Source organism: Pseudomonas sp. 3MAES_34.3B, assembly GCF_058145875.1.
Map to the genome: position 1 here is coordinate 3757689 of NZ_CM176960.1, position 115343 is coordinate 3873031.

Here is a 115343-nt window from a genome sequence, read left to right on the forward strand (position 1 = left end):
CGATACCTTCTTGCCGCTGATCGGGCAGATTGCCAAGGCTGCCGGGCTGAATGTGGACATGGCCATCGCCGATGCCCGGCCCACGCATTACATCATTCGCGCTGCACGCAAAAGCGCCGCAGCAGTTGCCAGTAAACCCCGCCCCGTGCTCACCACCGAACAGTTCATCGCTCAGGACCGTGCCACGGCGCAGGACGGCAAGGTATGGGCATTCCCGGTATGCGCCTTTGACCATTTGTTGACCGGCAATGATCGCGCAGTGTTCGAAGCTGTGCGCTACCGCCCGGACATTCGCAAAGTAGTGCTCACCCGTAGCAAGGCCGTGGACCTTCCCGGAGAGAACGTAGACGTCATTGCGCTGGCAAGCCGCGAAGGGCAGGAAGCGCTGATCGCCGCGGGTTACATCTTCGTCAAGCACTCCGCCGCAGTGAATGCGCCCTATCCGCTGGATGCCAGCCGGCACCGCTTCATTAACCTGTGGCATGGGATTCCGCTCAAGCGTATCGGGATCACTTCACTGGACAACGCGCCTCACCGGGAGAACCTGCTGCGCGAGCATGCGCGGCATCATGCCGTAATCGCTTCGTCGCGCATGGACCAGCTGGCGATGACGGCGGCGTTCCATCCGCTGCCCATGGACAAGATCTGGATCACAGGCCTGCCACGCAACGACGTTGTTATGTGTGACGAGCAGCGCTTGCCCGAAGATTTCACCGAACAACTGATCCGGCTACGCGCCGAGCTGCAGGGGCGCCGGCTGGTGATGTTCGCGCCTACCTTCCGCAACGGCCAGGCCGCAGCCTATTACCGCTTCACGCCTGAACAACGCGATCAACTCGTGGCCTGCCTGGAGCGCCACAATGCGGTGATGGGTATTCGCGAACACATGGCGGACCGAGCGCACAGCTATTCGGCAGCGCTCATGGCCGAGGAAGGCCCGTTTACCAGCCTGGGCCGCGAGGCGTACGCCGAAATTGAAGTGCTGTACCGGGAAGCCGATGTACTGATTACCGATTATTCCAGCTGCTTCATCGACTTCATGCTCACTGGTCGGCCGGAAATTTGCTTCGCGTTCGATCGCGCTCAGTACGCTGGCCAGGAACGGGGCATGTTCTACAACCTCGAGGACGTGTTCCCGGGCCCGATCTGTGAGGACTTCCCTACGCTGCTGGCTGCGTTGGAGAGCACCCTGAGCGACGAGCAGACGGAACATCCGCTGGTATACGCCCACAAGCGCAAAATGTTCTTCGAGCACCTGGATGACAAAAATACCCACCGCCTGGTAGAGCGTTTGTTGGCCGAGGCGCAGCCATGAAAACCGTACTCACGTATGGCACGTTCGATGTGCTGCACGCCGGGCACATCCGGTTGCTTGCCCGCGCCAAAGCCTTGGGAGACCAACTGATCGTCGGCCTCTCGACCGACGCGTTCAACGCGCTCAAGCACAAAAGCTCGCTATTGGATTTCGACAATCGACGCATCGTGCTCGAGGCCGTTCGCTATGTGGACATGGTGTTCCCCGAAGGCGACTGGGACCAGAAATTGGCAGACGTTCAACGTTACAACGTGGACGTATTTGTGATGGGCGATGACTGGGAGGGCAAATTCGACTTCCTCAAGCCCGCCTGTGAGGTGGTGTACCTGCCTCGCACCGAGCACATTTCCTCCACGCTGATCCGCGATGAGCTGAAGCGCCTGTAGGAGGCCTCTAACCCTGTGGGAAGTGGCGAAGCCCCCGAACATTCCCGGGCCCTGCCGGAAGGCCGCCCCCCCGGTTTACCCTATCAACGGCCCCCAGGCGGCCAACCAGCGCTCGGCCTGCGGCCCTTCCAGCAGCCCTTCGGCCATGGCCCGCGCGTGCAGGGCCTGGCCGGCCGCTTCGCGCCCCGAAAGATCGCCCAGCCAAGCCTCAAGCGCCGCGCTGTAACCCTCGACGCTGTGTTGTACCTTGGCAATCGGCCAAGCCGACGCGTGGCTGCCGATAACGGCACTGCCGCAGGCGGCATGTTCCAGGGTCCGTTGTTCCGCCGCGGCCAGCGCGCCGAAGCTGCGTGCCAGTGCCACGAGCGCCACATGCAGGCCAAGGGTAGCCAACTGCCCAGCGTAGCGTGGCGTCACGATTGGATGATGCTCGGTTACCCACGGGCGCAGTTCATGTGGCGCTTCGCCGACAACCACCCATTGCACCCGCCCCGCAAACCGTTCGAACAGGGTGCAAAGCACCTCAAGGTCAAGGCTTTGATCCTGAGCGCATACCAACCCTACCCGGGGCATGCCAGCGCTCGTCGATGGCAATGGCAGGTCGCGCCATAGGGCAGGCGGCAGGCACGCCGGCAGAACGTGGATACGAGGGTGGCTAACGGCAACCCGCTCTGCCTGTTCGGGCGTGGCCACCACCACTTTGTCGTAACCGGCCAAGGCCTCACGCAGCGCTTCGGGTTGCAGGTCGCTGTCACTCGCCGCAGACAGATCGCAGACCCGGCAGGGGGCTATCTGAGCGCGAGCAGCGTCCAGGCCCAAATCACTGCCTGCGTTAAATGGCAACACCACGGAACCTGGCACCAGCCGCAGCCATTCGCTCACTTTCAAGGCATAGGGGGTAAGGCCGCCTTCAAGGCGCCCGGCGTGGCGCAACGCTTCCAGCGGCTGCACGATCCTCGGGTCGGAACCGCCTGGCTCGCCGCCGCCGATCACCACCGGCAATCCGGCGAACGCCAATGGCCGCCAAGTGACTTGCGGATCGGGGTCGAACTCGAAGCCGTCGCCGCGCAGCGTATAGAGATAGCTGGCGGTGGGGTCGCGCCCCATCGAGGCGCCCCACTGCTCGTACATGGCGTGTTCGTCAGCACTGGCCTCGACCAAGGGCTGGCGCGCCGGTTCGGTCAACGCCAGCCAGGCCTGTGGCGCCCATACGTTCAGGTAGCCTGCCCAATGCAGCTTCAGGCACAGATCGGTATCTGCCCAGCGTTGCTGGAAGCGCGTTTCATCGAACCCGCCCACCTGGCGGAAAATCGTCCGAGACAGCATCAGGCACGCGCCAGCAAGCGCCACCACGTTGCGCTGCACCGGCCAATAATCCATCGGGCCTTCTTCGTGGCTGAGCAAAGCCGTTTGCGCCGGCCCCTCCAGCCCAAGCCGCACGCCAACCTCCTGCAGCCGCTCGCCCCTCTGCACGCGCCGCCCACCCACGGCGCCTACTTCGGGCCGCATGGCCTGGTCCAGCAATAGCTCGAGCCAATCCGCCTCTACCACTACACAGGCAGGGTCGATGAACACAACGTACTCATCGCTCAGCGCCTCTACCGCCCCATTCATCGCAGTGTTCATCGGCAGCGGTGCAGCGCTGCGGATCGCTACTACCCTGCCCTCACCCTCACCGGCCATGGCGTCCATCCATTCGCGCAGGGCCGGCGTGGTGCGATCGGTTTCCACCAGCACCAGGTGGTAATTGGCATAACCGGTGACCATCAGCACGGCGGCGACGCAGCGCTTGAGCGTAGCCAATGGTTCTTGCACCGGTATCAGCACGGCTACCGGGGCGGGGGCATGACCGTAGTGCAACCGGTAATGGCGGGGGGAGCTTTCGCTCACGCGTGCATCGGCGTAACCGCGCCGCTGCAGGTGTTGCAGCAGCGCGCGGCGCTCATCTTCACATGACACCAGCAACCGCGTTTGCGGTATCACCAGAGGCTCGCTGATATGGCCGAACCCCTGCTGCCCTGCTTCGATCAAGCGCAGGATCAGGTCAAGCTCCAGCGCGGCAGGCAAATCACCGTCAAAGCCGTCCATGGCGACCAGCGCATCGCGCTGGAACAACCAGTGCCCGGCCATCGCCACGGGCACGCTCAAAAGCTGATCGAGATTGAAATTGCCCCGTAACAAGGGCCACAACCCGCCGCGGCCGTCGTTATAGGCTTCATCACAGAAAATCGCCGGGCATGCAGGTTTGCCCAGCAGTTCAAGCAGGGTCACGCTGAGCGCATCGGCATTGATCACCGTGCCGGCGTCCAGAGCGAGGAACCATTCGAAGTTCAGCTCGCAAACCAGCTGATTGAGATGCCCGGCGCGCTGGGCGTGGCTGCTGCTGATCCAGTAAAAGCCCTCTTCGACCTGGCCAGTGCCCACGCCTGGCCGGCTAGACAGCACCACAACCGTGGCATTGGCCAGCAATGGGGCCTGCCGGTCGATACTGTGCAGCGTTTGCAGCAAACGCTGTTCATCATTGCCCAGGTCGCTGACCACCAACAACAGCTCGGGCCCACCGCCCTGGGCGCGAACGTAGGTGTCGATCCGCCCTTGTCGCACATGGCCCAGCTGACGCGCCTGCAACCAGCGCTTGAAATCCATCGGAAGGGCCGTATTCAAGGTTGCCATGGGTGCTCCTGCAGTCGGGAAAAGGGGCCTGACGAAGGTTTCCGTAGCGGCTTACCCCGGCGTCCACGCCTCCAGCCAGCGGTTCAGCGCTGGCCCGTGCAGCATGAAGTCGCGATGAATCGCTTCGCGCAATGCGTCGCCCTGTGCCGCGCTGGCAACCGGGTCGGCCAGGTGTGAACGGATGGCGGCAATCCACTCCTCCGTGGTGTTGCTGCTCACCAGCGTGACCGGCAAGGTGCCGCGGTAGCTGCGGGTTTCGGTGCACACCACGGGGAAGCCGCAGGCGCCGTATTCCAGCAGGCGCAGGTTGCTCTTGCAGTCGTTGAAGATGTGTTGCTCCAGCGGGGCCACCGCCAGGTCCAGGTCCAGGCTGGCAAGCTTGGCGGGGTATTGTTCCAGCGGCACCGTCCCGTGGTACTCGTGGATGTACGGGCGCAGCTCATCCGGGCACATGCCGAAGAACACCCAGTGCACGTCGTTCGACAACGCCTTTACCACGTCCCTGATCAGCAACAGGTCTCCGGTGTGGCTGGTGCCACCGCCCCAGCCCACGCGGGGCTTCTCGCCACCACGGCGCTTGCCGCGCAGGTGCACCCAGCGCTCCGGAGGCAGCATGTTGGGCACCACGCGAATGTCCCCGTTCATGTCAGCCATCACCTCGGCGAGGGTTTGAGTGGATACCACCAGCCGATCGCACAGGCCCACACTGTGGCGCAGCGAGGATTGGATTTCCTTGGCCAGGAAACGTTTGTGCTCGTTGGCGCCGGGCACGTCCAGCAGGTAGTCATCCAGCTCGAATACACGGAAGGCGGACGAAAAACGCTTGAAGGATTCGATTCCCTCGGCGGCCTTGGCGCTATAGCGCCCCTGGAAGATGACCGAGTCGGGCCGAATCCGGCCCATTTCAATCAGCGATGGCACGCCGTGGTACACCAACCCGGTGGCCAGGCCGGCCTGTTCCACTTCATGGAACGGCTGGATCAAACGGTAGTGCCCTACCGCGCCAGGGTTGATCGGCAGGCACAGCAGGTGCGGGCGAAGCCGCTGCTCGAAAGGCTGCCAGGCGGTACGCAGGCCTGCGTCCAGGCCGAAGCTGGAACCGCTCAAGGTGAGGTTGGGGTTATAGGCCGGGTCTCGCACCAGGCGCGACATCCACTGGCGGTAGGCCTGGGCCATGGCCGCGTCGAAGCCGGGACGTAACTGCGGCGTGTTTTCTGGCGCGGAGCGGTAACCCAGCACGGCGTCGGGGGTCCACACCACCAAGGCGCCGGCATCGGCCACGCGCAGGCAGAAGTCGACGTCGGCGCAGTGCTCGCCGAACAGGCCGTCGCTGAGCCCGCCTAGCTCATCGAACAGGCTGCGGCGGATCATCATGCAGTGCTGGCTCACGGCGCTGTAGTTCTGCGGCACCACCAGCCGTTGCAAGTAGCCCCGCGCGGCGGGCGCTTCGCCCAGGAACGGCGAGCCGGCGATGCCGCGCATGCCAAGGATCAGCCCGGCGTGTTCAATCCGCCCATCGGCCCCCAACAATTTGGCACCAGTAACGCCAACCTCGGGCCGCTGGGCATTGGCCAGCAGTTCATCGAGCCAGTTTGCGTCGATTATCCGGCAGTCGGCGCTGAGCAGCAGCAGGTACTCGCCTGTCGCCTGTTGCGCGAGGCCGTTGTAGCGTTCGCCTTTTACTTGCCCGGTGGTTTGCTCGAATACACGGATACGCTCGCCACCCAGCTCCGCCAACCCATGCAGGTAGTCTCGGGTAGCGGTGGATTCGGCCGCGTCCATGCCGACCAGCACTTCGTATTGGCTGTAGGCGGTTTTTTCCAGCAGGCTCTCCAGCGCCGCCTGCAACTGGGCGGGGTTATCCAGGCTCAACACTAGAATGGATACCCGCGGCCTGGCCTCGTGCAGGTAACCCACCCGCAGGAAGCCACCCACTTGCGGTGCGCGCCATTCGAACGCCTGCCCGAGCCGGGCAAGGTGACCCGCCAGCAGGAAATTATGCCCATTGGCCACGCTGTCTTCGGCAAGCCAGCTGGCATAAGGCTGCCCGGCGTGCAGCAGCACGTCCGGAATGTGATGGATGGCACCCAGCCCGTACTGCTCCGCCATGCGCACCACCAGGTCGGCGGCCGCCGCTTCGCCCGCCCCGCCGTCCAGGCCGCCGGCATCGGCAAAGCCCTGACGGGAGAACGCTACGGCACGGCCCACATAAGGGTAGGCGCGCATCAGGTCCAGGTTGAACGCAGGCTTGAATACCGGTTCCGGTGCGGATTGGGCGCGGTCCTCGTCGCTGTAAATCGCTTGAACACCGTCGCGTGTAGCCGCACGCTCGGCGAGCTGCAGCAAGGCGTTGGGGCTGAGGGTGTCGCCGGCTTCGAGCAGGTAGAACCAGTCAAAGCCTTCCACCTGGACCAGCAAGTCATTGAGCTGCGCCGCCCAATCTGCCTGCAGCGGCGCGTAAAGGTGACTGCCTCGTTGTTCCAGGTCTTGGTGAGCACTGGAAAGGATCAGGTAGCCACAGGCGCCGTAGCTCTGTGCGGCGAGGCTGTCGAGGGTCGCTTGCAAACCGGACGCACCGTCGCGGGCAAGGATCACCGGCATGATTTGCGGCTGAACCGGCCAACCCGCCACTCGCTCTTCCAGCAAGGCCTTGCCTGCCGGGGAAAAATCACGGGTCGCCAGCCACTCCTGGTACATCTGCGAGAAGCTTTTTGCCGTGCTGCCTACCCGGTCGGCCAAGGTCAGCGACTGGATGTGCAACAGCCGGGTCATTGGCAGTTCGGTGTACTCGCGGGACGCCTCAGGCACGGGTGGCAGGGTCAGGTTGTGTACCCGCACCGAACCTGGCCACGGCGCGCGCTCACCGGCCAGTTGGGCGATGAGCCGGACCGCGATGGCCTTTTCAAGATCCAGGCGGCCCTCCCTGTCTACCCCGGCATACCGGCTGGGCTCGAGACGTTCGGCGCATAGAGGCTGGGCAATCGCGGCCAGATGGCCATGGCGCAGGATGCTGATGTAGAGCGCAAGGTCGAAATTCACCAACAGCTCGCTCTCGGGGTCAGCCAACGCAGGCACCACACGCTTGAGGTAGTCACGCCGCAACAACGTGGTGCTCAGGCTGCCGATGAAATTGAGCGGCCAGGCTTCGAAGAACGACAACACGTCGCCGCCTTGCAGCAACGCGTCTTCAGCAAACAGGGAAAAGTTTTCGACCCGCGGCGGCAGCAGTACGCCCTCCTGGTCGGCGAACCAGCGCTGGGCAGAGCACATCCCAGCTTCGGGATAGGCATCCAGTACCTGCGCCTGGCGGGACACCAGAGTGGGCAGCATCCAGTCATCCCCGTGCAGGAACTTGATGTACTTCCCCTTCGCCTGGTTCAGCGCCCAGGCGACATCGGCGGGATAAGCCAAGGGCTTGGCATGCGTATGCAGGCGCAGCGGTACCTTTGTCTGGTTGCGAGCCTGTTCCACCAGCCGAGCGACTTCCGGATCTTCGGAGCTGTCGCTGACGATCACTTCCAGGTTGGGGTAGTTTTGCCCCAGCGCACTGTGAAGGGCGCGATAGAAATGGGTAGTGTCCTGTACCAGAACGGCGATGGTAACAAGCGGTGTCGATTTCATTGAGAAACTCGCCCTATGGCCGCTTTAGCCTGCGCGCGGCCAGAAAAATGACGGCAACGGTGCCAGTGATCAGATGTTGCAAAAGCAGTGCCGGGAAACCGTCCACAAACAAAAAAGCCGCCAGCAGTGCCCTTTGAAGCATAGGCAATGCTGGCGGCTTTGAAGTTCGCCGGTTTGATGCCCAGGCTTAGCCTGGTTTCACACTTACAACCGGTCGAACAGGCTCAGCTGGGAGATCTTGGCAAAGGACAACTGAGCCGCTTGCAGCATGGTTTGCTGCAAGGTGAGCTGGGTGGTCGCTTCTGCCAGGTCCGTGTCACCAATCTGCGATTGCGTGGTGGCGTTCGCGGTTTGCAGGCTTTCGATCTGCGAGCTCTGGATATCGAGCGCGTTTTCACGGGCACCGATCGAACCACGCGTCACGTCGATGCGGTTGCTGGCTGATTGCAGGTTACCCACCGCCGATTCCAGCGAGTTACGCAGGGTAAGCTGTGCCGCTGAATCGTTGGCGGTCGGTGTTTGCAGCGCGACTTGCAGCTGGCTCAACGTATCCAGCACGTTCTGCGTGCTGTGGGTATTGGCGCTCACGGTGAACTGGTCGCTGGCCGCCGGGGTACCGCTGATGTTGAAGGTCACGCCGGTGGTGGTCAGCGAGCCGCTGCCATCGTAGGTGCCGTTCGATACCGGTTTGCTGGTATCGGTGAGCGGCTGCGCATACACCTGGTAATCGGTGGCGCTGGTGAACTTGATAATCGCCCCGTTGGTAGGAAAGCCTGCCGTATAGGCGGCCGAATCCGTCACCGCGCCGGCGGTCATCTGCGCGGTGGAGGTGTTGCTCGCCAGGCGATTGGTGGTGATGGTGTCCGGCGTGGCTTGCAGGTTGAAGCTACGGCCCGCCAGCACGCTGTCAGCGTTCTCGCCGCTGGCCACGTTGGTGTTCACCGAGAAGCTCACGCCGTACAGGCTGATGCTGTCTCCGCCTTCCTTGTCGTAGTCGTAGGTGCCTTTGCTGCCCGTTTGCGCGGTCACGTCGTTGCCAGCGGCATCGGTCACGGTGAACTGGCTGCTGCTGGTGAAGTTCAAGGTGTACGGCTGGCCGGCGGCAAACTGCTTGTTGTAGCTGGTGAGCGAGGTCATCTGGCCGTTGGACACCGACAGCTTGCCGTCCACGGTCGCGGGGGCGGTTTGCGTGGTCTGGGTGCGGCTGGTGTTGGTGGACAGATCGAAGATGCTGAAGCCGGTGTCGTTGGTGGCAACCGACAGGTTGTCCGACACTTGCAGGCTCAGCTGGGTCTCGTCGCCCTGGTAGGTGTACGTGCCGTCGCTGTTGAGCGTGTATGGCTGCGTGGTGGTCTTGGAGCCGGAGAACATGTACTGCCCGTTGGCGTCCTTGGTGTTGAGCAGGCCGTAGATGGTTTCCTTGATCTGCGACACTTCACTGGCCAGCGACTTGCGGTCGTCGTCGGTCAGCACGCCGTTACCGCCCTGGATCGCAAGTTCCTGGGCGCGCTGCAAGGCGGTAGTGATGTTGGACAGCACGCTTTCCTCGGAGGAAAGCGAGTTGGTGGCGCTGGTGATGTTGCCGCTGTACTGGTCCAGCACCGAGCTTTGCTGGCGCAGCTGTAACAGCTTGGACGCGCCAACGGGATCGTCCGAGGCGGTCTGGATGCGTTGGCCCGAGCTGATCTGGTCCTGCGTCTTGGCAGTGTCCGAGAAGTTCTTGGTGTAGGTGCTGCTGCTGCTGGCGAAATACTGGCCGGTAGAAATACGCATGTCGTCCGCTCCTTACAAGGCGTTGAGCAGGGTAGAGAAAACTTCCTGCGCAGCTTTGATAATCTGCGAGGACGCCGTGTAGTACTGCTGAAACTTGACCAGGTCAGCCGCTTCTTCGTCCAGGTTCACACCCGCGACGGAATCCCGGCTGGTGGTGGCGGACGTCAATACGGCTGCGGTGGCAGTGGCATCGCTGCTGGCCTGGGCCGCTTTTGCACCCACGTCTTCCACCAGCTTGGCGTAGGCGCCGGTCATGCTCACGCCGCCACCAGACGCAGAACCCACCGTCTTGGCGTTTTGCAAGTTGACTACGTTGGTCGCGTTGCGGTTATCCGAGGTGCCGTTGCTGTTGAAGGCCACGGTGTAGCTGTCGCTGGCCGCTGGCGAACCGCTGATGTTCATCTGGAACGTGGCGGTCATGGCATTGCCGTCGGCATCGACCATGGCGTTGCCGCTGTCGTCCAGCATGGGCACCGACACGTTCAGCGTGTTGGTCTGGTTTGGCACGATGGTGCCGGTGCCGATGCTGCTGCCGCTGGCGTTGTAAACGGTGTAGCCCTGGCTGCCGTTGCTGGCCGAGCCGAACACCAGCTTGACCGGCAAGCCGTTCTCGATACCGCTTTGCGCCTTGGCCAGCGCTGCGGAGTCGTATACATCCAGTTCGGTGGTCAGCGTGGGCTGCGTGACGCTGCCGGTACCGCTGTTGCCCGAACTGCTGGTGGCCGCGAGCGGGCCGGCAAAGGCCAGCTTCGACACGTCGGTCATGGTGGTCTTGATCTGGCTGGAGCCGTTACGGGTAGGCGTGACCGTAAAGGTGTCGCCCGCACTCAGTGCGTTGCCGTTGAGCGCCAGGGTAAAGCCATCGATGCTCGGCGCCGGGTCTTCGTCCAGGGTGTGGCTGCCCATGGAGGTGCCGTCCGAACGCGTGACCGTGTAAGTGTTGGCGTCGGAGAACTTCACCGCATAGTTGTAGGACGTCAGCGCGCTGCTGTCGGTGATGGTCACGTCCAGGTTGCCGGAACCGGCGCTGTTCTTGGACCCACCCACGCTGCGGCTGCCTACTGCGGCATCCGTGTTGATGCTGCTGAACAGGCTGCTGCCGAAGTCGCCATTGGCGTCCAGGCCCTGGCCCAATTGGGTGTTGACCGAATCGCTGACCACCATGGCCAGGCGGCCGAGTTCGTTCTGCGCCGGCTGCAGCACTTCGCTGCGGTAGCGCAGCAGGCCGCCGATCTGGCCACCGCTGACCACGGAGGTCACGTCAGTGCTGTAGCTGGCGTAATTCACGGTAAGCGAATACGACGACGGATCGGTGGCGCCCGGCTGTGCGGTGAGGGTATTGGACGAGGTGCCCGATACCAGCGCCTGGCCGGTGCCCAGGTACACATCGTACTGGCCGTCGCGTTGCTGCACGGTCACGCCTACCAGCTCGTTGAGCTGGCGCACGGCTTCGTCGCGCGAGTCCAGCAGGCTGTTCGGCGTGCCGGTGCCCGACATCGAGACGATCTGCTGGTTGAGCGAGGCGATGGATTTGCTCAGCGTGTTGACCTGCTCGGAGAGCGAGGTGAGCTGGCTGTTCACGTCGGCATTGGACGACGAGATTTGCGTGGAAATGGTGTTGAAGCGATTGCTCAGCGTGGACGCAGCCGTGACCAGCAACTGGCGCGAAGCGGTGTCGCTGGGGGACGCCGCCGCGGTTTGCAGCGAGGTGAAGAAGTCCGACAACACCGAGGTGATCCCGGTGCTGCTGTCCGACAGCAGAGAGTCGAGCGTAGCCGCGTTGGTAGACAGCGTGCTGGCTTCCGAATCCAGGGCGGTACTGCTCGCTACCTGGTTCTGCAGGTAGGAGCTGTAGATCCGACGCACTTCGGCCAAGGTTGTACCGGTGCCCACGTAACCGGCACCACCAATGCTTTGCAGCGCACCCGCGCTGTTCACAGTGGACTGGCGCGAGTAACCCGCCGTGGCCACGTTGGAGATGTTGTTACTGGTCGTGGTCAGCGCGGCCTGGCTGGAAGACAGCCCCGACAGACCGATGTTGATCAGATTCGCCATGGTTCAAACCTTATAAAGTCGTGGACGAGCCGCTAGACGCGTAGTTCTCGTAGCTCTCGAGCTGCTTGGCAATGGAAGCGATCTTGCTCGCGTAGTGCGGGTCGGTCGCGTAACCAGCCTTCTGCAACTCTTTTACAAACTGTTCCGGGTTATCGGCAGACTTCACAACATCTTGATAGCGATCGTTGTTCTGCAGCAGGTTTACCAGGTCGTGGAAGCTGTCGGCGAAGGAGTCATAGCTACGGAACTGCGCCGTTTCCTTGACCACCTGCCCGCCTTCGTATTCAGCGGTAACAGCGCGCGTGGTGTCGCCTTTCCAGCTGGAGCCGGCCTTGATGTTGAACAGGTTATGGCTGCTGCCGCCATCGCTCTGGCGCAGCACCGATTTACCCCAGCCGGTTTCCAGCGCGGCTTGCGCTACCAGCACTTTAGGGTCTACGCCGATGCGCGCCGCAGCCTCCTGGGCCATTGGCAGCATGGTCGCGATGAAATCGTCGTGGTTGGCGAATGCCGCCTTGCCCGGTGCCAATGGAACCTGCGCCAGGGTGCGGGTGCCGGCGGCATCGCTGCTGGCCTTGGGCGCGGTGGCATAGGTGTTGGTCCAGTCGCCGTAGGCGTCGCTGGTATCGGTAGCTGCCTGGCCGCTGGCGGCGGCATTGCTGGCCACGGCCGCAGCAACGCTGCTCTGCGCGGTGGCCGGCACGTTGATACGGTTGGCGACCTGCGGGTGCAGCAGGTTGGCGTGCGGCGCCTGGCCACGCACCAGCGTGTTGGCCTGGGTAGCCTGGGTTTCGCCCGGCACGATACCGGCCAGCAGCCGATCCACCGACTTGCTGGGCAAGGCCAGGCGGCGCTGGTTGAGCATGGCCATGTCATTGCGTGCCGATGCCGATGCCGACTTCGCTTCGGCAGTACCGTTGCGCACGGCGCCCAGGGCATGCTGGTTGCTGTCCGGGCGAGCGAACGGGTTGCTGCCGGTGTGGGAAGCATCCTTGGTCTTGGACAGTTGACGCATCAGTACGTCCTGCAGGCCGATGCCGTTGCCGGTGTGGGACAGGCTCACGGACAGCTGCTGGTCGTACATGTCCTGGTACTGCTTCACCGCCTCGGTGTTCATGGGGTTGTCCTTGGCCAGCACATCGTTGGCCGAACGCATGGACTTGAGCATCTGGCCGACGAAGACCGATTCGAACTCTTGTGCAACCTTGCGCAGGTTGGCGTCGCTGTCGCGATCGCCTACCTTGAGCGAGTTCAACCGGTTAAGGTCGGTGTAGGCACCCGAATCGGTACCCGAAGAATTCACACCGGCGCCAGAAGACATGTCCATGCTGCATCACCCTCAGATTACGATCAGGTCGGCTTGCAAGGCACCGGCCTGCTTCAAGGCTTCAAGAATGGCCATCAGGTCACTGGGCGCGGCGCCAACCTGGTTGACGGCACGCACGATCTCATCAAGCGTCGTTCCGGGGCCGAACTTGAACATTGGCTTGGCTTCCTGTTCGGCATTGACCTTCGAGCGTGGTACTACAGCGGTCTGGCCATTGGACAACGGTCCGGGCTGGCTGACGATCGGGTCTTCGGTGATCGTCACTGTCAAACTGCCGTGAGTCACTGCCGCTGGCGTAACCTTGACGTTCTGGCCGATCACGATAGTGCCGGTCCGAGAGTTGATGATGACCTTCGCCATGGCCTGGCCGGGGTCTACTTCAAGGTTTTCCAGTATCGACAGGTAGTCCACACGCTGGTTGGGATCAAGCGGCGCGGTCACCCGAACCGATCCCCCGTCCACTGCACTTGCAACTCCCGCGCCAAGAAGCTCGTTGACCTTGTCCACGATGTGCTTGGCGGTGGTGAAGTCCGGCCGATTAAGGTTCAGCGTGAGGAAATTGCCTTGATCGAAGCCGCTCGGCACCGAACGCTCTACCGTTGCGCCGCCAGGAATCCGGCCAGCCGAGGGTACGTTCACGGTGATTTTCGAGCCGTCCTTGCCTTCCGCGTCAAAACCACCCACCACCAGGTTGCCCTGGGCAATCGCATACACGTTGCCGTCGATACCCTTGAGCGGGGTCATCAACAGGCTGCCGCCGCGCAGGCTCTTGGAGTTACCGATGGACGACACGGTGATGTCGATGGTCTGGCCGGGCTTGGAGAACGCCGGCAGGTCGGCATGGATCGACACTGCGGCGACGTTTTTCAGCTGGGCCGACGAGGTACCGGTAGGCACCTTGATGCCGAACTGCGCGAGCATGTTGTTGAACGTCTGGATGGTAAACGGCGTTTGCGTGGTCATGTCACCGGTGCCGCTCAGGCCCACGACCAGGCCGTAACCGATCAGCTGGTTGCTACGAACGCCCTGAATACTGGCGATGTCCTTGAGGCGCTCGGCGTGAGCGCCGAACGCGGTCAGGAACAACAGGGATGCCGCCACCAACTGCTTGAAGTTCAACATGGTCATACGCACTCAGAAGGGGAAGTACGGGCTGGAGAAGAACCGGTCCAACCACCCTGGCTGGCTGGCTTCTGCGAAGGAGCCGGTGCCGGAGTAGGTGATTCGCGCGTCGGCCACTCGGGTCGACGACACTGTATTGTCGGTTGCTATGTCATCTGCACGAACCAGGCCAACAATACGTACCAGTTCCTGCCCGGTGTTCAGGGTCAGCCACTTCTCGCCTCGGACCGAAATGATCCCGTTGGGGAGCACGTCAGCCACGGTCACGGTGATCGAACCGGTCAGGCTGTTGCCCTGGGCCGCCTTGGCGTCGCCATTGGTAGTACGGTCGCCGCTGTAGCCGGCATCCAGGCTCAGGTCGCCGCCGCCCAGTGGGTTGTTGGTGGTCCCGCTGCCGCCGAACAGCGACGTCAGGCCGATGCTGTTGCTGCTGCTCTTGGTCACCTTCGAGTTGGCGCTTTTGCTTGCCGAGGTTTTCTCGGCCAGGGTGATGGTGATGATGTCACCCACACGGAACGCCTTGCGGTCGGTGTACAGGTTCTGGTCAAAGCCCGCCTGATAGATCGAGCCGTTGTTGGACGCTGCCGGCAGGGGTGTACGGGGCAACACAGGCGCGTAGTACGGATCGTCCGCCTTGGGGGGTGGCGACATGCAGCCACCCAGGAACGCAGCTCCGGTCAACAACAGCACAGCAGACAGACGACGATTCATGACTCCAACCTCACGGTGTAACTGATCCTTCAGGCGTTTGAGCAAGCGTGTAAAAGCGGTGAAGCGATCAATTACAGGTTCTGAGTCACGTACTGCAGCATCTGGTCCGCGGTGGAGATCACCTTGGAGTTCATCTCGTAAGCGCGCTGCGTGGTGATCATGTTCACCAGTTCTTCCACGGTGCTCACGTTGGAGTTTTCCAAGGTGTTCTGCAGCACGGTGCCGAAACCGTTCAAGCCTGGGGTACCCACGTTCGGTGCACCGCTGGCCGCGGTTTCCAGGTACTGGTTGCCGCCAATGGACTGCAAGCCGGCCGGGTTGATGAAGTCGGCCGTCTGGATGTTGCCGATCACCTGGGCGGTGGCACTGCCAGTGGTGGTGATCGAAACGGTACCGTCGGTGCCGACGGTGAAGGTTTGCGCTTCTGCCGGTACGGTAACTGCTGGCTGCAGGGCCAAGCCGTTGGCGGTGACGATCTGGCCATCGGAGTTCAGGTGGAAGGTACCGTCACGGGTGTAGGAAATGGTGCCGTCGGGCTGCATCACCTGGAAGAAACCGCGACCGTTCACGGCCATGTCCAGCGGCTGGTCGGTGGTTTGCAGGCTACCGGCAGTGAAGTTCTTCTGGGTGCCGACGATGCGCACACCGGTACCCAACTGCAGGCCGGACGGCAGTTCGCTGTCCTGGGTAGATTGAGCACCCGGCTGGCGTTTTACCTGGTACAGCAGGTCCTGGAACTCGGCACGGTCTTTCTTGAAACCGGTGGTAGAAACGTTGGCCAGGTTGTTCGAAATGGTGGTCAGGTTGGTGTCCTGAGCAGCCAGGCCGGTTTTACTGACATAAAGTGCTGGAAGCATGGTGTTCTCCTTCGGGCGCCGGGTTTGCGTCGCCTGTGGTGTCAATAAAAGTGTGGGTTACACTTACATTTGCAGGACGCGTGCCATAGCTTCATCGTCTTCCTTGGCAGTCGTCATCATTTTGATGTGCATCTCGAACTGCTTGGAAAGCGCCATTACCTGGGTCATTTCATCCACGGCATTTACGTTGCTGCCCTGCAGGAAACCGGAGGTCATCTGCACAGTGCCGTCCACCGCAGCAGGCTCGCCATTTTTGGTGTGGATCATGCCGTCGGTGCCTTTGGTGAGGTCGGCCGCCTTCGGGTTTACAGTCTTGATCCGGTCCACCACTGCCATCACCGACGGCGCCTGGCCGAGCGAGCGAATGCTGATGGTGCCGTCCTGCCCCACTTCAATCTGTTCTTCCGGCGGCACGGCGATCGGGCCACCGTTACCCAGCACGGCCATGCCGGTGCTGGTGCGCAAAACGCCAAGGGCGTCGACGTTCAAGCTGGCGCTTTTGGTGTAGGCCTCCGAACCGTCCGGGGCCTGCACCGCGATCCAGCCTTCGCCACCCACGGCCACGTCGAGGTCACGACCGGTGGAGATCATCGGCCCGCCGCTCAGGTCGGTGGCCGGGCGCTCGGTCATGGCATAGGCACGGGACGGCAGGGTATCGCCGAACACCGGCATGGAACGCGCTTGCTCGAGGTCCTTCTGGAAACCATTGGTGGACACGTTGGCCAGGTTGTTGGCGTGAGCCTTCTGCGCGAGGGCGTTCTGGCTGGCACCGGTCATGGCGACGTAAAGCATTTTATCCATGGTCGTCTCCTTGGCGGCTGAAGCCGCTGAGTAACTGTGTACCAGTGATATAGCAATACGCGGGCCAAGTTTATAAAACCGGCTACAAAGGCTCTAGGGCGGGCATTTCAGAGGATCGACAGAAAGTCGACGGAAGAAAAGTGCCGAGATTTCGGCGGTGCCTTGCCGGGATCGGCAAGGTGGCGACGTGTATTTGCTGACGGCGAAGCGGCGCACAAGGCTACGAGGGCAACCATAAACCGTGTAGGAGCCGGGCGCAGCCGCAAGGCGAAGCTCGCGAAGAAGGCACCACGTAATTCGTAGTTGATTCTTTCGCGAGCTTTGCCCGCTTCCCACAGAGATCCACAGCAACCCGCAAATCCTTGTTACGGGCGGCAACCGGCGTTGTGGAACGGGCCGGCAAAACGCTGGAACGCCTCGCCTGGGTCCGACTGCATGCAAACGAACTGGCCGGTTTTCAAGCTTTGATACTTGAACCACGGTGCCGTAGCGCCTTCCGCGAGGCCGCCGGTCATGGTCAGGAAAATCATGAAGAGATGGACGTACTTTTTCATGGCGGCTCCGCGGCCGGGGCGGCGGCTCCTTGCGCCGCCCCGTGTGCATCAGGTCATTTGGATGATGGTTTGCATGATGGTGCTTTCGGTGGAGATGGTCTTGGCGTTCGCTTGATAGTTGCTCTGCGCCTTGATCAAGTTCACCAATTCGCTGGTCAGGTCGACGTTGGAGTCTTCCAGCGAGCCCGCAGTCAAGGTACCCATGGTGCCGCTGTTCGGCGCGCCAACCACCGGCACACCGGAAGAGGACGATTCGCGCCAGCCGGTGCTGCCGTTCGGAGTCAGCCCCTGAACGTTGCTGAAGTTCGCCAACGCCACCTGGCCGATGGTTTTCGACTCGCCGTTGCTGTACGAGCCGAAGATATTGCCTTCGCTGTCGATGGACAGGGACGACAAGCTACCGGTGGCATAACCATCCTGCGATTTGGCCGTTACCGCCGACGTGGTGTTGTAGGACGAGGTTTTGGCCATGTCCAGGGTCACGCCAGTTGTTGCCGCGGTAGCACCGTTGCTCGCCATCACGCCGCTGGCATTCTTGGCCGCCGGGACCCAGTTGCTCATGGTCAGCTTGCCGGTCGAATCCACGGTCATGTCGCTGCTGGTGGTGGTCGCCAGGCTACCGTCGGAGTTGAACGTCATGGCGGCCGAGAACGGCGTGGTGGACGACGGGTCTGCCGGGTTTACGCCATCGACGGTGGTGTACATGCTCCAGGCGTTGGTGTCGTCCTTCACGAAGTACTGCGTCATGGTATGGGAGTTACCCTGACTGTCGAAGATGTCCGTGCTGAAGGTGTAGTTGTAGCTGTCGGTGTCGGCGGCATCGAACGGCGTCACGGTCGGAACGGTGTCGCTGGAGTTCAGGTTCATGGTTTCTGAAACGGTGTCGGTCGCCTTGGGTGCCAGCGCAGACGTATCCACCTTGAGCGTGGTGAGCACGCCGTCGATGACCTTGCCGTTGGAGTCGGTACCGTAGCCCATCAGCTGGTTGCCGCTGGCATCAACGATGTTGCCGTCCTTGTCGGTACCGAAGGCACCTGCACGGGTATACACCTTGTTGCCGTTGTCGCTGACCACGAAGAAGCCGTTGCCGTTGATAGCCATGTCCAGGCTGGCACCGGTGCTGCTGATGGTGCCCTGGGTGAACTGCTGGGAAACCGCAGCCGTGGCTACGCCCGAACCTACGCCGTTCTTGGAGCTGCCAAGGAACAGGGAGTTGGCGTAAACGTCGCCGAATTCGGCGCGCGACTTTTTGAAGCCGGTGGTAGCAACGTTGGCAATGTTGTTGCCGGTAACGTTGAGGGCGGTGTTGGCTGCATTGAGACCGCTAAGGCCGGTATTGAACGACATAGTACTAAACTCCAGTGCCGATAAGCCGGCTTACGATCCGATGGTTTTGACGTTCGACAGCGCTACGCTAGAGCCGTCAGACAATTTAAGGGTCATGTCACCCGAGGTACTGCCGACCGTCACACTTGTGACGGTGGAAGGCAGGTACGTGGTCTGTGCAACTTCGCTGCCATCTACTGCGGCGCTGGCCACAAATTTGTAGGTGCCGGACGGAAGGACAGTGCCATCGTTGCTGGTGCCATCCCAGTTGAAGCTGACGGTGCCTGCGGCTTGCGAGCCCAGGTCGATGTTCTTCACCAGGTTGCCGCTGGCGTCGTAAACCTTGACGGTGGCGTCGGTACTGGCCGAAGCCAGGTCGAACTGCCCGGTCAGGCCGGTGCTGGTGTCTACGGTGGTGCTGCTGGTTTGCGCCAGCACCGAGTGCCCTACCAGAGCCGACGCTTGCAGCGCCTGGCTCGAGGTGTAGTTGGTGGCCAGGCCAGACACGGTATCGTTGAGGTTGTTGATGCCTTCAACGCTACTGAACTGTGCCAACTGCGCCACGAACTCAGAGTTGTCCTGAGGGTCGAGCGGGTTCTGGTTCTTCATCTGGGTCACGAGCAGTTGCAGGAACGTGTCCTTGCCCATGGTCTCGGTGCCCGTGGTGGAGCTGGACGACGAGGACGAAGTGGACGACGTGCCGGTGGTGCCCGAAACCGCGTATTGCGACAGGATCGAGGCGCTGGTGCTGTCAGTGGTGGTAGTCATGGTTTATCCCTTGGCTTACTGACCCAGCGTCAGTACTTTCTGCATCATGGTTTTAGCGGTGTTCATGATCTCGGCGTTGGTCTGGAAAGACCGGCTGGCGGAGATCATGTCTGCCATTTCTTCAACGACGTTCACGTTCGGGTAGTACACATACCCGTCCTTGTTCGCCGCTGGGTTGTTCGGTTCGTAGCGTGGTTCGAGGTTGCTCTGGTCTTCGACGATCCCGGACACCTGCACGCCCTGCCCTGCTTCGCCCTGGTCTTCGAACAGCGAACTGCTGCCGCTGGTGCCGCCGGCCTGCTCGGACATCACGGTGGCGAACACCGGGTGGCGAGCACGGTAGGTCTGGTCGACGCTGGACGACACGGTCTCGGCGTTGGCGATGTTGCTGGCCACGGTGTTGAGGCGAGTGGTCTGGGCGCTCATGCCGGTGCCGGCAATGTTGAATACGCTGGAAAGAGACATCGATTACTCTCCTTTGATGGCCGTGACCAGGCCTTTGAATTTGTTGTTCAGCAAGGTGAAGCTTGCCTGGAAGTCCACTGCGTTCTTGGCGTAGTTCGCGTTTTCGATCTGCGCGTCCACGGTGTTCTGATCCAGGGAAGGCTGGGTAGGTACGCGGTACTGCAAGGTACCGTCGTCGTTGCCCAGGCCCTCGGCATCGATGTGCATGCTGTTCGTACGCTCCAAGCCAAAGCTGCCGTTCTGGGTCTTGTCGGCTTGAGCCGCCAGAACCGAAGAGAAGTCCAGGTCGCGTGCCTTGTAGTTAGGCGTATCGGCGTTGGCCAGGTTGTTGGCCAATACCTCGGCGCGCTGGGCGCGGAAATTCAGCGCCTGCTCATGAATGCCGAGTGCCTTGTCGAAACTGATGCCCATGGTTGGTACCTCTGCGACGAAACTTTGTGTGCTGATCGAGATATAGCAACTGCTGTGCCAACTTTCTAACCCCTTGTTTTAGAAGGGTTACGCCGCCAAGGCTGAAATTTGTCGCCAGAAAAGCGGCAAGTTGTTTCCGGTGGCAAGCGGCAAAGCGGCAAGGTCGGCGTCAGAAAAGCTGCCGTTGAGGGGAGAGTTGCAAGAGGGGGACCAACAGGGGGCGACGGGGGAAGGCGATCAAAACATTCTTGTAGGAAGCGGGCGAAGCTCGCGAAAGGACCTGATTCGCGAGCTTCGCCGGATGGCCGGCCCTGTCGCTCCCTACAGGAACAGTTGCCCGACCGGATGCTGAGAAAGTAAAAACGCCGCCGGTGGAATTCCGGCGGCGCAGCGGCAATCAGATCGCCTGGTAAATGATGCCCGGGCTGCACTGGACCATCTTGTACTTGTCCGGCAACCCATTGAGGGCTTCGGATGCGCCAAGGAACAGGTACCCGCCTGGCTTCAGCGTGCCGTGGATGCGCGAGAGGATGTCCTTCTTTACCTCCGCCGAGAAATAGATCAGCACGTTGCGGCAGAACACCACGTCGAACTTGCCCAGCGACATGTAGCTTTCAAGCAGGTTGATCGGGCGGAAGTCGATGCGACTGCGGATCGGCGCCTTCACGGCCCAGCGGTTGCCGGGCTTTACATCGAAGTAGCGCTGCAGGCGTTCCGGGGACAAGCCGCGGCCGATGGCCAGGCTGTCGTATTCGCCGCTTTTGCAGTTGATGAGCATCGACGGCGACAAGTCCGTGGCGGTGATCTGCACCCCACCTTTGAGCTGACCGGGGTTGGCCTGGGTGAACTCCTCTACCGTCATGGACAGCGAATAGGGTTCCTGCCCCGACGAACAGGCCGCCGACCAGATGCGCAGGCGCTGGCCGGGGTTGGCCTTCACCAGCTCCGGGAGCACCTTGTTTTTCATGACCTCGAAGGGGTAGGTGTCGCGAAACCACAGGGTTTCGTTGGTGGTCATGGCATCCACTACCTGCTCACGCAGGCCGCCCCTGGGCTGGGTCTGGATGCGCTGCACCAGTTCACCCAGGCTTTTGATGCCTTGTTGCTCCATGAGCTTGTTGAGGCGGCTGGACACCAGGTACTGCTTGTTTTCGCCCAGCACGATGCCACAGGCTTTTTCCAGGAACCCCCGGAACTGCTCAAAATCCGAATTTGCCGTAGCCAAAGCTGCCGCCTCTCAAGTTGTTCATTCTTTGCCGCGCCGGGGCCCGGTCAACCTTTTGCATTGATACGTTCGACCACCCGGGACGCGAGATCGTCCGGGCGGAATTTGGCCAGGAAGTCGTCCGCGCCGACTTTTTTCACCATGGCCTGGTTGAACACGCCCGACAGCGAGGTGTGCAACACGATGTGCAGTTTCTGCAAGCGGGGATCGCTACGGATCTCCGCCGTAAGAGTGTAGCCATCCATTTCCGGCATCTCGATGTCAGAAATGAGCATCAGGAATTCCTCGTTCGGGTCCTTGCCCTCGGCCACCATTGCCTTGAGGTACTCCAGTGCCTGGCGCCCATCGTTGAGCGCGACCACTTCCACCCCTACCGTCTCGAGGCAGCGGCTCACCTGCTTGCGGGCCACCGAGGAATCATCCACGGTCAGCACGCGCAGGGTGGTCGCCTTTTCCTGCACTCCCGCGGTGATCACGCCGCTGCTGATCGCTTCGGATACCGGAGACACTTCGGCGAGGATCTTCTCCACGTCGATGATTTCCACCAGCTGGTTATCTACCCGCGTAACCGCCGTGAGGTAATGATCACGGCCGGTGCCCTTGGGTGGCGGATGAATCGCCTCCCAGTTCATGTTGACGATGCGTTCCACCGAATGAACCAGGAAACCCTGAATCTTGGTGTTGTACTCCGTGATGATCACGAAGGGGTCCTGTGCCACTTCCAGCGAGCGCGAGCCCGTGGCCATCGACAGGTCAAGAATCGGAATAGTGGCGCCACGAATGTTGGCCACGCCCCGCACGACCGGGCTGGACTTGGGCATCACGGTCAACTTCGGACATTGCAGCACCTCGCGAACCTTGAAGACATTGATGCCGTACAACTGCTTGCCGTTCAAACGGAACAACAACAGTTCAAGGCGGTTCTGCCCTACCAGTTGCGTGCGCTGGTTTACTGAATCCATCACACCAGCCATGTTAAACCTCCACCTTGTACTGTCGGCTCCGCGGAGCCTCGTTCTGTGCGAGCAAGCGGCATTTCTGGCACGTCGCTTGCTCAAGCATAGCCATGAACGAGAAAACGCCATATTCACGACATCTGATCGCGACCCTCTACGGGTTGTTCGCCACCATGTGTCTGCTTGGGTCAGGGCGCCTGCTTGCCGATGACATCACAGCGCCTGAACAGCTTATCGGTGTGACGCAGGGGTTTCTTGAGTTCACCGTTGAAGATTATTTAGCGACCAGCCAGACCGACGGCCGCTACGAGATCGAAGTGGCGAACCTGGACCCTCGCCTGCGTATGCCTCAATGCGATCGAGAGCTGACTGCCCGGCTGGAAAGCCCCGCCATTCCATTGGGGCGCGTGACCGTGCGGGTGCGCTGTGAAGGTGGCTCTCCGTGGACCGTCTTCGTGCCAGCGACCGTCAAGCTCTACCGCGAGGTGGTAGTGGCCACCCGGCCTTTGAAACGCGATACGGTGATCGCCGACGGCGACGTGGCGCTCAAGGAACGTGATGTCGGCCAGTTGAACCAGGGCTTCCTGCCATCGCTGGACCAAGCGATCGGCCAGCGGGTGGTCCGACCGACGGTCATGGATCAGGTGATTGCACCCGTACAGATCGAACAGCCGGAGGTGATCCGCAAGGGCGACCAGGTAGTGATTACCGCGCGCGCCGGCACGCTGGCGGTAAGGATGCCCGGCGAAGCGCTCAGCAATGGCGGCATGAACGAGCAGATCCGCGTACGTAACCTCAATTCCCAACGGGTGGTAAAAGCACGGGTAACCGGGCCCGCCCAGGTGGAAGTTTCCATGTAAAGACGAGCCGCTCTGGCGGCGCGGGCCTGATTTTCCTACACTTGGCGCATGAACCTTGCCGTTGGGGTGTTTTCGAAAAAATACCCTAAAGTTTCTCCGCTCATGGTCGAAAACAAGGCAAGCGTCCAAATACCAAGGGGTTTCTTATCATGGTCATCGATTTCCGGAGCGTTACCGGCTCCACTCAAGTCTCGGGCACTGCTCGTACCACCAGCAGCAAGCCAGTCGGGGCAGTAGACGACGTCAAAAGCGTCAAGGAAACCAGCCAGGCCGGTGAATCCGTACAACTGAGCGATGTTGCCCAGCACATGAAAAAGGTCACCGAGAGCCTCGGTACCGATGCGCCGGTCAATGCCAGCCGCGTTGCCGAACTCAAGCAGCAGATCGCTGACGGCACTTACCAGGTCGACAGCAAAAGTATTGCCAGCAAGATGCTTTCCTTCGAATCCTGAGCCGTCGCTCAAGCGGCTCAAGTTTTACCCGGCGCAGTGACCATCGGGACCCGCCATGCACGACACGACCTTATTGCAGTTGATTGAAGACGACATAGCGCCCGCAGAACACCTTCTGGCATTGCTGCGCGAGGAGTACACCGCGCTGCGGGGCCGTGACATGGTGCTGCTGGAAAACATCCTGGCTCACAAGCAGTCATTGATCGTGCAGTTGGGCCAGCACGGCCGTCGGCGCAGCGAATTGCTTGCCTCCATGGGGCTGTCGCCAGATGCCGAAGGCCTGGCGCAACTGGCGCAGGTGTCGGTGCTGGGCAAGGTGCTGGTGGAGCGCGGGGAGCACCTGGCCGCTATCCTGGCCGAGTGTCAGACCATCAACGAGCAGAACGGCCGGGCTATTCAGCTTCAGCAATTTGCCACCGCGAATCAGCTGCGGATTCTAAGCGGCGGTGAAGCGCCTTCGCTGTACACTGCGCGCGGTGCTACCGCCCGGTTGGCGACAGTGCGAGCCTTCAGCCAGGCCTGAGGATTTAGTATCCCCGGGCGTACAGTGATGGCACAATGCCGTACTGTTCGCCCGTTTCGTTTTTTGCCTGGAGACCCGATCATCGTGTTCAACGCCTCGAGTGCGGACGATGCACCGCAGCCGCCAAAGGTTCTCACCACGCCACTGGAAATCATCGCGAACGTGAAGTCGCTGATGGACGGGCATGACCCGCTCATCGTGACCTTTACCGAGCGCCAGCAACGTTTTCAGAGCTACGTGGTAGACGTTGACCGTGATAGCGGAACCCTGGCCTTCGATGAGCTGATACCGCGCGATGGCGAGCGCTTCCTGAGCAATGGCGAACATTTTCGGGTAGAAGGCTTTCATGACGGCGTGCGCATTGCCTGGGAGTGCAACGGGCCGTTCAAGGTGGTGGATAACGACAATGGCCGCAGCTACCACGGCGCATTGCCCAGCGAAGTGATCTATCACCAGCGGCGTAACGCCTTCCGCGCCGCGCTCAAGCTATCTCAATTGGTAGACGTTGAAGTGGCTGGCAGCAAGGTTGCGAAAGCGGTACGCGGCAAGCTGCTGGACGTGTCGGCAACCGGCTGCAAGCTGCGCTTCGAAGGCAACATCACCCAGCAGTTGCAGCTGGGCCAGGTGTACGAGAAATTCGCCGCCGCCCTGCCCTTCGGCGCCATCACCGCACCGGTTGAACTGCGCTACCTACATTTCGAGGAGCGCCTCGACACCACCTTCGCCGGGGTTCGCTTTCACAACATGAGCGGCCTGGTACAGCGCAACGTAGAGCGCTTCGTCCATCAGCTGCAGCGCGAAGCGCGGCAGTTCGACAAGGATGATTTCTAAGCACCCCTGTTGGAGCTGACGCAGCTTGCGGCCCTGCCAGGCCGTCGCCGCCAAGGCGTGCTGCTACCGCTGCCCCCGCTCCAATGCGGCGTCAATGATCCTTCATCTGGTCGTCCACCACCTGCTCGTCCACGCGTGGATCGAGGGCGGCGACCAGAGGTGAGCTGGTCATGTTGTCAGGCATGGCAATGTGATGCAGGGGCGCATCCTCGACCTGGTGCAGGTTGGTGACCGCCTTGGGCCGTATGCGCCATACCAGCACCAGTGCAAAGAACGAGAAGAACCCGTACAGGGTGTCACTCCCGTACAGCTTCATCAGCACGCCTGCGGCCAGCGGGCCGATGCTGGCGCCCACGCCATAGGTCACCAGCAGCATGGCGGTCAGTGACACCCGGCGCTCGCTTTCCACGTGGTCATTGGAAAACGCCACGGCCAGGGGATAGAGGCAGAATTGCAACAGCGACACCCCGAAGCCGCCGAAGAAGAGCGCCTCCATGGGCACATGGAACAGCCTCGGAGCAAGTGCCATTACCAGCGCCAGCACGCACAGCACCATGGCGATCACGCGGATCAGCAGCGCTCGATCGTAACGGTCCGACAGCCAGCCCAGCGGCCATTGCACCACCAGCCCGGCGAACACGCAGCAGCCCATGAACAGGCCCACCGCCTCGGTGCTCAGCCCCTGCCCCGCTGCGTACAAGGGCGCAAGGCCGTAGAACGAACCGATGATCAGGCCAGCGCACAGCACAGTAGTCAGAGACTGGGGCACGCGCTGCATGAAAAAGCGCGGGTCCATGGGTACCGGGTGAAGCGCGTCCGGGTGGAGGCGCCGGGTCAGCGCCACGGGCACGAGGCAGAGCGCAAAGCACAGCGCAACCATCATCAGAAGCTCCAGCCCCAACTCGGAGTGCCACACGAGGATCAGTTGCCCCAGCACCAGCCCCAGGTACGACGCGATCATGTAGCCGCTGAATACCATTCCGCGTTGCTTGGCCTCGGCCTGCTCGTTGAGCCAGCTCTCGATCACCATGTACTGGCACATCATGCCTAGCCCTACGACCAGCCGCAGCACCAGCCAGGCCGGCAGGTAGCCGACCAGCCCATGCCCGAGCACCGCCGCGGTCACGATCCCCGCACACGCGGTGTAGGCGCGTATGTGGCCAACGCGCGCAATCAACCGGTGGCCGATCTTGCCGCCGAGCACAAGGCCGAAATAGTACGCCGCCATCAGGGCGCCCACCCACAGGCCATCCACCTGATCGGCGGCGAGGCGCAGCGCGAGGTACGTACTGAGCAAGCCCGAGCCGATCAACATCATCAGAGAGGCGAAATAAAGGCCACGAAAGTTTTTCCAGATCTGACGCATTGACGCTTGCAGCTCCCGAACAGATGAGGCGAGGCTAAAACAGCAGGCGAAACGGCGGCCCCCGGCGACCGCCAGGGGCCCTTCGATCAGGCTTGCGTGGCCAGCACCCGGCGTTCCCAAGGCGTGATCTCATCCATGAAACTGGTGAGCTCCATGGTCTTGGTCGCGATGTAGCCTTCGATGAACTCTTGCCCGAACAGTTCCACCGCCAGCCTGCTGCCTTTCAGACGCTTCAGGGCGCTGTCGAGGGTACAGGCCAGCGCAAGATTTTCCGGCACCTCGAACGCGCCCTGGATGGGTGGCGTGGGCTCCAATTCATGCTCGATCCCGTACAGGCCGGCAGCCAGGCTGGCAGCGATGGCCAGGTAGGGGTTGGCATCTGCGCCTGGCAGGCGGTTCTCCACGCGCCGGGCCTCGGGGCCGCTGGCGGGAATGCGCAGGCCGGCGGCACGATTGTCTTCCGACCAGCACGCATTGTTAGGGGAGGCATAGGGATGGAACAGCCGCTGATAGGCGTTCACGTTCGGCGCGAACAGTGCGGTGAATTCCCCCAGCGCCGCCTGCTGGCCACCGATGAAGTGACGGAAGGTGGCGGTGGGTTCGCCGCTTTCGGCGCTGAACACATTTCGCCCGCTGCCCACACTGACCACGCTCTGGTGAATATGCATCGAACTGCCCGGTACGCCCGCCAGAGGCTTGGCCATGCACACCGCGATCAGCCCGTGCTTGAGGGCGACTTCCTTGAGCAGGTGCTTGAACAGGAAGGTCTGGTCGGCAAGCAGCAGCGGATCGCCATGCAGCAGGTTGATCTCGAACTGGCTCACGCCCATCTCGTGCATGAAGGTGTCGCGCGGCAGGCCAAGGGCCGCCATGCAACGGTAAACCTCATTCCAGAACGGCCGCAAACCGTTGTTGGATGAAACGCTGAATGCCGAGTGCCCGTCCTCGCGCCGGCCGTCCAGGCCTACCGGTGGCTGGAACGGCTGCGAGGGGTCGGCGTTGGCGGCGAACAGGTAAAACTCCAGCTCCGTCGCCACGACGGGGGCCAGGCCTCGGGCCGCGTAGTTGGCGATGACCCGCTTGAGCAGCGCACGCGTGGACAGCGAGGAGCCGCCACCCTCCAGTTCGTTGGCGTCACAGATGGCGAACGCACGAGGGTGGTCGCTCCAGGGTAGCCGGTAGAGGTGCGCGGGGTCGGGCACCAAGGCAAGGTCGCCGTCATCGCTGCCGTAGAACTTCGCTGGCGGATAGCCGCCCATGATGCACTGCAGCAGTACCCCCCTGGCCAGTTGCAGCCGGCGCCCTTCGGCAAACCCGGCGGCCGTCATTACCTTGCCGCGAGGTACGCCGTTCAAATCCGGCGTCACGCATTCGACTTCGTCCACACCCGCCAGCGGGCCATCGATCAACATCGCGCATTCCTTGTTATGGTCAGTGCCGCGAACGGCTACCGACCAAAACTGGCACTGGCCGTTAAAAATATCAAGCGGCACAGGTAACCAAACGGGGAGCTTCGCTACAGCATCGCCGACAGTTCGTGATAGGCCCGATTGAAGTAGATAAGGCTGCCGACAATGTCGCTGGTGTGAATAGCCATCACCTCGCAGAACATGACGTCGTGGGTGCCGACTTCGGTGCGTTGCCGCAGCCTACATTCGAAGGACACGCTTGCACCCTCCAGCACCGGGCAGCCCGAGGTACCCGGCACCCAGCTCACCGCCGCAAACCGCTCCGCCATCGCTGTCTTGCCACCGAAGCAGTTTGAAATATGCTGATGCCCTGCCCCCAGCACGTTCACACATAGCACGCCGTTCTCCCGAAAGGCCTCATACACAGACGCGCCTCGGTTCAGGCACACCAGCAAGGTAGGCGGCTGATCGGTCACGCTGCACACCGCCGAGGCCGTAAAGCCAGCGAGCCCGCCAGGCCCGTTCGTGGTGATCACATTTACCGCAGCCCCGAGCCGCGCCATTGCATCGCGGAACTCAGCCTTGTCAACGGTGGGCAATACAGGCTCGGCGTTCGATACGTACATAGGTTCTCTCCATCGAAAACGGGATTTGAAAGCCCTAGCGTTGATTGCCCAGGAAAGCCAGCAGCGACTCATTGAACGCGTCGGAGGTGGTGATGTTGTGGGCATGGCCACCGTGAGGCAGCACGTGCGCGGTACTGCCGGCGATGGCTTGGCTCAGCCGAACGGAGCAAGTGGCCGGCACCAACACATCGTCCAGTGCGCTGGACACGAACACCGGAAGGCTCAGCTCGGCCAGGCGCTGGCTCACATCGAAGCGGCGCAAGGCACCAATGCGCGCCTTCATGGTGTCGGCGCCCGGGAAGTGCTCAAAGGCATGGTCGACCTCCGCCTGCACGCGTTCGGCGTGGGCCGCCGCCCAGCTCGCCGGGTACAGAAAAATCGGCTGCGCTTCCACATAGGCACGCGGGCCCACATGGTCGAGCAATGCCAGGCGTGCCTCGAAGCACCGCGCTGAATGAGGGTTGGGCGACGCCCAGGCGTTGATCAGCGCCAGGCTCGAAATTCGCCCGGGCTGGTCCAGTGCCAATTGCAGGCCCACCAGCCCGCCAAGGGCATGACCCACGATGTGGCAGCGCGACACCCCTTCACTGTCCAGGATGCCGATCACATCGTCTGCCATGTGCTCGATGCGGTAATCCGCCGGCAATGGCTGGCGGCTACGACCGGTGCCGCGTTGATCGTAGGTGATCACCCGGTAGCCAGCCTCCAGCAGTGCAGGCACCTGCGGGCCCCAGTACCCCGCCGAACCACCGAGGCCCGAAGACAGCAGCACGGTTTCGGCACCAGGCTCACCATGCACCTCGGTATACAGCCCGGCCGTCATGGGCGTTTGCCGGTATGGGCCACGCTGGCGATTTCCACTAGGGCGTCTGGCTTGACCAAGCCCACTTGTACGCAATACCGCGCCGGCTTCTCGCCCGGGAAGTACTCGGCGTACACAGCGTTGATGGCCGCGTAATCTTCCCAATGCTTGAGGAACACATGGTTGAAGGTCACGTCCTCCATGGTTCCCCCGGCCGCTTCGATCACGCTTTTGATAGTTTCCAGCACGTGGCGCGTCTGCGCACCGGCATCGCCCACATGAACGACGTTGTTGTTACTGTCGAACGGCAAGGTGCCAGCAACATACACGATACCGTCCGCGGTGGTACCTGGTACGAAGGGGCCGATCGGGGTAGCGGTGCCCGGTGGGATAATGGCTTGTTTCGGCATGGCGGTTCCCCTGTTTATCGTTGGTTGCGCACGAGGTTGACGAAGGCTTCGACGCTGGACACCCAACCGAAGAAGGTTTCGATGTTGTAGACCGACCCGGCCTGTATGGCCGCGCCCCCCAGCTCGTGGGTCGCGTCCTCAAGCATCACGCCGAAGTATTCGAGGTGGAAGGCATCGCGCAGGGTCGACTCCACGCACACGTTGGTGGCGATGCCGGTGAACACCAGGTTCTTGATGCCCCGCGCCCGCAGGGTGCTGTCCAGGGTGCTGTTGAAGAAACCGCTGTAACGGGTTTTTGGCACAACGATGTCGCCCTCCTGGGGAGCAAGGGCTTCTACCAGTTCATAATCCCAGCCGCCCTTGGCCAGGAACTGCCCATGAAGCTCGGGGAACTTGCGCATGGTTTTCAGGGCGTTGGATTTGTGCCAGTTCGGCGAACCTGGCCCGCCTGCTTCTACGTACCGGTTGTCCCAGCCGTTCTGCAGATACACCACCGTCACGCCGGCGGCGCGGGCGGCGTCGATGGCCGTGGCGATCCTTGCAATCACGCCTTGGGCACCGGAAATGTCGAAGCCTGCCGAATCCACATAGCCCCCCACCGAGGCATAGGCGTTCTGCATGTCCACCACGATCAGCGCCGTGTTGGAGGGGTGCAGGTACAGCGGTTCGGGGCGCGCTGGCAGCACCCAGGCCGCCTGGCCGTCCACCAGGGGAAGGCCTGCCGGGTTTGCGGAGCTGAGGGTGACTTTTTGACCGATCTCCATGCTCAGGCCTCCACGGCTTCGGCTGTTTCACTGGGTACCGCACCGGCACTGGCAACGGCTTGCGACGGCACCGGAGAAACCGCGGCGATCCGGCTGTTCATCAGGGGCTGGATACGGGTACCGAAGGCCTCCACGCCCTCTACGAAATGGTCGAAGGTCAGCAACACGCCCTCGGTGCCTTCTACTTCGGCCACTTCATCAAGCATGCGGGCAATAGAGGCATACGAGCCCACCAGCGTGCCCATGTTGATGTTCACTGCTGAAGTGGGGTCGGCCATCTGCCGCACGTTGGTGTCCGCGCCGGAGGTTTTGTCCGCGCTGCCTTGAACACCCAGCCAAGCCACGGCCGCTTCGTCCACGCCCGCCTTGTAATGCTCCCATTTGGCCCAGGCGGCCTCGTCGGTCTCGTCGGCAATCACCATCATCAGCACGTAGGTGCTCACGTTTCGCCCAGTGCGCTGGGTGGCTTCGATCAGCTTTTGCGCGGCCGGCGCGAACGCCTTGGGTGTGTTCACGCCCTTGCCGAAGCAGAAGTTGTAGTCGGCATACTGGGCAGAGAACGCCATGCCCGCGTCGCTTTGCCCTGCACAGATCACTTTCATGTCCGCGCTTGGCCGGGGGCTCATGTGGCAGTCGTCCATGGTGAAGTGGTCACCCTTGAAGTCGGACCGGCCCTGCTCCCAGAGGTCGCGCAATACCTGGATGTACTCGGACAGGTACGCATAGCGGGTGCTGAAGAACTCGTCCCCGGGCCACAGCCCCATCTGAGAATATTCAGGCCGCTGCCAGCCGGTGACCAGGTTCACCCCGAACCGGCCGTTGGAAATGGAGTCGATGGTCGAGGCCATGCGCGCGACGATCGCCGGTGGCAGCGCCAGGGACGGCGCAGTGGCAAACAGCTTGATCTTGCTGGTAACCGCCGCCAGCCCTGCCATGAGCGTGAAGGATTCGAGGTTGTGGTCCCAGAACTCGGTTTTGCCGCCGAAGCCGCGCAGCTTGATCATGGACAGGAGAAAATCCAGCCCATAGGTTTCGGCGCGCTGGGCGATCTGCTTGTTGAGCTCAAAAGTCGGTTTGTACTGAGGAGCGTTTTCCGAGATCAACCAGCCGTTGTTACCAATGGGGATAAAGATACCAACTTTCATAGGTGCCTCCGGTTGAATCGCCAGCCTGTGTAGCGGCGTCCTGAGAGGTACTGAGCATGGTATGTGCCAAGATTGAAAAGCCGTTGCTTTTCAAGGCGTTGAAAAATTCGGAAAGATTTATTCAGACCAGATGGTCCGAAGAAGACCGATTGGATGGATTTTCTGCACAGTGCTGAGGCGCAAGGGGCCGTTTCAGTGCACCGCCCGAGGGAAACGCTGCTCCGCCTGGGCCCGGACAGCCTGTTACAATGCCGGACCGATTCGAGGCACGGACAAATCTGTGAACGATAAAACGTCAGAGGGCAGCGCTCCCCCACCCCGAAGGACGGGGCGCAAGGCCGCGCCCACCGCCAAGGCACCGGCCAGAAAAGACGCTCAGGCGGCCGAGGCCGGGGGCCGCAAAATCAGTGAAAAGGCGCGGAACAGGCGCTTGCAGATGGTTGAAAACAAGCGAGCCGTGATCATTCAGGCCGCGCTCGGCTTGTTTTCCATATATGGGTTGCACGGTACCAGCCTGGACCAGGTGGCCACTTCGGCGGACGTCTCCAAAACCAACCTGCTCTATTACTTCGGCAGCAAGGAAGACTTGTACGTCAGTGTGCTGGAGCACGTGCTGGAGATCTGGCTGGCCCCGCTTCGAGGGTTCAGCGCCGAGCAGGACCCCCTCGAGGCCATTGGCCAATACCTTCGGGTAAAGCTCGAGCTGTCCCGGGACCACTGTGCCGAATCCAAGCTGTTTTGCATGGAGATCATGCAAGGGGCGCCCTTGATCCGCTCGCAGCTCACCGAGCCGCTGCGTGAGCTGGTGGCCAGCAAGGTAGGGGTGATCGAGCAGTGGGTCGAGGCCGGAAAGCTCGCGCCGGTCGACCCCTATCACCTGATATTCACACTGTGGAGCACAACCCAGCACTACGCCGACTTCGGCGCCCAGGTGCATGCGGTCACTGGCAAAAGCCTGTCCGACCCGGTGTTCTTCGAAGACACCCTCGCCAGCATCAAGGCCCTGGTGTTCAACGGGCTCAAGCCGAGGCCCTGACCTCGGCGGCCCCAGCTGTTATCTCGAAGATGCCCGGGCGCTCATCACCTCGGCGCCTGCGACCTTGCGGCGATTGAGCAGTTGGTTAAGGACGATCGCGCCGAAGGTGGCGGTACCCAGCCCGCCCAGCGCAAAGCCACCCAGGTGCAAGGTGAAATCACCTGTACCCAGAACCAGCGGGATGGCAGCGACCAACAGGTTGCGGCTATCGGAGAAATCCACCCGGTTCTCTACCCATATCCGTGCGCCGGCAATGGCGATCAAGCCAAACACGACGATAGACACCCCTCCCATGACCGGCACGGGAATGGTGTGCACCACAGCGCCGAACTTGGGCGACAACCCAAGGAGGATGGCTGCAATGCCCGCGACGATGAACAGTGCAGTGGAATACACCTTGGTCGCCGCCATTACACCGATGTTTTCCGCGTAGGTGGTCATGCCGCTCCCCCCCACGCCCCCGCTTATCACCGTCGCAATGCCATCGCCAATGAAGGCGCGGCCGATCGATTTATCCAGGTTCTGCCCGGTAATCGACGCAATGGCTTTTATATGCCCCAGGTTCTCGGCGATCAGAATCACCACCACGGGGATGATCAGCAACGCCGCCGACAGGGTGAACACAGGCGCCTGGAACGCGGGCATGCCAAGCCACGGGGCGGCCGCGATCTGGTCAAGGTTGATAGGCGTGCCCAGGCCCATCAGGTTGGCGAGCACGAAGTAAATGAGAGTTGCCGCGATCAGCCCGACCAGTAGCAGCATTCGCTGCAGCAGCCCCTTTGTGTACACCGCGATGCAGGCGACACACACAAAGGTAATGAGCTGCATCCAGGTATCGAAGCTCGACGAGGCCATTGTCTTGATGGGCACACTGGCAAGGTTCAGGCCGATCACCGCTACCACCGTGCCTGTTACCACCGGCGGGGTGATGTGCTCGATCCAGGCTACCCCGGCGGCTTGCACCACAATACCGATGGCCACATACACCAGCCCGCACAGTACGATCCCGCCAAGTGCCAGCGGGATGTTCAGGTTGGGGCCGCTACCCGCATAGGCAGTGGCTGCGGACACGGCGCCGATGAAGGCAAAGCTGGACCCCAGGAAGCTTGGCACCTTGCCCCGCGTCACCATAAAGAAAATCAGCGTACCGATGCCGCTCATCATGATCGCGACGTTGGGATCGAAACCCATCAGCAGCGGGGCCAGCAATGTCGCGCCGAACATCGCGAACACATGCTGTATGCCAAGGGCGATGGTCTGCGGCCAAGGCAAACGCTCGTCCGGGGCGATAATACCGCCCAGGTCGGCTTTTACAGACCAGGAAAACGGGTTGTTCATATAACGTCCACCCTTCGATAGTAGGATTGTCCCGGCAGCTTGCCCGATACGATGTGCAGCCAAGCGCGCGGCCGCAGCGTGGCCAACTGAGCAGGATGTATGCCAGGGAAATAAAACCGATAAGGATGAAGCACTTATATATAGACCCGAGGTTGATGCGGACCTGTTGGTCCACTTCAGAGCACTCGCTCAGTGCAGGCGCGGCCATTGCTGGTGCAACAAGGCCCTGAACTGGCAGGCAAGCGTGTGCGACAGGCAAGGCCTATGTTTAGGGGCTACGCTGGAAGAGAAGCAGGGTTGGGATGTGGCGTGGTGTCCCCGGCAGGAATCGAACCTGCATCTGAGCCTTAGGAGGGCCCCGTTCTATCCGTTGAACTACAAGGACGTGATGCGCAATGCCAGCAGGGCTGCAGGCACTCGAGAGGTTGCCGGGAGGGCCCGGCCGAAGCGGGTGCAAATCTATCACCCCGCCCTGGGAGATGCAAACCGAGCTTTGGCGGCGCATAAAACGCGAAGGTGCAAACGAAATAATCTAAGCAATGGAGGCACATTGCCTTACTGCCGCTGGACTTTACGAAGGGTCTTCGTGCAATCTGCACGGGCAAAAGTGTCAAACAATGCACAATGCATGCAAGCGTTTCGAGTTAGTGTTGCTATGGTATTGATTTAAAAGGGATTTTTAATGCCGCGCGGATTGGCACAAGGGGTGCTACCGCTGTAGTCGGCAGCTATGAATGGTCAGCCAGCTACACCACCTTGGAGACATGGATGAACGCCGCCCTCTACCTCTTCAACGCTTTGGCAATGGTTGCCGTAGTTTCGTTTCATTTTTTTGCCGAAGCCCCGAATGCTCAGGTTCACATCAACGTGCAGGACTGGGTTCAACGGCCGGCTGCCCAGCGGGCTGGAATGCACGAGCGCGCGCCTGTGCCAGTGCTGGCCACCACGGCCCCAGGGATGGAAGAGCAGGGGCCGCTACCTGCGCCCCGTCTGGATCGATACACTTTTTAAGGCGGGCTCGAGCATGTCCAGGTCTGCAATAATTTTCCTGGCCGGTAGCTTGCTGTGCTTTCTGGCAGCCGCCGTTGTCCCCTACCCCAGTAGCGCACTAAGCACCTTTCTGCTCACGCTGAGCCTGGGCTGCGCCGTGCTGTTCGTATTGGCGCTGATACGGGGAAAAAAATTCCGTTTCAATCCCCAGCTGCGTTGAAGCGTTGTTGATCTATCACTGCCAGTAGCGCCGCTGCCGCGTCAGGCAGTGCACCTGAGTTATCAATGGTATGCAAGCAAGGGGCTTCCCCCTGCCAATCAGCGGCCGTATGATGCAGCCGCTCATTGCGCGACAACCGGCTTTCGATCTGGGCCGGCGTTTCTCGCCCTCTGCTCACCAAACGCTGGCGTAACACTTCCGTGTCAACGGTCACCAGCACCGCCACAAGGTCCGGGTACTTGCCCAGGGCCTGCGGTAGGTATCCTCTTGAACCGTTGACCAGTACCCAGCGTCCTTCGGCCAGGCTGTTTTCAATGTCGGCAGGTATGCCGTACATCAAGCCATTGGCCCCCCAACTCAAGGCGAATTCCCCCTGACCGAGCATGTGTTCAAAGGCTTCGCGGGTAACTCCCACGGCCTGTTCCCCCTTGGCTTCGGCAGAGCGGGTGATAACCCGTCGAACCACCTCGATACCGCGCGCGCCCAGACCTTCCCGCGCCGCCTCGATCACGCTGTCCTTCCCGGCGCCAGAAGCCCCTATAAGATAAACCAGCCGCCCTCGCCGCATTTTGTCCGCCTCTTGATCGGTACTGCGCACCGCGCACTCGCTAATAGCCTGATTGCCACTATGCTGACAGAGTACCTTGAGTGTTACAGGTGGGCAAAAGCGGGGGCCCCTGGTTTTCCCCGTGCGTGCCTGCGCGAACCAAAGGCAGTGGAACGCACCGGGCGACCGGATGAAAGGCTGGCGATGTGCCATTTTTCCGAACCAGTGCACATTTCGGATTTTCCGTACTGGCGAAGCGCCCTCGCACAGTTCAGAATTTGTCACAGAATTGGCGCCAAGGTTATGGCATATCACAGGCATAATGTGCAGCCAAGCGGTCCTTCTGATGGAACGTTTGGTAAAAATGACTGTCGTACCCACATCCTGCGGCCCGCTCCGAGGAACCGCTTTCCTGAACTCAACCGGTTAACTATATGCGCCCAATGAAACAGGCAGTCTATTCCAGCCGCACCGCAGACAAGTTTGTCGTCCGCCTTCCCGATGGGATGCGCGAACGCATCGCTGAGGTCGCCCGGACCCACCACCGCAGCATGAACTCTGAAATCATCGCGCGGCTGGAGCAGAGCCTCATTCAAGAGGGTGCGCTCGGCGAGGAGCTCAGCATGCGCCTCGACAGCCCGGAGCTCTCGCTTCATGAGCGCGAACTGCTTCAGCGCTTCCGCCAGCTCGCTCATCGCCAGCAGAATGCGCTTATTGCGTTGATCGCACACGATGCGGAGATGTCCGCCGACGCCGACGCGTAATCAACGGGCGCGTACACAGCAGGTGCACACAGCAAAAAGGCCAGCATTCGTGCTGGCCTTTTTGTTTATGCTAATTACGTTCACATCAGGAAAAGTGTCGCCAGGCCCAGGAAGATGAAGAAGCCGCCGCTGTCGGTTACCGCGGTAATCATCACGCTGGAGCCCATGGCAGGGTCCCTGCCAACCCGCGCCAGGCTCATGGGAATGATCACGCCCATGAAGGCGGCAAGCAGCAGGTTGAGCGTCATGGCGGCAGTCATCACCAGGCCAAGGGACCAGCTGTGGTACAGCAGCCACGCCACCAGGCCGATGACACCGCCCCAGATAAGCCCGTTCAGTACCGCAACGGATAGCTCCTTCTTGAGCAGGCGCCGGGTGTTACCTGTGCTTACCTGGTCCAGCGCCATGGCGCGTACGATCATGGTGATGGTCTGGTTGCCCGAGTTGCCGCCGATACCCGCCACAATGGGCATCAGTGCCGCCAGTGCCACCAGCCGCTCGATGGAGTCTTCGAACAGGCCGATCACCCGCGATGCGACGAAGGCCGTGATCAGGTTGATGGCCAGCCACGACCAACGGTTACGCAGCGAGCGCCATACCGATGCGAAGATGTCTTCCTCTTCGCGCAAACCGGCCATGTTCAGCACTTCGCTTTCGCTTTCCTCACGAATGAGGTCGACCATTTCGTCGATGGTAAGGCGACCGATGAGGCGCCGGTTCTTGTCCACCACCGGCGCGGACACCAGGTCATAGCGTTCGAATGCCTGCGCCGCCTCATAGGCATCGGCGTCGGGGTGGAAGGTGACCGGGTCATTGGCCATCACGTCCGAAACGCGCTTCTCGGGGTCATTGACCAGCAGCCGCTTGATCGGCAGCACGCCTTTGAGCACACCGTCCTGGTCAATCACGAACACTTTATCGGTATGGCCCGGCAACTCCCGTAGCCGGCGCAGATAGCGCAACACCACTTCAAGGGTCACGTCTTCGCGGATGGTGACCATCTCGAAGTCCATCAGCGCGCCAACCTGGTCGTCCTCGTAGCTCAGGGCCGATCGAACGCGCTCTCGCTGCTGCGCGTCCAGGCTTTCCATGAGCTCGTGCACTACATCGCGCGGCAATTCCGGGGCAAGGTCTGCAAGCTCGTCGGCGTCCATTTCCTTGGCCGCCGCCAACAACTCGTGGTCTTCCATGTCCGCGATAAGGGTTTCGCGAACGGCATCGGATACTTCCAGCAGGATGTCACCATCACGTTCGGCCTTTACAAGCTGCCATACGGTAAGGCGGTCATTGAGGGGAAGGGCTTCGAGGATGTAAGCGATGTCGGCGGAGTGCAGGTCATCGAGCTTGCGCTGAAGCTCGACGACGTTCTGCCGGTGCACGAGATTTTCGACCAAGGCCCTGTGCTGCCCTTCCTGCCGATGGGTCAGGTCTTCAACCACCCGCTGCCGGTGCAGCAGTTCGATTACCTGGCCAAGGCGATCCTGCAGGCTTTCTTGCAGGTTTTGGACTTCGACTTCGGTCATAGGTGTACTCCACTCCCAGTAGTGGACCACACCAGGAGATCAATCAATCAGTGCAATAGGGGCCAAAGGCGTTATTAAGGTTCTACTGGGTAAGTCCATGGAAGGAATTCCGGAGCCCCGGCGGGGCAGACGGCGGCAATGATACCCGGTCGATGGACTTTTTGGTTACTAAATTGTGGATTTACAAATGCTTGCCGGCCCATGCAGGCAAGGTATAGCAGGTTTATGTGACGAAGCATTCGGCAATAGACCATTCAGTCTGCGCGCGGTGCATCCGCTAGGCTTGGAGAGTGGAATATGGCCAGGGAGGCCGCTATGGCAAGCTTGAACCCAAGGTTCTGGATGTTGGCACTTCTTGCCTTCGGCCACGAAGCGGGCGCCACAACGGTACAGCGCTGCGTGGGCAGCGGCGGGCACCTGACCTTCACTCACACGTCATGCCCGGACCACAGCGAAGGGCAGCGTGAGCGTGTTTCAAGCCCGACGCCGGGCAGCGTAGCGCCTGCTGTGCGGGAGGCGTCAAGCCAAGCGCCGAAGGCCCGCCGCAAGCGCGCATTGAATGCTGATGCCGGCGCGGTGAGAAAGTCCGCCACTGTACCGAAGCAGATGCTGCCTATGGAGGAGAAGGCTATGACGGAGAAGAAAGGGAAGAAAAAGAAGAAAGTGAAGTACACGCCCTGGCGGCCGACGCGCAGCTAAGGCTACCTGTATAAGCCAAGCCGGGCCACGCTGAAACAGCGGCCCTGACGGGCCGGTCGCCGCCAAGGCGGGGCTGCTCCGTGGCATGTCTAGTCCTGAAATAGGTTTACACCTGTTTCAGTCTCAAAACGCCCGATGCACCGCATCGGGCGTTTTGTATTTCAGGGACAGGTGTGGCCGTTCCGCGTTGTAGATCAGCACCGATTCATCCACCATTTTCACTGCTTCCGCCAGATTTTTAGGCCGCCATAGCAAAAGCTCGGTCTTCAAGATCCCGTTTACCCTCTCTGCCAGAGCATTCTGGTAGCAGTCATAGCCGTCGGTCATTGAGCATCTGACGTCATGGCTAGCGTGTAAGCCCTGGTAAAGCTCAGAGCAGTATTGGGCTCCACGGTCTGAGTGATGGATCAGTGGCAGCCTGCTTCGGCGTTCGCTAACTGCTTTTTCCATCGCTTTGATCACCGACTCGGTATGCAAGCTCTCATGCACATGATGTCCCACGATCTTGCGCGAGTAAGCGTCTGTCACGAGGCTCACGTAGGCGACGCTTTCCTGTGTCGGTAGGTAGGTTATATCTGCGACCCAGACCTGCTCGGGCCTGCTGGCAACGATTTGCCCTAGGCCCGCTTTGAGCAAGTTCGGATGGCGGCGAAAGCGGTGATGGCTGTCCGTCGTTTTATGGTAAGCCCGTTTGCGCACCACCAGTTCTCGAGCGTTGCGCAAGATGCTAAATAGGCGGTCTCTACCGACCTGCACTGGCGCGCCGACTTCGACGCTCATCAGGTAATGCAGCTTACGCGTGCCTATCCTGGGCTGGCGGCGGCGCTTTTCAAGAACAAAGTCCATGACCTCTTGATCTTGACGAGCCCTCGCGTCAAAAGCTCGATTACGTTGGTAATACGCTTGGCGCGAAATGCCCATGAACAGGCAAGCCCTGGTGATGCTCAGGCCTTGGATTTGCCCTTGCGAGAGGACTTGCCGGGTCGCTTTTTTACGACGGAAACACCATAGTCATTCTTCAGAACATTCACGACGGCTTCGAAGAATTGCGCCTTCTGATTGCTTAGCGCCAGCTGCTCTTCGAGCTCTTTGATCCGCTGCTCGGGTGTCAGCGGGAGAGTTGGCTCGGTCACGGACCTGCTCCTCGGCTCTCGAATTGAGGCGCCTTGGCTCCAGTCCTGCCGGCCATGCTTGCGTAGCCAGACCAGTACCGTGGACCGGCCCTGAATGCCGTAGCGCCGTTGAGCCTCTTTATAACTCAACTCGCCCTTTTCGACCTGGTCTACGACCGATAATTTAAAGGCTAGCGTGTAGTCACGCTGGCTCCGCCTTTTGCCCGAATCCATTGGCTCCTCCTGAAGATAGGTCAGAAGGTGTAAACCTTATTCAGGACGGGACAGCAAGCAAAAAAAAGCCCACATCCGGAGATGTGGGCTTTTGCAAATGGTGCACTCAGGAGGATTCGAACCTCCGACCGCTCGGTTCGTAGCCGAGTACTCTATCCAGCTGAGCTATGAGTGCAGGTTGGCGTTGTTAACCCAGTCTCCCCTGGGTTCAGGATTTCTGAGGAATGAACCTCAGAACCTCTGATATGGTGCACTCAGGAGGATTCGAACCTCCGACCGCTCGGTTCGTAGCCGAGTACTCTATCCAGCTGAGCTATGAGTGCAAGTTGGCGTTGTTAACCCAGTCTCCCCTGGGACTCAGGACTCCGGAAGATAAACTTCAGGGCCTCTGATATGGTGCACTCAGGAGGATTCGAACCTCCGACCGCTCGGTTCGTAGCCGAGTACTCTATCCAGCTGAGCTATGAGTGCATGTGCTGCCTAGGTGATTCGCCTTCCAGCAAACCCACTTGAATAATGGCGGAGAAGGGGGGATTCGAACCCCCGACACCCTTTTGAGGTGTACTCCCTTAGCAGGGGAGCGCCTTCGGCCACTCGGCCACCTCTCCGCAACACGGGGCGTATATTAACCACGTTCTTCCCCGTTTGCAAACAAAAAAAACGAAGAAAATTAAAGGCTTGGTTCTTCGCCCTTCTCCTTGCGAATTCGCTGATAGATTTCTTCGCGGTGCACCGCCACTTCCTTGGGCGCGTCTACGCCAAGGCGCACCTGGTTGCCCTTTACGCCGAGCACGGTGATTGTGATTTCCCCATCGCCAATCACCAGGCTTTCGGCGCAACGGCGGGTAAGAATGAGCATGAAAATCTCCTAACGGTATTTATTCGGGAATGGTCTGCAAAAAAGGGCGTCACGGCGGCCGAAGCCGAACCGATTGCCAAAACGGCCGTGGAAGAACCTTCCCGTGCCGTAAAAGAAAAAGGGCGCGGCCATGGCCGCGCCCCTTCTGGTCGGCTTACTCGCCCTGTCGGGCGGTCGCGTCCAGGTCGAAGGCCGTGTGCAGGGCGCGCACGGCAAGCTCCAGGTACTTCTCTTCGATAACCACCGACACCTTGATCTCGGACGTGGAGATCATCTGGATATTGATGCTCTCCTTGGCCAGTGCTTCGAACATACGGCTGGCAACACCCGCGTGGGATCGCATGCCTACGCCCACGATCGACACCTTGGCGATCTTGGTATCGCCAACCACTTCACGGGCGCCGATTTCAGCCGCAGTGGCCTGAAGCACGCCGAGCGCCTTCTGGTAATCGTTGCGGTGAACCGTGAAGGTGAAGTCGGTGGTGTTATCGTGGGACACATTCTGAACGATCATGTCCACTTCGATGTTGGCACCGCTGATGGGCCCCAGGATCTTGAACGCCACCCCTGGGGTGTCCGGCACGCCACGGATGGTCAGCTTGGCCTCGTCGCGGTTGAAGGCGATGCCGGAAATGATCGGCTGTTCCATGGTTTCCTCTTCATCAATGGTGATCAGGGTCCCGGGACCCTCCTGGAAGCTGTGCAATACGCGCAGCGGGACGTTGTACTTGCCAGCGAATTCCACGGCACGGATCTGCAGTACCTTCGATCCCAGGCTGGCCATTTCGAGCATTTCCTCGAAGGTGATCTTGTCCAGCCGCTGGGCCTGGGCAACCACGCGCGGGTCGGTGGTATAGACGCCGTCCACGTCGGTGTAAATCTGGCACTCGTCGGCCTTCAGCGCCGCTGCAAGCGCCACACCGGTGGTATCGGAGCCACCACGGCCCAGCGTGGTGATGTTGCCGTTCTGATCCACGCCCTGGAAGCCGGCTACCACGACCACGCGGCCAGCCTTGAGGTCTTCGCGCAGGCGCTGATCATCGATCTGCAGAATACGCGCCTTGTTATAGGCATCATCGGTAAGGATGCGCACCTGGTTACCGGTGTAGGACACCGCCGGCACACCCCGCTTGATCAACGCCATGGCCAGCAGGCCAATGGTCACTTGCTCTCCCGTGGACACCACCACGTCCAGCTCGCGCGGCTCGGGTTGATCAGTAATCTGTTTGGCCAGATCGATCAACCGGTTGGTTTCGCCACTCATTGCCGAAAGCACGACCACCAGGTCGTGGCCTTGCTCGCGGAATTTCTTGACCTTATCGGCCACTTGCTCGATACGCTCGATGGAGCCCACCGAAGTGCCGCCAAACTTCTGTACGATCAAAGCCATTTCAACGCCGCCTCACGCCCACGCAGGGCACCCATTAAACATCCGCACACTTGCAGCCACGGCCGGGCCGTGGCGCATGCCGCCGGGATTACAGCCCACCTTCGGCGAATGGCACAGCCAGTGCCAGGGCCTGGTCAAGGGCTGCGACATCCACGCCGCCGCCCTGAGCCATGTCCGGCCGGCCGCCGCCCTTGCCGCCAACTGCCGCCGCGGCCTGCTTCATCAGATCGCCCGCTTTCACGCGCGCCGACAAGGCTTTAGTGACACCGGCAACCAGCACTACTTTTTCATCGTGCACGCCACCGAGCAGGATCACGCCTTCGCCCAGTTTGTTCTTGAGCTGGTCGACCAGGGCCAGCAAGCCCTTGCCGTCCACGCCATCCAGGCGCGCGGCCAGCACCTTCACGCCTTTCACGTCCACAGCGCCAGCCAGCAGGTCATTGCCCGCGGCGCTGGCAGCTTTTGCCTGCAGTTGCTCCAGCTGCTTCTCGAGTTGGCGGTTGCGCTCCAGCACGGCTTGCAGCTTGTCGAGTACGTTTTCACGGCTGCCCTTGAGCAGCGACGCGGCTTCCTTCACTTGTTCTTCAGCGTTGTTGAGCAGGGCCAGCGCGGTTGCGCCGGTCACCGCTTCGATACGGCGCACGCCCGAGGCCACGCCGCTTTCGCTGGTGATCTTGAACAGTGCAATGTCGCCGGTGCGCTTGGCGTGAATCCCGCCACACAACTCCACCGAGAAGTCGCCGCCCATGGTGAGTACGCGCACGCGCTCGCCGTATTTCTCACCGAACAGGGCCATGGCGCCTTTCTGCTTGGCGCTCTCGATGTCCATCTCTTCGATCTGCACCGGCGTGTTGCGACGAATCTCCCGGTTGACGATATCTTCCAGCGCCTTGATCTGTTCGGGCTTGATCGGCTCGAAGTGGCTGAAGTCGAAACGCAGCCGCTGGCTATCGACCAGAGAGCCTTTCTGCTGGACGTGATCGCCAAGGATTTCGCGCAGCGCGGCATGCAGCAAGTGGGTAGCCGAGTGGTTCAGCGAGGTGGCCTGTTGCAGGTCGCCTTCAACCTGGGCCTGCACTGTTTCGCCGACCTTCAAGCTGCCCAATGCAACGAGGCCGTGATGCAGGAATGCCCCGCCCGACTTGGTGGTGTCGCTTACCTGGAAGCGGCTGTTGCTACCCTGCAGCGTACCGCGGTCGCCCACTTGGCCACCGGATTCGGCGTAGAACGGCGTGCGGTCGAGAATGACAACCCCCTCCTCGCCTTCGGCCAGTTCCTGTACCGACTGCCCATCTTTATAGAGCGCTACAATTTTGCCTTCGCCGTCGTGGGTGGTGTAACCCAGGAACTGCGTGTCTTCCTCGACCTTCACCAGGCTGTTGTAGTCCAGGCCGAACGCGCTGGCCGACCGGGCGCGCTCGCGCTGGGCGTCCATTTCGCGTTCGAAGCCGGCTTCGTCCAGGGTGAGGTTGCGCTCACGGGCGATGTCGCCGGTGAGGTCCATCGGGAAGCCGTAGGTGTCGTACAGTTTGAAGATCACATCGCCGGGCACTACGTCGCCCTTGAGCTCGGCCAGGTCCTGCTCGAGGATTTTCAGGCCCTGCTCAAGCGTTTTGGCGAACTGCTCTTCCTCGCCCTTGAGCACGCGCTCGATATGCGCCTGCTGGTTTTTCAGTTCGGGGAAGGCTTCGCCCATCTCGGTGACGAGGGCGGCGACGATGCGGTGGAAGAACGCCCCGCGCGCGCCCAGCTTGTTGCCGTGGCGGCAGGCGCGTCGAATGATCCGGCGCAGCACGTAGCCGCGGCCTTCATTGGAAGGCAACACACCGTCGGCGATCAGGAAGCCACAGGAACGAATGTGGTCAGCCACTACCTTGAGCGACGGCTGGCCCTCGTTGCCGCAGCCGATGGCCTCGGCAGACGCGTGCAGCAGGTGCTGGAACAGGTCGATCTCGTAGTTCGAATGCACGTGCTGCAGCACCGCGCTGATCCGCTCCAGGCCCATGCCGGTGTCTACCGACGGCGCTGGGAGAGGATGCAACACGCCATCGGCGGTGCGGTTGAACTGCATGAACACGTTGTTCCAGATCTCGATGTAACGGTCGCCGTCTTCTTCCGGGGAGCCGGGTGGGCCGCCCCAGATGTCCGCGCCGTGATCGTAGAAGATCTCGGTGCAAGGGCCGCAAGGGCCGGTATCGCCCATGGTCCAGAAGTTGTCCGAAGCGTACGGGGCACCTTTGTTGTCGCCAATGCGCACCATGCGCTCGGCCGGCACGCCCACTTCCTTCGTCCAGATGTCGTAGGCTTCGTCATCGCTGGCGTAAACGGTAACCCACAGCTTTTCCTTGGGCAGGTTCAGCCATTTTTCCGAAGTGAGGAAGGTCCAGGCGAAGGTGATGGCGTCACGCTTGAAGTAATCACCGAAGCTGAAGTTGCCCAGCATTTCGAAGAACGTGTGGTGGCGTGCGGTGTAGCCCACGTTTTCGAGGTCGTTATGCTTGCCGCCGGCGCGCACGCACTTCTGGCTGCTCACCGCGCGGGTGTAGGCGCGCTTTTCCTGGCCGAGGAAGCAGTCCTTGAATTGGTTCATCCCGGCGTTGGTGAACAGCAGGGTCGGATCGTTGGCGGGGATCAGAGAGCTTGAGGCTACACGGGTGTGGCCTTGCTCTTCGAAGAAGCGGAGGAAGGCTTCACGGATTTCTGCGCTTTTCATAGGTTCTTCCACGGAGACAGCGGCCAGAGGCACAGGCTTGGCGTCGAAACGACGGCAAAGGGCCGCATTATATCGGCCCCGCCGTCAGGGTACAGTGTGTTTGTACGATTGAGTCCATCAATTGGACGATTCGTATCCGGTTTGGCGTGCGAAGCCGGCGAACACCTCAATCACCTGGTCGATCTGACGCGCGTCCACATCAAGATGCGTGACCAGGCGCAAGCGTGGGCTGGCTGTCAGGCGTACACCCTGCCCTGCCGCGTAGTCCCGCAACGCCGCCGCAGCCGGGCCGACCTGTACATACACCATGTTGGTCTGCACGGGCTCTACGGGGTAGCCGAGTGCGCCAAGCCCTTCGGCGAGGCGGCGGGCATTGGCATGGTCGTCTGCCAGGCGCGCCACGTGATGGTCCAGCGCATACAAGCCCGCTGCGGCCAGAAGGCCGGCCTGGCGCATGCCACCGCCAACAACCTTGCGCCAGCGCGTGGCGCGGGCAATCAGTGCCCGGTCGCCGCACAGCACGGAGCCCACGGGAGCGCCGAGGCCTTTGGACAGGCAGATGGACACTGAATCGAAATGCCCGCTGATCTCACCTGGCGCCACGCCCTGAGCGACCGCGGCATTGAACAGCCGAGCGCCATCGAGATGCAAGCCCAGGCCGCGCTCCGTGCACAGCGCCTTGGCGCGCGCCAGGTAATCCAGCGGCAGCACCTTGCCCTGCATGGTGTTTTCCAGCGCCAGCAGCCGAGTGCGGGCGAAGTGGAAGTCGTCGGGCTTGATGGCAGCGATTACCTGATCCAGATCCAGCGACCCGTCGCTCTGGTTTTCCAGCGGCTGCGGCTGGATGGACCCCAATACCGCCGCACCGCCACCTTCGTATTTATAGGTATGGGCTTGTTGGCCCACGATGTATTCATCCCCTCGCTCGCAATGAGCCATCAGCCCCAACAGGTTGCTCATGGTGCCGCTCGGTACGAACAGGCCTGCTTCGAAGCCCAGCTCTTCGGCCAGCCGCGCTTGCAGGCGTGCGACGGTAGGGTCCTCACCATAAACGTCGTCACCGGTTTCGGCGCGCGCCATGGCCTGGAGCATGCCCGAAGAGGGGCGGGTCACGGTATCGCTGCGCAGGTCGATCGGGGTCATCAGGCCTCTCCTTGAGCGGGCGCGAGGGAATAGCGCCCTAATGAAAAAATCTAACACGCCACGCAGGGAAGGATTCCCCCTGCATACCTGGCTGTGTTAATAATGCCGCGCCGCCACACGCGGCAACGTTCTCAGGGCGGGGTGCGATTCCCCACCGGCGGTAATGGCATAGCCTAGCCCGCGAGCGCTCGTTTCGGCGAGGTCAGCAGACCCGGTGTGATTCCGGGGCCGACGGTATAGTCCGGATAAAGAGAGAACGGGGTGCCTGCGCGCTCCTTTCACTCGTGTGCCCTGTTTATTGCCAATGAACAGGAGAGTCATCATGCAAAACCAATCCGCTTCGCGCATCGCCTTCATCCAGGCCAGCTGGCACAAGGATATTGTGGACCAGAGCCGCCTGGGCTTTATCGAAGGCCTCGCCACGCTTGGCGTGAGCGCCGATCAAGTGGACTTCTTCGAAGTTGCCGGCGCCTATGAAATCCCTCTGCACGCCAAGCTGCTGGCGCGTTCCGGCCGCTACGTCGGCATTGTCGGCGCCGCGCTGGTGGTGGACGGCGGCATCTACCGCCATGACTTCGTGGCACCGGCGGTGATCGACGGGATGATGCGCGTACAGCTGGACACTGAAGTGCCGGTGTTTTCGGTAGTGCTTACCCCGCACCACTTCCATGAAGGCAGGGAACACCATGATTACTTCTTCCGGCATTTCCATGTGAAGGGCCTCGAAGCGGCGCGGGCGTGCGTGGATACGCTGACGAAGGTGCGTGACCTCAAAGGCATGATTGCGGGGTAACCCCCTTAAAACCGTCTGGAAGCGGCGGGGCCAGCCATCCGGCATTAGCTCGCGAAAGATTTATTGCCTATTCGCGAGCTCCGCCCGCCCCCCCCAGGAGAGCGAGCTCTTTCAGGGGATGGTTGAATCCTGCGGGAGCAGGGCGGAGCCGGAGGCGAAGCTCGCGAATAAGGGCTTAAGCAAACCGCTAAGACAGCTGCTTCCCACAGGGCACGATCACAATGCCTGCCCGCAGGCCATTGCGCACCTTGGGGTTGGGGAAGATGATCCGGGCGCCCTCCTCCTCGATCACCCATCGCGTGCCTTCGTCTTCGGCCAGAAGGTAACCGGTGGGCAACTCGGAAAAGTTTTCCACGTCACCGGGCAGGTGAAGCTGGAAGCTATCGCTGTGCTTGATGATTTCGCGGGACACGCTGAACAGCTGTAGCCCGGTGAGATCGTCACCGTCGGCCATACCATCGCTGCCCTCGATCAACCCACGCAAGCATGCATCCAGCCGTGTCAGGTTTACCCCGGCGTTCTGGCCGAACGGGCGGGCCTTGCCCAGCTCCAGTGTAAAGGCCTCGGCCCCCAAGGTTTCATAGGTGTAGGCACTGAAGGTGATTGCCGGGCGATTCTGCAGCAGTACGGCTTCCATCCCCGCTTGGCGCAGGCGTGCCAGTTCAAGCCGCGAGTGCTCACGGCCTTCCTTCCACGGGTAAAGCGCAAACTGTTCGATGCGCGAGCCACGGATGGCGGTATGCAGGTCGTAGTGCAGCCGCTGGCGGTCCGGGCGGCTGAAGAAGCTGGCGGCCAGCCGCTCCAGCTCACAGGCACGCATGGCCTCAAAGCCGCTGGACAGCTCATGGCGGCCGTTGAACAGGCGATTCACGTCCTGCTCCACATAGCGCTCACCGCGCCGGATGGCCTCCGGGTTACCGAAAAGGAAGAGCAACCGCGCCCGGGGCTGCAGCTCATTACGCGCGATGGCGTGAATCAGTGAATCCAGAAGCTCGATGGGCGCGGTTTCGTTGCCGTGGATGCCCGCCGACAGCAGCAGGTCCAGGCCATTGTCGCGGTCCGCATGAGGGCGCACTTCCAGCGCGCCTGGCGCGAGCCAGCGCAGGCAGGTGCCGCTTACCGTCATCTGAGTCTTCTGCGCCGGCTCACGGTCGGCCAGGGTGAGTTCCAGCAGTTTTCCAAGCGACAGCATAGGCGGGCTCCCGGCCAGGGTCAGTGGTGGTGGCCGCAGTCGGGGCCATGCACGTGGCCGTCTTCTTCATCAGCCAGTTCGGCAGGTTCCATTTCCAGCTGCAGGCTTACCAGGTTGGTGGCCATCGGGCGCATCAGCAGGTTGGCGTACTCGGTATCGCCTTCATCCACATCCACGCCGATCAACAGCTGGTCGTTGCCGCCGATTTGAATCCAGAGTTCCTTGCCTTGCCACATCACCGCCAGGCGGGTGCAGGAGGTTTCAAGCTGAGTGCCGTCGTCGTCTTCGAGGATCAGCCGCAGGGCATCTGACATAGTGGGGTTCCCTTCAATTGAGTTGGAATGGATAAACCGAGCCGAGCTGCAGCAGCCCGGTGAGTTCATCCAGCGCTGTACGGCACTCTACCAGCAATTGTGGATCAGCCAGGTCCGCATCGCTCAGGCGATCGCGGTAGTGGCGGTCCACCCACTGGGTCAGCCGCTCGTACAGGCTGGCCGTCATGATAACCCCTGGGTTCACCGCCGCCAGTTCTCGTTCGTTGAGGGCCACGCGCAGGCGCAGGCAAGCCGGGCCGCCGCCGTTCTGCATGCTCTGCTTGAGGTCGAACACCTGAACCTGGGCAATCGGGCCGTTGCCAGCCGTGAGCGCCTGCAGGTAATCCCATACCCGCGGGTTGGCTCGGCATTCTTCTGGCACGATCAACAGCATGCGGCCGTCGGCGCGGGTAAGCAGCTGGCTGTTGAACAGGTAGGAGCGTACAGCGTCCTCCACGCTTACCTGATCGCGGGGCACGCTGATGGACTGAAAATGCCCGCCCCGCTGGCTCAGTTTCATCGCCAGCTCGCCCAGCACCTGCTCGGTCTCCAGGAAAGCGTCCTGGTGATGGAACAGTACCTCGCCGTTGCCCACCGCGATCACATCGTTGTGGAACACGCCTTGGTCGATCACTGCCGGGTTCTGCTGTGCATATACCGTCCCGGCCTCGCTCAGCCCATGCAAGCGCGCCACCGCTTGGGAAGCTTCGAGGGTTTGCCGCGCCGGGTAGCGCTGTGGCGAGGGGCGGCTATCGAAGGCCGCACGGCCGTACACGAAAAACTCAACCCCCGGCGCGCCATAGTCCTTGCAGAACCGGGTGTGGTTCGCCGCGCCTTCGTCACCGAACTGAGCCACCGCAGGCAGCGCGGCGTGGTGGGCGAAATGGGCAGGGGCCGCGAACATGGCGGCCAGCACCCGGCTGGTGGTGGGGTGTTCGATACTGCGGTGGTACTTGCAGTTGAGGTTGGCCGCAGTGAAGTGCACCCGGCTGTCGGCAGTGTCGGCGCTAGGGCTCACGGTAGCAGCGTTGGCCACCCACATGCTCGACGCCGAGCAACTGGCTGCGAGAATCGGCATGGCATCACGGGCAGCGGCGGCGATCACTTCAGCGTCGCTGCCGGCGAACCCCAGGCGGCGCAGGCCAGCCACATCCGGCCGCTCTTGTGGCGCCAGCACGCCCTGCACAAAGCCCATGTCGCTCAAGGCTTTCATCTTCGCCAACCCCTGCCGCGCGGCTTCCCGCGGGTTGGACTGCGCCTGGCTATTGCTCTGCGAAGCAACGTTGCCATAAGACAAGCCGCCATAGTTGTGGGTAGGCCCCACCAGCCCGTCAAAGTTGACTTCAAACGCTTTCATTGGCCCGGCTCCCGCTAAATGTCTTATGGCTTACTACTTTTGCTTTTGCTTTTGCTTCTGCTTGCTGCTTGCTGCTTGCCGCTCAAGCTTTACAGCGTCACACCCGGCGTAAGGGTGGCCGGCAGGCTTACCCGTTCCGCCTCCAGGGAGGCCACCGGGAAGGCGCAATAATCAGCCGCGTAGTACGCGCTGGCGCGGTGATTGCCCGAGGCGCCTACCCCACCGAACGGCGCACTGCTGGCGGCGCCGGTCAGTTGCTTGTTCCAGTTCACGATGCCAGCGCGGCTGTGCAGCCAGAAGTGCTGGTAACGCTCGGCGGAATCGGACAGCAGGCCAGCGGCCAAGCCGTAGCGCGTGTGGTTGGCTTCGGCGATCGCGCCATCGAAGCTCTGGTAGCGCACCACCTGCAGCAGCGGGCCAAACAATTCTTCGTCCGAGCGCTCGGCCACGGCGGTCACGTCGATCAGGCCGGGCGTCAGCAGGGCCGCGCCGGGGTTGGGCTGGGTCATCGGTAACAGGGACTGCCCGCCGTTGGCCAGCAAGCCTGCCTGGGCGGTCATCAGCGCCTGGGCAGCCCCGAGCGAAACCACCGAGCCCATGAACGGCGCGGGCTGCGCGTCGAAGGCGCCCACGCGAATGCCACGGGCCACTTCCACCAATCGGTCCAGCAGGCGATCACCCCACTCGCCCGCTGGCACCAGCAGGCGCCGGGCGCATGTGCAACGCTGGCCAGCGGAAATGAAGGCCGATTGCACGATGGTGTAAACGGCTGCGTCCAGGTCCTCCACCTCGTCTACCACCAACGGGTTGTTGCCGCCCATTTCCAGCGCGAGGATTTTTTCGGGGCGGCCGGCGAACAAGGCATGCAGGTGGTTGCCGGTGCGGCTGGAGCCTGTGAAGAACACGCCGTCGATGTCCGCGTCCGCCAAGGCCACACCGGTGTCGCGGGCACCTTGCACCAGGTTGAGCACGCCCTCAGGCAGCCCTGCCTCTTCCCAGCACTTGACCGTGAGCGCTGCCACTGCGGGCGTAAGCTCGCTGGGCTTGAACACCACGGTATTACCGGCCAACAGCGCTGGCACGATGTGGCCATTGGGCAGGTGGCCAGGGAAGTTGTAAGGGCCGAACACCGCCACCACGCCGTGGGGTTTGTGGCGCAGCACAGCCTTGGCATCGCCCAGCACGCCGTGCTTTTCGCCGGTACGCTCCTCGTACGCCTGAATCGAGATCGCCACCTTGTTGACCATGCTGGTCACTTCCGTGGCGGCTTCCCACAGCGGCTTACCGGTTTCTTCACCGATGCAGCGGGCCAATGGGTCACTGGAGGCTTTGAGCCGCTCGGCAAAGGCCTGCAAATAGCCGATGCGGGTTTCCAGCGGCAGCATTGCCCACTGCGTGAAGGCCTGGCGCGCGGCGGCCACGGCCGATTTCACTTGCGCGGCCGAAGCGGCTTGCCCTTCCCAGAGCACACGCTGGCTGACCGGATCAAGCGACTGGAAGGCTTCGCCTTCGCCCGCGAGCCATTGCCCGTTGATGAACAAAGTAGTCATGGCTGGCCCTCCAGAGCCGCATTGGGTGACAACGTGACCGCGCGTACCTGATCGCCCGCATGCAGGCGCAAACGGCGGGCGGTGAGCGGGTCGACCACCAGGGTGCCGGCGGCCAGGCGCGCCGGGGCCGCGGTGATGCGGCAATGCTCCAGCTGGCGGTTGTGGATCAGATACACAGGAGCATCGTCGCCCGGCGTGCCGACGGCCAGCACCAGGCTTTTGCTCTCCTGCACGGCGCGTATTTTCGCCACTTCGCATTCCACGGCCGGGCCGGCGTCGAAGATGTCCACGTACCCTTGGTAGTTGAAGCCCTCGGCGCGCAGCATGGAAAGCGCCGGCTCGGTGTCCGGGTGCACCTTGCCGATCACCTCGCGGGCGGCTTCGGAAAGGAAACAGGTATAGAGCGGAAACTTGGGCATCAACTCGGCGATAAATGCGCGGTTACCTACGCCGGTGAGGTAGTCGGCCTGGCTGAATTCCATCTTGAAGAAATACCGACCCAGGCTTTCCCAGAACGGCGAGCGCCCCGCCTGATCGGAGATGCCTCGCAGCTCGGCGATCACCTTGTTGCCGAACAGGCCGGTGAATTCGGCCATGAACAGCAGCCGTGCCTTGGCCAGCAGGCGGCCATTCAGGCCATTGCGCATGTCGTCACGCAGGAACAGCGAGCACAGCTCGGAGTTGCCCGTAAGGTCATTCGCCAGGAACAAGGTGGGAATTTCCCGGTAAATGTTCAGCTCTTTCGAGGCACTGACGGTCAGGCCCACGCGGTAGTTGTACCAGGGTTCGCGCTGCCCTACCGCGCCAGCAATGGCGGAGGTGCCCACCACGGTGCCGTCATCGGTTTCCAGCACGAACAGGTAATCGGTATCGCCCCGCTCGGCCTCGCCGCGGAAGGTCTTCTGCGCCCAGTCCACTCGGTGGGCCAGGCGCTCCTCGTTGGCAGGCAGGGTCGTCAGGCCCGGGCCAGTGCCGCGAGCCAGGTCGATCAGCGCGCTCAGGTCGCTGCTGCGTACGGGACGAACAATCATGTGTACTCCTCGAGCGGCCGCCAAGTGCGCCGCGATGCTCAGCCTGACGTAGCCAGGCAACCAACCCTGCTGTTTTACACGGCCACTACGCGCACGCTGGCGCCATCGGCCACGCCGAGGCGTTCGGCCACGGCCGCCGGCAGGCTCAAAGGCTTGCCCGGCGCCCAGTCCAGCTCCAGCAACGCGGCGCGATAGTCCTGCAAATGACAGTTGGCTACCAGGTACGGGCGCCCGCCCTTGCCAGCGTTTTCATCTACCTTCACAGGCACCACGCGGCTGCTGGCAATCGAGCGGATGTTGGAGGTTCGGGCGTGCAGGGTCGGCCCGCCGTCGAAGATGTCGATGTAGTGCTCGGTTTCGAAGCCTTCGCGCATGAGGATGTCGAAGGTGATCTGTGCCCTTGGGTGCACCTGGCCCATGGCTTCCTGGGCGGCGTCCGGCAGCAGCGGCACGTAGATCGGGTAGTGAGGCATCAATTCGGCCAGGAAGGTACGGCTTTTCAAACCGCACAAGCGCTCTGCCGCCGCGTAGTTGATATCGAAGAAATTACGGCCGATGGCGTCCCAGAACGGCGAGTCGCCGTGTTCGTCGCTGTAGCCAACGATTTCAGTCACCACGGAATCGGCGAAACGCTCCGGGTGGTTGGCCATGAACAGCAGGCGCGCACGCGAGTTGAGCTCGGCCCAGGGCGTGGCCACCAGTTCCGGCAGCACATAGAAGCTGGTGAGCAGGCTGTTACCCGTCAGGTCATGGCACTGGGACAGCACATGAATCTTGTTGTGGATCTTCAGTTCGCGAGAGGCGTGAACGAAGGTTTCATTACGGAAACTGTAGAACGGCTCGGAGTAACCGGCCGACGCAACGATGGCCGAGCAACCTACCAAAGTGCCGCGAGCGGTGTCTTCCAGCACGAAGAAATAGCTCTCTTCACCGTTGAAGCTGACTTCGGCGGCAAAGGAGGCTTGCGACGCAACGATCTTGTCGCGCAGGCGCTCCAGGTCGTCGGGCAGGGAAGTGACACCAATCGGGCTGTCTGCGGCGAGCCGTTGCACCTCGTCCAGGTCAGCCATTTGCGCAGGGCGCATCACGAGCATGGTGCCACTCCTTTGAATCAATAAATTAAAGGCGGGGCGCACGGCCCCGCCGGTCAGCCGTCAGGCCTGGGTCAGCTGGGCGACAGCGCGCTCGAAGCGGTCGAGGCCTTCGTCGATGTCAGCGATGTCGATCACCAGGCTGGGGGCGAAGCGGACCACGTCCGGGCCGGCCTGCAGAATCATCAGGTCGTTGCGCTCGGCGGCGTTGAAGAATTCCTTCGCCTTGCCCTTGCACTGTTCGCTCAGCACACAGCCGATCAGCAGGCCCATGCCACGCACTTCGGTGAACACGCCGTACTGTTCGCCGATGGCGCGCAGGCGGGTGGCGAAGCGCTCGTGGCGAACCTGAACGCCTTCCAGCACTTCAGGAGTATTGATCACGTCCACCACCGCTTCAGCCACCGCGCAGGCCAGCGGGTTGCCGCCGTAGGTAGTGCCGTGCACGCCTACGCTCAGGTGGCGGGCCAGTTTCTCGGTGGTCAGCATGGCGCCGATCGGGAAGCCGCCGCCCAGGCTCTTGGCGCTGGAAAGGATGTCGGGGGTGACGCCGTACTGCATGTAGGCGAACAACGAACCGCTACGCCCCATGCCGCTTTGCACTTCGTCGAACACCAGCAGCGCGTTGTGCTGGTCGCACAGGGCGCGGGCGCCTTCGAGGTAAGCGCGGTCGGCCGGCAACACGCCACCCTCACCCTGGATAGGCTCGAGCACCACGGCGCAGGTCTTGTCCGAGATCGCGGCTTTCAGCGCGTCGAGGTCGTTGTAGGGGATATGGGTAATCCCTTCGATCTTTGGCCCGAAACCGTCGGAGTACTTGGGCTGGCCGCCCACGCTCACGGTAAACAGGGTACGCCCGTGGAAGCTGTTGACCGCGGCGATGATCTCGTATTTTTCCGGGCCGAACGTGTCATGGGCCACGCGACGGGCCAGCTTGAAGCAGGCTTCGTTGGCTTCCGCACCCGAGTTGCAGAAGAACACGCGCTCGGCAAAGGTGGCAGCCACCAGCTTTTTGGCCAGGCGCAGGGCCGGCTCGTTGGTGAACACGTTGGACACATGCCACAGCTTGTTGGCTTGCTCGGTAAGCGCACCGACCAACGCAGGGTGGGCATGGCCCAGCACGTTGACCGCGATGCCGCCGGAGAAGTCGATCAGCTCGCGACCCGCCTGGTCCCAGACTCGAGAGCCTGCCCCACGCACGGGAATGAAACCCGCCGGCGCATAGTTGGGGACCATTACCTGGTCGAAATCGGTGCGTTGCACCTGGGCGTGATCAGCGGACATCAGCGTCTCCTGAAGCGAAGCGCGGGCCTGAAAGTGGCCGGCGATGGGAGGATTGTAAGGAGTGGTTGGCCCTTGGCCTTGCCGCCAAGCGACAACTTGTTACAGCCAGAACCCCCGAAATCCTGGGGTTTTCAGCAATGCGACAAATAGGGACAGTTTAAAACACTTGCAGGCGCCGGCGCAGCCGGCGAATGGCCCCGGATTCCCGAGCTGCGCCCGGTCCAACACATTTTTCTAGCCGCGCTCTGCCGGAACGGGGGCGAGTTCGAACGGGCTGCCGGCGCGGCGCTGGTTGCGGTCTTCGCGCGGGGTGGCGCCGAAGAAGTTGCGGTAGGCGCTGGAGAAATGCGGCCCCGAGGAAAAGCCGCACGACAGGCCGATCTGGATGATCGACTTGCTGGTTTGCATCAGCATCTGCCGGGCCTTGTTCAGGCGCAACTCGAGGTAGTACTGGCTCGGCACCCGGTTCAAGTATTGTTTGAAGATCCGCTCCAGCTGGCGCCGGGACACACATACGTGCTGAGCGATTTCGTCGGTGGTGAGCGGCTCCTCGATGTTGGCTTCCATCAGCAGCACCGCCTGGGTGAGCTTGGGGTGGCTGGAACCGAGGCGGTTTTGCAGGGGTATGCGCTGGCGCTCGCCGCCTTCACGAATGCGCTCCACCACCAGTTCTTCCGACACCGCGCCTGCCAGTTCGGCGCCGTGGTCGCGCGCCAGCAGGGCCAGCATCAGGTCGAGTACGGCCAAGCCACCGCAGGCGGTGAGGCGATCACGATCGCAGTCGAACAAGTGGCTGGTGGCAATCACCTTGGGGAAACGCTCACTGAAATCGTCTTGCCAGCGCCAATGCACCGAGGCGCGGTAGCCATCCAGCAAGCCAAGTTGCGCGAGGGGATAAATGCCCGCGGACAAGCCGCCGATCACGCACCCACCGCGTACCAGCTGTTTCAGCGCGCTGGACAACGCGGGCGCGATGGAACCCGGCGGTTCGTCCGCCACCAGGAACAGCTTCTGACAACCTTCGAGGCGCCCGGCCCAGGGTTCACCCGGCAATTGCCAGCCCCCCGCCGATGGTGCTTCGGCCTGGAGGAACAATGGCTCGTACAGCACCTCGGGATGCACCTTGCGGGCGACGGTCAAGGCCTCCTCGGCCAGCGCCAGGGTCAGTGCCTTGGTGCCAGGCCAGATGAGAAAGCCGATACGCTGGGCAGTCATGTGAGCACTCACGCAATGAAATTCCGGGCGGCGCGAAATACGCTCATTTAAGACTACCCGAGAGGAACTGGCGCAGCCGCTCCGACTGCGGGTTGGCCAACACTTCACGGGGGTTGCCTCGCTCCTCGACCAGCCCTTGGTGGAGGAACACCACCTGGTTGGACACTTCCCGGGCAAAGCCCATTTCGTGCGTGACCACCACCATGGTGCGGCCTTCCTGTGCCAGCGATTGCATCACCTTCAGCACGTCACCCACCAGCTCGGGGTCCAGCGCTGAAGTGGGCTCGTCGAACAGCATCACTTCCGGCTCCATTGCCAACGCACGCGCAATGGCCACGCGCTGCTGTTCGCCGCCGGACATATGGCCGGGGTAGGCCTCCTTGCGGTGGGTCACCCCTACTTTGGCCAGGTAGTGCTCTGCCTTTTCCTGGGCGTCCTTCTTGCTCATCCCGAGCACGTGCACCGGCGCCTCCATCACGTTCTGCAATGCGGTCATGTGGGACCACAGGTTGAAGTGCTGGAACACCATCGCCAGCCTGGCGCGCATGCGCTGCAACTGCTTCGGGTCACCGGCCTTGAGGCCGCCGCCCTTGTTGGGCACCAGCTTGAGGGCTTCGTTGTTGAGCAGGATCTGCCCGGACCACGGCTGCTCCAGCAGGTTGATGCACCGCAGGAAGGTGCTTTTGCCCGAGCCACTGGACCCGATGATGCTGATCACATCGCCTGCCTTGGCTGCCAGGCTCACGCCTTTGAGCACTTCATGGCTACCGTAGCGCTTGTGCAGGTCCTGTACTTCGAGTTTGTTCATGCTGTGTTCTCTGAAATAAGGGTGGGCAGCGCGCCGCCCATGAACGCGGTCAGCCCTTGCGTGGCGCCAGGTAGCCCAGCCAACGCCGCTCGGCCAGCTTGAACAGCCGCACGAGGATGAAGGTGAGGGCCAGGTAGATGGCGCCCGCGGTAATGTACGCTTCGAACGGCAGGTAATACTGGGCCGTGACCGTGCGGGCCGCGCCGGTGATGTCCATCAGGGTGACGATGGAGGCCAGGCTGGTGGTCTGCAGCATCATGATCACTTCGTTGCTGTACTGCGGCAGCGCGCGGCGCATGGCCGACGGCAGCAGAATGCGCCGGTACATCAAGGCCCGCGACATGCCCATGGCCCGCGCTGCTTCGATCTCGCCATGGGGCGTGGCGCGCAGGCTGCCGGCGATGATCTCGGCCGTGTAGGCACTGGTATTAATGGCGAAGGCCAGGCAGGCGCAGAAGGTGGCATTGGATAACCATGGCCACAATATGCTTTCACGCACGGCGGCGAACTGCGCCAGGCCGTAGTAGATCAGGAACAGTTGCACCAGCATGGGCGTACCGCGGATCACGTAGGTGTACGTCCAGGCGAGAGCATTCACCCAGGGCCGTCGCGACACCCGCATGAGCCCCAGCGGCAGCGCGGCCAGCAGCCCGAGCACCAGGGAGATCGCCAGCAACTTGAGGGTTTCCAGCATGCCTGCCAGGTACAACGGGAGGTTGGCCTGGATCACCGTATAGTCGAAGATCATAGTTCTGCCGTCCTTACACCAACCGAGTAACGCCGCTCCAGCCATTTGAGCAGCAGCAGCGAAACACTGGTGATCACCAGGTACAGCGCCGCCACGGCCAGGTAGAAGGTAAAGGGCTCACGGGTGGCGTCCGCCGCCTGCTTGGCCTTGAACATCATGTCTTGCAAGCCCACCACGGAAATGAGCGCGGTCGCCTTGGTCAATACCAGCCAATTGTTGGTGAAGCCCGGAATTGCCAGGCGGATCATTTGCGGCACCAGCACCCGGTAGAAAATCTGCAGGCTGCTCATGCCGTAGGCCATGCCGGCTTCAGCCTGGCCCTTGGGGATGCCCATGAAGGCGCCGCGGAAGGTTTCGGACAGGTACGCGCCGAAGATGAACCCCAGGGTGAATACCCCGGTGAGCAACGGATTGAGGTCGATGTAATCGTCATAGCCCACCAGGGGGCCCAGGCGATTGATCAGGTCCTGGCCGCCGTAGAAGATCAGCAGGATCAGCACCAGGTCTGGAATGCCGCGGATCACCGTGGAATACAGTTCGCCCAGCCAGGCCAGCGCCCGCACCGGCGACAGGCGGAACGCGGCACCCAACAGCCCCAGCACGATGGCCAGCGCCATGGACGAGAGCGCCAGTTGCAGGGTCAGGCCGACCCCCTCGAGGATGACCTCGCCGTAGCCTTTCAACATGCTCGCAAGCCTTCAGAATGAGCGCGGGCGTAAACGACCGCTAAGGGCAATAAAAGAGAGCGGGGCCGCGAACGGCCCCAGCCTATTGAGTTCGGAAAGTCGGCGAGCGAAGGCTAGGCAAGGAAAAATTCGGCGGGAATGCGGACCGGGCTGGCGATCCAGTTTACTGGTTGTAAATGAGCATTCCGAGCCGGATTTTGACGCAGCATAGTCGAGCGCAGCCACTTTCCATCATTGGCCGTAGATATCGAAGTCGAAATACTTGTCCTGGATTTTCTTATATTCGCCGTTGGCGCGAATTGCAGTGATCGCCGCGTTCAGCTTGTCCAGGTTGGCCTTGTCGCCCTTGCGCACGGCAATGCCTACGCCGTCACCAAAGTAGTTGACGTCGGTGAAGGCGGGGCCGGCGAAGGCGAAGCCCTTGCCCGAATCGGTCTTCAGGAAGCCGTCCTGCAGCAAGGTGGCGTCGGCCAGGGTACCGTCGAGGCGGCCAGCGGCCAGGTCGAGGTAGATTTCGTTCTGCGAGCCGTAGGGCTTCACTTCCACGCCCTTGGGCGCGAGTACTTCGCGGGCGAAGCGTTCATGGATCGAGCCACGCTGCACACCGATGTTCTTGCCCTTGAGCGCACTCAAGGAGTCATCCAGCGCGAAGCCTTCCTTCATCACCAGGCGAGCCGGGGTGTTGTAGTACTTGTTGGTGAAGTCCACGGATTTCTTGCGGTCTTCGGTGATGGACATGGACGAGAGGATGGCGTCGATCTTGCGCACTTTAAGCGCCGGGATCAGGCCGTCGAACTCCTGCTCCACCCATACACACTTGACCTTCATCTCGGCGCACAGGGCATTGCCGATGTCGTAGTCGAAGCCAACGATGCTGCCGTCGGGCGCCTTGGAGGCGAAGGGCGGGTAAGCGGCTTCGATACCAATCTTCATCGGCTTGTCTTCCGCCGCGGCGGCGAAGGACAACACGGACAGCGCCAGGGCACCAAAGAGTGCAAGCTTCTTCATGGGTGAACTCCATCGGGGGTAACACACGACAGCCGGGCAGGCGTGTTACCAGGATCAATCGCGCCTCCAAAGCGGAAGCGAGTGGGGGCATTCTAGCGGCGTGCGGGGATGGGAAATTTCTGCAATGCGACAACATATTACAGAACGAACGAATACCGGCAGCCGCGCTATTGACAAGGCGACCCGGCATTGATCAAGAGCGAGAGTTCAAACCAGAACTTACTGCAAGTTTCCTGCCCTTTCCGGCGGGCCGCATGCTAGAGCGGCCGGGACCTTGATCCCGGTTCATGCGACTGCCCACCGCTCCGTAAACTGTTCCTTACGGTTTCAGCGGGCGCATTATCCGGTAACACCGCTTGGGTTTCCACACAGCAAAAGCCCCGCCGAAGCGGGGCTCGATAAACGGCCTTGAATCCGGAGGGGTCAGGCGGCCGACATTTGCCGGTGGGTGTCGATCAGGTGCTGCACCACGCCAGGGTCGGCCAGGGTGGAAATATCCCCCAATGCCCCGTATTCCGCGGTTGCGATCTTGCGCAGGATACGCCGCATGATCTTGCCGGAGCGGGTTTTGGGTAACCCGGGTGCCCACTGAATCACATCGGGTGAAGCGATAGGGCCGATTTCCTTGCGCACCCAGTTTTTCAGTTCCTGGCGCAGCGCTTCACTGGGCTGCTCGCCGGCATTGAGGGTCACGTACACGTAGATGCCCTGCCCCTTGATGTCGTGGGGCACGCCCACCACAGCCGCCTCGGCCACCTTGGGGTGCGCGACCATGGCGCTTTCGATTTCAGCGGTACCCATGCGGTGACCGCTCACGTTGAGCACGTCGTCCACGCGGCCGGTGATCCAGTAGTAGCCGTCCTCGTCGCGGCGCGCGCCGTCGCCGGTGAAGTACATGCCGCGGAAGGTCTTGAAGTAGGTATCCACAAAGCGGTCATGGTCGCCGTACAGCGAACGCGCCTGGCCTGGCCAGGAATCCAGAATCACCAGGTTGCCTTCGGCCGCGCCTTCGATGAGGTTGCCCAGGTTGTCCACCAAGGCCGGGATTACCCCGAAGAACGGCTTGGTCGCTGAGCCGGGCTTGAGGCCGATGGCGCCAGGCAGCGGGCTGATCAACACGCCGCCGGTTTCGGTCTGCCACCAGGTATCGACGATCGGGCAACGCTCCTTGCCCACCGTCTTGTAGTACCAGTTCCAGGCCTCGGGGTTGATCGGTTCACCTACCGAGCCCAACAGCCGCAGGCTGGAGCCATCCGCGCCCTCCACGGCGGCGGTACCTTCGGCCATCATGGCGCGAATGGCGGTGGGTGCGGTGTAGAGAATGTTCACCTTGTGCTTGTCGATGATCTTCGACACGCGGGTGATGTCCGGGTAGTTAGGCACGCCCTCGAACAACAACGTAGTAGCGCCGTTGGCCAGCGGGCCGTACACGATGTAGCTGTGGCCGGTGACCCAGCCTACGTCTGCGGTGCACCAGTAGACTTCGCCAGGCTTGTAGTCGAACACGCGCTCATGGGTGAGTGCCGCATACAGCAGGTAACCCGCGCTGGTGTGCAGTACGCCCTTCGGCTTGCCGGTGGAGCCCGAGGTGTAGAGGATGAACAACGCTTCCTCGGCGCCCATTTCCTTCGGCGCACAGGTGCTCGAAGCCACTTCCAGCAGGGCGTGGTACCAGATGTCGCGGTGGCGGTTCCACTCGATCTCGCCACCGGTGCGCTTGCACACGATCACCTTCTGCACGCTGCTGGTTTCCGGGTTGGTCAGCGCCCGGTCCACGTTGGCCTTGAGCGAAGTTTTCTTGCCGCCCCGCACGCCTTCGTCCGCCGTGATCACCACCTTGGACTTGCAGTCGATGATGCGCCCGGCCAGGGCTTCTGGCGAGAAGCCGCCGAATACCACCGAATGGATGGCGCCGATACGGGCGCAGGCCAGCATGGCTACCACCGCTTCAGGGATCATCGGCATGTAAAGGGTGACCACGTCGCCCCGGTGCACGTCCTGGCCGCGAAGGGCGTTGGCGAACTTGCACACCTCTTCGTGCAGCTCACGGTAGGTGATGGTGCGGCTGTCGGCCGGGTCGTCCCCTTCCCAGATGATCGCGGCCTGGTCGCCACGGGTTTCCAAGTGGCGGTCAAGGCAGTTGTAGGCCACGTTCAGCGTGCCGTCGGCGAACCATTTGATGTCCACGCGATGGTCGTCGAAGGAGGTCTGCTTCACCTTGTCGAAGGGTTTGATCCAGTCCAGACGCTGGGCTTGCTCGCGCCAGAAGCCGTCGGGGTTCACCACGGACTGCTGGTACATGGCCTTGTAGGTTGCCTCGTCGGTGAGGGTGTTTTCCTTCACTTCGGGGCGAACGGGGTACAGGGAAGCCGCACTCATCTTTACTTTCCTCGGGGGCAATCATTGTTCTTGTATGGTTGCGTTGTACGTGAACCCACGGCCAGGCAACCATTCGACGATGGTAGTAATAGTCGCGGTGCAGCACTGCCTCGGGCAGCGCAATTGTTACGTATTCCGATAATACTGTTTATCAAAAGCCAGCCTGTTACTGCCGTCAAGGCCGCGCCTAGAATGCGCCCCGCCAGCAATGGCAACGCACTGAACAGCCCCCACGAAGGCCTGCTTCCAAACGCTCCCTGAACGCCAGCCCGCGCCCCGAAAAACGGTCGCGCGGGCACGTTCGACCGCAGAAAGGTAAACCGCAATGAAACGCTTGATGTTCGCACTGTCCGCCTGCGCCCTGCCCATGGCAATCGTGGCGGCGTTGCCCGCCGCGGCGGATGAACTTCCTGTAGAACACTATAGCTATTCCATGCCCCTGGACATCGCCCGGGTGGTGTCCATGGAGTCGATACCCAACGTGTGCCAGGTGGTGCCGCTGCACATGGTGTACGAGGACAGCAAGGGCCAACGCCACTTGCTCGAATATGAAGTGATGGGAGGCGGCTGCGTGGATTGACCCGACGCTCAGGGCGCCGCGCCTGGGACTGCGATCACTGTGGGCGGGGCCTTGCATCAGCGAAAACCTTGAGTAGGCCTTCAGGCAGGGGGGGGGTAGGAACCGGGCAAATAGTTATGCGACTACCTGTGATCAACACACATGCTTGATCGGACCGGCGTACCTGGCAATGGCCGAGTCGCTGGTCACTAGCACGAATCCTTCGGTAATGGCCTGCCCTATAAGCATTCGGTCAAACGGGTCAGCGTGCAGCATAGGCAGGGCCGCAGCTGCAATACTGTGCTGACCGGTCATCGGCAGCTCAAGGTAACCTACGTCAAGCAAGGTCGGCGAAAGACAGCGGGATCAAACTGGAAATTGGCTTTCCCAAGCGCTTTTTTGATTCCCACTTCCCACACACTTGCGGCGCTGAAGTAGAGCTCATTCCCTCGATCCTCTATAAGCGCTGTTGCCTCAGATGGCAGATCCAAGGGGGAAGCCCCGGCCCACAGCAGTATGTGGGTGTCGAGAAGTAGCTTCATCCGCCGAACATTGCCTCGATTTCTTCCTGAAACGGCGTATCGATATCTTCCGGGACCGCGAATACGCCCATCAACATGCCAGTACGTGGCTTCAGATCATCTTTGATAGATGAAACCTTCACCATCGGCTGCCCAGCCTTGGCGATAATGAAACTATTTCCTTCGCTAGCCTCGAGGATTAGCTGCGACAAATGTGTTTTGGCGTCGTGAATATTCACGGTTTTCAGGCCGCTACCAGCTATTTCATCAAGATTCATGAGCGGCACTCGTTTAGCTAAGGCAGTTAGCTTACTTTTAGCCGCAGCAAGTTACCAGCGCTTGAACAGACCTCACCTCTGCCGCTATATACAGCATTACAACGGCTCGTCCGGATGCCGCGGCGCGTTCAGGCTTTGCTTGTACAGCTGCAGGCTGAGCAGCAGGCCGGCCGCGGCGGCAATGGCGGCAACGAGGAAAATCGAGGCGAAGCCGAAGCCTGACGCCACGGCCCCGGCCACCGGGCCGGTTAGGCCAAGGGACAGGTCGACGAACAGCGAATAGGCGCCTACCGCCGCGCCACGGCTTGAGGCGGGTACCAGGTTAACCGCTTCCACGCCCAGCGCCGGGAACACCAGCGAGAATCCGAAGCCGCTCAGCGCCGCCCCTGCCATGGCCCACTCCATGCTGGGTGCCAGCCACAGCATCAGCAAGCCGAGCGACTCTACCCCCAGGCAGGCGATTGCCACGCGGAACCCGCCCAAGCGGTTGATCATGCCGCCGAACAACAGCCGCGCGAAGATGAAACAGGCGCCGAACAACGAGAGGCACAGCGCGGCGTTGCCCCACTGATTGGACGCGTAATACAAGGTGATAAAGGTGGCGATGGTGCCGAAGCCAATGCCGCCCAAGGCCAGCCCGCAGCCATGCGGGAATACCCGCCCCAACACATGAATGAACGGCAAGCGCTCACCGCTGACGATAGGCGCGGCCAGCTTCGGCGACGCCAGGGCCACGCCAAGTGCCGACAACAGCAGTACTGCCACGCCCATGCTCCACAGCCCCAACTGCCCTACCAGCCACACCCCACCCGGCGCGCCGATGGCCAGCGCACCGTAGCTCGCGATGCCGTTCCAGGAGATAACCTTGGCGGTGTGGGCAGCGCCCACCCGGCCGATGCCCCACCCGATAGAGCCCGACCCTACCAGGCTTTCGGCCGACCCCAGCACGATACGGCCAACGAACAGGCAGGCCAGGCTGAGCCCCGGCAGCGCCTGCAACCACGCCGCCAGCAGCATGAACACGCCGCTGAGCCCACAGCCGAACAGCCCGTAGATCACCGCCTGCTTGCTACCACGGTTATCGATGATCCGGCTGGCATAGGGCCGGCTGAGCAAGGTGGCCAGGTACTGCACGCTGATCACCAGGCCGGCCAGGACCGCACCGAACCCCAGGGTGGTATGCACGAAGCCCGGCAACACCGCCAGCGGAATGCCGATATTGAGGTAGCCGATAAAGGTGAACATAACGATGGAAACAACCTGAAGGGTGACCGCCAGGGGGTGCGGTGTAGAAGCCATGAGCGCGCCGTGTGATTGATCAAAGATAGGGATTCTAGCGCAGACGCGGAGTACCTGGTCCCGGGTTTCCCCGCAGGGCTCCTCCCGGTCCCGCATGGTGCCGGGGAAGGTATTCAGCGCCTCGATTTCAGCCTGTACAACCCCAGCGACACCAGCACCCACACCGGAATCATCATCACCGGCACGTGCATGCCCATGGCCCACATCACACCGAGAATCAGCACCACGAAGGCCAGGCACAGGTAATTCCCAGCCGGGTACCACACCGCCTTGAACAAAGGCCGCTGGCCTTGGCGATCGAGGTGCTGGCGGAAGCGCAGATGGGACCAACTGATCATCGCCCAATTGATGACCAGCGTAGCGACTACCAGCGCCATCAGCACTTCCAGGGCATCGTGGGGCATGAGGTAGTTCAGCAGCACGGTAATGGCCGTGACTGCCGCCGAGACCAGGATCGCCAACACCGGCACGCCGCGGCGGTCGATCCGGGCCAGCATCGCCGGGGCATCGCCCTGCTCCGCCATGCCTACCAGCATGCGCCCGTTGCAATAGGCGCCGCTGTTGTACACCGATACCGCCGCGGTAAGCACCACGAAGTTGAGCACATGAGCGGCCGTGCCACTGCCCAGCATGGCGAACACCTGAACGAAGGGGCTGGCGCTGTAGGCATCACCGGCGCTACCTAAGGTACCGAGCAGGCTGTCCCAGGGAATCAGCGACAGCAACACGACCAAAGCGCCGACGTAGAAGATCAGGATGCGCCAGATCACCTGATTGATGGCCTTGGGGATCACTTCCCGCGGCCGGTCTGCTTCTGCGGCGGTGAAGCCGAGCATTTCCAGGCCACCGAACGAGAACATGATCAGCGCCAGCGCCATCACCAGACCGTGCATGCCATTGGGGAAGAAGCCACCGTGCTGCCACAGGTTGGCCACGCTCGCCTGAGGCCCGCCATGGCCTGAAATCAGCAACCAGCTACCCAGGCCGATCATGCCTACCACCGCCGCGACCTTGATGATCGCAAAGCAGAACTCAGCCTCGCCAAACACCCGTACGTTTGCCAGGTTGACCAGTGTTACCAGGGCGAAGAAGCCGGCGGCGGATGCCCAGGTGGGGATCTCCGGCCACCAGTATTGAATGTACTTTCCCACCGCTGTGAGCTCGGACATGCCCACCAGGGTATACAGCAACCAGCAGTTCCAGCCGGACAGGAAACCTGCGAAGCCGCCCCAGTACCGATGGGCGAAATGGCTGAACGAACCCGCTACCGGCTCTTCCACGATCATCTCGCCGAGCTGGCGCATGATGAGGAACGCGATAAACCCGCACAGGGCGTAGCCAAGGATCATCGACGGGCCGGCAGATTTCAGCACACCGGCGGACCCGAGGAACAGGCCAGTGCCGATGGCACCACCGAGAGCAATGAGTTGGATATGGCGGTTCTTCAGGCCACGCTTGAGGGCGCCTGAATCGGAGGGGTGGGAAGCGGTCAAAAGCGGTCACCTTGAATGTTCAGCACTGCGCTTTCCCGCTGGCAACGATCGGCGGGAAAGAATGACGAAAAACGGGGTAAAGCGAACCGCCCGGGGGCTACCCGGGCGGCAGGGGCTTATCGCTTTGGCGAACCCTTGGGCGCGCCAGTGGAGCGGCCGCTTGGCTTGCCGCCCGGGCGCCCGCTCGGGGAACCGGCAGGCTTGCCGTCTGGCTTCCCTTCCGGCGAGCGACGGTTGCCGCCGCGCACTTCGCTCGGGCGCTCGGCCACCACGGTGCCACGGTTGGCGCCAGGGCGTGGCTTCTGCTCGTCGCGAGCCTTGCGCGGAGCACGCTCTTCACCGCTTTCCAGCGCCGGGCGAACTTGCCGCACTCGCTCGTTACGGCCCAATGGGCGAGCCGACTTGCGCTGCATACGCTCGAGCTTTTCCTTCGCCTTGGCGGTTTGTACCGGCATGGCAACCGGCGTGAGCCCTACTTCAGCGGCAAGAATGTCCACCTCGTACTGGCCCAGTTCACGCCAGCGGCCCATGGGCAGGTCCGAGTTCAGGAACACCGGGCCGAAACGCACACGCTTCAGGCGGCTGACCACCAGCCCCTGGGATTCCCACAACCGGCGAACTTCGCGGTTACGCCCTTCCATCACCACGCAGTGGTACCAGTGGTTGAAGCCTTCGCCGCCGGGTGCTTGCTGGATGTCGGTGAATTTGGCCGGGCCGTCTTCCAGCACTACACCTTCCTTGAGGCGGGCGATCATGTCGTCGTCCACTTCGCCCCGTACACGCACCGCGTATTCGCGGTCCATCTCGTAGGACGGATGCATCAGGCGGTTGGCCAGCTCACCGTCGGTGGTGAACATCAGCAGGCCGGTGGTGTTGATGTCCAGGCGACCGATGTTGATCCAGCGGCCTTCACGCGGGCGCGGCAGGCGATCGAATACGGTCGGGCGGCCCTCGGGGTCGTCCCGGGTGCAGATTTCGCCGTCAGGCTTGTTGTAGATGATCACGCGGCGGACCGTTTCGGAGGCCTCTTCCCGCTTGATCAGCTTGCCATCCACACTGATGGCATCGTGCAGGTCGACGCGCTGGCCAAGGGTGGCCACCTTGCCGTTGACCTTGATGCGGCCTTCGCCGATCCAGGCCTCCACGTCACGACGCGAGCCTACGCCGATGCGCGCAAGGACTTTCTGGAGTTTTTCACCTGCTGGGGGCAACGGAGCCTGGGCTTCGTCGAGTTCGTGTTCATTCATGGTTGGCACCTCCCGGTGGGTTGACGACACGGCGGCTTTCGCCGAAAAGGGCGCGCATCATACGCCCAAAGCCGGCGCGGCGCACCCGGTACGGGGGAAGTATTCGACCAGCGCATCAGCGCGGTTCAGCTTCCTCGTTGCTGTCGGACGGTTCGGGTGCCAGCTCCTGGTCGAGCTCGGGCTCTGGCAGCCTCAGGTCGTCGAAGTCGGTTTTCAGGCCAGCCTCCAGGGTGTCCAGTTCCAGCAGCAGGCTGCGGAAGCTGGTCTCTTCCGCCGGCGGCGCGGCTTCGGCATCCTCTGGCTCGGCGCTGGCATCGGCCATGGCCTGCAGGTGCGCCGGCACGGGCAGGTCCTCCTCATCCAGCAAGGGCCGCGGCTCCAGTTCGCGGAGGTCGGCCAACGGCGGCAGTTCGTCCAGGTTCTTGAGGTTGAAGTGGTCGAGAAACGCCTTGGTGGTCGCGAACATCGCGGGCCGGCCAGGCACCTCGCGGTGGCCCACCACGCGAATCCACTCCCGCTCCAACAGCGTTTTCACGATGTTACTGTTGACGGCCACGCCGCGAACGTCCTCGATCTCCCCCCGGGTGATCGGCTGGCGGTAAGCGATCAGGGCCAAGGTTTCGAGCAACGCGCGGGAATACCGCTGCGGCCGCTCTTCCCACAAGCGGCCTACCCACGGAGCGTAGCGCTCGCGGATTTGCAGGCGGTAGCCGGAGGCGACCTCTACCAACTCGAAGGCACGGTTGTCACAGGACTTTCGCAACAGGTCCAGGGCCTTGCGAAACACCGTGGGCCCCGGGCGCTCGGCCTCTTCGAACAATTCGTAGAGGCGGTCCAGGCTTTGCGGCTTGCCAGAGGCGAGCAGGAAGGCTTCGAGCAAGGAGGCCAGCTCGCGGGGTTCATTCAGGTTCATGGGGGCTCAGGTCGCTGCGTTCATTCCCCGCGCACCCGAACATGGATGGCGGCAAAAGGCTCATTCTGCACCAGCTCGATCAAAGATTCCTTCACCAGTTCGAGAATTGCCATGAAGGTGACCACCACGCCCAGCTTGCCCTCATGGGCAGCGAACAGGTCGCTGAACGGCACGAAAGCACCGCCCTTGAGCTTTTCCAGCACTTCGCTCATGCGCTCGCGGGTGGACAGCGCCTCGCGGCTGACCTGATGGCTTTCGAACAGGTCGTTGCGGCGCATCACCTCGGCCATCGCCAGCAGAACTTCCTCCAGTGCTACCTCCGGCAGCAGGCGCCGGGCCTTGGCCTGAGGTGCGTCCAGCTGGGGTACGACGATTTCCCGACCCACACGGGGCATACCATCGATGCCCTCCGCGGCGGCCTTGAACCGTTCGTATTCCTGCAAGCGGCGAATCAGTTCAGCCCGAGGGTCGCCCTCCTCTTCCTGCACCTCGGTGGAACGCGGCAACAGCATGCGGGATTTGATTTCAGCCAGCATGGCCGCCATCACCAGGTATTCGGCGGCCAGCTCCAGCCGAATCGTCTTCATCAGCTCCACGTACGTCATGTACTGGCGGGTGATTTCCGCCACTGGAATGTCGAGCACGTCGATGTTCTGCTTGCGAATCAGGTACAGCAGCAGGTCGAGCGGGCCCTCGAAGGCTTCGAGAAATACTTCGAGCGCGTCGGGCGGGATGTACAGGTCTTGCGGCACCTCGGTGAAGGCTTCGCCGTAGACCAGCGCCAGTTGCAACTGGCCCTCGGCTTCGGCCTCGATGGCAGTGGTCACCGGGTGAACGATGTCAGTCATGCACCCGCCTGGAACGGTGCCGGGTCGCCACAGCCTACCCGCACTATATGGGGGTCATCACCGGAAAGGTCCACAACGGTTGAGGCCGAGCCGCCCCCGGGGCCACCGTCTATGATCAGGTCCACGTGATGCTCCAGCCGCTTACGCATTTCATAGGGGTCGCTCAGGGGCTCCGCATCGCCGGGCAGGATGAGGCTCACGCTCATCAGGGGCTCACCAAGCGCTTCGAGCAGGGCCTGTGCGATGGGGTGCTCCGGCACGCGCAGGCCGATGGTGCGGCGCTTGGGGTGCAGCAGCAGCCGCGGCACTTCGCGGGTGGCGCTGAGGATGAAGGTATAAGGCCCGGGCGTGTGCGCTTTCAACAAGCGGAACGCGGCGGTGTCTACCTTGGCGAACAGGCCCAGTTGCGACAGGTCGCAACACAGCAGGGTGAAGTTGTGCCGGTCATCGAGCTGACGCAGCCGGCGCACCCGTTCGATGGCGGATTTTTCGCCGATCCGGCAACCGATCGCGTAGGAGGAGTCGGTGGGATAAACCACCACGCCCCCTTCGCGAATGATGTCCACCGCCTGCTTGATAAGGCGCGTTTGCGGCGTTTGCGGGTGAATCTGGAAGAACTGGCTCACTTCATATTCCTGATGGTAGGCATGCACGCTCATCGCCAAAACGCTCCCACAACAACGGCAGGTCTTGCGGAAGCGCGCGGTAGCTGCCGATTTCGCCCCAGTTGCCTGGCCCGTGGAAATCGCTGCCGGCACTCGCCAGCAAGCTGAACTCTCGGGCCAGGATGGCCAAGGTACCCGTTTGCTCGTCTGCCTGTTGGCCATTGACCACTTCCAGGGCCTGACCACCCGCGTTCTGGTAGTCGGTCACCAGGCGGCGACGCTTGCTTCGGTTGAAATCATAGTGCATCGGATGAGCCAGGCTTACCCAGCTGCCCGCCCGGCGCAGCGTGGCTACGGTCTGCTCGAGCGTAGGCCAATGCTGCTTCACGTCGCCAATCTTGCCGGCACCCAGCCATTTGCGAAACGCCGATTGCCGGTCCGGCACGTGGCCTTGCTGCACAAGATAGTCAGCAAAGTGTGGCCTGGCCGGCGCATTGCGGCTGTCACCAAGGGCTGCCTGAATGGCCCTCGCGCCTTCCAGCGCGCCAGGCATCCCTTTGGCAGCCAGCCGGCGGTCGATTTCTTCGGCACGCTGCCAGCGCCCGGTGTGCAAGGCTTCCAACGCTTCGTTAAGGTCCGGGGCGTCCAGCGGGAAGCCGTAACCGAGCACATGAATAGTGGCGCCGCCCCACGTGCAGGACATTTCCACCCCGCTTACCCACCTCATCCCCAACGCTGCCGCCGTGTCCCGGGCTTCGGCCAGGCCATCGACCGTGTCATGGTCGGTAAGGGCAAGCAGCTCCACGCCGCGCTCATGGGCGCGCGCCACTACGCTGGCCGGGGCCAGGGCACCGTCGGAGGCCGTACTGTGGCAGTGCAGGTCAACATTCATGGCGGCGCTTTCGAGTTCAAGAAGGTTTGCTATTATGCCGCCACATTCCGCGCCTGGCTGCCACCGTGAAACAACTGATCGACTTTATCCCGCTGTTACTGTTCTTCATTGTTTATAAAACCGAGCCCCGTACGCTTGACCTGGCCGGCCATAGCATTGCCTTCGGTGGTATTTTCAGTGCGACCGCGTTCCTGATCGGCAGTTCGCTGGTGGTTTATGGCCTGCTGTTCATTCGCCAGCGGCGGCTGGAGAAAAGCCAGTGGCTGACCTTGCTGGCGTGCCTGCTGTTCGGCGGCATGACCCTGGCGTTCCACAGCGAAACCTTCCTCAAGTGGAAGGCGCCGGTGGTCAACTGGCTGTTCGCCCTGGCGTTCCTGGGTAGCCATTTCATCGGCGACCGGGTGCTTATCCAACGCATCATGGGCCATGCACTCACATTGCCAGGCACCGTATGGAACCGGCTGAACGTCGCCTGGATTATCTTCTTCGTGATCTGCGGCGCCGCCAACCTGTTCGTGGCATTTACTTTCGAGCGCTTCTGGGTGGACTTCAAGGTGTTCGGCAGTCTGGGCATGACCTTGTTGTTCCTGGTGGGCCAGGGCGTCTACCTGTCGCGTCACTTGCACGATCACGAACCTTCCAAAACCGAGGACTGACATGCTCTACGCAATCAACACCACCGATGTCGCCAGCTCGCTGCCCCAGCGCCTTGCCGCTCGCCCCGCCCACCTCGAACGGCTCCATGCCTTGCAGGCCGAGGGCAGGCTGGTGCTGGCCGGGCCTTACCCTGCCATCGACAGCAGCGACCCAGGCAGCGCCGGCTTCTCGGGTAGCCTGATCGTGGCCGAGTTTGCCTCGCTCGACGCTGCCCGTGAATGGGCCGAAGCCGACCCGTACAAGGCTGCCGGCGTGTACGAAAGCGTGGTGGTAAAACCGTTCAAGCAAGTCTTCCCAAGCGCCTGATCGACGATGAGCGAACTGCTGCTGATCGACGACGATGTGGAACTGTGCGAACTGCTGAGCAGCTGGCTGAGCCACGAAGGTTTTCAAGTGCGCGCCTGTCACGACGGCCAGAGCGCCCGCCGCGCGCTTGCCGAAGCGGCACCCGCGGCGGTTGTGCTCGATGTGATGCTGCCGGATGGCAGCGGGCTGGAGCTGCTCAAACAGCTTCGCGCCGAGCATGCCGAGTTGCCGGTGGTCATGCTATCGGCAAGGGGCGAGCCGCTGGACCGCATCCTTGGCCTGGAACTGGGCGCGGACGACTACGTGGCCAAGCCGTGCGACCCGAGGGAGTTGACGGCACGTTTACGCGCGGTGTTGCGCCGCAGCCATCCAACGGCCAGCACCAGCCAGATCGAAATCGGGGACCTGACATTCAGCCCGGCGAGGGGCGTTGCGAGCATCGACCAGCACGATATTTCCCTCACGCTATCGGAAAGCCGCATCCTCGAAGCCCTGTTGCGCCAACCGGGCGAGCCGCTGGACAAACAGGAGCTTGCGCAACTGGCGCTGGGACGCAAGCTCACGCTCTACGATCGCAGCCTGGACATGCACGTGAGCAACCTGCGCAAGAAAATCGGGCCCCATCCCGATGGCCGACCGCGGATCGTTGCCCTGCGCAGCCGCGGTTATTTCTACGCCGAGTGAACAGGCCTGTAACATTCCCCTTACCTGTGTTTACCAAGTCTTTACCTGGTGCTGACTGCCCTTGACGCTGCTCTGCGTAGACTGAACTCATCCGGTAAACGACCGGCGACGAGACAAGGAGCTTCACCATGCGCAAGACTTTGACTGCCCTGCTGTTCGCGGCCACCCTGCCAACCCTGGCCATGGCGGCCCCCGAAGGCCCGGCGCACGGTCCGGACATGGGCCCAGGCGCTGGCCCTGGCATGATGCATCACCGTGGCCCGGGCCCCCTCGAAGGGCTGGACCTGAGCCGTGACCAGCGCCAGCAGGTTGGCAGGTTGATGGGCGAGCAGATGAAACAGCGCCGCGAAATCACTGAAAGCTACCTGGACAAACTGCCCGCGACTGAGAAAAAGGCCATGCACGACGCCCTGGCGGCCAGTGAAGCCAAGACCCGGAGCGACATCCGCGCGGTACTCAAGCCCGAGCAACAGAAAGCATTTGATGAGATGACCAAGAAGCAGGATGAGCGCCGCGCCGAGTGGGCCGAGTTCCAGGCCTGGAAAGCGCAGAAAGACAAAAAGGCTCAATAAGCCGCTACCCCTCGAACCCGGCCCATGGCCGGGTTTTGTCTGTCCCGTGAAGAGGTGCCCCGTTGCGTTCATTGTTCTGGCGAATCCTGGCAAGTTTCTGGCTGGCTATCACCCTGGTCGCGGGGTTGTCGGTACTGATGGGGCATGTGCTTAACCAGGACGCGTGGATCCTCAGCCGGCACCCTGCCCTCAAGCACTTTTCCCAGGAATGGGCGCAACGCTATGAAGCGCAGGGCGCGGACGCCGCCGAGGCGCTGCTCGAAGATCACAAACGGCAATTCCATGTCGATACCCAGGTGCTTAACGAGGCGGGGGAAGCCGTGGTTCCCGGGACTTTCCCGCGCCGGGCGCAAGCCTTCGAAGACCGCCAGAGCCAGGATGATCGCAAGCTGCCCTGGCGCCGGTTGACCACGGAATACACCAGCCCGGCCAGCGGTGACACCTACCTCTTCATTTACCGCATTCCTCATCCTGAGCTCGATGCCTGGCACCGCGACAGCCTGTTCTGGCCAATCGGGGCGCTGGGCATCGCGTTGGTAGTACTGACGCTGTTCAGCCTGCTGGTCACGCTCTCCATTACCCGGCCGTTGCAGCGCTTGCGCGGAGCAGTGCATGACCTCGGCCAGGCGACCTATCAGCAGCACAGCCTCGCCAGGCTGGCCGCTCGCCGCGACGAATTCGGCGTGCTGGCCAATGACTTCAACCGCATGGGGGCCCGCTTGCAAAGCCTGATCGGTAGCCAGCGGCAGTTGCTACGCGACGTGTCGCATGAATTACGCTCGCCCTTGGCCCGCTTGCGTATCGCCCTGGCACTGGCCGAACGGGCCGAGCCGGCGGAGCGCGAACGGTTATGGCCGCGCCTCACGTTGGAGTGCGACCGGTTGGAGGCCCTGATCAGTGAAATCCTGGTGCTCGCGCGGGTAGACGCCGAGCAGACCAGCGCCGAAGCGGTAGCGTTGGAGCCTTTGCTGGAGGGCATCGTGCACGATGCCAGGCTGAGTGCGCCGGAGCAGGTAGTAGAGCTGAACGCCATCCCAGGGCTGGAACTACGCGGCTGGCCAACCCTGATCGAGCGCGCCACCGACAACCTGCTGCGCAATGCCCTGCGCTTCAACCCCAGCGGGCAGCCGATCGAGGTCAGCGCGGCGGCCACGGACGCCGGTGTGACCATCAGTGTTCGCGATCACGGCCCGGGGTGCCCGCCGGAGCACCTGGCCCAACTGGGCGAGCCCTTCTACCGCGCCCCTGGCCAGGCAGCGCCCGGCCATGGCCTGGGCCTGGCCATCGCCCGCCGCGCGGCGGAGCGACAGGGCGGCCGGCTGGTATTGGAAAACCATCCCGACGGCGGCTTTATCGCGCGGCTTGAGCTGCCCTTGGCGCCACCTTCCGCGGCGTAGGCGTAGGGCACTACCTTTGTAGACCGCCCTTATTCGCGAGCTCCGCCCGCTTCCTACGAATTCTGGTGTACACCAGTAGGAAGCGGGGGGCCGGCCATCCGGCGTAGCCGAAGGCGTAGCTCGCGAATAGGGGATTAGAGCCCTCCTACAGGAGTGTGGCTCACCTCAGCCACGCCCCGGCCAGGCGCTGACGAACCCTTCTGCCGAGGTACGGCTGGCGGGGCGTACCTCGTGAGCCGGGGTGCCCAGGTAGATCAGCCCGATGATCTGCTCATGCGCCGCCAGCCCCAGCCCGGCTGCCACCGAAGGGGCAAACGACAGCTCACCGCTGCGCCACATGGCGCCGACCCCTTGCGCGTACGCCGCCAGCAGCAACCCGTGCACCGCACAGCCGGCCGTGATCACCTGTTCAGAAACCGGTACCTTCGGGTGAGGCCGGGTCACGGCAATAGCGACCACCACCAATGGAGCCCGCAGCGGGCCCTTGCGCGCTTTTTCGATGGCCGCCTCGTTACCCTCGCCGCCCTTTTCCGCCGCTGCCTCAGCCAGCAACTCACCCAACGCCAGGCGAGCATCGCCTTCGACGGTCAGGAACCGCCATGGCTTCAGCTGGCCATGGTCCGGCGCGCGCATGGCGGCGTCGAACATCAAGGCTCGCTGCTCTTGGTTGGGCGCGGGTTCCACCAGCCGGCTGACGGACACACGTTCAAGCAGGGCTTCCAAGGCTTCCATCGGGCACTCCTTATCAACTTGTTCGGGCTAGTCTAACGTTTACACCGGCGGGCCCGCAGGTAAAATGTCCGGCCCTTTTGTCCCAGCGTGGGTTCAATGTCACTGTCGACCCTTCGAGTCATCGGCTTCATCATCGGCATTTTCCTGCTCACGCTGGCAGTCGGCATGGCCATTCCCATGCTCACCCTCGTTGTGTTCGACCGCACCGAAGACCTGCACAGCTTCCTCTGGGCAAGCCTGCTGACCTTCCTCGCAGGCCTGGCACTGGTGATCCGCGGCCGGCCCGAACAAAGCAACCTTCGCCCCCGGGACATGTACCTCCTCACTGTCAGCAGCTGGGTACTGGTAGCGATCTTCGCCGCCCTGCCCTTCTATTTCACCGCCCATATCAGCTACACCGATGCCTTCTTTGAAAGTATGTCGGGCATCACGGCCACCGGTTCCACCGTGCTCACCGGGCTCGACGCCATGTCCCCCGGGATACTTATCTGGCGCTCGCTGCTGCACTGGCTGGGTGGCATCGGTTTTATCGCCATGGCCGTCGCCATTCTGCCCCTGCTGCGCATCGGTGGCATGCGCCTGTTCCAGACAGAGTCCTCGGACCGGTCGGAAAAGCTGATGCCACGCTCACACATGGTCGCCAAGTCCATCGTGCTGGTGTATGTGGGCATCACTGCACTCGGCGCCTTGGGGTTATGGCTGGCCGGGATGACGCTGTTCGATGCGGTCAACCACGCTATGTCGGCCATCTCTACGGGCGGTTTTTCCACCTCGGACCAATCGCTCGCCAAGTGGCATCAACCGGCGGTGCAATGGGTGGCCATCGTTCTGATGATCCTCGGCAGCCTGCCCTTCACGCTTTACGTGGCCACGCTACGTGGCCATTACCAGGCCCTGCTGCGAGATCAACAGGTCCAGGGCTTTCTCGGGCTGCTGCTCACCTGCTGGGTGGTGCTGGGCGGCTGGTATTGGCTAGGCACCGGCTTGCCGTTCTCACAGGCGCTGCTGCACGTGGCCTTCAACGTTACCTCGGTGATCACCACCACTGGCTTTGCGCTGGGGGACTACAGCCTCTGGGGCAACTTTGCCCTGATGTTCTTCTTTTACCTGGGCTTCATCGGTGGCTGCTCGGGTTCTACTGCAGGGGGCATCAAGATTTTCCGGTTCCAGGTGGCGTATATCCTGCTCAAGGCCAGCCTGAACCAGCTCATTCACCCGCGCGCGGTGATCAGCCAGAAGTACAACCGCCACCGGCTGGACGAAGACATCGTGCGCTCGATTCTCACGTTTTCGTTCTTCTTCGGCGCCACCATTGGCCTGATCGCGCTGGCACTGGGGCTGCTCGGGCTGGATTGGATGACCGCCCTCACGGGCGCGGCCAGTACGGTCTCCGGGGTGGGCCCCGGCCTGGGTGACACCATCGGCCCGGCCGGGAATTTTGCGCCCTTGCCTGATGCAGCCAAATGGCTGCTGTCGTTAGGCATGTTGCTGGGGCGGCTGGAGATCATTACCGTGCTGGTGCTGTGCATGCCCGCCTTCTGGCGGCATTGAGCGCAGGCTGCGCTTTGGCTATGCTCTGGCCATTCAACAGGCGCAGCGCGCGGAGGCCTTATGAGCGATACCCACGGTTTTGCGAGTTTTGCCGAGTTTTATCCGTATTACCTGGCCGAGCACAGCAACAACACCAGCCGGCGCCTTCACTTTGTGGGCACCAGCCTGGTGATTGCATTCGTGACTTACGCCTTTGCGACCTTCAACCCCTGGTTGCTGCTCGCCGTGCCTGTGGTGGGCTACGGTTTCGCCTGGGTAGGCCACTTCTTTTTTGAACACAACCGCCCCGCCACCTTCAAACACCCGCTTTACAGCCTGATGGGCGACTTTGCGATGTTCCGCGACCTGATCACGGGCAAGCTGAGCTTCTGACCAGGCGGGCCCTACAGGCCCGCAAGCAGTTGCCGCGCAGCTTCGCGGGTCGTTTCGTCGGTGTCCTGGGCCAGCTCGTGCAACAGCCAGCTTGCCTCTTGCCGTTCCCCCTGGGCCAGCAGAGCACGGGCGTGATCGAGACGGTCCACGGCCTGCGCCTGGCTTTCCAGATCATCGAAGTCGATGCTCAGCTCATCCAGGTCGGGCAGCTCGTCCGCTGGCAGCGCATAGGCGTCGTCAAGCCCTTCAGGGATCTCGAACGCTTCGTTCTCCACGGGCAAATCACCCCCGAGGTCGGGCAAGAGGCCCGGTTCGTCGGCGAAATTGTCAAGAAATGCCGCGTCCAGATCCTCTCCACCCTCTTCTGGAACGAGTGCGAGCGGTTCATCAGCGAAGTCGCTGAGGAATTCGTCTTCCGGCAGCTCGAGCACCTCGGGCAGTTCACGCAGGTTGGAAAAGAACAGGCTTTCATCGAGCGGGGCGCTGTCGGCTTGATCGTCCAGCGCGCTCGTGGCTGGGCGAGAAAGCGGCGCAGGTGGGGGGTCGAACGGGTCCATGGAAGACCAATCCGCATCGAGCGCCATATCCTCCAGGTTCAAATGGAATTCATCGGCCGCCAAAGCTTCTGGTACCGCTACTGGCGCAGCCACGTCGGGCTCATTGAGGTCCCCCAACGCATCGAAGTCGATGTCCAGATCCGACGACGTGCCGGTTTCCGGCAACTCACCAGTACTGGCAGGCGCTTCGAAATCTTCCGGGCGAACCTGGCGCGGCGATTCGGGAATGACCGGCGGCAGCTGCGTGGCGGCTGCGGTGCCAGCGGCCAGCGCCACGGCGGCCGAAGCCAACCGGGGGAACCGGGCACGGGTTTGATCCAGCGTGGCATCGCTCTCGCCGCTGGCACGCAGCGCAGCCTCCTCCTCGGCATAAGCGTGGGCGTTACCCTGCAAGCCCAGCACTTCAAGAATGCGCAGGCGAAGGTCGCGGCGCTCTGGCTGGCGCTGCAGCCCCTCCCGGAGCACGCCAAGGGCTTCGTTGAAGCGCCCGTAGGCGATGTAGATACTGGCGGCGTCCAGCGCGTCGGTCGCGGGTGCCTGCTCACGCCGCGCCGCCACCGGTACTGCGGTCGCCAATGCGTTCTGGGCGTCAGTGGCGTCGCCTTGGCCGGCAGCAACTGTAGCGGGCAATACTGGCGCTTCCGGCGCAGCGGTGCGCTGGCGGCGACGCTGCAACAGCCAGGCGGCGATAAGCAGCACCAGCGCTAGCAACGCGCCCAGTTGCAACAGCCAGGTAAGGTCGTCCGTCTCGGGGGCTACCACCAGCGGGGCGACAGGGGCGGGCGGATTTGCGGCCGCAGGTGCCGCGGCAGAAGCAGCGGCCGGGGTTGTAGCCGTTGCAGCTACGGGGGCAGCTGGCGCTGCGGGACCCGGCGCGGGTGCTGCAGGAGCAACCGAAGCGCCGGCTTGGGCAGACGTGTCTGCTCCGTTCGCGGCGGGCGGCGTAGATCCGGTTGGCGCTGCCACAGGCGACGAAACCGCAGACCTGGCTGCAGCGATCGCCTGCGCTTCGGCCAGGCGGGATTGCAGCTCGGCAAGCTGCTGGTCCTTGGTACCGCGCTCCTCCTCAAGGCCCTGCAAGCGGGATTCGAGGTCATCCACAGACTGCTGCAACTGTTTGTTCTGCGCCGCCGTGGCGGTGAGTTGTTCGCCAGCCGAGGTTTCCTTGGCTGGGCTGCTACCTTCATTGCTTCGCTTGCGCGGCGCAGCAGGCGGCGGCACCGGCGCTTCGGCCTGGGTGGGCATGGGCGCCACCGACGACACGGGTTCCGGCCGCGCGTTGGTGGCGATCAGTGGCGGTGGCAACGCTACGGTGCCGGGCGGGTCGAGCAACAGGGTGTAGGTGCGCAGAAGCTGCCCGCTGGGCTGGGTAACCTGGACGATAAAGCTCAGGTAGGGCTCCAGCACCACCTTGCTGGAAGTGACATGGATAACCTTGCGGCCATTTCTGAAGACGGGTGTAAAGCGCAGGTCGGTCAGGAAGAACGAGCGGTCCACGCCCGCCCTGGCGAATTCCTCCGGCGTACCGAGGGTGACGGTGATATCACTTTCTTCGAGGCCGGCGCTGTCGGCCAGGGTGATGTCGGCGTTCAGCGGCTGGTTCAAAGCTGAATGCAGGGTAATCTCACCCAGCCCAAGCGCGCAGGCAAGGCCGGACCATGCGAGGGCACAGCCGCCCAGTATCGAATAAAGCGCCAGGCGAGTGGCCGATCGAGGCGCGAACCGGGGGTTACGGGTAAAACGCTTGCGCATGAGCATCCCTTGGGAACGACTTCCACAGCCTTCCTTATAGCCTGCGCCCGGGGAAACTCAAAGCCCCGCGACGGGCTACCGGCTCAGGCCCGCTTCTCCAGGTTGGCCAGTACCTTGGCGTGAACCGCCATGGCTGTGGCCAGATCCTGCTCGCTGATACCGCTGAACAGCTCCAGACGCAGTTCGTTGGCAATGGTTTCAATCTGTTTGATCAGCGGCAACGCCGATTCGCTCAGGCTGATCTGCTTCGCGCGGCGGTCTTCCACCACCGCGTGGCGCCGCACCAGGCCCTGGGCCTCCAGGCTGTCGAGCAACCGGGCCAGGGTCGGGCCTTCAACGCCCACGCTGGCGGCCAGTTCGCGCTGTGTAGGGGGAACTTCGAAACGCGCCAGGTGCAACAGCACCAGCCATCGGGCCTGGGACAAACCGAGGCCTGCCAGCCGACGATCGAGTTCGCCGCGCCACCCTCGGGACAACTGGGCCAGTTGCATGCCGAAACGGTGTTGGTCAGTCAGGGGCATAGATCAACTCAAGTCACGAATACAATTATTAGGGAGCTAAGCAGGAGCGCTGATGCTTGGCAAGTGTGAGTCTGCTTCCAGGCCATTCCTTTTCAAAGCTCGAACTCCGACTGCAGTGCCGCGCGTACGCAGTACAGCACCCCTTCAGGCACACGCCCCTGGAACAGAGGAGCGATTTCGCTTACCGGCGGCAGCTCACCCTCACCGTCCAGGAAGCTGTCCTGAATTTCGCCGAGCAGCTCGAAGGGAAGGTCCAACGCCTGTTCCAGCGACAGTTGCTGGGCGCCAATGGCCTCGGCCAGCAGGGTATACACATTTTTCTCGGAGCATTTGAGTTGCCCGGCGATCTGCGCCGGGGTCATGCCAGCGCGGGCCAGGCTTACCAGTTCATGGCGAAGGTCCACCACAGGGGCAGGGGCCGCTGCGCTGCTTTGGGTGCCGCCAAGCACCTCGAGGAAAGCATCGCCATAGCGCTCAAGCTTGCGTGCGCCTACCCCGCTCACCCGGCCCATTTCCGCCAGGGTGGTGGGTTGGCTGCGCAGCATTTCCAGCAGGGTCGAATCCGGGAAAATCACATACGGCGGCACGCCATGTTCTTCGGCCAGCCGGCGACGCAGCGCCCGCAGCGCTTCCCACTGTTCGCGCTCTTCCCCGCGCACCAGTTGGCTGGCCGGGCTGCCGCCGCTGCTGCGCGCGGTGACCTGGGGCTTGAGGTCCCGGCGCAGTTCAAGGGTCACTTCGCCGCGCAGCAAGGGCCGGCAGGCGTCGGTCAGGCGCAGCCCGCCGTAACCTTCAAGGTCAATGTCGGCGAGCCCACGGGCCACCAGCTGGCGATACAGCGACCGCCAGTCGCCTTCTGCCCTGCCTTTACCCACTCCGAACACGGCAAGCCGCTCATGACCAGAGGCGCGGACCTTCTCGTTGTCACGCCCCAGCAGAACATCCACCAGGTGCCCCACGCCGTAGCGCTGGCCGGTACGGTAGATGGCCGACAGTGCCTGGCGCGCAGGCTCGGTTGCGTCCCAGGTTTGCACACCGTCCACACAGTTGTCGCAGTGGCCGCAAGGCTGGGGCAGGTCTTCGTCGAAGTAGGCCAGCAGCGCCTGGCGCCGGCAGCGGGTTTCTTCGCACAGCGCCAACATGGCATCGAGCTTATGTTGCTCCACCCGCTTGTGGCGCTCGTCGCCCTCGGAGTTCTGCATCATCTGCTTGAGCATCAGCACGTCTTGCAGGCCGTACGCCATCCACGCATCGGCCGGCAAGCCATCGCGGCCTCCGCGGCCGGTTTCCTGGTAATACGCCTCGAGGGATTTGGGCAGGTCCAGGTGGGCCACATAGCGCACGTTAGGCTTGTCGATGCCCATGCCGAAGGCAATGGTAGCCACCATGATCAGGCCTTCCTCGTTGAGGAAGCGCTTCTGGTTGAACGCGCGCAGCTCGGCAGGCAGGCCGGCGTGGTAGGGCAATGCCGGGAAGCCCTGCTCCACCAGTTGGGCCGCGACTTCGTCCACCTTCTTGCGAGACAGGCAATACACGATACCGGCATCCCCTTTGTGCTCTCCGAGGAACGCCAGCAACTGCTTGCGCGGCTGCTCCTTGGGCACGATGCGGTAGAAGATGTTGGGGCGGTCGAAACTCGACAGAAAGCGCTCGGCGTCATGCAGGGCCAGGCGGTTGACGATTTCTTCGCGCGTGCGTTTATCCGCCGTGGCGGTCAGCGCGATCCGGGGCACGTCCGGGAACAGCTCGGCCAATTGGCCCAGTTGCAGGTACTCGGGACGGAAGTCGTGGCCCCATTGAGAAACGCAATGCGCTTCGTCGATGGCAAACAGCGCCACGTTCAGTTGCTGCAGGAAACTGAGCATGCGCGGCTGCACCAGCCGCTCGGGCGCCAGGTACAGCAGTTTGATTTCTCCTTGGCGCAGGCGAACCGCCAGCTCGCGCTGCTGCTCGGCATCCAGGGTGGAATTGAGCGCCGCGGCGGGTACGCCCAATTCATCGAGCGTGGCAACCTGGTCTTCCATCAGGGCGATGAGGGGCGACACCACGATGGTAAGACCTTCGCGCAGCAACGCAGGCACCTGGTAGCAGAGCGATTTGCCGCCGCCAGTGGGCATCAGCACCAGAGCATCACCGCCACGCGCCACACGCTCGATGATCGCCCCCTGGCGACCGCGGAAGCTGTCGTAGCCGAAGACGTCCTTTAGGACACGTTGTGCCTGTTCGAGCATGCATGACTCCAGGAAACCGCGAAAACCGCCCGCGGGTCGAAAAAATGGCGAGCAGTATACCAAACCACCGAGGCACAGCGCTTTTACCTGCCTTGCGGTGGCGCTTACCCCGGTTCAGGGCCTAGAATTCAGCATTGTCCTTTTTCCCCAAGGTAGTCATTCATGTCATTCGCCGAGCAACTTACCCGCCTGCAAGTCTTCCTGGACGCCGATGAGCTCCATGAAGAAGCGCTGGATTACGTAGCGGCGCATGGCTACTTGACCGCGCTGTCCATTACCACCGAACAGGTACCGGAGCGCGAGTGGATCGATGCACTCTTCGCTGAAGAGCCGCACTATGCCGACGATGCCGAGCGCGAAATGATCGAGAGCACGCTGGTGCAGCTAAAGGCCCATATTGCCCGCCAGCTCGCCAGCGATGAGGAATTCGAGCTGCCGTGCGACCTGGACCTGGGCGACGAGCCGGACGACTCCGAGCTGCGCGGCTGGTGCATCGGCTTCATGGAAGGAGTGTTCCTGCGCGAAGAAGCCTGGTTCGAGACCGCGGAAGACGAAGTCAGCGAGCTGCTGCTGCCGATCATGGTGGGGTCGGGCCTGTTCGACGAGCAGCCGGAATTCGCTGATATCGCCAGCAGCGCCGAGCTTCAGGACGAGATGGTGGTGCAGATCCCGGAAATCCTTACCGGCCTGTACCTGATGATGCACGCGCCAGACGAAAAGCCGGCGCTGCTCAAGCCGCGTACGCACTGACCCAGGGCTTTCAGCGCTGCATTCGTGGCCAACCTTGCCGGCGATTGCAGCAGCCCGAAACAGCGGCCCTGATGGGCCGGTCGCGGCCAAGGCCGGCTGCTACGTGATAGTTTCCGTAGCAGCTGGCCTTGGCCGCGACGAGCCTTACACCGTGCTATCGACCTTCAGCGAGTGGTCACCCAGCAGGCCGTTGATGATGGCCGAGTTGTTTTGCAACCCTACCACCAGCCCATTCGCATCGGTGCTCACGTTGTAGGCCTGGGCCAGGTTCACGTGTTGCAGGTCGATGCTCTGCACCGCAGCGCCGCCGGCAGTGGTGCTGATGTCGATGGTGCTGACCAGGTTGCTCCCGCTACCGGTGACCTTGAAGCTCAACAGGCCTTCGAGGTCGCCCTTGCCCAAGTCACCCAGCAGGGAGCCGAGGTCGAGGGTGTCGGTGCCCAGCTGGAAGTCGGCCACGGTATCGGTGCCCGTATCGCCGGCCTGCCACACGAAGCTATCGGCCCCCGCGCCGCCGGTGAGGGTGTCGTTCCCGGCCCCGCCAATCAGCGTATCCGCCCCGCTGCCGCCATAGAGCTGGTCGTTGCCCGCGCCGCCGTTCATCACCAGGCCGCTGTCGCCAGCATGGAAGATGTCGTCGTAGTCCGAACCGATCAGGTGTTCGATACCGGTAAGGGTTTCGCCTGCAGCCCAGCCGCCGGTAGTCCCGCCCTCTCTCAGGTCCACTGTCACGGCGCTGGTGGCTGCTGCATAGCTGACAGTGTCGAACCCGTCGCCGCCGTCCAGCACCACGGTGTGAACGCCTGCCAGCAGCAGGTCGTTGCCCGCGCCGCCGTGCAATTCGTCGGCGCCCTGCCCTGCCACCAGCACATCGTTACCTGCCCCGCCCTGAAGCACGGAACCGTCATCAGTAGCCGTCAAGGTGTCATCACCGCTGGTGCCCGTCACGGTGTGCTCGCCTTGATGGTCCACCGCAACCAATGCACTGACGTGGCCAGCATCGGTATCGTCGATGGCAGCGGCGGTGGTAGCCACAGCCGCGGTTTGCGCGTGGCTGTAATCCACGGTCAGCGCCAGTTGATAGGTTTCGGTGGTCGCTGCAGCGTCCGCATTGGTCACTTTCAGGTGATAGGTCCCGTCCGCGGTAGCGGTAAGGCTGTTCCCGACCACGGCGGCATAGCTGCCATCATCCAGTGCGTAGGTAAGTGTTGCCGCGCCGCTGCTGACAGCGGCGGAGTCAACGGTCAGGGTCTCGCCCTGGCGCAAATGTACGCTGAGCGTATCGCTGGCATCGGCGGTACCGGCATGGGCCAGGGTGCCAGTGATCAGCAACGCGGCGGTCAGTGCGAGGGAGTTTGCGTAGAACTGAGAGCGTTCCACTGCCAAGGCACGCCCCGCGACCGCCAGGCTGACAGGGCTGGTGGCAGTGAAATCGGCCCCTGCGGTGGCCCAGTCATTGCTGACGAGAATCGCGTTACTGGTGGTAGCCGTGGTGGCAGGGTTGACGTTGATGGTCAGGGTTGAGCCTGCCGTATCACCGTCGTTGTCCACGATGGTGTAGCCGATGTTCTCCTGGCTGCTGGCACTGCTGCCTGCGGCAGTGATGTAGCCGTACTGCCCAGTGCTCACATTGATGGCCAGGATGCCGCCGTGGCTGGTGGTCACGCTCAGCAGGTTACTGGTGCTGTCGAAACTCCAGCTACCGGCGACGCCGTCGGCGGTTACCGCGCCCTTGCCGTCATAGCTGTAGGTCACGCCGTCCACGGTGATGCTTTGCAGGTGGCCGCCGTCCACGCCGAACTGGGCCGCGCTGGTGAGGCTTCCGCTGACGGAGCCACTGCCCACGGTACCGTTGAGTACGCTGGGCAATTGCGACAGGTCGGTCACGACCACAGAGGCCGTGTCGGTTCCGGTAGTGCCGTTGTAGGCGATCGGGTCCAGGTACACTGCCTTGGCGCTTGGCCCCATGCCAATGGCATAAGACTGGATATTGTTGGCGTCGAGGAAGGTTTGCCAGGCCGTCTGTTCGGCGCTGTCGATGCCGTCGCCCAGCGCGATGTCCGTCTTGTTGCCAGACTGGCCATTGCCGGTCTTGGGGCGTTCATCGGACAGCGTAGGGTTGCCGTCGGAGAGGAAGTAGGACACGTTCTGCGCGTCGGTCAGCTTGCCGGCCGTGGCCCATGCCGCCTGCGCACCATCCAGTGCGTAGTCGTAGTTGGTACCGCCGCCGTTGGTCACCGTGTCGCTGTTGATGGCCGCGCGCGCCTCGGCCACGGTCATCCACTGGCTGCTCAGCACGTTTTCATGGTTGTTGAAGGTCACGACCTGCACCCGCACATCGCCCATGTCGTCATAACGGGCCAGCAGCTCGTTGATGGACTGTTTGGCGAGGTCCAGCCGGCTCAGGCCATTGACCTTGGAGTCGTTGCCCATGCTGTTGGAAACATCCAGCACGATCAGCAGGTTGGTATTCACCGCCGTGGATGACACGTTCTCAGTGATGGGCGCAGCCGTGGGCACATCGTCTTCGATGCGCACGTTCAGCCAGGCAAGGCTGCTGTCGCCATCGCTGTCCGTGGCCACCAGGCGGAAGTCTTCCGACAGTTCGCTCTGGCCGACGTTATGTTGCTGGGCTTCGGACAAGGTGTAGCTGTAGCTCACAACGCCCGTGGTTTCGTTGTACCCGGTAATGGTCAACGCGTTACCCAGTTGGCCGGTCACAGTCACTGGCAGGCCGGTGGCACTGCCGCCGATCACGTCCACGCCGTCGATAGTCAGGGTGGCCAGGCCATCCTTCGCATCGATCGTAAAGGTACCTACCCGGGTGAGCTCTGCCGCGTTGGGGTCGGTGCCGCCTGGAAGGTTGGCCTCGTACACGCGCTGCTCACCGCCATTCACGCCCAGGCTGATGAAGGTGACCGGGTCGTCCGGGTTGGTGACGTTCACGGTCAGTGTGGCGGTGGCGGTGTCGCCATCGCTGTCGATGATCGAGTAGCTGAAGGTTTCGGTCCCGGTGCCCACGGTGGCGTTGCCAGCCAGCAAGTCGCGGTAGGCCTGGCTGGTGGTGTCCAGGGTGTAGGTGTAGGAACCGTCAACGCCGAGCACCAGGGTGCCATAAGTACCTTCGTAGGTGCCGGGGTTGGTCACCGGCGAAGGGATTGCGTCCGCGCCCAGGGAATCGTTGGCCAGCACGTTGCCGCTGACCACGGTGGTGGTGTCACTCACGGCGGTAGTGTCAGAGACCGCAATGGGGTTGTCGTCTTCAATGCGCACGTTCAGCCAGGCGTTGCCGGTGTCGCCGTCGGTGTCGGTGGCCACCAGGTGGAAGTCTTCCGACAGCTCGCTCTGGCCCACGTTGTGCTGCTGGGCTTCAGACAAGGTGTAGCTGTAGGTGACCACGCCGGTAGTGGCGTCGTAGCCGGTGATGGTCAGGGCATTGCCCAGCTGGCCGGTGATGGTCACTGGCAGGCCGGTGGCGCTGCCGCCGATCACGTCCACGCCGTCGATGGTCAGCGTGGCCAGGCCGTCTTTCGCGTCCAGGGTAAAGCTGCCAACGCGGGTCAGCGCCGCTGCGTCAGGGTCGGTACCGGTGCTGAGGTTGGCCTCGAACACTCGCTGCTCACCGCCGTCCACGCCCAGGCTGATGAAGGTGACCGGGTCATCCGGGTTGGTCACGTTCACGGTCAGCGTGGCGCTGGCGGTGTCGCCATCGCTGTCGATGATCGAGTAGCTGAAGGTCTCCGTACCGTTGCCCACAGTGGCGTTCCCGGCCAGCAGGTCGCGGTAGGCCTGGCTGGTGGTGTCCAGGGTGTAGGTGTAAGAGCCGTCGGCCGCCAGAACGAGGGTGCCGTAGGTGCCGGCGTATGTACCGGGGGTCGTCACCGGGGACGCGATGCCGTCGGCGCCCAGCACATCGTTGCTGAGCACGTTGCCGGTCACCACGGTGAGGTCATCGCTTGCAGCCTGGGTATCGGCTACAGCGGTAGGCACGTCGTCCTGAATGGTCACGTCCAGGCTGCCGGTGGCGGTGGAACCGTCGTTGTCCACGGCGGTGACCGGGATGCTTTCGCCGAGGGTATTGGTGCCGTTCCCTGTGGGATGGTCCGCATTACCGGTCAAGGTGTAGGTGTAAGACACCACGCCGGTGGCCGAATCGAAGCCGGTTACGGTAAGAAGGTTGCCGTCGGCGGTGGTATAGGACTGCCCTATACCCACAACCTGCCCGGCACGGATGACCTCAAGGGTGCCGATCACCAGGCTGGACAGGCCATCTGCCGCAGTGACCGTAAAGCTACCGGCCTGCGTGAGCGCGCCCGTGTCCGGGCTGGAACCGTTTGCCAGGTTGGCTTCGTTGACGGTGATTTCGCCGCCGGTCACGTCCAGGCCGGTGAGCACCACCGGGTTGTCCGGCGTGGCGGCTGCCAGCGTAACCAGGGGCGGGAGCGTAGGGTCCGGGAATTCCGGCGCGGCGGGCAGGCCTGCGGTATCGAAGCCGATGGTGGGCGCAACCGCACCGCCAACTTCAGTCAGCAATACGAAGGAATGCCCCCCGCCGCCACCCGGTACGCCGGTAGGGCCGGTGGCTGTAGGGCCCGCAGCCGTGGGTTCGGAAACCTGGGTAGGGTCCACCCCGGCGGCGATGGCCTGCTGCAGGGCGTTCACATCGTCCAGCGCGGTGTCGGCAACGCGCTCACCGGTGGTCTGGATGTCCGGTGCCTGATGGTGCAGCAACCCTTCATTGAGCGCCAGGCTGCTCCCGCGCCCGAGCGCAAGGTCCTGCCCGCTCTGCAGGTGAACCGAGATGGCGCCCCCTACACCGGTGTCCAGCTGTTCGCCAGCGTAAACACGATCTCCCTCAACGAGGAGACGACGGGTGCCATCACCGGCGACTGCGAATACCTGCCCTACTACCTTACTGACGACACCGATCAAGGTTGCCATTGCCTACTCCTCCATTGCCTTTCGGCATCAGGCCGTTGCGCAAAGGAGACAGGGGATGTTCCCCGGAGTTCACGACAGGGCTGGCATCTTGACAGCCACTGGCGCGTCGAAGCTGATGAAATTCACGCACAAGCCGAACTAATTCAACGGGTTGCGGCTCATAGCAGCTTCGTATCGAACATGAGAGCAAAATTGCTCTGCGGACTACGGCGACAAAAAAACGTCACCCTCACAACTGCCCAAAATCCTTCTGGAGTACGACCCACTGATCCCTTGACACACTAAATACCGAATCCTCAAAAATCGTCTGAAAGCCCCCGTATGCGGTCCTTTCAGCGAATCGGGCGACTGTACGATGTACCGAAAGGGCACCGCTCGCATAAGTTTTTTTAGGAATAAGCCTTATGAAGAAATGGTATTAACGTCACAGAATTTTCACAGCATCAGTAATGTTACGATCCGCGCATGGATCAATAAGAATAATCGCCAATAATTTGGCGACTGCCATTATTACAGGGACAGGGAGAAGTACACCGATGCGCATCTTAACCCCCCTCTGCAGCGCCGTGCTGTTGGCGATCGGGGCCATGCAGGCCCACGCCATGACGCTTCAGGAGGCTATTCAGAGCACCGTGGATACTCACCCGGAGCTGCAGTCGAATATCAACAGCAGGCTTGCCGCAGACGAAGACGTAAAAGTCGCCCGTGGTGCCTACCTGCCCAGCGTGGACTTCGTGGGCGGCTATGGTCGGGAGAAATCCGACACGCCGACTACCCGCGCCCAGGGTGGCCACCATAAAGAGCTGCTCACGTATACAACGTCCGAGCTGCGTTTGCGCCAGATGCTGTTCGACGGGTCGAGCGCGACGCGTGAAGTGTCGCGAACCGAAGCGGTTTCCACCTCTCGTGCCTTCTATGTACAAGGCGTGGCACAAGACCTCGCCCTGCGCGCGGTCGAGGTGTACCTGGAGGTGCTCAAGCGCCGAGAGCTGGTGGACCTGGCCAAGAACAACCTGCAGGCGCACCTGAGGGTCAATGACCAGATCGGCCTGCGCACCGAGCGCGGTATCGGCAGCACCGCCGACAGCGATCAGTCCCGCGCCCGCCGCGCACTGGCCGAGAACAACTACCAGACCGCCATGGTTGACCTGGCCGACGCCGAAGCCAACTTCTACAGCGCCACGGGCCGCATGCCGGATGAGCTCGAAGCACCGCCGACCATTCGTGGCGAGTTGCCTCCCGAGGTCACCGACGCCCGCCAGGCGATGATCGACAATAACCCGTACCTGAAGTCTGCCCAGGCAGATGTACAGGCAGCGGAACAGCAATATGAAGGTGCAAAGTCGCAGTTCTACCCGCGGGTAGACGCGGAAGTGGCCGTGGGCGCCAACGACAACATCTCTGGCGAAGAAGGCCACGCCAACGACTGGCGTGCGGGTGTGGCGGTCAGCTACAACCTGTTCCGTGGCGGCAGTGACAAGGCCCGCTTGCAAGGCGACGCGCATCGCATCAACCAGGCGATGGACATCCGCAACAATGCCTTGCGCAGCCTGAACGAAAACATGTCCCTGGCCTGGAACGCCATGCTCAACGCGCGCCAGCAAGCACCCAGCGCACGTGAGTACGCCGAAACCACCACGCGTGTAAGGGCGGCCTACCAGAACCAGTTCGGCCTGGGCCAACGCACCCTGCTCGACCTGCTGGACAGCGAAAACGAGCTGTACAACGCCAACCGTCGTTACACCGAAGTGCGCTACACCGAGGAATACTCGATGTACCGCGTACTGGCGAACATGGGCATGCTGCTGCCGAAGTCCAAGATCGTGCTGCCGGCCGAAGCCATCGCCAAGACCGACGTGAAAAGCGAAGCGCATTTGCCGGATATGCGCTGATCCCGTGATTCCCGGGCCAGCCATTCGGCTAGCCATTCGGCAGAGCCCGGGAACAAGGTGTTAAACCAGCGCCGGATCGACCACCAGCACCACCTTCCCGGTGATCTGGTTGGTGGCCAGTTCGGCGAAGGCTTCTTCGGCCTCGCCGATCGGGAAGGTCCGTGCAATCTGTGGGTTGAGCCGCTTTTCAGTGAACAGCGGCAACACCTCTTGCCCCAATTCCTTCAGCAGCTCCGCCTTGAAGGTATCGTCGCGGCTGCGCAGCGTAGAGCCAATCAGCTGCACGCGCTTGCCCAGCATCAACCCCATGTCCAGTTTGGCCTCGCGGCCACCCATCACCCCGATCAACACCCAGCGGCCGTCCTGGGCAGCCACTTGCAGGTTGAGCTCGGCGTAATTGCCCCCTACCGGGTCCAGAATCACGTCGAACGGGCCCAGGTCCTTGAGTGCAGACAGGCCTTCGCCACGTAGCACGCCGCCTTGCGCACCCAACTTTTGGCAGTAATCCAGCCGTTCTGCCGAACCCACCGTTACCCAGGTAGGGTTGCCAAAGGCCTTGCACAGCTGAATCGCCGCCGAGCCTATGCCGCTGGCCCCCGCATGCAGCAGCACTTTCTCGCCAGGCTGCAGGCGCGCCAACTGGAACAGGTTCAACCATACGGTGCCGTACACTTCGAGAATGCCTGCGGCCTCGATCAGGCTCAGCCCTTCTGGCACCGGCAGCACATGGCGCGCATCGACCACTACTTCCTCGGCCATGCCACCACCGGCAAGCAGGGTGCACACACGGTCGCCCACGTTGAACGCCGCCACCCCGGCACCTACTTCGCTGATCACCCCGGCACACTCCAACCCGAGGATTTCACTGGCCCCGGGCGGCGGCGGATAATGCCCCGCACGTTGCAGCAAGTCGGCCCGATTGAGCCCGGCAGCGGCCACGCGAATGCGCACCTGCCCCACATCGCATGGGGGTGCCGGGTACTCGGCCCATTCCACATGCCCTTCAACGCCTTGCAATGCCTTCACGCTGCCTCCATAGTTGACTTGAACTGAGCCCCGCGCGATGACGCGGGGTTTTTTGCATTATGTGACTCAAGTGCCGCGCCGCTGCATGAACAGGATTTAATGTAGCGGAGCTGGAACCGGTCCATTCAAAGACGGCCTAATATGCGTTATCAACTGTCCCCTCGTCGAATGAGCATGAAGCAACTATTCCCCGGTACCGCCCTGGCGTTAGGCATCAGCCTCAGCCTGCTGTCAGCCCCAGGCTTTGCGGCCAATAGCTGGAACAGCCTTCAGCCCGACCGCGACGAGGTGATCGCCAGCCTCAACGTCGTCGAGTTGTTAAAACGCCATCATTACAGCAAACCTCCGCTGAACGATGCGCGCTCGGTCATCATCTATGACAGCTATATCAAACTGCTGGATCCGTCCCGTAGTTATTTCCTGGCCAGTGATATCGAAGAGTTCGACAAGTGGAAAACCCAGTTCGATGATTTCCTGAAAAACGGAAACCTCGATCCTGGCTTCACCATTTACAAGCGTTACCTGGATCGCGTGAAGGCCCGCCTCGATTATGCCCTCGACCTGCTGGACGACGGCGTGGACAAGATGGACTTCAGCACCAACGAAACGCTCGAAGTGGACCGCAAGGATTCCCCATGGCTGGCAACCACCGCCGACCTGGATGGCCTGTGGCGCAAGCGGGTGATGGACGAAGTGCTGCGCATGAAGCTGGCGGGCAAGGATTCCAAGCAGATCCAGGAAACCTTGACCAAGCGCTACAAGAACCAACTGGCACGGCTCGATCAAACTCGCGCCGAAGACATCTTCCAGGCGTACATCAATACCTTCGCCCAGTCCTACGATCCGCACACCAACTACCTGTCGCCTGACAACGCAGAAAACTTCGATATCAACATGAGCCTTTCCCTGGAAGGCATCGGGGCCGTGCTGCAGAGCGACAACGATCAGGTGAAGATCGTGCGGCTGGTACCGGCCGGCCCGGCGGACAAGACCAAGCAGGTCGCGCCTTCGGACAAAATCATCGGGGTAGCCCAGGGCGACAAGGAAATGGTCGACGTGGTCGGCTGGCGCCTGGATGAAGTGGTCAAGCTGATCCGAGGGCCCAAGGGCTCGGTGGTGCGCCTGGAAGTGATCCCGCACACCAACGCGCCGAACGACCAGACCAGCAAGATCGTGTCCATCACGCGTGAAGCGGTGAAGCTCGAAGAGCAGGCCGCGAAGAAATCCGTGCTGCACCTGAACCAGAACGGCCACGACTATAAACTGGGCGTGATTGAAATCCCGGCGTTCTACCTGGACTTCAAAGCCTTCCGGGCCGGGGATCCGGACTACAAGTCCACCACCCGGGACGTGAAGAAGCTGCTCAGCGAGCTGCAGAAAGAAAAGGTCGACGGCGTGGTCATCGACCTGCGCAACAACGGCGGCGGCTCTCTGCAGGAAGCGACCGAGCTCACCAGCCTGTTCATCGAGAAAGGCCCGACGGTGCTGGTGCGCAACAGCGACGGCAAGGTCGACGTGCTCGAAGACGAAAACCCGGGCGCCTTCTACAAGGGGCCGCTGGCGTTGCTGGTCAACCGCCTCTCGGCTTCTGCCTCGGAGATCTTCGCTGGCGCCATGCAGGACTACCACCGTGCGCTGATCATCGGTGGCCAGACCTTCGGCAAGGGGACCGTGCAAACGATCCAGCCGCTGAACCATGGCGAACTCAAGCTTACGCTGGCCAAGTTCTATCGGGTGTCCGGCCAGAGCACCCAGCACCAGGGCGTACTGCCAGACATCGCTTACCCGTCGATCATCGACACCAAGGAAATCGGCGAGAGCGCGCTGCCCGAAGCCATGCCGTGGGACACCATCCGGCCTGCCGTCAAACCGGAAACCGACCCCTTCAAGCCGTTCCTGGCGCAGCTCAAGACCTTGCATGACAAGCGGACCGAAGGCGACGCGGAATTCGCTTATATCCGCGACCGCCTGGCGCTCAGCCAGAAACTCGCTGACGAAAAAACCGTGAGCCTCAACGAAGCCCAGCGCCGTGCCGAGCACACCAGCATCGAGGCGCAGCAGCTTGCGCTGGAAAATGCCCGCCGCAAGGCCAAGGGGCAGGAGCCGCTCAAGGAACTGAAGAAAGAGGACGAAGACCCGCTGGCCGGCGCGCCGGACGACAGCAAGCCCGAGGACGACGCCTACCTGAGTGAAACCGGGCGCATCCTGATCGACTACCTGCGGCTGAATACCCAGGTGGCCAAGCACTGATGTGAAAGGTGATAGCGCTGCAGGCTGATGGCGTTTTAGTCATCATCCTGTCACGCAACTGTCGTGAAATACGAGGCCGGGCAGCGATGCCCGGCCTTTTTCATTCTCGGCATCGGAACACGCATGACCATCACCGAACAGCTCGGCGCCCTGAGTGCCATTCTCGCCCAAGGCAATGTGCATACCCTGTTCCAGCCGATCGTTTCCCTCGCCGAGCGGCGAGTGCTGGGCTATGAAGCACTCACCCGAGGCCCGTCCAACAGCCCGCTTCACTCTCCGCTCAACCTCTTTGCCGTGGCCCGGCAAACCGGGCACCTCAGCGAGCTCGAAGTGTTGTGCCGGCAAACCGCCTGCAAATGCTTCAGCGCACAGCGGTTGCAGGGCAAGCTGTTCCTCAACGTATCGCCCGAATCGCTGCTTGAACCCATACACCCGTCCGGGCTTACATTGCAGCTGCTGCAACGCTATGGGCTGTCGCCCAGCCAGGTGGTGATCGAACTCACTGAGCAAACCCCGACGGATGACTTCCAGCTGCTGTCCAGAGCGCTGCACCATTATCGCAGCATGGGCTTTACCATCGCGCTGGACGACCTGGGCGCCGGGTATTCGAGCCTGCGGCTGTGGTCCGAGCTGCGCCCCGATTACGTAAAGATCGACCGGCACTTCATCGAGGGCATTCACCAGGACGCGCTCAAGCGGGAATTCGTAGGCTCGATCCTGCAAATCGCCCGCCGCTCCCGGGCGCAGGTGATCGCCGAAGGCATCGAACAGGTAGAAGAATTGGCGGTGTTGACCGAAATGGGCGTCGACCTGGTGCAAGGCTATCTGCTTGCCAGGCCGCATGAACGGCCACCCCGGGAGGCAACCGAGATGCTGCCGCGCGTGGAGGCCACACCGGCCTTGGCCGAGGAAGCACGGGACCTGCGCAACCTGCTGCTGGAGCAGCCCGCAGTGGCCCACGACACGCCGATTGCTCGTGTGCTGGAGGCGTTCCGCCTGCAGGCGAATCTGAACTCGATGGCTGTGCTGGATGCGGAACGCCGCCCGTGCGGGATCGTTCACCGTCACTCGCTTTCCGATGCGCTGCTCAAACCCTTCGCCACCGACCTGTTCGCACGCAAGCCGATCAGCCGCCTGATGAGCGAGGATTTCCTTGCCGTGGAGCTGGGCCAGTCGCTGCAGCAGGTAAGCCGGCTGCTCACCAGCCGGGCGCGCCAGCGCATCGAAGAAGACTTCATCATCACCGAAGGCGGGGCCTATCAAGGGCTTGGGCGGGTGATCGACGTGTTGAAGTTGATCACCGAGCTGAAGATCGAACAGGCCCGCTATGCCAACCCGCTCACGCTGCTGCCAGGCAATGTACCCATTCGCCAGTGCCTGGAGCGAGTACTCGCCCAAGGCCGTGAAGTAGCGGTGTGCTACATCGATATCGACAGTTTCAAACCCTTCAACGACCTGTACGGCTATAGCCGCGGCGATGAGGTATTGCTGTGCCTCGCCCACTGCCTGAGCGAGCGGGTTGACCCCAGCCGCGACTTTCTCGGCCACATCGGCGGGGACGACTTCATGCTGGTGATCGGCTCGGGCGACTGGCGACCCCGGCTGGACCGCCTGATCGAAGACTTCACCCAACAGTGCCGGCGGTTCTACCGCAGCGAGCACCTGGAGGCCGGTTGCTTTGTTTCGCACAACCGCCAGGGCGTACGGCAGGCCTTCCCGTTGCTGTCGCTGTCCATCGGCGTGGTGCACCTGAATGCCGGGGACTGCGCAGGGCTGAATGCCGAGGACCTGGCCGCACAGGCTTCGGAGGCCAAACACAGCGCCAAGGAGATTGCGGGGTCGGCGGTGTTCGCGAAGCCTCCTGTGCTTGTGGCCATCCCGCTGTAGGCGCTTTAACGCTGTGGGAAGCGGATTACTGTTTTCTCAAGCCCTCATTCGCGAGCCCGCCTGCGGCTTCGCTTGCTCCTACAATAGGCGGCGCAAGCTCGCGAAAACGACGCCGTTCAGCTCATCGACTTACCGGGATAACTGTACTCGAACACCCGTACCACCTCCGAAGCGTGCCACGAAGCCGCGGCGATCCCGTCGACCGGGCCGGAAAAGCGGCCTAGCCTTTCCACACATTCGAAGAAACCGGTTCGCGGCAGGCGGCTTGCGCCTTGGCTGATCACCAATGAGCTACGCAAGGGCTGTTCGGCGCGGGCATCGAGCATCGCCAGATGCTCAAGTGCCGCGGTGAGGGTTTGCATGGCGGGGCTTGGCAGTTGCAGACGCTCGAGCAAGGCGCGATAGGTCAGCAGGTGGCGCTGCCTTCGTGCTACATCCAGTTCACCGAGCAAGCCGTCCCAATGTTGCCGACTGATCCTCACGCTCATCGGTCGCTCCCCTCGCCCGAGGCTACGCCAGGCACAACGAGGCAACTTTCAAAACGCTGAGATACATATGTCATCGGAGCCCTCCTTGATGACCCTGTCACTTGAATGGTCTTCACCGGCTTCAAACATCTTAACAGCCCAGACCTTTCCGTGAAGTGCGACAGGGCGCCTCGCCGACATACGTCAATGCGCGCGGCTCAAGGGCGGCGCAGGTATTCGCCCTCCAGCGGCACGCTCTGCTCGGGCACACGCTCCACTACACTCAGGGTTTCGGGCTGTTGCCGGCCACGCCATGCACGGAAGGCATCCAGCTCGCCCTGCAGCACTTTCATCACCCAGCCGAGCACGGCGATGTCGTCGAGCATGCCTACCCCCAGCAGCCAGTCGGGGATCGCATCGATAGGGCTGACAAAGTAGAGCAGCCCCGCTACCACTGACAGAATGGCCTTTGCGCTGATCGCGCGGTATTCGCCGCGCCAGTACGCCATGCACAGCGCCTGTAACAATGCGACATCTTCTTTCACTTGGCCCAGGCGCTTGCCGCGTACTTTACGGGCAACAGCGATGGCCAGCGCAGGTAACCGGCCGCGCGCGACCAGGCGCTCGGCCAGTGGCAAAAACTGGGTGAAGCCGAATGGTGCCTTCATGAAGCCTCCCGGTCATTCGTTGAAGGATATCCACAATATTTGTGGATAACCATGTGAACAGTGGCCTTGGATCGGGCTGAAAGCCCCAGCGGGACGGGGCGAAGGTCAAATCGGCGCTTTTTCGTTCACATCCGCTGACAAAACCCCCCGCATAACAGCCCGCACGCCCAGGCGCAAGCCCTCCATCTCTGACTTTCAGCACCCTCAGGGGTTCGCTTTCGATTGGCCAGGTTCGCCTGATCCGCGGCTTTCAACCAGCCGAAAACAACAACGCCCCGGCAAATGCGGGGCGTTGTGGGAGCAGCAGCCTGGGGCCTTACTGCGCCTTGGCGGGCGCTTCAGCCGGGGCTTCGTCCGCCGGTGCGGCCTGTTCGGCGTCGTCACCTTCAGCCTGGGCCTTGGCCGGATCCTTGATGCCCAGCAGTTCGAGATCGAACACCAGCACCGAGTTGGCCGGAATGGTCGGGCTCGGGCTTTGCGCGCCGTAGGCCAGGTCGCTCGGGATGAAGAGCTTGACCTTCTCGCCCACGTGCATCAGTTGGAGGCCTTCGACCCAACCCGGAATCACGCCGCTGACAGGCAGGTCGATCGGGCTGCCGCGCTCCACGGAGCTGTCGAATACCTTGCCGTCGATCAGCTTGCCGGTGTAGTGCACGGTGACCACGTCGGTAGGCTTGGGCTGCGGGCCATCGGCCTTCTGCACCACCTGGTACTGCAAGCCGGAAGCGGTAGTGACCACGCCGTCCTTCTTGCCGTTCTCTTCAAGGAATTTCTTGCCAGCGGCCATGGACTCCTCGCTCATCTTGGTCATGCGCTCTTCGGCGCGCTTCTGCAGCGCGGCAAAGGCCTCGACCAGCTCGTCATCCTTGAGCTTCTGCTCTTTTTTGCCGACAGCGTCTTCAATGCCAAGGGCCACTGCCTTGGAATCGAGGTCGTCCATGCCTTCCTGGGCGAGGCTTTTGCCCATGTTCAGGCCGATGCCGTAGGAGGCTTTCTGAGCCGGGGTTTTCAGCTCGACGCTGCTGGTCTGCTTATCGCAACCGGCGAGAACCAAGCCAACCAGGGCGATCGCAGCCGCCAACCGATGCTGTTTCATGCTGTTTCCTTGTGAGGGGCGCCATACGAAGGGCGGTCGAGTTAAGCCGCGAGCTTAGCAGGCAGGCCCGACCAATGGCTATGCCATAGGAGGGGGAATAATCAGATAAGTTCAAGCTACCAAAGGATTTTCGATCGCGCAGGTGAAAGATCGTTTAACCGCCGCGCGGGCGGTCGGCAGGCGTGTGTTGTTCCAGTTGAGCTTCTCCGTCGCGGTACCTTGCGGCCACCTCTCGCACCACATCACACAGCCACTGGCCGGGTAGCGACAACGGCAAGGCAGCGTTCCCGCAGATGCCCACCGAACCGCCCGGCTCACTCACCCCCAGGCTCAACTCGCACAGTTCACCCTGACGGATATCCAGGTGAACGGCATCACGCGGGGCAACCCAGACCGCATCGCTGCCCTGCACGTATCGACGGCTCAAGGTCGGGGACAGGGTTTCCAGCCGTTGCGCCGAGGGTGGAATGCCACACTGTACGAACAGGCTGTCGGCATGCTTGCGAATGGTGGTGCCCGCCAACGGCAACACCAGCGGGAACGCGGGTATGCGGGTCACGTCCACGGGGGTGGCACCGAGCAAAGGGTGCCCCGGCCGCACCACGAGCGTCATCGCTTCGCTGTACAGGTGCTCGAAGGTCAGGCCCTGGATTTGTGGGTTGTCGGCCACACGGCCGATCACCAGGTCGAGTTCGCCCACATGCAGCTGCCCCAAGAGGTAGGCGCCAGGGCCGGTGGCCACGCTCACCACCAGTGCCGAGTGACGCTCATGCAACAAGCTCAGCACTTGGGCCATGAACTGGCTTTCAACCGTAGATAGGGCACCCACGCGCACGTGAGGCGGCTCATGGCTGCTGTCGCGCAACGTGCTTACGCCGTCACGCAACGCCTGCACACAGGGCCCCGCGTACCGCATGAAGCGCACCCCCGCAGGGGTCAGCGCCACCCCGCCCTTGCTGCGCTCGAACAGCCGCGCCTGGAGCAGGTCTTCAAGCTCCTTCAAGGTTTTGGATATCGCCGGCTGGCTGATCGCCATGGCATCCGCCGCGCGAGCGAAACTGCCATGGCGGGCGATTTCCAGGAAACACAGCAGGTGGCGAAATTTGATGCGGTTGTCGAGGTTCATGGCGGGAGTTTAACAAGCTTCAAGCTTCAAGCTTCAAGCTTCAAGCTTCAAGCCGAGCTTGCTCTTGCAGCTTCCAGCTTACGGCTTGCAGCTTGCAGCTTGCCGCTGCGGAGCGCTCAGCCACCGATCTCCACCCTGCCCTCCACCAGCCTCACGGGCCAGGTTCTCAGAGCTTGGCCAGCATCTTCGAGGCAGTGGCCGTCCACCAGGCTGAAGTGCTGTTTGTACAGCGGCGCCGCCACCACCGGCTCGCCGCCGAGGTTGCCGATGATGCCGCGGCCGATCACGTTGGCGCCGGAGCGCGGGTCGCGGTTGTCGAGGGCGAACAGCTCGGGGGCCTGGCCCGGGAGGTAGAACAGGGCGATCTGCTGGCCTTCGTGCCACGCCACGACGCCCGAGTTGGGCACCAGGTCGTCGAGCCCGCACAGGGTGGCCCACGGGGTATCGGTACGGTAAACAGTGGCTGGCTGGTTCATGTCATGCCTCCTCGGTGGCGGTAACGGGAATCAGGCAAAGTTCATCGGCGCGAGCCGGCCGGCGCTGGCCGCGTTCGCGTACAAATTGCACGCCCGGGTCGGCATGTTTTTCGTTCACGAAGGTGCGGAAGCGCTTGAGTTTCTCCGGGTCCTTCAGCGCGTTGGCCCACTCGCACTCGTAGCGATCGACCACCAGTTGCATCTGGGCTTCCAGCTCAGCGGCTAACCCAAGGCTGTCGTCAATCACCACGGCCTTGAGGTAATCCAGCCCGCCTTCCAGGCTTTCGCGCCATACGGAGGTGCGCTGAAGCTTGTCCGCCGTGCGGATGTACAGCATCAGGAAGCGGTCGATGTAACGAATGAGCGTGGCGTCGTCCAGGTCGGTCGCGAACAGTTCGGCATGGCGGGGGCGCATGCCGCCGTTGCCGCACAGGTAAAGGTTCCAGCCCTTCTCGGTGGCAATCACGCCCACGTCCTTGCTCTGGGCTTCCGCGCATTCGCGGGTGCAGCCCGACACGGCGAACTTGAGCTTGTGCGGCGAGCGCAGGCCTTTGTAGCGATCCTCGATCAGCAAGGCCATTGCCACGCTGTCCTGCACGCCGTAGCGGCACCAGGTGCTGCCTACGCAGGATTTCACCGTGCGAGTCGACTTGCCATACGCATGGCCGGTTTCAAAGCCTGCCTCGATCAACTCGCTCCAGATATCCGGAAGCTCATGCAGCTGTGCGCCGAAGAGGTCGATCCGCTGACCACCGGTGATCTTGGTGTAGAGGTCGTATTTCTTCGCCACCGCGCCGATCGCTATGAGCTTGTCGGGAGTGATTTCGCCACCCGGGATGCGCGGCACCACCGAATAGGTGCCGTTCTTCTGCATGTTGGCCATGAAGGTGTCGTTGGTGTCCTGCAGCGGTACCAGCGAAGGGTTCATCACGGGCTGGTTCCAGCACGAGGCCAGGATGTTGCCAACTGTGGGCTTGCAGGTATCGCACCCCAGGCTGCCTCGACCGTGGCGTGCGTGCAACTCCTCGAACGTTTGAATGCCTTCAACGCGTACCAGGGCATAGAGCTCCTGGCGGGTGTAGGCGAAGTGCTCGCAAAGGCTCTTGTCCACGGTCACGCCGCGGGCGCTGAGCTCGTGCTCGAACACTTGCTTGAGCAGAGCCGAACAGCCACCGCAGCCTGTGCCTGCCTTTGTCTGACACTTTACGGACGCAAGATCGCCACAGCCGCTGTCGATAGCGCCGCAGATCGCCCCCTTGCTCACGTTGTGGCAGGAACAGATAGTCGCTGTGGCGGGCAGCGCGTCCGGGCCCAGCAAAGGCGCGGCCTCGCCTTGAGGGAGGATGAGCACCGCAGGGTCCGTGGGCAGCGGCAAGCCGTTCTGGGCGTATTGCAGTAGCGTGTCGTAGTAGCTGTTATCGCCTACCAGCACAGCGCCCAGCACTTTGCTGCCGCTGGCGTCGACCACCAGCCGCCGGTAACTGCCGGTTGCCTCGTCAATAAAGCGATAGCTGCGCGCGCCCGGGGTGGTGCCATGGGCATCGCCAATGGAGCCTACGTCCACGCCAAGCAGCTTGAGCTTGGTCGACATATCCGCGCCGGTGAAAGTGCCGGCGTCGCTACCGGTCAGCAAATCAGCCAGGTTACGCGCCATGGTGTATCCCGGAGCAACCAGGCCGAACACGCTGCCGTTCCAGGACGCACATTCACCGATGGCGAAGATTGCGGGGTCGCTGCTGCGGCACTCGCTGTCAATCACCACGCCGCCTCGTGGGGCGATATCCAGGCCACACGCCCGGCCGAGGGCATCCTGCGGTCGAATACCCGCCGAGAACACGATCAGGTCGGTTTCCAGGTGCTCCCCGTCGTCGAAATTCATGCGGTAGCGGTGCGTTTCCCCCGCTTCCACGCTCTGGGTCGCCCGTGCCAGGTGCACGCCCACCCCGAGGGCTTCGATACGGGCCCGCAAGGCTGCACCACCTTCACTGTCCAATTGCACCGGCATCAGCCGCGGTGCGAACTCCACTACATGCGCTTCGAGCCCGAGTGACTTCAAGGCATTGGCGGCCTCGAGCCCCAGAAGCCCGCCGCCCACTACCACCCCTCGGCGAGCACCTTGGGCTGCCAGGCGGATGCGGTCGAGGTCGTCGAGGGTTCGGTACACCAGCCGTGCATCACCTTCGCAGCCGGCAATGGGGGGCACAAACGGATAAGAGCCCGTGGCCAGCACCAGCCGGTCATAGTGGTAGCGGCCTTTGTTCGTGACGATGGCGCGGTTGGCGCGATCAATCTCCCGCACGGCCTCATCGTGGTGGGCCTGCATGCTGTTGTCGCGATAGAACGAGGGGCCATTCATGGCCAAGGCTTCGGCATCCTTACCGGTGAAATATTCGGACAAATGCACGCGGTCGTAAGCACGCTGCCGCTCTTCGCCGAACACATGCACGTCATAACGTGCCACAGCGCCGCGCTGGGCCAACTGCTCCAGCAAATGGTGGCCGACCATGCCGTTACCCACGATGATCAGTTGCTCGCGCGGCTTGTGAGTCAGAATCGAGTTCATACGCTACCTCGCCTCGAGGCCTTGGCCCCGCAAAAACGAAAAAGGCGCCTGGAGCCCGTGAGAGCTCCAGGCGCCTTTGCCTGGTATTCAGTCAGTTATGTATGGGGAGCCGCGTTGCTCACCAGTGCCCGGCCGGGTGATCGACATTGATCAGCCGGAAGGTCGGCCCATGCGTTGCGATGGACCCCAAAGGTTTAGCAACCTCTGTGCCAGAACCTAACTCATTGAATTTCTGAGCGTTGCGCGTATTTACCGGGGGATAAGGCGAACCAATGCAGTGCGCCGGAGAACAACCCTCACGGTTATAGGGCATTTCCATAAACCTGCGCAGGCCCGTCGAGGTAAGCGCAGAAGACATGCCTCCGTTTAAAAACAGCGGGCAAAAAAAAACGACCCGAAGGTCGTTTTCTGTAGATCCGAAACCGTTCAACGTTTCGGACCAAAGATGGCGCAGCGGACGGGACTCGAACCCGCGACCCCCGGCGTGACAGGCCGGTATTCTAACCGACTGAACTACCGCTGCGTATCGCTCAGGCTTTCGCCCGAAGTGAAACTGGCTGACCGAAGCGGGGTGGTTGCTTCGATCTCAGGCAGCGGGTTAACGATACCTGGGAAAAATGGCGCAGCGGACGGGACTCGAACCCGCGACCCCCGGCGTGACAGGCCGGTATTCTAACCGACTGAACTACCGCTGCGCGTCGGTGGACTTTCGTCCGCTCTAGAATCAGAGCACTTCGAAGTGGTGGGTGATGACGGGATCGAACCGCCGACCCTCTGCTTGTAAGGCAGATGCTCTCCCAGCTGAGCTAATCACCCGTGTACTGCGTCGAAGTGGTGCGCATTTTGGCGATGAGGCGAATGTAAGTCAATACCCTGCTTGAAGTTTTTTTCAAAAAGGCTGTTCTGGCCGTTACGCCCCATACCGCCCGTGGTCAGACGTAAATCATCTTGCGGGTCATGCCACCGTCGATGATCAACTCCTGGCCCGTCACGAACCCGGCATTGGGCGACAACAGCCACGCCGCAGCCGCGGCGATGTCTTCCACGGTACCTACCCGCCCGACGGGATGCTGCGCATGGTCCGCCTCGCTCAACGCTTGAGCGCGGCGCTCGGAGGGATCGCGTGCATCGACCCACCCAGGGCTGATCGCATTGACACGGATTTCCGGAGCAAGGCTGATAGCCAGTGCATGGGTAAGTGCCAACACGCCGCCCTTGCTTGCCGCATAGGCTTCGGTGTCTGGCGCTGACTGATGCGCGCGGGTGGAGCAGATGTTCACGATCGCGCCATTGCGGGCGCGCAGGTAAGGCGCGCAGTGCCTGGCCATCAGCATGGTGCCGGTGAGGTTCACGCCGATCACCCGCTGCCAGTGCGCAAGGGGCACGCTTTCGATAGGCCCGCCATGTGCATCGGTGATCGCCGCGTTGCACACCAGGGCGTCCAGCCGGCCGAAGCGCGCCAGCGCCTGGGCTACCCCGGCAATCACCTGCCGCTCATCAGCCACGTCCATGGCAACGAAAGCAGCACCCTCCCCCAGTACCTCGGCCACGTGCGCGCCCCGAGCCGCATCCACGTCGGCGAGCACTACCTTCCAGTCCTCTACCAGCAGCCAGGCGGCAATGCCCAGGCCGATGCCCCGCGCCGCGCCCGTGACCAGCGCAACGCGAGCATCGCGAAAGCCGGTACGGGCAATTTCCATCGGAATCACAGCGCAGCCAGGCCTCGCGCCATGTCCGCCTGCAGGTCCGCGAGGTCTTCCAGGCCCACCGCCACACGGATCAGGCTGTCACGAATCCCGGCCGCTTCGCGCTCTTGCGGGGACAAGCGCCCGTGCGAGGTGGTCGCCGGGTGAGTGATGGTGGTCTTGCTATCGCCCAGGTTCGCGGTGATGGACACCAGCCGGGTAGCGTCGATAAACGCCCATGCACCCTGCTTGCCGCCTTTCACTTCGAAGCTGACCACACCGCCGAAGCCGCCGCGCATCTGCTGCTTCGCCAATTCGTGCTGCGGATGGCTTTCAAGGCCGGCGTAGTACACCTTCTCGATGCCATCCTGCTGCTCCAGCCACTCGGCCAAGGCCTGCGCGCTGGCGCAGTGAGCGCGCATCCTGAGGCTGAGCGTTTCCAGCCCCTTGAGGAAGATCCAGGCATTGAACGGGCTGAGCGAAGCGCCGGCGGTACGCACCACGCCGACCATTTCCTTCATATGCTCGGCACGCCCCGCTACCACACCGCCCATGCAACGGCCCTGGCCGTCGATGAACTTGGTGGCCGAATGCACCACAATGTCCGCGCCCAGCTTCAAAGGCTGTTGCAGGGCCGGCGTGCTGAAGCAGTTGTCCACGACCAGCAGCGCACCCCGGGCATGGGCGACTTCGGCCAGCGCGGCGATATCGACCAGTTCAGCCAGCGGGTTGGACGGCGACTCCACGAACAGCAGCCGCGTATTGGGCTTGATGGCCCGTTCCCAACCGGCAACGTCAGCCAGCGGCACGTAGCTCACCTCGATACCGAAGCGCTTGAAGTACTTGTCGAACAGGCTGATGGTGGAGCCGAAAACGCTCTGGGACACCAGCACGTGGTCCCCCGCGCTGCACAACCCCATCGCCACGCCGGTGATCGCTGCCATGCCGGTCGCGAAACCGACCGCCTGCTCGGCGCCTTCCAATGCCGCCATGCGCTCTTCGAAGGAGCGCACGGTAGGGTTGGTGTACCGGGAATAGACATTGCCCGGGACTTCACCGGCAAAGCGTGCCGCTGCATCTGCCGCGGTGCGGAACACGTAACTGGACGTGAAGAACAGCGGGTCGCTGTGCTCCCCTTCCGGGGTGCGGTGCTGGCCCGCACGCACGGCCAGGGTGTCGAAACCTACGCCTTCCAGATCACTGTCGAGGCGCCCTGCGTCCCATTCCTGGCTCATGCTCTGCTCCTTCAGTTGTTGTACAGGTCGATGATGGCGCTCACGGCCTGGGTTTTCACCTTGGCCACGTCGTTGCGGGCCGTGTCGATCTTGCTGAGGTAGGCCGCGTCCACGTCGCCGGTGACGTAGTTGCCATCAAATACTGCGCAATCGAACTGGTCGATTTTCACCTTGCCCCCGCCCACTGCATCGATCAGGTCTGGCAGGTCCTGGTAGATCAGCCAGTCGGCACCGATAAGGTCGGCTACTTCCTGTGTGCTGCGGTTATGTGCGATCAGCTCATGCGCGCTCGGCATGTCGATGCCGTACACGTTGGGGTAGCGCACCGCTGGCGCCGCGGAGCAGAAGTAGACCTTCCTGGCGCCGGCTTCACGGGCCATCTGGATGATCTGCTTGCAGGTGGTGCCACGCACGATGGAGTCGTCCACCAGCATCACGTTCTTGCCGCGGAATTCGAGTTCGATGGCGTTGAGCTTCTGCCGAACAGACTTCTTGCGAGCCGCTTGCCCCGGCATGATGAAGGTACGGCCGATGTAACGGTTTTTCACGAAGCCTTCACGGAATTTCACGCCCAACTGATTCGCCAGCTCCAGCGCCGAGGTGCGGCTGGTGTCCGGGATCGGGATTACCACATCGATGTCGTGGTCTGGCCGTTCGCGCTGGATTTTCTCGGCCAGCTTTTCGCCCATGCGCAGGCGCGCCTTGTACACCGAGATCCCGTCGATGATCGAATCCGGCCGGGCCAGGTACACGTGCTCGAAGATGCAGGGCGCGTACTGCGGGTTCGGCGCGCACTGGCGCGTGTGCAGCTTGCCGTCTTCGGTGATGTACACCGCTTCGCCCGGCGCCAGGTCGCGAATCAGGGTGAAGCCCAACACGTCGAGCGCGACGCTTTCGGAGGCGATCATGTACTCCACGCCTTCGTCGGTATGGCGCTGGCCGAACACGATGGGACGAATGGCGTTAGGGTCGCGGAAGCCGACGATCCCGTAGCCGGTGATCATCGCCACTACGGCGTAGCCGCCACGGCAACGCTTGTGGGTGTCTTTCACTGCGGCGAAGACATCTTCCTCGGTGGGCTGCAGCTTGCCGCGCACGGCCAGCTCATGAGCGAAGACGTTGAGCAGCACCTCGGAGTCCGAGCTGGTGTTGACGTGGCGCAGATCCGATTCGTAGATCTCCTTGGCCAACTGCTCGACGTTGGTGAGGTTACCGTTGTGCGCCAGGGTGATCCCGTAAGGAGAGTTGACGTAGAACGGTTGCGCCTCTGCCGAGGTGGAGCTGCCAGCGGTGGGATAGCGCACATGGCCGATGCCCATATGCCCCACCAGCCGTTGCATATGGCGCTGCTGGAAGACATCACGGACCAGGCCGTTGTCCTTGCGAAGGAATAACCGGCCGTCGTGGCTGGTCACAATACCGGCAGCGTCCTGGCCGCGATGCTGCAAGACGGTTAATGCGTCATACAGTGCCTGATTGACGTTCGACTTACCGACGATACCGATGATGCCACACATGCGACACAACCCCTACTTAGTGAACCTGAACGGACCCTTGCTCATGGCCTTTGGGCGCAGGCAAGAGATGCTCCTTGAACGGAATCTCGACCGGGGAAGTGACCCCGGCCGCCAGCCATTGACTGCTCATTCCAAGAATGAGGTTCTTTGACCAGTCTGCAACGAGAAGAAAGCGCGGTAGCAATTGCGACTGTTGCCACCATGGATCCTGCTGAACGGGACCCAGGCTGAGCAGGCCGGCGGCAATGACGATCAGCAGCCCGCCACGCGCGGCGCCGAACACCATGCCGAGAAAGCGGTCTGTTCCAGACAGCCCGGTGACACGAATGAGTTCGCCTATGAGGAAATTGACCATCGCGCCTACCAACAGGGTGGCAACGAACAGAATGACGCAACTGGCGATCACGCGCGCTGATGGCGTTTGAATATAACCTTCTAGGTACTGCGAAAGGCCGCCGCCGAACATCCAGGCCACGGCGCCTGCGACTATCCACGTTACCAGCGAGAGGGCTTCCTTGACGAAGCCGCGCTTCAAGCTGATCAACGCAGAGATAGCGACGACCGCAATGATCGCCCAGTCAACCCAGGTAAAAGCCACTTTTCGGCCTGCAGACGGATAAGGCCGCGCATTTTAGCAGACGGGAAGGTTCCGGTTAAGCAGCATTATCGGATCGCTGCCATTGGCAGGGGCTATGACCGGAAAGGGAGCCGATGGCCATACCTGGGGGACCGGGAAACTGGCCACCTGCCAAAGCCGTGACAGGCTTCAAAGAACACGATTCAGGTGCGCTCAGGCTCGAAGCGCACTACGAACCCCTTCAGGTTTTGCTGGCGATTGATCACATCGCGAAGGCGTTCGGCTTCCGCACGATCGATCAGCGGCCCAACGAACACGCGGTTCTTGCCCTCGGCCGAGCGAACATAGGCGTTGTAGCCCTGAGTGCGAAGGGTTTTCTGGAGGGTATCGGCACCTGCGCGGCTGGACAGGCTGGCCAGTTGCACCGCCCAACTCACCGGTACACCGCTAGGGTCCAGCCTGTTGGCCTGCGCGGTTGCCGCAGGGGTGGCAGGCTGGGCCGCCACTTTGGGCTGCGCCGCCGCGGGCGCGCCTGCCGTGGGCGCGGTGACCGTGGGGGCGGAGGCGATGGGCATGCTGGGCGGATGAGCCTGGGCAGGTGCCTTGGCGGTAATCGGTGGCGCCGGAGCATGTGCGGCGGACGGAGCCGTCGCGGGTGCCGCATCCTCGACCACAGTAGGCGGGGGCGCGTCCGGAACTGCCGCCGGCTGCACACTCACGTCCGGCACAACGGGTGCGGCCGGCGCCGAGGGTGCATTCACACGCACCTCACGAAGCTCGTCCGGGCGGCTGAACAGCATGGGCAAAAACACCACTGCCAGTGCAATCAGCACCAGCGCGCCGACCATGCGTTGCTTGAAGACGTTATCCAGCAGAGCCATCCGCGGCTACCTCCAGGCCGTGCCGCTCGATCCATGGCAAGGCATCGGCTACACAAAAGAAAGATCCGAACACGAGTATCTCGTCGCCGGGGCCAGCCAGATCACATTGATGCTCAAGGGCCGCCTCGACACTGCCATGTGACGTTGTTACAGCCTCAAGGTTCGACAAGGCTGCCTGCAGTGACTCAACGGAACGGCTACGAGGCGATGGCAAGGGGCATACGGCCCAGTCAGACACACAACCCAGCAGCGGCTCGATCACGCCCGCAAGGTCCTTGTCAGCCAGCAGCCCGAATACCGCACGGCGAATGCCAGGCGCGGCAATCGGTGGCAGCCGCCCCCGCAGGTATTGCGCGGCATGGGGGTTATGCCCTACGTCCAGCAGCAGGCGCACCCGCTTGCCTTTCCATGCAACGTCCCGTCGATCCAGGCGGCCGGTGACACGGGTGGTTCGCAGCGCCTCGGCAATGCTGTCCGCTTCCCAGGGCAGCCCAAGGAGTGCGAAGGCCTGCAAGGCAAGCGCCGCGTTTTCCATGGGCAGGTCCAGTTGTGGCAGGTTCACCAGGCCGAGCACCTGGCCTTCGGCGCCCTGCCCTTGCCAGTTCCAACCTTCCCCGTGCATTTGCAGGTCGAATTCATGGCCGCGCAGAAGCAAGGGGCAACCCAGGCTGCGAGCCTTTTCGAGCAGAGGCGCTGGCGGATCGAGGTCGCCGCAGAGCGCAGGCCGACCGGAGCGGAGTATCCCGGCCTTCTCGAACGCTACCGATTCTCGGGTATTGCCCAGATAGTCGGCGTGGTCGATGCCGATGCTGGTGATCACAGCAAGGTCGGCGTCCACCAGGTTGACGGTATCGAGACGGCCACCGAGCCCCACTTCCAGTACCACGGCGTCGAGGCCCGCAGGGGCAAACAGCCAGAAGGCCGCCAGGGTACCCATTTCGAAATAGGTGAGCGACACGTCACCCCGTGCTGCTTCCACGGCCTCGAACGCAGCGCAGAGCTGCGCATCCGAGGCCTCGGCACCATTCAGGCGAACGCGCTCGTTATAGCGCAGCAGGTGAGGCGAGCTGTACACCCCCACACGCAGGCCCTGCCCTGCCAGCAGGCTGGCGAGGAAGGCGCAGGTGGAACCCTTGCCGTTGGTCCCCGTTACAGTGATGACCCGAGGCGCCAGGGGCCCAAGGCCCAACCGCTGGAATACCTCTCGTGACCGCTCCAGCCCCATGTCGATTGCCACGGGGTGCAGCTGTTCAAGGTACGCCAGCCAGGCGTCCAGGGTGCGAGGTTTCATACCGCTGCAGGCGTGGTCACGGCGGCCGGCTCGGCGGGCTGAGCGGAAATCACCGCCTGGCCAGGGGTAGGCACGTTCATCATCTGGGCCAGCAGGCGCGCAACGCGAGGGCGTAGCTCCTGACGGTGAACGATCAGGTCAATGGCGCCGTGCTCCAGCAGGAACTCACTGCGCTGGAAACCTTCCGGCAGTTTTTCGCGCACGGTCTGCTCGATCACTCGCGGGCCGGCAAAGCCGATCAGCGCCTTGGGCTCGCCGACAATAACGTCACCGAGCATGGCCAGGCTGGCGGAAACACCGCCGTACACCGGGTCGGTCAGTACCGAAATGAACGGAATGCCTTCTTCGCGCAGCCGCGCCAGCACCGCGGAGGTCTTGGCCATCTGCATCAGGGAGATCAGTGCCTCCTGCATGCGGGCGCCACCGGACGCCGCGAAGCACACCATCGGGCAGCGATTTTCCAACGCGTAGTTGGCGGCGCGAACGAAACGCTCACCCACGATGGCACCCATGGAGCCGCCCATGAAGCTGAATTCGAAGGCACTGGCCACGATCGGCATGCCCATCAGGGTACCGCTCATGGAAATCAGTGCGTCCTTTTCACCGGTCTGCTTTTGCGCAGCGGTGAGGCGATCCTTGTACTTCTTGCCGTCCTTGAACTTCAGGCGGTCAACCGGCTCGAGCTCGGCACCCAGCTCCTCGCGGCCCTCGGCATCGAGGAAGATATCCAGGCGGGCGCGAGCGCCAATGCGCATGTGATGGTTGCACTTGGGGCAAACGTCGAGGGTTTTCTCGAGCTCGGGCCGGTAGAGTACCGCCTCGCAGTTCGGGCACTTGTGCCACAGGCCCTCGGGAACCGAACTCTTCTTCACTTCGGAACGCATGATCGAAGGGATCAGTTTGTCTACCAACCAGTTGCTCATGCTTGTTTCTCCAGTAACTGGGCAAACCCTGTGCGGGCCGGACCTGGGGGCCAGCGCCGCCACGGTCATTCAACACCAGGGGAGCGCGTGACGCTTCACCCTCTCGAAAATAGCTATAGGCGTACCGGGCCACCTTGTGGGGCCTGCAAGGCACGCTAGAAACGTACGACGGCGGCAAGGTCGCCGCCGTCACATTGCCATACCGCCCGGCCAAGTCAACGCCAGGAGCGCACAGCCTTGACGAAAGCCTCCACGCGACGGGCGTCCTTTATACCTTTGCTGCGCTCTACCCCGCCGCTTACGTCCACCCCGTAGGGGCGCACCTGCTCGATGGCCTCGCTGACGTTTTCAGGGGTGAGCCCACCGGCCAGGATGATGGGTTTGTCCAGCTCCGCCGGAACCAGCCCCCAATCGAAAGCCAGGCCGGTACCGCCAGGTACACCTTCCACAAAAGCATCGAGCAGCAGGCCGCTGGCGCCCTGGTACCGCCTGCACGCCCCCGCGATATCGTCCCCGGGCCGAACCCTCAGTGCCTTGATATACGGGTGCCCGTAACGGCCGCAGTCTTCGGGTGTCTCGTCCCCGTGAAACTGCAGCAGGCCGAGGGCGACGGCATCCAGTGTTTCGTTGATTTCGCAGGCGCTGGCATTGACGAAGAGCCCCACCGTGGTAACGAAAGGGGGCAAGGCGTTGATAATTTCGCGCGCCTGGAGGACGGTAACCGCCCGGGGGCTGCGAGGGTAGAACACCAGGCCAATGGCGTCGGCACCGGCATGTGCCGCCACCAGCGCGTCTTCGACGCGGGTAATACCACAGATTTTGCTGCGAACGGCGGCCATCGGGCTACTACCTCAGCGCTTGCGGAAAGCCTGGCATGTTAGCAAAAGCACCTTGGGGCGTCAGCCTTCAAGGCCGCAGAAGCCTGTAAGGAAATGTGGCCCGATATACCTTGGCGGTATTTCGTAGCTATCCGGGTATTCCACGTGCACCAGGTAAAGCCCGTAGGGGTGTGCGGTAACGCCGCCTTGCCGTCGCTCGCGGCCCTGCAGCACTTCTTCTGCCCAGGTGATGGGCTTCTGACCGGAGCCGATAGCCATCAGCACACCGGCCAGGTTTCGCACCATATGGTGCAAAAACGCACTGGCACGAACGTCGATGACGATCATCTGGCCGTGCCGGCTGATACGCAGGTGATGCATCTGCTTGATCGGGGATTTTGCCTGGCACTGGCTGGCCCGGAACGCACTGAAGTCATGGGTGCCCAGCAACGGCTGCGCCGCTTCCGCCATGCGCTCGACGTCCAGCGGCCGGTGGTTCCAGGTCACCTCATCGGCCAGATGAGCAGGGCGAATAAGGTCGTTGTAGATCACGTAGCGGTAACGCCGGGACATCGCCTTGAAGCGGGCATGGAAGTCCCGCGGCATGGGGCGCGCCCAGGTCACGCTGATGTCATTGGGCAATTCGGCGTTGGTACCCATTACCCAGGCGCGCTCGGGGCGGACGGCCTGCGTATCGAAGTGCACGACTTGGCCGCAGGCATGCACGCCGGCATCCGTGCGCCCGGCACACATGACCGACACAGGGCACGCTGCTACCTTGGAAAGTGCCCGCTCGAGGGTTTCCTGCACGCTGCGCACGCCGTCGGCCTGGCGTTGCCAGCCGTTATAACGCGAGCCTTTGTATTCCACACCCAATGCAATGCGGGTGTAACCGTCGGCGGCCACTTCGTCCGCCGCGCTTTGGTAGATAGTCACTGCTTGAAACCCATATCCAGGAAAACGACAACGGCAGCCTGCGCGGCTGCCGTCGGGAGATAAACTACCGCTATCAACTCAAGGCGGCGAGCATCTTGCGAGCTTCCTTCTGTTGCGCCACGTTACCTTCCTTGAGCACCTCATCGAGAATATCCCGGGCACCTTCGGCGTCCGACATCTCGATGTAGGCGCGGGCAAGGTCCAGCTTGGTGGTCACCTCATCCGAATCGGCCAGGAAATCAAACTCATCCAGCCCTTCATCGGTGCCTTGGGCACTGTGCAGGCTATTGCCGGCCGATGCCTCGCTGAGGCTGCGTGACAGCTGGTCGAGCTGGGAATTGACATCGTTCACGTCGGCAGCGAAACGGTCCTGGTCTTCTTTCTGGTCGTCAGACAGCGACAGGTCGAAATCCTCCAGCCGCTCATGGTCCGACGGCACAGTGATATCGTCCGGCGCTTCGGCAGGGCCCGGTTCAATGTCCAGCGGATCAACCTCGTGCAGTTCATCCTCGAGCGAAGGCGCAGGTTCATCGGATGCTACATCCGGTTCGGCAGGCGGTACCTCGGAGGCCTGCAAGGCGGTACGTTCACGCAGCAGCGATTCGAAATCCAGTTCGTCCCGCGGAACAGTGCGGGGCGGGGCTTGCTCTGCTGCCGGGGCCGGTTCCTCAGGGGCCGTTTCAATGCCATCCAGGCTCAGGTCAAAATCCGTGTCGAACACATCGCCGATGGGCTCCGGCGCATTTGGCTCGTCCTGCAGCAGGTCCTTCACGTATTGGGCGTCCAGTTCCGCAGCCACTGCCGCGGCACTCAAGCCAGCGGCCACTCCGGCCATCGCCGGGAAGCGAGCCTTGAGTTCGTTGACCCGGGCATGGTTGGCCCCGGTGGCCATCAGTCGCCGCTCCTGGGCCACAAACCCGTCACGGTCGCCTTGATGAGCGAACACTTCCATGAGTTTGAGGCGCAGGTCGCTGCGATCGGGCTCTGCCTCGATAGCGGCTTCCAGGATGTCGCTGGCCCGGGTGTAGCGGCCTTGCGCGATCTGATCGTCGGCTTGGGTAAGCGCATCGTCTGCGGCAGGGGCAACTACCAGCGAGGCAACCGTGGGCAGTTCATTTTTCAGTGGCGGGCTGCTCGGCCGTTGGTACACCGGAGCCTCCGCGGCCTGGGCGGCAGCGGCCGATGCAGCAACCATCGCTGGCGTAAGGCGGACATTCGGCGAGGGGGTGCCTAGCCCTTCGAAGCTGGTGGAAGGAAGGTCGAAGTCCTCGGAGCGAAACTCCTGGGCCTCGGACAATTCCCGCGCCATGCGCGCATGGCGTTCGGATTCCTGCTGGGCCTTGCGCCGACGCGCCAGCAGCCAGGCAGCCAGCAGTACGGCGGCAATTGCCAGCCCGGCAGCGGAACCGAGCACCCAGGGGTTGCTTGGGGCCTCCTCGGCCACGGGTTCGGGCACCACAGGCGGAACTGTCGCGGGATCGTTCGCGGCCGGTGCCGGTGCTGGTGTGGCGGAGCCTTCGGCGGGAGCCTCCTGGCTTTCAGGCGGCGGCGTAAGCTGGGCATTGATAGCCGGCTGGCCGTCTGCCGGGGTTGTACCTTCTTGCGCAGCCCCAGGCTCGGCGGCATTGGAAGCCGGAGTGCCCGAGGCCGCAGCCTCCAGGCGCGCCAATTGATCACTCTTGAGTTGCAGCAGGCGCTGAGCCTTCTCCAGCTGGCTTTGCAGGTCCGCCATGCGGCTCTGCAATTCGCCATTTTCCCGCTGCGCGCTGTCCAGGCTTTCCTGGGTCACCGCCAGTTTGTCTGACAGCACCTTGTTGTCACCGGCCAGGCCACGGGCGCGCTCGTTGGCAGCTTCCCCGGACACCAGCTTGAGGTTGTCGCCCTGCGCCGGCGCCGGGGCATTGCCGCGGCCGTTGCCGCGAGTGGCATCGAGCTGCTGAGCACGAGGGCCCAACCGCCGCCCTTCGCGCCAGGCAGCGTTCTGCCGGGCCACTTCAGCGATGGCTTTTGGCTGCGGCAGGGCAGTAGCGTCGCTGTTATCCGGCAGGCGCAGCACTTGCCCCGCGCGCAGGCGGTTGATGTTGGCATCCTGGAACGCGTCCGGGTTCATCGCCTGAATCGCGAGCATGGTCTGCTGCACCGAAGCCTGCTCACGGAAGCGCGCGGCAATTTCCCACAGCGTGTCCCGGTTGGTGGTGGTGTATTCCCGAGCATTCGACGAAGCGGGCGCGGTAACCGCCGGCGTAGCGGGCGGCGCGGCGGCCTCTGCGGCTTGCGGCGAGAAGCGGGACGGGTCGACCAGCACGCTGTAATCGCGCATCAGGCGGCCACTGGGGTAGATCACCTGCATCAGGAACTTGAGCAGGGGCTCGGGCAACGGTGCGGGGGACGTGACCTGAATCACGCTGCGCCCGCCCGGGTTGATCACCGGGGTAAAGTTCAACTGGTTCAGGAAGGCCTGACGGTCAAGGCCGGCGCGCGCGAACTCTTCGGGGGAGGCAAGGCCCGGCACGATTTCCGGAGCAGTGAGCTGAGCGACATCACGCAGCTCGATTTCCGCGACAAGCGGCTGGTTGGCCGCCGATTTCAACGTGAGCTCGCCCAGTTCCAGGGCTTGCGCCATACCCGATGACAGCGCGGTGGCAGCGGCTATCGCCAAGACCAGTTTGCGAACTTGAACCATGGCCAGATCCTTTTGTGCGTGCCGGACTCACATCGTGAACCAAGAAACTTTATGTAAAGTATTCCCAAGTATCTTTTAGGAAAGGCGTTTTATCAACAATTCCGCCAATTGCACCGCATTCAACGCAGCCCCCTTGCGCACATTATCCAGCGCCAACCACAGGTTCAGCTCGCAGGCATCCTCCAATCCGGCGCGCACACGGCCCACATAGAGCGCATCCTGGCCCACGGCATCCCCTACCGCGGTCGGATAATCATCAGCGCCCGTCCACTCCACGCCAGGGGCCGTTTCCAGCGCGGCACACACGGCTTCAAGATCCACAGGCGTGCGGGAGCGTACGCTCACGGCAAGGCTGTCACCAAAGAAAACCGGCGCCTGGATGCAACTGATGGATGCTTTGAGTAAAGGCAGGCCGAGCAGTTCGCGCAATTCACGGTGCGCGCGTTTTTCCAGCGCGAGGTGGCCAGCGGCATCGGGCTCGCCTACCTGGGCGAGCAGGTTGAAGGCCACCTGACGGTCAAACACCCGCGGCTCCAGGGGCCGGGCATTCAGCAGCTCGGTGGTTTGGCGCGCCAGTTCGCGGATGGCATCGCGGCCTTTGGAAGACATGGAAAGGCACGCCGTAACATTCACCTGCTCCATTTCAAGCAACGGCATCAGCGGCGCCAGCGCCAGGGCAAGGCCCGTCGCCACGCTACCTGGGCTGGCGATCACCGCCGGAAGGGCAAGGCCTTGTGCAACGCCAGGGTTCACTTCCGGCACCACCACGGGCGTGCCCTGCCCTTCCGCCAAGTCGATTACCGTACAGCCCGCTGCGCTGGCCGTGCTCACATAGGCCTGGCTGACCGCTTCACCGGCGCAAAAGAACACCAGCTTCACCTGTTGGAAGTCGAAGCCGTCCAGCGCTTTCACCCGCACGTTGCGCCCACGGAACGGTACCGACTGGGCCACCGATGCCTCACTGCCCAGCAAGTACAGCTGGCCCAGCGGGAACTCACGCTCTTCGAGGATTTGTACCAGGGTTTCACCCACGGTACCGGTAGCGCCAACCACGGCGACATCGAAAGTGACGGACATTGCCTTTCCTTCAGCAGAGAAAACGAAAACGCGGCTGGCGCGGTGTTTCCGGAACGGGAAACATCACACCAGCCGCGAAGGGCCTTGCGCGTATCAGCGTTCCAGCAGGATACGCAGCATGCGGCGCAGCGGTTCGGCGGCGCCCCACAGCAGTTGGTCGCCGACGGTGAAGGCGCCGAGGAATTGCGAACCCATGTTGAGTTTGCGCAGGCGGCCCACCGGCACGTTCAGGGTACCGGTTACCTGGGTAGGCGTGAGCTCGGCCATGCTGGCTTCGCGGTGGTTCGGCACCAGCTTCACCCACGGGTTGTGCTGGCTGATCATGCCTTCGATGTCGGCGATCGGCACGTCCTTGTTCAGCTTGATGGTCAGCGCCTGGCTATGGCAGCGCATGGCACCGATGCGCACGCAGATACCGTCGACCGGAACCGGGTTCTTGAAGCGGCCGAGGATCTTGTTGGTCTCGGCCTGGCCTTTCCACTCCTCACGGCTTTGCCCGTTTGGCAGTTCCTTGTCGATCCACGGGATCAGGCTGCCGGACAGGGGTACGCCGAACTGCTCGGTGGGGAAGGCTTCGCCGCGCATGGCTTCGGCCACCTTGCGGTCGATGTCGAGGATGGCGCTGGCCGGGTTGGCCAGGTCATCGGCGACCGCGGCGTGGGTTGCGCCCATCTGGCGGATGAGCTCGCGCATGTTCTGCGCGCCAGCACCGGACGCCGCCTGATAGGTCATGGCGCTCATCCATTCCACCAGGCCGGCTTCGAACAAGCCGCCAAGGCCCATCAGCATGAGGCTGACGGTGCAATTGCCGCCCACATAGTTGCGGGTACCGGCATCGAGCTGCTGGTCGATCACCTTGCGGTTGACCGGGTCGAGCACGATCACCGCGTCATCCTGCATGCGCAAGGTGGACGCGGCGTCGATCCAGTAACCCTGCCAGCCCGCTTCGCGCAGTTTGGGGAACACTTCGCTGGTGTAGTCGCCACCCTGGCAGGTGAGGATGACGTCCAGGGTTTTCAGTTCCTCGATGCTG

General features: G+C 62.3%; 101 protein-coding genes, 8 tRNA genes and 1 riboswitch (2 of these 110 cut by a window edge). Of the genes, 24 read left to right on the forward strand and 85 right to left on the reverse strand.

From position 1 onward, the window contains the following. Together AC3Z8Y_RS16575 and tagD are read left to right on the forward strand one after the other, a co-directional pair. A protein-coding gene (locus AC3Z8Y_RS16575; protein ID WP_490086760.1) for a CDP-glycerol glycerophosphotransferase family protein crosses the window boundary here: on the forward strand, positions 1-1315 show its 3' portion. It extends 440 nt beyond the left edge of the window; the window shows 1315 of its 1755 coding nt (coding positions 441-1755); its start codon lies beyond the left edge, outside the window; the stop codon is at positions 1313-1315. After that, the gene (gene tagD, locus AC3Z8Y_RS16580; protein WP_490086761.1) at positions 1312-1701 is read left to right on the forward strand and encodes a glycerol-3-phosphate cytidylyltransferase; all 390 of its coding nucleotides are present in this window, start codon (positions 1312-1314) and stop codon (positions 1699-1701) included. The genes AC3Z8Y_RS16575 and tagD overlap by 4 nt, the downstream gene beginning before the upstream one ends. A gap of 75 nt (positions 1702-1776) precedes the next feature. Here tagD and AC3Z8Y_RS16585 read toward each other — a convergent pair whose 3' ends face one another. From AC3Z8Y_RS16585 to AC3Z8Y_RS16660, 16 genes are all read right to left on the reverse strand, one after another. Further along, positions 1777-4374, reverse strand: coding sequence for a glycosyltransferase (locus AC3Z8Y_RS16585; protein WP_490086762.1), 2598 nt, complete (start codon positions 4372-4374; stop codon positions 1777-1779). A 51-nt stretch (positions 4375-4425) separates the two neighbouring features. Then, the gene (locus AC3Z8Y_RS16590; protein WP_490086763.1) at positions 4426-7995 is read right to left on the reverse strand and encodes a glycosyltransferase; all 3570 of its coding nucleotides are present in this window, start codon (positions 7993-7995) and stop codon (positions 4426-4428) included. A gap of 204 nt (positions 7996-8199) precedes the next feature. After that, positions 8200-9768, reverse strand: coding sequence for a flagellar hook-associated protein 3 (locus tag AC3Z8Y_RS16595; RefSeq protein ID WP_490086764.1), 1569 nt, complete (start codon positions 9766-9768; stop codon positions 8200-8202). Positions 9769-9780: 12 nt separating this feature from the next. Further along, entirely contained in the window at positions 9781-11823 is a 2043-nt protein-coding gene (gene flgK, locus AC3Z8Y_RS16600; RefSeq protein ID WP_490086765.1) for a flagellar hook-associated protein FlgK, read from the reverse strand. A gap of 10 nt (positions 11824-11833) precedes the next feature. Then, entirely contained in the window at positions 11834-13150 is a 1317-nt protein-coding gene (gene flgJ, locus AC3Z8Y_RS16605) for a flagellar assembly peptidoglycan hydrolase FlgJ (RefSeq protein WP_490086766.1), read from the reverse strand. A gap of 12 nt (positions 13151-13162) precedes the next feature. Next, positions 13163-14272: a flagellar basal body P-ring protein FlgI gene (locus AC3Z8Y_RS16610; RefSeq protein ID WP_181111781.1), complete on the reverse strand. Its 1110-nt coding sequence runs from the start codon at positions 14270-14272 to the stop codon at positions 13163-13165. 12 nt (positions 14273-14284) lie between these two features. Next, positions 14285-14983, reverse strand: a complete 699-nt coding sequence (gene flgH, locus AC3Z8Y_RS16615; protein ID WP_490086767.1) for a flagellar basal body L-ring protein FlgH — start codon at positions 14981-14983, stop codon at positions 14285-14287. A gap of 71 nt (positions 14984-15054) precedes the next feature. Next, complete coding sequence (gene flgG, locus AC3Z8Y_RS16620) at positions 15055-15840, reverse strand: flagellar basal-body rod protein FlgG (RefSeq protein ID WP_490086768.1); 786 nt, start codon at positions 15838-15840, stop codon at positions 15055-15057. Positions 15841-15903: 63 nt separating this feature from the next. Then, the gene (locus AC3Z8Y_RS16625) at positions 15904-16641 is read right to left on the reverse strand and encodes a flagellar basal body rod protein FlgF (RefSeq protein WP_225772728.1); all 738 of its coding nucleotides are present in this window, start codon (positions 16639-16641) and stop codon (positions 15904-15906) included. Between the two features lie 365 nt (positions 16642-17006). Next, on the reverse strand, positions 17007-17195 hold the full coding sequence (locus AC3Z8Y_RS16630; RefSeq protein WP_490086769.1) for a hypothetical protein: 189 nt from the start codon (positions 17193-17195) through the stop codon (positions 17007-17009). Between the two features lie 48 nt (positions 17196-17243). Continuing rightward, the gene (gene flgE / locus AC3Z8Y_RS16635; RefSeq protein ID WP_490086770.1) at positions 17244-18542 is read right to left on the reverse strand and encodes a flagellar hook protein FlgE; all 1299 of its coding nucleotides are present in this window, start codon (positions 18540-18542) and stop codon (positions 17244-17246) included. A gap of 30 nt (positions 18543-18572) precedes the next feature. Next, positions 18573-19289, reverse strand: a complete 717-nt coding sequence (flgD, locus tag AC3Z8Y_RS16640) for a flagellar hook assembly protein FlgD (protein WP_181111739.1) — start codon at positions 19287-19289, stop codon at positions 18573-18575. 15 nt (positions 19290-19304) lie between these two features. Beyond that, on the reverse strand, positions 19305-19754 hold the full coding sequence (flgC, locus tag AC3Z8Y_RS16645; RefSeq protein ID WP_490086771.1) for a flagellar basal body rod protein FlgC: 450 nt from the start codon (positions 19752-19754) through the stop codon (positions 19305-19307). A 3-nt stretch (positions 19755-19757) separates the two neighbouring features. Then, the gene (gene flgB, locus AC3Z8Y_RS16650) at positions 19758-20165 is read right to left on the reverse strand and encodes a flagellar basal body rod protein FlgB (protein WP_490086772.1); all 408 of its coding nucleotides are present in this window, start codon (positions 20163-20165) and stop codon (positions 19758-19760) included. Between the two features lie 397 nt (positions 20166-20562). Continuing rightward, positions 20563-21390 carry a protein-glutamate O-methyltransferase CheR gene (gene cheR / locus AC3Z8Y_RS16655; RefSeq protein WP_490086773.1) on the reverse strand — a complete coding sequence of 276 codons (828 nt, stop codon included), beginning with the start codon at positions 21388-21390 and terminating at the stop codon, positions 20563-20565. A gap of 47 nt (positions 21391-21437) precedes the next feature. Continuing rightward, positions 21438-22364: a chemotaxis protein CheV gene (locus AC3Z8Y_RS16660; RefSeq protein WP_225772720.1), complete on the reverse strand. Its 927-nt coding sequence runs from the start codon at positions 22362-22364 to the stop codon at positions 21438-21440. Positions 22365-22456: 92 nt separating this feature from the next. Between AC3Z8Y_RS16660 and flgA the strand changes: the two genes are divergently transcribed. From flgA to AC3Z8Y_RS16680, 4 genes are all read left to right on the forward strand, one after another. Next, positions 22457-23206: a flagellar basal body P-ring formation chaperone FlgA gene (gene flgA / locus AC3Z8Y_RS16665; protein ID WP_490086774.1), complete on the forward strand. Its 750-nt coding sequence runs from the start codon at positions 22457-22459 to the stop codon at positions 23204-23206. A 149-nt stretch (positions 23207-23355) separates the two neighbouring features. Further along, positions 23356-23658: a flagellar biosynthesis anti-sigma factor FlgM gene (flgM, locus tag AC3Z8Y_RS16670; protein ID WP_490086775.1), complete on the forward strand. Its 303-nt coding sequence runs from the start codon at positions 23356-23358 to the stop codon at positions 23656-23658. Between the two features lie 55 nt (positions 23659-23713). Continuing rightward, positions 23714-24181 (forward strand): flagella synthesis protein FlgN, encoded by a 468-nt coding sequence (locus tag AC3Z8Y_RS16675; RefSeq protein WP_490086776.1) that lies wholly within the window; start codon positions 23714-23716, stop codon positions 24179-24181. A gap of 84 nt (positions 24182-24265) precedes the next feature. Continuing rightward, on the forward strand, positions 24266-25012 hold the full coding sequence (locus tag AC3Z8Y_RS16680) for a flagellar brake protein (protein ID WP_490090022.1): 747 nt from the start codon (positions 24266-24268) through the stop codon (positions 25010-25012). Between the two features lie 91 nt (positions 25013-25103). Here the strand turns inward: AC3Z8Y_RS16680 and AC3Z8Y_RS16685 are convergent, their stop codons facing one another. From AC3Z8Y_RS16685 to rutA, 7 genes are all read right to left on the reverse strand, one after another. Continuing rightward, positions 25104-26378, reverse strand: a complete 1275-nt coding sequence (locus tag AC3Z8Y_RS16685) for an MFS transporter (protein WP_490086777.1) — start codon at positions 26376-26378, stop codon at positions 25104-25106. Between the two features lie 86 nt (positions 26379-26464). Further along, the gene (locus AC3Z8Y_RS16690) at positions 26465-27706 is read right to left on the reverse strand and encodes a glutamine synthetase family protein (protein WP_490090023.1); all 1242 of its coding nucleotides are present in this window, start codon (positions 27704-27706) and stop codon (positions 26465-26467) included. 188 nt (positions 27707-27894) lie between these two features. Next, positions 27895-28413 (reverse strand): flavin reductase, encoded by a 519-nt coding sequence (locus tag AC3Z8Y_RS16695; RefSeq protein WP_490086778.1) that lies wholly within the window; start codon positions 28411-28413, stop codon positions 27895-27897. A 34-nt stretch (positions 28414-28447) separates the two neighbouring features. Next, on the reverse strand, positions 28448-29236 hold the full coding sequence (gene rutD, locus AC3Z8Y_RS16700) for a pyrimidine utilization protein D (protein WP_490086779.1): 789 nt from the start codon (positions 29234-29236) through the stop codon (positions 28448-28450). Then, on the reverse strand, positions 29233-29625 hold the full coding sequence (gene rutC, locus AC3Z8Y_RS16705; protein ID WP_181111727.1) for a pyrimidine utilization protein C: 393 nt from the start codon (positions 29623-29625) through the stop codon (positions 29233-29235). Before rutC ends, rutD begins: the two co-directional genes overlap by 4 nt. Positions 29626-29639: 14 nt before the next feature. Next, complete coding sequence (gene rutB, locus AC3Z8Y_RS16710; RefSeq protein WP_490086780.1) at positions 29640-30389, reverse strand: pyrimidine utilization protein B; 750 nt, start codon at positions 30387-30389, stop codon at positions 29640-29642. Between the two features lie 2 nt (positions 30390-30391). After that, positions 30392-31534, reverse strand: coding sequence for a pyrimidine utilization protein A (gene rutA / locus AC3Z8Y_RS16715; RefSeq protein ID WP_490086781.1), 1143 nt, complete (start codon positions 31532-31534; stop codon positions 30392-30394). A gap of 280 nt (positions 31535-31814) precedes the next feature. On the opposite strand from rutA, the gene rutR reads away from it, so the two are divergent. Next, entirely contained in the window at positions 31815-32570 is a 756-nt protein-coding gene (gene rutR / locus AC3Z8Y_RS16720; protein ID WP_490086782.1) for an HTH-type transcriptional regulator RutR, read from the forward strand. 18 nt (positions 32571-32588) lie between these two features. Here rutR and AC3Z8Y_RS16725 read toward each other — a convergent pair whose 3' ends face one another. Both AC3Z8Y_RS16725 and AC3Z8Y_RS16730 read right to left on the reverse strand, forming a co-directional pair. Next, the gene (locus AC3Z8Y_RS16725; RefSeq protein ID WP_490086783.1) at positions 32589-33908 is read right to left on the reverse strand and encodes a solute carrier family 23 protein; all 1320 of its coding nucleotides are present in this window, start codon (positions 33906-33908) and stop codon (positions 32589-32591) included. 310 nt (positions 33909-34218) lie between these two features. Beyond that, positions 34219-34293: transfer RNA gene (locus tag AC3Z8Y_RS16730), tRNA-Arg, on the reverse strand. A 383-nt stretch (positions 34294-34676) separates the two neighbouring features. On the opposite strand from AC3Z8Y_RS16730, the gene AC3Z8Y_RS16735 reads away from it, so the two are divergent. Next, a complete protein-coding gene (locus AC3Z8Y_RS16735; RefSeq protein WP_490086784.1) occupies positions 34677-34919 on the forward strand; it encodes a hypothetical protein in 243 nt (80 codons plus the stop codon). 13 nt (positions 34920-34932) lie between these two features. After that, a complete protein-coding gene (locus AC3Z8Y_RS16740) occupies positions 34933-35118 on the forward strand; it encodes a PA3371 family protein (protein ID WP_490086785.1) in 186 nt (61 codons plus the stop codon). Here AC3Z8Y_RS16740 and phnN read toward each other — a convergent pair. Then, on the reverse strand, positions 35099-35686 hold the full coding sequence (gene phnN, locus AC3Z8Y_RS16745) for a phosphonate metabolism protein/1,5-bisphosphokinase (PRPP-forming) PhnN (RefSeq protein WP_490090024.1): 588 nt from the start codon (positions 35684-35686) through the stop codon (positions 35099-35101). The two genes, AC3Z8Y_RS16740 and phnN, sit on opposite strands and share 20 nt — an antisense overlap. 413 nt (positions 35687-36099) lie before the next feature. On the opposite strand from phnN, the gene AC3Z8Y_RS16750 reads away from it, so the two are divergent. After that, positions 36100-36429, forward strand: a complete 330-nt coding sequence (locus AC3Z8Y_RS16750; RefSeq protein ID WP_181111720.1) for an Arc family DNA-binding protein — start codon at positions 36100-36102, stop codon at positions 36427-36429. 80 nt (positions 36430-36509) lie between these two features. Here the strand turns inward: AC3Z8Y_RS16750 and mgtE are convergent, their stop codons facing one another. After that, the gene (gene mgtE, locus AC3Z8Y_RS16755) at positions 36510-37952 is read right to left on the reverse strand and encodes a magnesium transporter (protein WP_490086786.1); all 1443 of its coding nucleotides are present in this window, start codon (positions 37950-37952) and stop codon (positions 36510-36512) included. A gap of 315 nt (positions 37953-38267) precedes the next feature. Here mgtE and AC3Z8Y_RS16760 point away from each other — a divergent pair, with 315 nt between their 5' ends. Beyond that, positions 38268-38651: a hypothetical protein gene (locus tag AC3Z8Y_RS16760; RefSeq protein ID WP_490086787.1), complete on the forward strand. Its 384-nt coding sequence runs from the start codon at positions 38268-38270 to the stop codon at positions 38649-38651. 123 nt (positions 38652-38774) lie between these two features. Here AC3Z8Y_RS16760 and AC3Z8Y_RS16765 read toward each other — a convergent pair. From AC3Z8Y_RS16765 to ltaE, 9 genes are all read right to left on the reverse strand, one after another. Further along, positions 38775-39997, reverse strand: a protein-coding gene (locus AC3Z8Y_RS16765) for an IS3 family transposase (protein ID WP_490086788.1) whose coding sequence is annotated in 2 segments (ribosomal slippage) — positions 38775-39646 and positions 39646-39997 — 1224 coding nt in all. Because the reading frame shifts where the segments join, the coding sequence is not laid out codon by codon here. 98 nt (positions 39998-40095) lie between these two features. Then, positions 40096-40172, reverse strand: a tRNA-Arg gene (locus AC3Z8Y_RS16770). A 71-nt stretch (positions 40173-40243) separates the two neighbouring features. Then, a tRNA-Arg gene (locus tag AC3Z8Y_RS16775) sits at positions 40244-40320 on the reverse strand. A 71-nt stretch (positions 40321-40391) separates the two neighbouring features. Then, positions 40392-40468 (reverse strand) — tRNA-Arg (locus AC3Z8Y_RS16780). Between the two features lie 46 nt (positions 40469-40514). Further along, positions 40515-40605: transfer RNA gene (locus tag AC3Z8Y_RS16785), tRNA-Ser, on the reverse strand. A 62-nt stretch (positions 40606-40667) separates the two neighbouring features. Beyond that, positions 40668-40856, reverse strand: a complete 189-nt coding sequence (gene csrA, locus AC3Z8Y_RS16790; protein WP_181111717.1) for a carbon storage regulator CsrA — start codon at positions 40854-40856, stop codon at positions 40668-40670. A 154-nt stretch (positions 40857-41010) separates the two neighbouring features. Next, entirely contained in the window at positions 41011-42246 is a 1236-nt protein-coding gene (locus tag AC3Z8Y_RS16795) for an aspartate kinase (protein WP_181111716.1), read from the reverse strand. Positions 42247-42334: 88 nt separating this feature from the next. Further along, on the reverse strand, positions 42335-44959 hold the full coding sequence (gene alaS, locus AC3Z8Y_RS16800) for an alanine--tRNA ligase (RefSeq protein ID WP_490086789.1): 2625 nt from the start codon (positions 44957-44959) through the stop codon (positions 42335-42337). A 117-nt stretch (positions 44960-45076) separates the two neighbouring features. Further along, entirely contained in the window at positions 45077-46102 is a 1026-nt protein-coding gene (ltaE, locus tag AC3Z8Y_RS16805; RefSeq protein ID WP_490086790.1) for a low-specificity L-threonine aldolase, read from the reverse strand. Between the two features lie 123 nt (positions 46103-46225). Beyond that, positions 46226-46364, forward strand: a riboswitch (FMN riboswitch). A gap of 42 nt (positions 46365-46406) precedes the next feature. Here ltaE and AC3Z8Y_RS16810 point away from each other — a divergent pair. Next, the gene (locus tag AC3Z8Y_RS16810; protein ID WP_490086791.1) at positions 46407-46895 is read left to right on the forward strand and encodes a 6,7-dimethyl-8-ribityllumazine synthase; all 489 of its coding nucleotides are present in this window, start codon (positions 46407-46409) and stop codon (positions 46893-46895) included. Between the two features lie 187 nt (positions 46896-47082). On the opposite strand, the gene astE is transcribed toward AC3Z8Y_RS16810, so the two are convergent. From astE to acs, 13 genes are all read right to left on the reverse strand, one after another. Then, positions 47083-48087, reverse strand: coding sequence for a succinylglutamate desuccinylase (gene astE / locus AC3Z8Y_RS16815; RefSeq protein ID WP_490086792.1), 1005 nt, complete (start codon positions 48085-48087; stop codon positions 47083-47085). A gap of 20 nt (positions 48088-48107) precedes the next feature. Continuing rightward, positions 48108-48401, reverse strand: a complete 294-nt coding sequence (locus AC3Z8Y_RS16820) for a topoisomerase II (protein ID WP_181111711.1) — start codon at positions 48399-48401, stop codon at positions 48108-48110. A 13-nt stretch (positions 48402-48414) separates the two neighbouring features. Continuing rightward, positions 48415-49758, reverse strand: coding sequence for an N-succinylarginine dihydrolase (astB, locus tag AC3Z8Y_RS16825; RefSeq protein WP_490086793.1), 1344 nt, complete (start codon positions 49756-49758; stop codon positions 48415-48417). Positions 49759-49847: 89 nt separating this feature from the next. After that, positions 49848-51308 carry a succinylglutamate-semialdehyde dehydrogenase gene (gene astD / locus AC3Z8Y_RS16830; protein WP_490086794.1) on the reverse strand — a complete coding sequence of 487 codons (1461 nt, stop codon included), beginning with the start codon at positions 51306-51308 and terminating at the stop codon, positions 49848-49850. Beyond that, positions 51305-52339, reverse strand: coding sequence for an arginine N-succinyltransferase (gene astA, locus AC3Z8Y_RS16835; RefSeq protein WP_490086795.1), 1035 nt, complete (start codon positions 52337-52339; stop codon positions 51305-51307). The genes astD and astA overlap by 4 nt, the downstream gene beginning before the upstream one ends. A 74-nt stretch (positions 52340-52413) precedes the next feature. Further along, entirely contained in the window at positions 52414-53433 is a 1020-nt protein-coding gene (gene aruF, locus AC3Z8Y_RS16840) for an arginine/ornithine succinyltransferase subunit alpha (protein WP_490086796.1), read from the reverse strand. Positions 53434-53493: 60 nt separating this feature from the next. After that, on the reverse strand, positions 53494-54714 hold the full coding sequence (locus AC3Z8Y_RS16845; RefSeq protein ID WP_490086797.1) for an aspartate aminotransferase family protein: 1221 nt from the start codon (positions 54712-54714) through the stop codon (positions 53494-53496). Positions 54715-54948: 234 nt separating this feature from the next. Continuing rightward, a complete protein-coding gene (argR, locus tag AC3Z8Y_RS16850; RefSeq protein WP_490086798.1) occupies positions 54949-55929 on the reverse strand; it encodes a transcriptional regulator ArgR in 981 nt (326 codons plus the stop codon). A 43-nt stretch (positions 55930-55972) separates the two neighbouring features. Further along, entirely contained in the window at positions 55973-56737 is a 765-nt protein-coding gene (locus tag AC3Z8Y_RS16855) for an ABC transporter ATP-binding protein (RefSeq protein ID WP_490086799.1), read from the reverse strand. A 49-nt stretch (positions 56738-56786) separates the two neighbouring features. Then, positions 56787-57485, reverse strand: coding sequence for an ABC transporter permease (locus AC3Z8Y_RS16860; RefSeq protein WP_181111703.1), 699 nt, complete (start codon positions 57483-57485; stop codon positions 56787-56789). Then, positions 57482-58171 (reverse strand): ABC transporter permease, encoded by a 690-nt coding sequence (locus AC3Z8Y_RS16865; protein WP_181111702.1) that lies wholly within the window; start codon positions 58169-58171, stop codon positions 57482-57484. Before AC3Z8Y_RS16865 ends, AC3Z8Y_RS16860 begins: the two co-directional genes overlap by 4 nt. Positions 58172-58402: 231 nt before the next feature. Further along, on the reverse strand, positions 58403-59179 hold the full coding sequence (locus AC3Z8Y_RS16870) for an ABC transporter substrate-binding protein (protein WP_490086800.1): 777 nt from the start codon (positions 59177-59179) through the stop codon (positions 58403-58405). 423 nt (positions 59180-59602) lie between these two features. After that, entirely contained in the window at positions 59603-61558 is a 1956-nt protein-coding gene (acs, locus tag AC3Z8Y_RS16875; protein WP_490086801.1) for an acetate--CoA ligase, read from the reverse strand. A gap of 367 nt (positions 61559-61925) precedes the next feature. Here acs and AC3Z8Y_RS16880 point away from each other — a divergent pair, with 367 nt between their 5' ends. Further along, entirely contained in the window at positions 61926-62138 is a 213-nt protein-coding gene (locus tag AC3Z8Y_RS16880) for a DUF2790 domain-containing protein (protein WP_490090025.1), read from the forward strand. A 132-nt stretch (positions 62139-62270) separates the two neighbouring features. Here AC3Z8Y_RS16880 and AC3Z8Y_RS16885 read toward each other — a convergent pair whose 3' ends face one another. From AC3Z8Y_RS16885 to AC3Z8Y_RS16925, 9 genes are all read right to left on the reverse strand, one after another. Continuing rightward, positions 62271-62432 (reverse strand): PIN domain-containing protein, encoded by a 162-nt coding sequence (locus AC3Z8Y_RS16885; protein WP_490086802.1) that lies wholly within the window; start codon positions 62430-62432, stop codon positions 62271-62273. A 223-nt stretch (positions 62433-62655) separates the two neighbouring features. Further along, complete coding sequence (locus AC3Z8Y_RS16890) at positions 62656-62916, reverse strand: type II toxin-antitoxin system Phd/YefM family antitoxin (RefSeq protein ID WP_490086803.1); 261 nt, start codon at positions 62914-62916, stop codon at positions 62656-62658. Positions 62917-63012: 96 nt separating this feature from the next. Continuing rightward, positions 63013-64215, reverse strand: coding sequence for an MFS transporter (locus AC3Z8Y_RS16895; protein ID WP_490086804.1), 1203 nt, complete (start codon positions 64213-64215; stop codon positions 63013-63015). A gap of 113 nt (positions 64216-64328) precedes the next feature. Then, positions 64329-65708, reverse strand: a complete 1380-nt coding sequence (locus AC3Z8Y_RS16900) for an amino acid permease (protein ID WP_490086805.1) — start codon at positions 65706-65708, stop codon at positions 64329-64331. 116 nt (positions 65709-65824) lie between these two features. Continuing rightward, on the reverse strand, positions 65825-66955 hold the full coding sequence (gene rluB, locus AC3Z8Y_RS16905; RefSeq protein ID WP_490086806.1) for a 23S rRNA pseudouridine(2605) synthase RluB: 1131 nt from the start codon (positions 66953-66955) through the stop codon (positions 65825-65827). Between the two features lie 115 nt (positions 66956-67070). Beyond that, on the reverse strand, positions 67071-67868 hold the full coding sequence (gene scpB, locus AC3Z8Y_RS16910; RefSeq protein WP_490086807.1) for an SMC-Scp complex subunit ScpB: 798 nt from the start codon (positions 67866-67868) through the stop codon (positions 67071-67073). 20 nt (positions 67869-67888) lie between these two features. Further along, a complete protein-coding gene (locus AC3Z8Y_RS16915) occupies positions 67889-68716 on the reverse strand; it encodes a segregation and condensation protein A (RefSeq protein ID WP_490086808.1) in 828 nt (275 codons plus the stop codon). Beyond that, complete coding sequence (locus AC3Z8Y_RS16920; protein WP_490090026.1) at positions 68713-69342, reverse strand: L-threonylcarbamoyladenylate synthase; 630 nt, start codon at positions 69340-69342, stop codon at positions 68713-68715. The genes AC3Z8Y_RS16915 and AC3Z8Y_RS16920 overlap by 4 nt, the downstream gene beginning before the upstream one ends. A gap of 1 nt (position 69343) precedes the next feature. After that, positions 69344-70213: a PHP domain-containing protein gene (locus tag AC3Z8Y_RS16925; protein ID WP_490086809.1), complete on the reverse strand. Its 870-nt coding sequence runs from the start codon at positions 70211-70213 to the stop codon at positions 69344-69346. 65 nt (positions 70214-70278) lie between these two features. Here AC3Z8Y_RS16925 and AC3Z8Y_RS16930 point away from each other — a divergent pair, with 65 nt between their 5' ends. The 5 genes from AC3Z8Y_RS16930 to AC3Z8Y_RS16950 all read left to right on the forward strand — a co-directional run bounded on the left by AC3Z8Y_RS16930 (position 70279) and on the right by AC3Z8Y_RS16950 (position 73829). Further along, on the forward strand, positions 70279-70869 hold the full coding sequence (locus AC3Z8Y_RS16930; RefSeq protein WP_490086810.1) for a septation protein A: 591 nt from the start codon (positions 70279-70281) through the stop codon (positions 70867-70869). Between the two features lies 1 nt (position 70870). Further along, entirely contained in the window at positions 70871-71176 is a 306-nt protein-coding gene (locus AC3Z8Y_RS16935) for a YciI family protein (RefSeq protein WP_490086811.1), read from the forward strand. Between the two features lie 6 nt (positions 71177-71182). Further along, positions 71183-71860: a response regulator gene (locus AC3Z8Y_RS16940; RefSeq protein WP_490086812.1), complete on the forward strand. Its 678-nt coding sequence runs from the start codon at positions 71183-71185 to the stop codon at positions 71858-71860. Between the two features lie 128 nt (positions 71861-71988). Next, a complete protein-coding gene (locus AC3Z8Y_RS16945; RefSeq protein ID WP_490086813.1) occupies positions 71989-72432 on the forward strand; it encodes a Spy/CpxP family protein refolding chaperone in 444 nt (147 codons plus the stop codon). Between the two features lie 62 nt (positions 72433-72494). Continuing rightward, a complete protein-coding gene (locus AC3Z8Y_RS16950; protein WP_490086814.1) occupies positions 72495-73829 on the forward strand; it encodes a sensor histidine kinase in 1335 nt (444 codons plus the stop codon). A gap of 165 nt (positions 73830-73994) precedes the next feature. Here AC3Z8Y_RS16950 and AC3Z8Y_RS16955 read toward each other — a convergent pair whose 3' ends face one another. Further along, the gene (locus AC3Z8Y_RS16955; RefSeq protein ID WP_490086815.1) at positions 73995-74561 is read right to left on the reverse strand and encodes a nitroreductase family protein; all 567 of its coding nucleotides are present in this window, start codon (positions 74559-74561) and stop codon (positions 73995-73997) included. A gap of 96 nt (positions 74562-74657) precedes the next feature. Here AC3Z8Y_RS16955 and AC3Z8Y_RS16960 point away from each other — a divergent pair, with 96 nt between their 5' ends. Continuing rightward, positions 74658-76112: a TrkH family potassium uptake protein gene (locus tag AC3Z8Y_RS16960; protein WP_490086816.1), complete on the forward strand. Its 1455-nt coding sequence runs from the start codon at positions 74658-74660 to the stop codon at positions 76110-76112. Between the two features lie 60 nt (positions 76113-76172). Beyond that, the gene (locus tag AC3Z8Y_RS16965) at positions 76173-76484 is read left to right on the forward strand and encodes an Mpo1-like protein (RefSeq protein ID WP_181111685.1); all 312 of its coding nucleotides are present in this window, start codon (positions 76173-76175) and stop codon (positions 76482-76484) included. 11 nt (positions 76485-76495) lie between these two features. On the opposite strand, the gene AC3Z8Y_RS16970 is transcribed toward AC3Z8Y_RS16965, so the two are convergent. The 3 genes from AC3Z8Y_RS16970 to recQ form a co-directional block, all read right to left on the reverse strand. Further along, complete coding sequence (locus AC3Z8Y_RS16970; RefSeq protein WP_490086817.1) at positions 76496-78793, reverse strand: FimV/HubP-related protein; 2298 nt, start codon at positions 78791-78793, stop codon at positions 76496-76498. Between the two features lie 83 nt (positions 78794-78876). After that, positions 78877-79314, reverse strand: a complete 438-nt coding sequence (locus AC3Z8Y_RS16975; RefSeq protein ID WP_490086818.1) for a MarR family transcriptional regulator — start codon at positions 79312-79314, stop codon at positions 78877-78879. 92 nt (positions 79315-79406) lie between these two features. Beyond that, entirely contained in the window at positions 79407-81545 is a 2139-nt protein-coding gene (gene recQ / locus AC3Z8Y_RS16980) for a DNA helicase RecQ (RefSeq protein WP_490086819.1), read from the reverse strand. 162 nt (positions 81546-81707) lie between these two features. Between recQ and AC3Z8Y_RS16985 the strand changes: the two genes are divergently transcribed. After that, a complete protein-coding gene (locus AC3Z8Y_RS16985) occupies positions 81708-82295 on the forward strand; it encodes a UPF0149 family protein (RefSeq protein ID WP_490086820.1) in 588 nt (195 codons plus the stop codon). Positions 82296-82439: 144 nt separating this feature from the next. Here AC3Z8Y_RS16985 and AC3Z8Y_RS16990 read toward each other — a convergent pair whose 3' ends face one another. Continuing rightward, positions 82440-87236 carry a retention module-containing protein gene (locus AC3Z8Y_RS16990; RefSeq protein WP_490086821.1) on the reverse strand — a complete coding sequence of 1599 codons (4797 nt, stop codon included), beginning with the start codon at positions 87234-87236 and terminating at the stop codon, positions 82440-82442. Positions 87237-87772: 536 nt separating this feature from the next. Here AC3Z8Y_RS16990 and AC3Z8Y_RS16995 point away from each other — a divergent pair. Next, positions 87773-89128, forward strand: a complete 1356-nt coding sequence (locus AC3Z8Y_RS16995) for a TolC family outer membrane protein (RefSeq protein ID WP_490086822.1) — start codon at positions 87773-87775, stop codon at positions 89126-89128. 60 nt (positions 89129-89188) lie between these two features. Here the strand turns inward: AC3Z8Y_RS16995 and AC3Z8Y_RS17000 are convergent, their stop codons facing one another. Next, the gene (locus tag AC3Z8Y_RS17000; RefSeq protein ID WP_490086823.1) at positions 89189-90154 is read right to left on the reverse strand and encodes an NAD(P)H-quinone oxidoreductase; all 966 of its coding nucleotides are present in this window, start codon (positions 90152-90154) and stop codon (positions 89189-89191) included. Positions 90155-90328: 174 nt separating this feature from the next. On the opposite strand from AC3Z8Y_RS17000, the gene AC3Z8Y_RS17005 reads away from it, so the two are divergent. Together AC3Z8Y_RS17005 and AC3Z8Y_RS17010 are read left to right on the forward strand one after the other, a co-directional pair. After that, complete coding sequence (locus AC3Z8Y_RS17005) at positions 90329-92404, forward strand: carboxy terminal-processing peptidase (RefSeq protein WP_490086824.1); 2076 nt, start codon at positions 90329-90331, stop codon at positions 92402-92404. A 123-nt stretch (positions 92405-92527) separates the two neighbouring features. Then, positions 92528-94291 (forward strand): bifunctional diguanylate cyclase/phosphodiesterase, encoded by a 1764-nt coding sequence (locus tag AC3Z8Y_RS17010; RefSeq protein ID WP_490086825.1) that lies wholly within the window; start codon positions 92528-92530, stop codon positions 94289-94291. A gap of 116 nt (positions 94292-94407) precedes the next feature. Here the strand turns inward: AC3Z8Y_RS17010 and AC3Z8Y_RS17015 are convergent, their stop codons facing one another. The 21 genes from AC3Z8Y_RS17015 to asd all read right to left on the reverse strand — a co-directional run. After that, positions 94408-94779, reverse strand: coding sequence for a hypothetical protein (locus AC3Z8Y_RS17015; protein WP_181111675.1), 372 nt, complete (start codon positions 94777-94779; stop codon positions 94408-94410). 197 nt (positions 94780-94976) lie between these two features. After that, entirely contained in the window at positions 94977-95426 is a 450-nt protein-coding gene (locus tag AC3Z8Y_RS17020) for a YkvA family protein (protein ID WP_490086826.1), read from the reverse strand. A 316-nt stretch (positions 95427-95742) separates the two neighbouring features. Then, a complete protein-coding gene (gene bamJ, locus AC3Z8Y_RS17025; RefSeq protein WP_181111673.1) occupies positions 95743-96522 on the reverse strand; it encodes a BamJ family beta-barrel-assembly machinery protein in 780 nt (259 codons plus the stop codon). 154 nt (positions 96523-96676) lie between these two features. Further along, on the reverse strand, positions 96677-97648 hold the full coding sequence (gene pcaQ, locus AC3Z8Y_RS17030; RefSeq protein ID WP_490086827.1) for a pca operon transcription factor PcaQ: 972 nt from the start codon (positions 97646-97648) through the stop codon (positions 96677-96679). Positions 97649-97764: 116 nt separating this feature from the next. Beyond that, positions 97765-98124, reverse strand: coding sequence for a nitrite reductase small subunit NirD (nirD, locus tag AC3Z8Y_RS17035; RefSeq protein WP_490086828.1), 360 nt, complete (start codon positions 98122-98124; stop codon positions 97765-97767). Position 98125: 1 nt separating this feature from the next. After that, positions 98126-100687 carry a nitrite reductase large subunit NirB gene (gene nirB / locus AC3Z8Y_RS17040; protein WP_490086829.1) on the reverse strand — a complete coding sequence of 854 codons (2562 nt, stop codon included), beginning with the start codon at positions 100685-100687 and terminating at the stop codon, positions 98126-98128. 446 nt (positions 100688-101133) lie between these two features. Next, positions 101134-101210 (reverse strand) — tRNA-Asp (locus tag AC3Z8Y_RS17045). A 95-nt stretch (positions 101211-101305) separates the two neighbouring features. Further along, a tRNA-Asp gene (locus AC3Z8Y_RS17050) sits at positions 101306-101382 on the reverse strand. A 45-nt stretch (positions 101383-101427) separates the two neighbouring features. Next, a tRNA-Val gene (locus AC3Z8Y_RS17055) sits at positions 101428-101503 on the reverse strand. A gap of 116 nt (positions 101504-101619) precedes the next feature. After that, on the reverse strand, positions 101620-102387 hold the full coding sequence (locus tag AC3Z8Y_RS17060) for an SDR family oxidoreductase (RefSeq protein ID WP_490086830.1): 768 nt from the start codon (positions 102385-102387) through the stop codon (positions 101620-101622). A 5-nt stretch (positions 102388-102392) separates the two neighbouring features. Continuing rightward, on the reverse strand, positions 102393-103607 hold the full coding sequence (locus AC3Z8Y_RS17065) for an O-succinylhomoserine sulfhydrylase (protein ID WP_490086831.1): 1215 nt from the start codon (positions 103605-103607) through the stop codon (positions 102393-102395). Positions 103608-103618: 11 nt separating this feature from the next. Then, a complete protein-coding gene (purF, locus tag AC3Z8Y_RS17070) occupies positions 103619-105124 on the reverse strand; it encodes an amidophosphoribosyltransferase (RefSeq protein WP_181111666.1) in 1506 nt (501 codons plus the stop codon). Between the two features lie 16 nt (positions 105125-105140). After that, positions 105141-105722 carry a CvpA family protein gene (locus tag AC3Z8Y_RS17075; protein ID WP_181111665.1) on the reverse strand — a complete coding sequence of 194 codons (582 nt, stop codon included), beginning with the start codon at positions 105720-105722 and terminating at the stop codon, positions 105141-105143. A 182-nt stretch (positions 105723-105904) separates the two neighbouring features. Beyond that, positions 105905-106582, reverse strand: coding sequence for an SPOR domain-containing protein (locus AC3Z8Y_RS17080; RefSeq protein WP_490086832.1), 678 nt, complete (start codon positions 106580-106582; stop codon positions 105905-105907). Then, on the reverse strand, positions 106566-107873 hold the full coding sequence (gene folC, locus AC3Z8Y_RS17085) for a bifunctional tetrahydrofolate synthase/dihydrofolate synthase (protein ID WP_490086833.1): 1308 nt from the start codon (positions 107871-107873) through the stop codon (positions 106566-106568). Before folC ends, AC3Z8Y_RS17080 begins: the two co-directional genes overlap by 17 nt. After that, positions 107870-108796, reverse strand: a complete 927-nt coding sequence (gene accD / locus AC3Z8Y_RS17090; protein ID WP_490086834.1) for an acetyl-CoA carboxylase, carboxyltransferase subunit beta — start codon at positions 108794-108796, stop codon at positions 107870-107872. The genes folC and accD overlap by 4 nt, the downstream gene beginning before the upstream one ends. Positions 108797-109011: 215 nt before the next feature. Continuing rightward, positions 109012-109635, reverse strand: a complete 624-nt coding sequence (locus tag AC3Z8Y_RS17095) for a phosphoribosylanthranilate isomerase (RefSeq protein ID WP_490086835.1) — start codon at positions 109633-109635, stop codon at positions 109012-109014. Between the two features lie 60 nt (positions 109636-109695). Then, positions 109696-110550 (reverse strand): tRNA pseudouridine(38-40) synthase TruA, encoded by an 855-nt coding sequence (truA, locus tag AC3Z8Y_RS17100; protein ID WP_490086836.1) that lies wholly within the window; start codon positions 110548-110550, stop codon positions 109696-109698. 73 nt (positions 110551-110623) lie between these two features. Continuing rightward, positions 110624-113233, reverse strand: coding sequence for a FimV/HubP family polar landmark protein (locus tag AC3Z8Y_RS17105; protein ID WP_490086837.1), 2610 nt, complete (start codon positions 113231-113233; stop codon positions 110624-110626). Between the two features lie 75 nt (positions 113234-113308). Continuing rightward, entirely contained in the window at positions 113309-114310 is a 1002-nt protein-coding gene (locus tag AC3Z8Y_RS17110; protein ID WP_490086838.1) for an aspartate-semialdehyde dehydrogenase, read from the reverse strand. A 93-nt stretch (positions 114311-114403) separates the two neighbouring features. Beyond that, positions 114404-115343, reverse strand: the 3' portion of a protein-coding gene (gene asd, locus AC3Z8Y_RS17115) for an aspartate-semialdehyde dehydrogenase (RefSeq protein WP_225772604.1). It continues 173 nt past the right edge of the window; only the last 940 of its 1113 coding nucleotides appear in the window; the start codon falls outside the window, past its right edge; its stop codon occupies positions 114404-114406.

Excerpts from the sequence above, each read along its gene's own strand:
- tagD (WP_490086761.1), top strand. The coding sequence starts at position 1,312 with ATGAAAACCGTACTCACGTATGGCACGTTCGATGTGCTGCACGCCGGG.
- AC3Z8Y_RS16585 (WP_490086762.1), bottom strand. The coding sequence starts at position 4,374 with ATGGCAACCTTGAATACGGCCCTTCCGATGGATTTCAAGCGCTGGTTG.
- AC3Z8Y_RS16590 (WP_490086763.1), bottom strand. The coding sequence starts at position 7,995 with ATGAAATCGACACCGCTTGTTACCATCGCCGTTCTGGTACAGGACACT.
- AC3Z8Y_RS16595 (WP_490086764.1), bottom strand. The coding sequence starts at position 9,768 with ATGCGTATTTCTACCGGCCAGTATTTCGCCAGCAGCAGCAGCACCTAC.
- flgK (WP_490086765.1), bottom strand. The coding sequence starts at position 11,823 with ATGGCGAATCTGATCAACATCGGTCTGTCGGGGCTGTCTTCCAGCCAG.
- flgJ (WP_490086766.1), bottom strand. The coding sequence starts at position 13,150 with ATGGACATGTCTTCTGGCGCCGGTGTGAATTCTTCGGGTACCGATTCG.
- AC3Z8Y_RS16610 (WP_181111781.1), bottom strand. The coding sequence starts at position 14,272 with ATGTTGAACTTCAAGCAGTTGGTGGCGGCATCCCTGTTGTTCCTGACC.
- flgH (WP_490086767.1), bottom strand. The coding sequence starts at position 14,983 with ATGAATCGTCGTCTGTCTGCTGTGCTGTTGTTGACCGGAGCTGCGTTC.
- flgG (WP_490086768.1), bottom strand. The coding sequence starts at position 15,840 with ATGCTTCCAGCACTTTATGTCAGTAAAACCGGCCTGGCTGCTCAGGAC.
- AC3Z8Y_RS16625 (WP_225772728.1), bottom strand. The coding sequence starts at position 16,641 with ATGGATAAAATGCTTTACGTCGCCATGACCGGTGCCAGCCAGAACGCC.
- AC3Z8Y_RS16630 (WP_490086769.1), bottom strand. The coding sequence starts at position 17,195 with ATGAAAAAGTACGTCCATCTCTTCATGATTTTCCTGACCATGACCGGC.
- flgE (WP_490086770.1), bottom strand. The coding sequence starts at position 18,542 with ATGTCGTTCAATACCGGCCTTAGCGGTCTCAATGCAGCCAACACCGCC.
- flgD (WP_181111739.1), bottom strand. The coding sequence starts at position 19,289 with ATGACTACCACCACTGACAGCACCAGCGCCTCGATCCTGTCGCAATAC.
- flgC (WP_490086771.1), bottom strand. The coding sequence starts at position 19,754 with ATGTCTCTTTCCAGCGTATTCAACATTGCCGGCACCGGCATGAGCGCC.
- flgB (WP_490086772.1), bottom strand. The coding sequence starts at position 20,165 with ATGGGCATCAGTTTCGACAAGGCACTCGGCATTCATGAGCAGGCGCTG.
- AC3Z8Y_RS16660 (WP_225772720.1), bottom strand. The coding sequence starts at position 22,364 with ATGGCTGGTGTGATGGATTCAGTAAACCAGCGCACGCAACTGGTAGGG.
- flgA (WP_490086774.1), top strand. The coding sequence starts at position 22,457 with ATGAACGAGAAAACGCCATATTCACGACATCTGATCGCGACCCTCTAC.
- flgM (WP_490086775.1), top strand. The coding sequence starts at position 23,356 with ATGGTCATCGATTTCCGGAGCGTTACCGGCTCCACTCAAGTCTCGGGC.
- AC3Z8Y_RS16675 (WP_490086776.1), top strand. The coding sequence starts at position 23,714 with ATGCACGACACGACCTTATTGCAGTTGATTGAAGACGACATAGCGCCC.
- AC3Z8Y_RS16685 (WP_490086777.1), bottom strand. The coding sequence starts at position 26,378 with ATGCGTCAGATCTGGAAAAACTTTCGTGGCCTTTATTTCGCCTCTCTG.
- AC3Z8Y_RS16690 (WP_490090023.1), bottom strand. The coding sequence starts at position 27,706 with ATGACGGCCGCCGGGTTTGCCGAAGGGCGCCGGCTGCAACTGGCCAGG.
- AC3Z8Y_RS16695 (WP_490086778.1), bottom strand. The coding sequence starts at position 28,413 with ATGTACGTATCGAACGCCGAGCCTGTATTGCCCACCGTTGACAAGGCT.
- rutD (WP_490086779.1), bottom strand. The coding sequence starts at position 29,236 with ATGACGGCCGGGCTGTATACCGAGGTGCATGGTGAGCCTGGTGCCGAA.
- rutC (WP_181111727.1), bottom strand. The coding sequence starts at position 29,625 with ATGCCGAAACAAGCCATTATCCCACCGGGCACCGCTACCCCGATCGGC.
- rutB (WP_490086780.1), bottom strand. The coding sequence starts at position 30,389 with ATGGAGATCGGTCAAAAAGTCACCCTCAGCTCCGCAAACCCGGCAGGC.
- rutA (WP_490086781.1), bottom strand. The coding sequence starts at position 31,534 with ATGAAAGTTGGTATCTTTATCCCCATTGGTAACAACGGCTGGTTGATC.
- AC3Z8Y_RS16725 (WP_490086783.1), bottom strand. The coding sequence starts at position 33,908 with ATGAACAACCCGTTTTCCTGGTCTGTAAAAGCCGACCTGGGCGGTATT.
- AC3Z8Y_RS16735 (WP_490086784.1), top strand. The coding sequence starts at position 34,677 with ATGAACGCCGCCCTCTACCTCTTCAACGCTTTGGCAATGGTTGCCGTA.
- AC3Z8Y_RS16740 (WP_490086785.1), top strand. The coding sequence starts at position 34,933 with ATGTCCAGGTCTGCAATAATTTTCCTGGCCGGTAGCTTGCTGTGCTTT.
- phnN (WP_490090024.1), bottom strand. The coding sequence starts at position 35,686 with ATGCGGCGAGGGCGGCTGGTTTATCTTATAGGGGCTTCTGGCGCCGGG.
- AC3Z8Y_RS16750 (WP_181111720.1), top strand. The coding sequence starts at position 36,100 with ATGCGCCCAATGAAACAGGCAGTCTATTCCAGCCGCACCGCAGACAAG.
- mgtE (WP_490086786.1), bottom strand. The coding sequence starts at position 37,952 with ATGACCGAAGTCGAAGTCCAAAACCTGCAAGAAAGCCTGCAGGATCGC.
- AC3Z8Y_RS16760 (WP_490086787.1), top strand. The coding sequence starts at position 38,268 with ATGGCAAGCTTGAACCCAAGGTTCTGGATGTTGGCACTTCTTGCCTTC.
- csrA (WP_181111717.1), bottom strand. The coding sequence starts at position 40,856 with ATGCTCATTCTTACCCGCCGTTGCGCCGAAAGCCTGGTGATTGGCGAT.
- AC3Z8Y_RS16795 (WP_181111716.1), bottom strand. The coding sequence starts at position 42,246 with ATGGCTTTGATCGTACAGAAGTTTGGCGGCACTTCGGTGGGCTCCATC.
- alaS (WP_490086789.1), bottom strand. The coding sequence starts at position 44,959 with ATGAAAAGCGCAGAAATCCGTGAAGCCTTCCTCCGCTTCTTCGAAGAG.
- ltaE (WP_490086790.1), bottom strand. The coding sequence starts at position 46,102 with ATGACCCCGATCGACCTGCGCAGCGATACCGTGACCCGCCCCTCTTCG.
- AC3Z8Y_RS16810 (WP_490086791.1), top strand. The coding sequence starts at position 46,407 with ATGAACAGGAGAGTCATCATGCAAAACCAATCCGCTTCGCGCATCGCC.
- astE (WP_490086792.1), bottom strand. The coding sequence starts at position 48,087 with ATGCTGTCGCTTGGAAAACTGCTGGAACTCACCCTGGCCGACCGTGAG.
- AC3Z8Y_RS16820 (WP_181111711.1), bottom strand. The coding sequence starts at position 48,401 with ATGTCAGATGCCCTGCGGCTGATCCTCGAAGACGACGACGGCACTCAG.
- astB (WP_490086793.1), bottom strand. The coding sequence starts at position 49,758 with ATGAAAGCGTTTGAAGTCAACTTTGACGGGCTGGTGGGGCCTACCCAC.
- astD (WP_490086794.1), bottom strand. The coding sequence starts at position 51,308 with ATGACTACTTTGTTCATCAACGGGCAATGGCTCGCGGGCGAAGGCGAA.
- astA (WP_490086795.1), bottom strand. The coding sequence starts at position 52,339 with ATGATTGTTCGTCCCGTACGCAGCAGCGACCTGAGCGCGCTGATCGAC.
- aruF (WP_490086796.1), bottom strand. The coding sequence starts at position 53,433 with ATGCTCGTGATGCGCCCTGCGCAAATGGCTGACCTGGACGAGGTGCAA.
- AC3Z8Y_RS16845 (WP_490086797.1), bottom strand. The coding sequence starts at position 54,714 with ATGTCCGCTGATCACGCCCAGGTGCAACGCACCGATTTCGACCAGGTA.
- argR (WP_490086798.1), bottom strand. The coding sequence starts at position 55,929 with ATGACTGCCCAGCGTATCGGCTTTCTCATCTGGCCTGGCACCAAGGCA.
- AC3Z8Y_RS16855 (WP_490086799.1), bottom strand. The coding sequence starts at position 56,737 with ATGAACAAACTCGAAGTACAGGACCTGCACAAGCGCTACGGTAGCCAT.
- AC3Z8Y_RS16860 (WP_181111703.1), bottom strand. The coding sequence starts at position 57,485 with ATGATCTTCGACTATACGGTGATCCAGGCCAACCTCCCGTTGTACCTG.
- AC3Z8Y_RS16865 (WP_181111702.1), bottom strand. The coding sequence starts at position 58,171 with ATGTTGAAAGGCTACGGCGAGGTCATCCTCGAGGGGGTCGGCCTGACC.
- AC3Z8Y_RS16870 (WP_490086800.1), bottom strand. The coding sequence starts at position 59,179 with ATGAAGAAGCTTGCACTCTTTGGTGCCCTGGCGCTGTCCGTGTTGTCC.
- acs (WP_490086801.1), bottom strand. The coding sequence starts at position 61,558 with ATGAGTGCGGCTTCCCTGTACCCCGTTCGCCCCGAAGTGAAGGAAAAC.
- AC3Z8Y_RS16880 (WP_490090025.1), top strand. The coding sequence starts at position 61,926 with ATGGCAATCGTGGCGGCGTTGCCCGCCGCGGCGGATGAACTTCCTGTA.
- AC3Z8Y_RS16885 (WP_490086802.1), bottom strand. The coding sequence starts at position 62,432 with ATGACCGGTCAGCACAGTATTGCAGCTGCGGCCCTGCCTATGCTGCAC.
- AC3Z8Y_RS16890 (WP_490086803.1), bottom strand. The coding sequence starts at position 62,916 with ATGAATCTTGATGAAATAGCTGGTAGCGGCCTGAAAACCGTGAATATT.
- AC3Z8Y_RS16895 (WP_490086804.1), bottom strand. The coding sequence starts at position 64,215 with ATGGCTTCTACACCGCACCCCCTGGCGGTCACCCTTCAGGTTGTTTCC.
- rluB (WP_490086806.1), bottom strand. The coding sequence starts at position 66,955 with ATGAATGAACACGAACTCGACGAAGCCCAGGCTCCGTTGCCCCCAGCA.
- scpB (WP_490086807.1), bottom strand. The coding sequence starts at position 67,868 with ATGAACCTGAATGAACCCCGCGAGCTGGCCTCCTTGCTCGAAGCCTTC.
- AC3Z8Y_RS16915 (WP_490086808.1), bottom strand. The coding sequence starts at position 68,716 with ATGACTGACATCGTTCACCCGGTGACCACTGCCATCGAGGCCGAAGCC.
- AC3Z8Y_RS16925 (WP_490086809.1), bottom strand. The coding sequence starts at position 70,213 with ATGAATGTTGACCTGCACTGCCACAGTACGGCCTCCGACGGTGCCCTG.
- AC3Z8Y_RS16935 (WP_490086811.1), top strand. The coding sequence starts at position 70,871 with ATGCTCTACGCAATCAACACCACCGATGTCGCCAGCTCGCTGCCCCAG.
- AC3Z8Y_RS16940 (WP_490086812.1), top strand. The coding sequence starts at position 71,183 with ATGAGCGAACTGCTGCTGATCGACGACGATGTGGAACTGTGCGAACTG.
- AC3Z8Y_RS16945 (WP_490086813.1), top strand. The coding sequence starts at position 71,989 with ATGCGCAAGACTTTGACTGCCCTGCTGTTCGCGGCCACCCTGCCAACC.
- AC3Z8Y_RS16955 (WP_490086815.1), bottom strand. The coding sequence starts at position 74,561 with ATGGAAGCCTTGGAAGCCCTGCTTGAACGTGTGTCCGTCAGCCGGCTG.
- AC3Z8Y_RS16960 (WP_490086816.1), top strand. The coding sequence starts at position 74,658 with ATGTCACTGTCGACCCTTCGAGTCATCGGCTTCATCATCGGCATTTTC.
- AC3Z8Y_RS16965 (WP_181111685.1), top strand. The coding sequence starts at position 76,173 with ATGAGCGATACCCACGGTTTTGCGAGTTTTGCCGAGTTTTATCCGTAT.
- AC3Z8Y_RS16970 (WP_490086817.1), bottom strand. The coding sequence starts at position 78,793 with ATGCGCAAGCGTTTTACCCGTAACCCCCGGTTCGCGCCTCGATCGGCC.
- AC3Z8Y_RS16975 (WP_490086818.1), bottom strand. The coding sequence starts at position 79,314 with ATGCCCCTGACTGACCAACACCGTTTCGGCATGCAACTGGCCCAGTTG.
- recQ (WP_490086819.1), bottom strand. The coding sequence starts at position 81,545 with ATGCTCGAACAGGCACAACGTGTCCTAAAGGACGTCTTCGGCTACGAC.
- AC3Z8Y_RS16985 (WP_490086820.1), top strand. The coding sequence starts at position 81,708 with ATGTCATTCGCCGAGCAACTTACCCGCCTGCAAGTCTTCCTGGACGCC.
- AC3Z8Y_RS16990 (WP_490086821.1), bottom strand. The coding sequence starts at position 87,236 with ATGGCAACCTTGATCGGTGTCGTCAGTAAGGTAGTAGGGCAGGTATTC.
- AC3Z8Y_RS16995 (WP_490086822.1), top strand. The coding sequence starts at position 87,773 with ATGCGCATCTTAACCCCCCTCTGCAGCGCCGTGCTGTTGGCGATCGGG.
- AC3Z8Y_RS17005 (WP_490086824.1), top strand. The coding sequence starts at position 90,329 with ATGAAGCAACTATTCCCCGGTACCGCCCTGGCGTTAGGCATCAGCCTC.
- AC3Z8Y_RS17010 (WP_490086825.1), top strand. The coding sequence starts at position 92,528 with ATGACCATCACCGAACAGCTCGGCGCCCTGAGTGCCATTCTCGCCCAA.
- AC3Z8Y_RS17015 (WP_181111675.1), bottom strand. The coding sequence starts at position 94,779 with ATGAGCGTGAGGATCAGTCGGCAACATTGGGACGGCTTGCTCGGTGAA.
- AC3Z8Y_RS17020 (WP_490086826.1), bottom strand. The coding sequence starts at position 95,426 with ATGAAGGCACCATTCGGCTTCACCCAGTTTTTGCCACTGGCCGAGCGC.
- bamJ (WP_181111673.1), bottom strand. The coding sequence starts at position 96,522 with ATGAAACAGCATCGGTTGGCGGCTGCGATCGCCCTGGTTGGCTTGGTT.
- pcaQ (WP_490086827.1), bottom strand. The coding sequence starts at position 97,648 with ATGAACCTCGACAACCGCATCAAATTTCGCCACCTGCTGTGTTTCCTG.
- nirD (WP_490086828.1), bottom strand. The coding sequence starts at position 98,124 with ATGAACCAGCCAGCCACTGTTTACCGTACCGATACCCCGTGGGCCACC.
- nirB (WP_490086829.1), bottom strand. The coding sequence starts at position 100,687 with ATGAACTCGATTCTGACTCACAAGCCGCGCGAGCAACTGATCATCGTG.
- AC3Z8Y_RS17060 (WP_490086830.1), bottom strand. The coding sequence starts at position 102,387 with ATGGAAATTGCCCGTACCGGCTTTCGCGATGCTCGCGTTGCGCTGGTC.
- AC3Z8Y_RS17065 (WP_490086831.1), bottom strand. The coding sequence starts at position 103,607 with ATGAGCCAGGAATGGGACGCAGGGCGCCTCGACAGTGATCTGGAAGGC.
- purF (WP_181111666.1), bottom strand. The coding sequence starts at position 105,124 with ATGTGTGGCATCATCGGTATCGTCGGTAAGTCGAACGTCAATCAGGCA.
- AC3Z8Y_RS17080 (WP_490086832.1), bottom strand. The coding sequence starts at position 106,582 with ATGGCTCTGCTGGATAACGTCTTCAAGCAACGCATGGTCGGCGCGCTG.
- folC (WP_490086833.1), bottom strand. The coding sequence starts at position 107,873 with ATGAAACCTCGCACCCTGGACGCCTGGCTGGCGTACCTTGAACAGCTG.
- accD (WP_490086834.1), bottom strand. The coding sequence starts at position 108,796 with ATGAGCAACTGGTTGGTAGACAAACTGATCCCTTCGATCATGCGTTCC.
- AC3Z8Y_RS17095 (WP_490086835.1), bottom strand. The coding sequence starts at position 109,635 with ATGGCCGCCGTTCGCAGCAAAATCTGTGGTATTACCCGCGTCGAAGAC.
- AC3Z8Y_RS17105 (WP_490086837.1), bottom strand. The coding sequence starts at position 113,233 with ATGGTTCAAGTTCGCAAACTGGTCTTGGCGATAGCCGCTGCCACCGCG.
- AC3Z8Y_RS17110 (WP_490086838.1), bottom strand. The coding sequence starts at position 114,310 with ATGTCCGTCACTTTCGATGTCGCCGTGGTTGGCGCTACCGGTACCGTG.